Source organism: Treponema porcinum, assembly GCF_900167145.1.
Lineage (GTDB): Bacteria > Spirochaetota > Spirochaetia > Treponematales > Treponemataceae > Treponema_D > Treponema_D porcinum.
In genome coordinates this window covers 1-82,552 of sequence record NZ_FUWG01000015.1, presented here as the reverse complement: position 1 = coordinate 82,552, position 82,552 = coordinate 1, and the positions used below count along the sequence as shown (strand labels likewise).

89 protein-coding genes are annotated in these 82,552 nt (G+C 39.7%); 44 read left to right on the top strand and 45 right to left on the bottom strand.

Annotated features, from left to right (window positions below; genetic code table 11):
• On the top strand, positions 1–214 hold a 214-nt coding region (locus B5D55_RS11910; RefSeq protein ID WP_234975422.1), incomplete at its 5' end, for an ATP-binding protein.
• Positions 215–291: 77 nt separating this feature from the next.
• Here the strand turns inward: B5D55_RS11910 and B5D55_RS10000 are convergent.
• The 12 genes from B5D55_RS10000 to rffA all read right to left on the bottom strand — a co-directional run bounded on the left by B5D55_RS10000 (position 292) and on the right by rffA (position 9,593).
• Positions 292–777 (bottom strand): hypothetical protein, encoded by a 486-nt coding sequence (locus tag B5D55_RS10000; protein WP_078933874.1) that lies wholly within the window; start codon positions 775–777, stop codon positions 292–294.
• 39 nt (positions 778–816) lie between these two features.
• The gene (locus B5D55_RS09995; protein ID WP_078933873.1) at positions 817–1,947 is read right to left on the bottom strand and encodes a glycosyltransferase family protein; all 1,131 of its coding nucleotides are present in this window, start codon (positions 1,945–1,947) and stop codon (positions 817–819) included.
• 133 nt (positions 1,948–2,080) lie between these two features.
• Complete coding sequence (locus B5D55_RS09990; protein WP_078933872.1) at positions 2,081–2,872, bottom strand: DUF4469 domain-containing protein; 792 nt, start codon at positions 2,870–2,872, stop codon at positions 2,081–2,083.
• 198 nt (positions 2,873–3,070) lie between these two features.
• Positions 3,071–3,748, bottom strand: a complete 678-nt coding sequence (locus B5D55_RS09985) for an ImmA/IrrE family metallo-endopeptidase (RefSeq protein WP_078933871.1) — start codon at positions 3,746–3,748, stop codon at positions 3,071–3,073.
• Complete coding sequence (locus B5D55_RS09980; RefSeq protein ID WP_078933870.1) at positions 3,735–4,094, bottom strand: helix-turn-helix domain-containing protein; 360 nt, start codon at positions 4,092–4,094, stop codon at positions 3,735–3,737. The genes B5D55_RS09985 and B5D55_RS09980 overlap by 14 nt, the downstream gene beginning before the upstream one ends.
• Positions 4,095–4,434: 340 nt before the next feature.
• Positions 4,435–6,159, bottom strand: a complete 1,725-nt coding sequence (locus B5D55_RS09975) for a hypothetical protein (RefSeq protein ID WP_078933869.1) — start codon at positions 6,157–6,159, stop codon at positions 4,435–4,437.
• A 31-nt stretch (positions 6,160–6,190) separates the two neighbouring features.
• The gene (locus tag B5D55_RS09970) at positions 6,191–6,541 is read right to left on the bottom strand and encodes an EamA family transporter (RefSeq protein ID WP_078933868.1); all 351 of its coding nucleotides are present in this window, start codon (positions 6,539–6,541) and stop codon (positions 6,191–6,193) included.
• A 9-nt stretch (positions 6,542–6,550) separates the two neighbouring features.
• Positions 6,551–6,892: a transporter gene (locus B5D55_RS09965; RefSeq protein WP_078933867.1), complete on the bottom strand. Its 342-nt coding sequence runs from the start codon at positions 6,890–6,892 to the stop codon at positions 6,551–6,553.
• Position 6,893: 1 nt separating this feature from the next.
• Positions 6,894–7,832 (bottom strand): glycosyltransferase family 2 protein, encoded by a 939-nt coding sequence (locus B5D55_RS09960; protein ID WP_078933866.1) that lies wholly within the window; start codon positions 7,830–7,832, stop codon positions 6,894–6,896.
• Between the two features lie 53 nt (positions 7,833–7,885).
• Positions 7,886–8,425, bottom strand: coding sequence for a GNAT family N-acetyltransferase (locus B5D55_RS09955; protein WP_078933865.1), 540 nt, complete (start codon positions 8,423–8,425; stop codon positions 7,886–7,888).
• 27 nt (positions 8,426–8,452) lie between these two features.
• The gene (locus tag B5D55_RS11990) at positions 8,453–8,692 is read right to left on the bottom strand and encodes a DegT/DnrJ/EryC1/StrS family aminotransferase (protein WP_268811104.1); all 240 of its coding nucleotides are present in this window, start codon (positions 8,690–8,692) and stop codon (positions 8,453–8,455) included.
• A gap of 31 nt (positions 8,693–8,723) precedes the next feature.
• Positions 8,724–9,593, bottom strand: coding sequence for a dTDP-4-amino-4,6-dideoxygalactose transaminase (gene rffA / locus B5D55_RS09950; protein ID WP_268811103.1), 870 nt, complete (start codon positions 9,591–9,593; stop codon positions 8,724–8,726).
• A 338-nt stretch (positions 9,594–9,931) separates the two neighbouring features.
• Between rffA and B5D55_RS09945 the strand changes: the two genes are divergently transcribed.
• Genes B5D55_RS09945 through B5D55_RS09930 form a run of 4 tightly spaced genes read left to right on the top strand, consistent with a single transcriptional unit; the run spans position 9,932 to position 14,341 of the window.
• Positions 9,932–10,378, top strand: a complete 447-nt coding sequence (locus B5D55_RS09945; RefSeq protein ID WP_078933864.1) for a GtrA family protein — start codon at positions 9,932–9,934, stop codon at positions 10,376–10,378.
• Between the two features lie 3 nt (positions 10,379–10,381).
• Entirely contained in the window at positions 10,382–11,305 is a 924-nt protein-coding gene (locus tag B5D55_RS09940) for a glycosyltransferase family 2 protein (protein WP_078933863.1), read from the top strand.
• Positions 11,298–12,185 (top strand): ChbG/HpnK family deacetylase, encoded by an 888-nt coding sequence (locus B5D55_RS09935; RefSeq protein WP_078933862.1) that lies wholly within the window; start codon positions 11,298–11,300, stop codon positions 12,183–12,185. Before B5D55_RS09940 ends, B5D55_RS09935 begins: the two co-directional genes overlap by 8 nt.
• Positions 12,185–14,341, top strand: a complete 2,157-nt coding sequence (locus B5D55_RS09930; protein WP_078933861.1) for a YfhO family protein — start codon at positions 12,185–12,187, stop codon at positions 14,339–14,341. The genes B5D55_RS09935 and B5D55_RS09930 overlap by 1 nt, the downstream gene beginning before the upstream one ends.
• A gap of 123 nt (positions 14,342–14,464) precedes the next feature.
• On the opposite strand, the gene B5D55_RS11505 is transcribed toward B5D55_RS09930, so the two are convergent.
• Both B5D55_RS11505 and B5D55_RS09920 read right to left on the bottom strand, forming a co-directional pair.
• Complete coding sequence (locus tag B5D55_RS11505) at positions 14,465–14,677, bottom strand: hypothetical protein (RefSeq protein WP_143593338.1); 213 nt, start codon at positions 14,675–14,677, stop codon at positions 14,465–14,467.
• Between the two features lie 338 nt (positions 14,678–15,015).
• A complete protein-coding gene (locus tag B5D55_RS09920; RefSeq protein WP_078933859.1) occupies positions 15,016–15,525 on the bottom strand; it encodes a hypothetical protein in 510 nt (169 codons plus the stop codon).
• 313 nt (positions 15,526–15,838) lie between these two features.
• Here B5D55_RS09920 and B5D55_RS09915 point away from each other — a divergent pair, with 313 nt between their 5' ends.
• The 7 genes from B5D55_RS09915 to B5D55_RS09885 all read left to right on the top strand — a co-directional run bounded on the left by B5D55_RS09915 (position 15,839) and on the right by B5D55_RS09885 (position 23,610).
• Entirely contained in the window at positions 15,839–16,093 is a 255-nt protein-coding gene (locus B5D55_RS09915) for a hypothetical protein (RefSeq protein ID WP_078933858.1), read from the top strand.
• A gap of 322 nt (positions 16,094–16,415) precedes the next feature.
• Positions 16,416–16,682 carry a glycosyltransferase family protein gene (locus B5D55_RS09910; protein WP_078933857.1) on the top strand — a complete coding sequence of 89 codons (267 nt, stop codon included), beginning with the start codon at positions 16,416–16,418 and terminating at the stop codon, positions 16,680–16,682.
• A gap of 103 nt (positions 16,683–16,785) precedes the next feature.
• The gene (locus B5D55_RS09905; RefSeq protein WP_078933856.1) at positions 16,786–17,616 is read left to right on the top strand and encodes a glycosyltransferase family 2 protein; all 831 of its coding nucleotides are present in this window, start codon (positions 16,786–16,788) and stop codon (positions 17,614–17,616) included.
• 58 nt (positions 17,617–17,674) lie between these two features.
• Positions 17,675–18,583 (top strand): capsular polysaccharide synthesis protein, encoded by a 909-nt coding sequence (locus B5D55_RS09900; protein WP_143593336.1) that lies wholly within the window; start codon positions 17,675–17,677, stop codon positions 18,581–18,583.
• 97 nt (positions 18,584–18,680) lie between these two features.
• On the top strand, positions 18,681–19,571 hold the full coding sequence (locus tag B5D55_RS09895) for a glycosyltransferase family 2 protein (protein WP_078933854.1): 891 nt from the start codon (positions 18,681–18,683) through the stop codon (positions 19,569–19,571).
• Between the two features lie 83 nt (positions 19,572–19,654).
• Complete coding sequence (yidC, locus tag B5D55_RS09890; protein ID WP_078933853.1) at positions 19,655–22,327, top strand: membrane protein insertase YidC; 2,673 nt, start codon at positions 19,655–19,657, stop codon at positions 22,325–22,327.
• A gap of 284 nt (positions 22,328–22,611) precedes the next feature.
• Entirely contained in the window at positions 22,612–23,610 is a 999-nt protein-coding gene (locus B5D55_RS09885) for a glycosyltransferase (protein ID WP_078933852.1), read from the top strand.
• A gap of 23 nt (positions 23,611–23,633) precedes the next feature.
• Here B5D55_RS09885 and B5D55_RS09880 read toward each other — a convergent pair whose 3' ends face one another.
• The gene (locus B5D55_RS09880) at positions 23,634–24,659 is read right to left on the bottom strand and encodes an NAD-dependent epimerase/dehydratase family protein (protein ID WP_078933879.1); all 1,026 of its coding nucleotides are present in this window, start codon (positions 24,657–24,659) and stop codon (positions 23,634–23,636) included.
• 296 nt (positions 24,660–24,955) lie between these two features.
• Here B5D55_RS09880 and B5D55_RS09875 point away from each other — a divergent pair, with 296 nt between their 5' ends.
• The 7 genes from B5D55_RS09875 to B5D55_RS09845 all read left to right on the top strand — a co-directional run bounded on the left by B5D55_RS09875 (position 24,956) and on the right by B5D55_RS09845 (position 33,639).
• The gene (locus B5D55_RS09875) at positions 24,956–25,675 is read left to right on the top strand and encodes a polyphosphate polymerase domain-containing protein (RefSeq protein ID WP_078933851.1); all 720 of its coding nucleotides are present in this window, start codon (positions 24,956–24,958) and stop codon (positions 25,673–25,675) included.
• A complete protein-coding gene (locus tag B5D55_RS09870; RefSeq protein ID WP_078933850.1) occupies positions 25,668–26,354 on the top strand; it encodes a DUF4956 domain-containing protein in 687 nt (228 codons plus the stop codon). The genes B5D55_RS09875 and B5D55_RS09870 overlap by 8 nt, the downstream gene beginning before the upstream one ends.
• A gap of 27 nt (positions 26,355–26,381) precedes the next feature.
• Positions 26,382–27,635 carry a CotH kinase family protein gene (locus B5D55_RS09865; RefSeq protein WP_143593335.1) on the top strand — a complete coding sequence of 418 codons (1,254 nt, stop codon included), beginning with the start codon at positions 26,382–26,384 and terminating at the stop codon, positions 27,633–27,635.
• Between the two features lie 70 nt (positions 27,636–27,705).
• On the top strand, positions 27,706–30,411 hold the full coding sequence (locus B5D55_RS09860; RefSeq protein WP_078933848.1) for a YidC/Oxa1 family membrane protein insertase: 2,706 nt from the start codon (positions 27,706–27,708) through the stop codon (positions 30,409–30,411).
• Between the two features lie 4 nt (positions 30,412–30,415).
• On the top strand, positions 30,416–31,648 hold the full coding sequence (locus tag B5D55_RS09855; protein ID WP_078933878.1) for a CDP-glycerol glycerophosphotransferase family protein: 1,233 nt from the start codon (positions 30,416–30,418) through the stop codon (positions 31,646–31,648).
• A gap of 2 nt (positions 31,649–31,650) precedes the next feature.
• On the top strand, positions 31,651–32,835 hold the full coding sequence (locus B5D55_RS09850; RefSeq protein WP_078933847.1) for a nucleotide sugar dehydrogenase: 1,185 nt from the start codon (positions 31,651–31,653) through the stop codon (positions 32,833–32,835).
• The gene (locus B5D55_RS09845; protein ID WP_078933846.1) at positions 32,836–33,639 is read left to right on the top strand and encodes a type I phosphomannose isomerase catalytic subunit; all 804 of its coding nucleotides are present in this window, start codon (positions 32,836–32,838) and stop codon (positions 33,637–33,639) included.
• A gap of 84 nt (positions 33,640–33,723) precedes the next feature.
• On the opposite strand, the gene B5D55_RS09840 is transcribed toward B5D55_RS09845, so the two are convergent.
• Entirely contained in the window at positions 33,724–35,721 is a 1,998-nt protein-coding gene (locus B5D55_RS09840; protein ID WP_078933845.1) for a hypothetical protein, read from the bottom strand.
• A 15-nt stretch (positions 35,722–35,736) separates the two neighbouring features.
• Positions 35,737–37,578, bottom strand: coding sequence for a hypothetical protein (locus tag B5D55_RS09835; RefSeq protein ID WP_078933877.1), 1,842 nt, complete (start codon positions 37,576–37,578; stop codon positions 35,737–35,739).
• 57 nt (positions 37,579–37,635) lie between these two features.
• Between B5D55_RS09835 and B5D55_RS09830 the strand changes: the two genes are divergently transcribed.
• The 5 genes from B5D55_RS09830 (at position 37,636) to fumC (ending at position 43,472) form a co-directional block, all read left to right on the top strand.
• Positions 37,636–38,685, top strand: coding sequence for a glycosyltransferase family 4 protein (locus tag B5D55_RS09830; RefSeq protein WP_078933844.1), 1,050 nt, complete (start codon positions 37,636–37,638; stop codon positions 38,683–38,685).
• Positions 38,682–39,800, top strand: a complete 1,119-nt coding sequence (locus B5D55_RS09825) for a glycosyltransferase (RefSeq protein WP_078933843.1) — start codon at positions 38,682–38,684, stop codon at positions 39,798–39,800. Before B5D55_RS09830 ends, B5D55_RS09825 begins: the two co-directional genes overlap by 4 nt.
• 13 nt (positions 39,801–39,813) lie before the next feature.
• Positions 39,814–40,890 carry a glycosyltransferase family 4 protein gene (locus B5D55_RS09820; RefSeq protein ID WP_234975421.1) on the top strand — a complete coding sequence of 359 codons (1,077 nt, stop codon included), beginning with the start codon at positions 39,814–39,816 and terminating at the stop codon, positions 40,888–40,890.
• Between the two features lie 138 nt (positions 40,891–41,028).
• The gene (locus B5D55_RS09815; protein ID WP_078933842.1) at positions 41,029–41,970 is read left to right on the top strand and encodes an L-lactate dehydrogenase; all 942 of its coding nucleotides are present in this window, start codon (positions 41,029–41,031) and stop codon (positions 41,968–41,970) included.
• A gap of 116 nt (positions 41,971–42,086) precedes the next feature.
• The gene (gene fumC / locus B5D55_RS09810) at positions 42,087–43,472 is read left to right on the top strand and encodes a class II fumarate hydratase (protein WP_078933841.1); all 1,386 of its coding nucleotides are present in this window, start codon (positions 42,087–42,089) and stop codon (positions 43,470–43,472) included.
• Positions 43,473–43,693: 221 nt separating this feature from the next.
• On the opposite strand, the gene B5D55_RS09805 is transcribed toward fumC, so the two are convergent.
• From B5D55_RS09805 to rsxC, 6 genes are read right to left on the bottom strand one after another with little or no spacing between them, the layout of a single operon-like run.
• Positions 43,694–44,518, bottom strand: a complete 825-nt coding sequence (locus tag B5D55_RS09805) for an RnfABCDGE type electron transport complex subunit B (protein WP_078933840.1) — start codon at positions 44,516–44,518, stop codon at positions 43,694–43,696.
• 29 nt (positions 44,519–44,547) lie between these two features.
• Entirely contained in the window at positions 44,548–45,126 is a 579-nt protein-coding gene (locus B5D55_RS09800) for an electron transport complex protein RnfA (protein WP_078933839.1), read from the bottom strand.
• Between the two features lie 2 nt (positions 45,127–45,128).
• On the bottom strand, positions 45,129–45,776 hold the full coding sequence (gene rsxE, locus B5D55_RS09795; protein ID WP_078933838.1) for an electron transport complex subunit RsxE: 648 nt from the start codon (positions 45,774–45,776) through the stop codon (positions 45,129–45,131).
• Entirely contained in the window at positions 45,769–46,374 is a 606-nt protein-coding gene (locus tag B5D55_RS09790; RefSeq protein ID WP_078933837.1) for an RnfABCDGE type electron transport complex subunit G, read from the bottom strand. The genes rsxE and B5D55_RS09790 overlap by 8 nt, the downstream gene beginning before the upstream one ends.
• Complete coding sequence (locus B5D55_RS09785) at positions 46,374–47,438, bottom strand: RnfABCDGE type electron transport complex subunit D (protein WP_078933836.1); 1,065 nt, start codon at positions 47,436–47,438, stop codon at positions 46,374–46,376. Before B5D55_RS09785 ends, B5D55_RS09790 begins: the two co-directional genes overlap by 1 nt.
• A complete protein-coding gene (rsxC, locus tag B5D55_RS09780; protein ID WP_078933835.1) occupies positions 47,438–48,808 on the bottom strand; it encodes an electron transport complex subunit RsxC in 1,371 nt (456 codons plus the stop codon). The genes B5D55_RS09785 and rsxC overlap by 1 nt, the downstream gene beginning before the upstream one ends.
• 256 nt (positions 48,809–49,064) lie before the next feature.
• Here rsxC and B5D55_RS09775 point away from each other — a divergent pair, with 256 nt between their 5' ends.
• From B5D55_RS09775 to B5D55_RS09760, 4 genes are all read left to right on the top strand, one after another.
• Positions 49,065–49,985 (top strand): FAD:protein FMN transferase, encoded by a 921-nt coding sequence (locus tag B5D55_RS09775; protein WP_159446206.1) that lies wholly within the window; start codon positions 49,065–49,067, stop codon positions 49,983–49,985.
• 46 nt (positions 49,986–50,031) lie between these two features.
• The gene (locus B5D55_RS09770) at positions 50,032–50,328 is read left to right on the top strand and encodes a hypothetical protein (RefSeq protein ID WP_078933833.1); all 297 of its coding nucleotides are present in this window, start codon (positions 50,032–50,034) and stop codon (positions 50,326–50,328) included.
• Positions 50,329–50,455: 127 nt separating this feature from the next.
• Positions 50,456–51,040: an IS256 family transposase gene (locus tag B5D55_RS09765; RefSeq protein ID WP_200805315.1), complete on the top strand. Its 585-nt coding sequence runs from the start codon at positions 50,456–50,458 to the stop codon at positions 51,038–51,040.
• A gap of 215 nt (positions 51,041–51,255) precedes the next feature.
• Positions 51,256–51,876 (top strand): hypothetical protein, encoded by a 621-nt coding sequence (locus B5D55_RS09760; protein ID WP_078933832.1) that lies wholly within the window; start codon positions 51,256–51,258, stop codon positions 51,874–51,876.
• Between the two features lie 13 nt (positions 51,877–51,889).
• On the opposite strand, the gene B5D55_RS09755 is transcribed toward B5D55_RS09760, so the two are convergent.
• The 18 genes from B5D55_RS09755 to B5D55_RS09680 form a co-directional block, all read right to left on the bottom strand.
• Complete coding sequence (locus tag B5D55_RS09755) at positions 51,890–52,150, bottom strand: circularly permuted type 2 ATP-grasp protein (protein WP_078933831.1); 261 nt, start codon at positions 52,148–52,150, stop codon at positions 51,890–51,892.
• 375 nt (positions 52,151–52,525) lie between these two features.
• Positions 52,526–53,335, bottom strand: coding sequence for an SH3 domain-containing protein (locus B5D55_RS09750; RefSeq protein ID WP_078933830.1), 810 nt, complete (start codon positions 53,333–53,335; stop codon positions 52,526–52,528).
• Between the two features lie 232 nt (positions 53,336–53,567).
• Positions 53,568–53,960 (bottom strand): hypothetical protein, encoded by a 393-nt coding sequence (locus B5D55_RS09745; RefSeq protein ID WP_078933829.1) that lies wholly within the window; start codon positions 53,958–53,960, stop codon positions 53,568–53,570.
• Positions 53,961–54,225: 265 nt separating this feature from the next.
• Positions 54,226–54,621 carry a hypothetical protein gene (locus tag B5D55_RS09740; RefSeq protein WP_143593333.1) on the bottom strand — a complete coding sequence of 132 codons (396 nt, stop codon included), beginning with the start codon at positions 54,619–54,621 and terminating at the stop codon, positions 54,226–54,228.
• Between the two features lie 171 nt (positions 54,622–54,792).
• A complete protein-coding gene (locus B5D55_RS11905; protein ID WP_078933827.1) occupies positions 54,793–55,608 on the bottom strand; it encodes a M23 family metallopeptidase in 816 nt (271 codons plus the stop codon).
• A 304-nt stretch (positions 55,609–55,912) separates the two neighbouring features.
• Positions 55,913–56,803 (bottom strand): hypothetical protein, encoded by an 891-nt coding sequence (locus B5D55_RS09730; RefSeq protein WP_143593331.1) that lies wholly within the window; start codon positions 56,801–56,803, stop codon positions 55,913–55,915.
• A gap of 31 nt (positions 56,804–56,834) precedes the next feature.
• Complete coding sequence (locus B5D55_RS09725) at positions 56,835–57,629, bottom strand: hypothetical protein (RefSeq protein WP_078933825.1); 795 nt, start codon at positions 57,627–57,629, stop codon at positions 56,835–56,837.
• A 66-nt stretch (positions 57,630–57,695) separates the two neighbouring features.
• Positions 57,696–58,256, bottom strand: coding sequence for a hypothetical protein (locus tag B5D55_RS09720; protein WP_143593329.1), 561 nt, complete (start codon positions 58,254–58,256; stop codon positions 57,696–57,698).
• Between the two features lie 2 nt (positions 58,257–58,258).
• Positions 58,259–58,759 carry a M23 family metallopeptidase gene (locus tag B5D55_RS09715; protein ID WP_078933823.1) on the bottom strand — a complete coding sequence of 167 codons (501 nt, stop codon included), beginning with the start codon at positions 58,757–58,759 and terminating at the stop codon, positions 58,259–58,261.
• Positions 58,738–58,893 carry a hypothetical protein gene (locus B5D55_RS11635; RefSeq protein ID WP_159446205.1) on the bottom strand — a complete coding sequence of 52 codons (156 nt, stop codon included), beginning with the start codon at positions 58,891–58,893 and terminating at the stop codon, positions 58,738–58,740. Before B5D55_RS11635 ends, B5D55_RS09715 begins: the two co-directional genes overlap by 22 nt.
• 361 nt (positions 58,894–59,254) lie before the next feature.
• A complete protein-coding gene (locus tag B5D55_RS09710) occupies positions 59,255–59,809 on the bottom strand; it encodes a hypothetical protein (RefSeq protein WP_143593328.1) in 555 nt (184 codons plus the stop codon).
• Positions 59,810–59,865: 56 nt separating this feature from the next.
• Positions 59,866–60,576 carry a hypothetical protein gene (locus B5D55_RS09705; RefSeq protein ID WP_143593326.1) on the bottom strand — a complete coding sequence of 237 codons (711 nt, stop codon included), beginning with the start codon at positions 60,574–60,576 and terminating at the stop codon, positions 59,866–59,868.
• A 51-nt stretch (positions 60,577–60,627) separates the two neighbouring features.
• Positions 60,628–61,368 carry a hypothetical protein gene (locus B5D55_RS09700; protein ID WP_143593324.1) on the bottom strand — a complete coding sequence of 247 codons (741 nt, stop codon included), beginning with the start codon at positions 61,366–61,368 and terminating at the stop codon, positions 60,628–60,630.
• A gap of 243 nt (positions 61,369–61,611) precedes the next feature.
• Positions 61,612–61,980 carry a cysteine peptidase family C39 domain-containing protein gene (locus B5D55_RS09695; RefSeq protein ID WP_078933819.1) on the bottom strand — a complete coding sequence of 123 codons (369 nt, stop codon included), beginning with the start codon at positions 61,978–61,980 and terminating at the stop codon, positions 61,612–61,614.
• A 39-nt stretch (positions 61,981–62,019) separates the two neighbouring features.
• Positions 62,020–62,643, bottom strand: coding sequence for a leucine-rich repeat domain-containing protein (locus B5D55_RS09690; RefSeq protein WP_078933818.1), 624 nt, complete (start codon positions 62,641–62,643; stop codon positions 62,020–62,022).
• 559 nt (positions 62,644–63,202) lie between these two features.
• Positions 63,203–63,904, bottom strand: a complete 702-nt coding sequence (locus B5D55_RS09685; protein ID WP_078933817.1) for a hypothetical protein — start codon at positions 63,902–63,904, stop codon at positions 63,203–63,205.
• A 204-nt stretch (positions 63,905–64,108) separates the two neighbouring features.
• Positions 64,109–64,240: a hypothetical protein gene (locus tag B5D55_RS11985; protein WP_268811102.1), complete on the bottom strand. Its 132-nt coding sequence runs from the start codon at positions 64,238–64,240 to the stop codon at positions 64,109–64,111.
• Positions 64,241–64,522: 282 nt separating this feature from the next.
• Positions 64,523–65,734 (bottom strand): AAA family ATPase, encoded by a 1,212-nt coding sequence (locus B5D55_RS09680; RefSeq protein ID WP_078933816.1) that lies wholly within the window; start codon positions 65,732–65,734, stop codon positions 64,523–64,525.
• Positions 65,735–66,233: 499 nt separating this feature from the next.
• Here B5D55_RS09680 and B5D55_RS09675 point away from each other — a divergent pair, with 499 nt between their 5' ends.
• Both B5D55_RS09675 and B5D55_RS09670 read left to right on the top strand, forming a co-directional pair.
• On the top strand, positions 66,234–67,109 hold the full coding sequence (locus B5D55_RS09675) for a DUF4469 domain-containing protein (protein WP_078933815.1): 876 nt from the start codon (positions 66,234–66,236) through the stop codon (positions 67,107–67,109).
• Between the two features lie 153 nt (positions 67,110–67,262).
• Positions 67,263–67,874, top strand: a complete 612-nt coding sequence (locus B5D55_RS09670; protein ID WP_078933814.1) for an O-methyltransferase — start codon at positions 67,263–67,265, stop codon at positions 67,872–67,874.
• On the opposite strand, the gene B5D55_RS09665 is transcribed toward B5D55_RS09670, so the two are convergent.
• From B5D55_RS09665 to B5D55_RS11630, 3 genes are read right to left on the bottom strand one after another with little or no spacing between them, the layout of a single operon-like run.
• Complete coding sequence (locus B5D55_RS09665) at positions 67,853–68,215, bottom strand: ABC-2 family transporter protein (RefSeq protein WP_234975420.1); 363 nt, start codon at positions 68,213–68,215, stop codon at positions 67,853–67,855. The genes B5D55_RS09670 and B5D55_RS09665 overlap by 22 nt on opposite strands.
• Before the next feature lie 4 nt (positions 68,216–68,219).
• Complete coding sequence (locus B5D55_RS09660) at positions 68,220–68,804, bottom strand: hypothetical protein (RefSeq protein ID WP_078933812.1); 585 nt, start codon at positions 68,802–68,804, stop codon at positions 68,220–68,222.
• Positions 68,804–68,944 (bottom strand): hypothetical protein, encoded by a 141-nt coding sequence (locus tag B5D55_RS11630; RefSeq protein ID WP_159446204.1) that lies wholly within the window; start codon positions 68,942–68,944, stop codon positions 68,804–68,806. The genes B5D55_RS09660 and B5D55_RS11630 overlap by 1 nt, the downstream gene beginning before the upstream one ends.
• A gap of 29 nt (positions 68,945–68,973) precedes the next feature.
• Here B5D55_RS11630 and B5D55_RS09655 point away from each other — a divergent pair, with 29 nt between their 5' ends.
• From B5D55_RS09655 to B5D55_RS09645, 3 genes are all read left to right on the top strand, one after another.
• Positions 68,974–69,426, top strand: a complete 453-nt coding sequence (locus tag B5D55_RS09655; protein ID WP_078933811.1) for an NfeD family protein — start codon at positions 68,974–68,976, stop codon at positions 69,424–69,426.
• A gap of 27 nt (positions 69,427–69,453) precedes the next feature.
• The gene (locus B5D55_RS09650) at positions 69,454–70,338 is read left to right on the top strand and encodes an SPFH domain-containing protein (RefSeq protein WP_200805314.1); all 885 of its coding nucleotides are present in this window, start codon (positions 69,454–69,456) and stop codon (positions 70,336–70,338) included.
• A 232-nt stretch (positions 70,339–70,570) separates the two neighbouring features.
• The gene (locus B5D55_RS09645) at positions 70,571–70,849 is read left to right on the top strand and encodes an HU family DNA-binding protein (protein ID WP_078933810.1); all 279 of its coding nucleotides are present in this window, start codon (positions 70,571–70,573) and stop codon (positions 70,847–70,849) included.
• Between the two features lie 56 nt (positions 70,850–70,905).
• Here the strand turns inward: B5D55_RS09645 and B5D55_RS09640 are convergent, their stop codons facing one another.
• Positions 70,906–71,325 carry a hypothetical protein gene (locus B5D55_RS09640; RefSeq protein WP_078933809.1) on the bottom strand — a complete coding sequence of 140 codons (420 nt, stop codon included), beginning with the start codon at positions 71,323–71,325 and terminating at the stop codon, positions 70,906–70,908.
• A 244-nt stretch (positions 71,326–71,569) separates the two neighbouring features.
• Here B5D55_RS09640 and B5D55_RS09635 point away from each other — a divergent pair, with 244 nt between their 5' ends.
• From B5D55_RS09635 to B5D55_RS09580, 11 genes are all read left to right on the top strand, one after another.
• Positions 71,570–72,385 carry a CoB--CoM heterodisulfide reductase iron-sulfur subunit B family protein gene (locus tag B5D55_RS09635; RefSeq protein ID WP_078933808.1) on the top strand — a complete coding sequence of 272 codons (816 nt, stop codon included), beginning with the start codon at positions 71,570–71,572 and terminating at the stop codon, positions 72,383–72,385.
• Positions 72,378–72,773 (top strand): 4Fe-4S dicluster domain-containing protein, encoded by a 396-nt coding sequence (locus B5D55_RS09630; RefSeq protein WP_078933807.1) that lies wholly within the window; start codon positions 72,378–72,380, stop codon positions 72,771–72,773. Before B5D55_RS09635 ends, B5D55_RS09630 begins: the two co-directional genes overlap by 8 nt.
• A 9-nt stretch (positions 72,774–72,782) precedes the next feature.
• Positions 72,783–74,795 (top strand): CoB--CoM heterodisulfide reductase iron-sulfur subunit A family protein, encoded by a 2,013-nt coding sequence (locus B5D55_RS09625; protein WP_078933806.1) that lies wholly within the window; start codon positions 72,783–72,785, stop codon positions 74,793–74,795.
• 15 nt (positions 74,796–74,810) lie between these two features.
• The gene (locus tag B5D55_RS09620) at positions 74,811–75,260 is read left to right on the top strand and encodes a hydrogenase iron-sulfur subunit (RefSeq protein WP_078933805.1); all 450 of its coding nucleotides are present in this window, start codon (positions 74,811–74,813) and stop codon (positions 75,258–75,260) included.
• The gene (locus tag B5D55_RS09615) at positions 75,242–76,228 is read left to right on the top strand and encodes a 4Fe-4S dicluster domain-containing protein (protein WP_078933804.1); all 987 of its coding nucleotides are present in this window, start codon (positions 75,242–75,244) and stop codon (positions 76,226–76,228) included. Before B5D55_RS09620 ends, B5D55_RS09615 begins: the two co-directional genes overlap by 19 nt.
• Complete coding sequence (locus tag B5D55_RS09610) at positions 76,228–77,265, top strand: 4Fe-4S dicluster domain-containing protein (protein WP_078933803.1); 1,038 nt, start codon at positions 76,228–76,230, stop codon at positions 77,263–77,265. Before B5D55_RS09615 ends, B5D55_RS09610 begins: the two co-directional genes overlap by 1 nt.
• Positions 77,265–78,095: an FAD/NAD(P)-binding protein gene (locus B5D55_RS09605; protein WP_078933802.1), complete on the top strand. Its 831-nt coding sequence runs from the start codon at positions 77,265–77,267 to the stop codon at positions 78,093–78,095. The genes B5D55_RS09610 and B5D55_RS09605 overlap by 1 nt, the downstream gene beginning before the upstream one ends.
• Positions 78,096–78,156: 61 nt before the next feature.
• Positions 78,157–78,846 carry a 4Fe-4S dicluster domain-containing protein gene (locus tag B5D55_RS09600; protein ID WP_078933801.1) on the top strand — a complete coding sequence of 230 codons (690 nt, stop codon included), beginning with the start codon at positions 78,157–78,159 and terminating at the stop codon, positions 78,844–78,846.
• Between the two features lie 118 nt (positions 78,847–78,964).
• Positions 78,965–80,608, top strand: a complete 1,644-nt coding sequence (locus B5D55_RS09595; protein ID WP_078933800.1) for an FAD-binding protein — start codon at positions 78,965–78,967, stop codon at positions 80,606–80,608.
• A 126-nt stretch (positions 80,609–80,734) separates the two neighbouring features.
• The gene (locus B5D55_RS09590; RefSeq protein ID WP_078933799.1) at positions 80,735–81,934 is read left to right on the top strand and encodes an aspartate-alanine antiporter-like transporter; all 1,200 of its coding nucleotides are present in this window, start codon (positions 80,735–80,737) and stop codon (positions 81,932–81,934) included.
• A gap of 356 nt (positions 81,935–82,290) precedes the next feature.
• On the top strand, positions 82,291–82,552 hold a 262-nt coding region (locus B5D55_RS09580; protein WP_143593323.1), incomplete at its 3' end, for a transposase.

Sequence of the window (82,552 nt, the reverse complement as noted above, 5' to 3'; positions counted from 1 at the left end):
CACAATGATTTTTACCAGCAACAAGCAGCCGTCACAATGGAAACAGAACTTCAACGAGGACGATTCTCTGCTTTGTGCACTGGACAGAATCTTTGATGATGCCCTGATTTTCAACTTACGCGGTAACAGTTATCGCGGGAAGGATTGCGAGTCGTATTCCCTGACTACACTCAGGGGAAAAGCAACCAACGCCGAACTTCCAGCGGTAAAATAATCTAAGTTCGAAGAGACTGAGTTTCTGGTTATTTCTCTTGAACTAATTTTTGGTTTTTCTCGGTGGACTATCTGTGGCTATTTCAGGCGAGCTCTAATAATGAAACAAACCTTTGCAACTTCTCGAACAACAGAAGCTTTATAGGCTGTATAATAATCAGAATTATAAGGTCTGCAATAAAAGACATAATCAGGAGAGAGTGTGTTTAGCGCAAACCATTTTTTATTTTTATACGCATTGATAGCTTCTGGATATAACGCTGATAAAAAGCTATATGCTGCATTATGATTTGACCAATCATTGTCACTGAAATTCGGCTGGCATAATAAATGTACATCAAAATCATTATCTGCTCTCAGTAATTCATATAATGATTTAAAACTTGAAAAGGCTTCTGCAAAATAAATAATAAAAACAACAGATATTTTATTATTCTTTGAATTTAAATTTTTGCTATAAATTGTTGTTTTTTCTGATTCAGCCTGCGCCTTTATAAACTGCCAAAAAGAAATCAACTTAGTTGAAACTACGGACGGAAGCACTCTTTTTAAAATAGAAAACATTATGCAGCCTCCGTGTTATACGGAAACTGCACAGGAAGGTTAAGTACCCCCCCCCCTTCCTATATTTATATTAGTTAGATGCAATAACTCTTTATAATACATATACTGTTTTTGCGCAATCAAACTGATACACCAGTTCTCCAGAGCATAACGGCGATTTTTTTCCCCATATCCGGTATTGTATAGCGAGAATGCCTCGTCAACCGCAGTTTTCAATGTTGATGTGTTTTCTACATTAAAAACAGGATTTCCTGTTTTTTTTAGTATTTCGCCGACATTTCCAACATCAGGACCGACAACTACATTCCCAAAATAAAAATTTAACGGCAATGAACCAGAATTTAAAATCTTTACCCTCTGAAGTAAAGCAATATCTGCAACAGACATATAATATGGCAGCAGTTCGTCAGGGACACTTTTTCCTGAAAATATGATATCCTTATATAGAAGTTTGTATTTTATAAAAGTTACTATCCGATTAAAAAACAAAAAGGGATTTTTTGTAAATTTGATACAGAAAAAACTGGGTGCTATGACTTTTACTGAATGCTTATTCAGTTCCTTTAGCAGTTTGATGAGCAAAGCTCTTTCTTCATCAGCCCGAAAAGCACCTAAGCATAAAATATATCGGAATGAAGAAGAAAGCTTTAATGTTTGGTATGCTACCTGCCTGGCCGGAAGGAATGTATACAAATCATCATATACAGGGTGTTCCAGCAATTTATGCCGGGCAGAAGGAAACTTTTTTTCACAAAATGACAGACTAAACGCTCCTAAATGGTATATAACATCGACGCTTCTGTATACAATATCATAGCTTTCATTTTCATCCGTCAATTTTTTGTAATGGGGCTTCAAATTATGACAAGTAACGACTATTTTTATGTTTTTTGATTTCAATAATTTTAATCGGCAGTCAAGTTCATGCGCCGTATGACATTCTGTTCTCGAACCTGTTTTCAGCAGAAAATGAGGAAATTGTATATGAATAATATCATAAGAAAACGTTTCCGATGACCAGAATTTTCTAATTCCATAATCAAGAACAATAGAGCTGTCTATTGCCTGCAAATTATATATCATTTCTCGAAAATATGGATTAGAAGAATCAAATGGATTGTCAATTGTATATAAAATCTTCATTCGCATTCCTTGACACAAACGTTTCATTTGACAATATACATCACTTTTTAATTATATTCTACTCTTTTTGTTCTTATCGCTTCCCGAAAAACAAACAGCTGAAGACTATTGCACAAATACAACAATCTTCAGCTGTACGGATTTTTACTTCCGCAGTAAGTTAGTTTGAATCGTTTAATGCAGAAATGATTGTAATCGGATTTTCACTGACTGCTGTTTTCAAACTGTTTGATGTCCGTGTACCCCACGTACTGCATGAGCGCAGGACGACAAACCATTTTGACCCGGCGGTGAGCTCATCAGGAAGAAAGAACGAGAGATCTTTCGGAAAGTTGCGGAACACCTTTGAAACACGGTGCCACTTTGTTTCGTCAGCATCAATCGAACCGTCCTCCTGCACCGGCGCAAAGAAAATGCCGGTCTGCTCCGTGTCTCCGGCAATCTTGAGCCGCTGACCGCAAATCTGCATTCCGCCGCCCTCGGTTATTTCGAGACCGCTCTTGTTTGTCGAAAGGTCTTTGAAACTGCCGATTGCAGGCAGTGTATCTGCTTTTGTCAGCGAATCGATTTCAATACCAGAAACAGAATAGCGCGCCGTTTTTGATGGAGTGAACGCTACTCCGAATGCCGGCACATCTTCCGCACTCGGATTCTCAGATTCGATGCTGCCTTTTGATGTCAGGTACAATATCCCCAAGTCAAAGCAGTTGAATCCTTCTCCGCTATTAAGTTTCTGCACCATCACAATTTTGAATTCCGTTGCCATCAGTCTGATAATAGTTTCTGGAATCAAGGGATTGTTTTTGTGAACTGCTGCAATCAAGTTTTCCAGGCTTGCAGTGTTGCGATTGACGGTTGCATACTGTTTGTCACCGCTTACTATATGGTTTTTATGCACCGTAATATTCACCGTTTTTTTAGAGCCAGTGTGCTCTGTTATCAGCTCAGTCATTTTGACTCCTCTGATTTTTTTTCTTGACCCCGGCGTCGGTACATGGTAGTATACATGCAACGCAAACACATACCATGTATGTTGTCTGATCGCCGCTTTTCAGTACCAGTGAAAAACGGCTCTTTTTTTTACGGCAGCTTCCGGCTGTCTGTCGCATCAGTCTTTCTGAACCTCCCTTTTTTATTTTTTATATTCATCTCAATATCCTTCGCACAGCCATCTGTCGCGCTCTTCCTGTTTTTCATACTCGTCCTGCATATCAAATTGACAGGTGCGCGGACAGACAGCATTGATAAATTTTTGAAACGTATACTTTACAAGATATTCATCTAACTCTGTTTCCTCCCTTGTCCGTAGAAAAGATGGATATTTCTTAAGATTTTTAAATCTGATTTCGGCAGCCTGCATAGATGTTCCGAATACGCACTGTATTGCATCAGCATTCATCTTCATACCTCGTTTCTCAAGCTCCTTTATAACAGGCTCAGGCATCTGCAATTCTGCGGCAAACAGATTAGCTTCCGCTTCCTGTATGTCATAAAGAGTCTTGTCCTTACCGACATTCATATCGTGAAAAAGCTCGTAATGTGCCCATTCATGAAATATCGAAAATCTGTTGTGAGAATGCGGCTTTGTTTCATCGTAAAAAATAATAAATCTTCCGTTCAGCTCTTTCAGCTCGGCAGAATCGCTCTGAAAGAAGGAGCGAGGATACCCCTTCTTTTCCGCGTGTTCATAAGAGCACAGCCGTATATCTGAGAATGTTTGAATAATCGTTACCGCGCTCAACGGAAATGATGTTCCAGGCTTAAGTGCAATCAACTTTTCGTGAGCGGCAGTGTATGCTTTTTTGAAATCAGGTTTATAATTTTCCATGCTCCTCCTTTTCCATATCTTCCTCCCAAATGTCGCTGAAAATCAGCTTCATAGCAGCCTCAGCTCTTTCAAGGTCGGAATCGGTTAGTTTTTTCAGATTTCGCTGAATAGAATTCAATCGCATATTTTCCTCCGTAGTAGGTATATTTCCGAGCAAATCATCCGTAGTGACCTGAAAAAAGCGTGCAAGTTTCAAAAGTACATCTGGGCGCGGAACTGTTCCGTTGTTTTCCCACATATTGACGCGGCTTTTTGTTACATTGACTTCGGCTGCAAGCTGCTCCATTGTCAGTTTCTTATCTTCCCTTAATCTTCGAATCTTTTCTTTGAAAAATGTGTTTCCCATCTTATATCATTCCTTGCGGACTCCTCAACCGCAGCTTCTATTTTATAAAACCTCCCTGTTTTTTGTTTGATACAGACAACGTCCGCCGTCCATTTTTACAGCATTCATATTGTATAAGTGCAATAAAAAAGAACTTTCATTTGTATTAAATATACACACCCTCTCTCATTTTGTCAACAATAAAAAAGATTTTGTACAATATTTTTGCATTTTTTATTCGCAGAACGAGTGTTTCCACGTCCCTGCTGCGGATATGCGCGCATCCACAGTACAGATGTATGTATATCCGCGACGCGGACCTGTACACGTCCGTGGTGCGGACTTTTTGCACGATGGAAGATTATTTATTTGCTATTTTAAATAAAATGCCTTTTTTTAGACGATACTCTGTATAAAAACGACTCAAAACATCATCATAAAACCAACCATTAATTTCCGATTCTGAATTATATGACATTCTAAAACGGTGATATTTTCTTTCTTGCTCTGTAGAAAGAACTATATAAACATATTCTGGCAAATCGTGTGTGTCAAAAAATCGTTTTAAATTCTGATCATCAAGATAGATTTCCCATAAATTAGGAGAATTTATTTTTCCTTTAAAAGCAATATAGCCCCATGACAGCATAGGAGCGACAAAAAGACTGTCTTCTAATGAAGCAGTTTCATTTATATAATTGATATCAGCCAGTATTTCATCATATATATTTTTATGAGTCTTGCTTGTATAACATCCTTTCCACGGACCTTGCGTTATCTTTGTATTCAGCTCAAAAACAGAATCGTCTGAAAAGATGATAAAGAATTTTTGATAAACAGAAAGAGTAAAGGCAGTCAATAGAACAACAGCCTTAACGGCAAGTTGCACTTTATGCGACATCATATTACTTACAAATAAGAATATATAGTATAAAGAAAAAGGAACTGTTACAAGAAATCCGATTGTAGCAGCATTTGTTCCTGTATTAGAAGCATAATAAAATGCAATCGCCAGGAAAATACCGGGTAATGCAAAATATAAAAAAACAGAAGATTTAAAAAAAGAAAAATCATTTGCTTGCAAAAACATACATACTATGCCAAAGTAAAAAAGCGGTATGCAAAAAAATCCGGGGCTGTTGGTTCTGATGAAACAACTATATAAGAAAACAATAAAGTTTAAGAAGAAAAGTGTGTATTTGTATCTGTTGTTTATACATTCCTTTTTTGATAAAAGAAAAAACAGTTGAAAAACAACAGTAAACAGGGGGATAATTCCTGTTAATACAAACGGTCTCATTATTCGTATGAAAAAATATGCTGTCTTAACAAAAAGCCCATCACCTTCAACCGTATTAAAAATTGACTGCACAGAAGAAATCAACTCCGGTAAATCAGAAAAATGAAAGCAGTAAAAAACATATATGCCACCTACAAGAACTGTACCGCACCATACAAGTATTACTGATGTAAAATGAAACTTCTTTTTTGTTGCAAAAAAAGCACATAGTAATATGAACGAAGCAACAAGGTAAAATAACAGAATAAAGGGATTGCAAATAATCGAAAGTCCAAAAAAAATACCTGCACAAAAATACAAAATACTGTTGCTTTTATTTTTGCTATTGTACAGAAAAAGCACAGCTAACAAATAAAAATCTACTGCCAGGGCATAATATGACAAACCTCTGATAGCATCTTTTGTATAAAATATAAAAATAAAAAAAGAACTGAATGCTAAAAGCATAGTATATATTTTTTTTAACGAAAAAAACATATATATACCGACAATGCACGTTATAAGTGTTTGAACTAATCTTGCTGCTAATAATATGCCGTCAGTTGTTTTTGTGATTTTAAAAAAAACAGAAAAAAAAGGAAACAGTATAGGTGTATAGAATTGAGCACCGTTATAGTCATCGATGAGTAGTTTCTGCCCTTGAAATAATCTTTGCGCTTCTGCAATATAAAAACTTTCATCTGCAAAACAAATCCCGAATAGAGATTGAAACATGACGAAGAGAGATGACAGCAATATAAAAGAATATATGATATTTTTTTTATTCAAGAAATTATTGTTCAACATAAAAACTTCCTTTATCGTTTTTCAGTATTTTTTATTTAATTGAAAATATTATAATACCTAAAATAATAACTAACATAGCGATGATTTTTCTGACGTTAATTTTTTCATGAAAAAATACTTTTCCCAAAAAAGTGGCATAAAGTAAACTCGTTGATTCTAATATTCCTCCATACGAAAGCGGAACTTTTTTATATGCAACTACAGAAAAAAAAGTGGCTAGGAAAAATATACCATAACCTGTAATAACATAAGGATTAAGATACTCTTTTATTTTTGTCGCGTACGTTTTTAAAGCAGACTTTTTTAATAACACTTGCGCACAGGCACTCATAAATACAGACAGCAAAAGTACACAGGAATATTTTGTAATTTCAGCAATCATAGAGATACCTCAATTCTTATTATCGCTAAAAGAATACAAAACAATACCAAGCACAACAATAACTGCGCCTATTATTTTCCAAACAGAAATAAAATCATTAAAAAAAATAATTCCCCACAGCATATTCCAAAATATTGTTATAGATTTATTTGCAAATGCATTTGACAAAGGAATTTTCTTTATTACTTGTTGCCATGCTATAGCATAAATTCCCAAAACAAAAATGCTTCCTGCATAAAAGATAAAAAAATAAAGACTCAAAAAATCTGATAAACCTGCAAGTTTTGTAAAAACACCTGAAATTGAATAGACAATAAAAATTAAATTAAGGTATATATATGACTTTACCATTTTATTTCTCAAAACCAACAGTTTCTTTTACAACATACTGAGGAGCATTATTTATACAAATATAGATACGCCCGATATATTCACCTATTAGTCCTAATAGAATCATCTGAATACCGCCTATTATAAGCAAAAGACAGACAATGGAAGCCCAGCCAGCAGTTGTAATTGTTCCCATAATTTTTTTTATAACAATGATTATAGCATATATAAAACCGATAACCGAAAAAATACCGCCTATGAATGTTGATATCTCCAAAGGCTTTACGCTAAATGCGGTGAACCCGCTGAGCCATAAAGACAATAGTTTTTTTATTGTATAGCCGGATTTCCCTTCCTTTCGACTGCGGTGATTTGTAGTAACGCATGCAACATTTTTTGTAGCTCTAAAAACAAGTCCAGAAAGAAACGGATACGGATGATTATATTTTAACATTTCTTTTATAATAAACTGTTTTGCAACAAAAAATGATGTTATCCGTATATTTTTAGGAATGCCTATGCAAAACTGACTCATCTTTCTTGCAATATAAGAGCCGAACCGGCGAAACAAATTTTGTTTAACCTCAGAATATTTTGCGTATACAACATCGTACCCTTCATCAAGTTTTGCTATTAGTTCAAAAATAGACTCGATAGGCGCCTGTCCGTCATCATCAAGCGAAAATACATAAGCACCGGTCGTTTGCGCATATCCTGCCAGAATAGCAGATTGTTGTCCAAAATTACGCGAGAGAGAAACCCCTTTTATTTTTGAATTTTCTATGGACATTGTTTTTATAACATTCCATACATTATCTGGAGAACAGTCATTAACAAGAATAATTTCATAGTCAAAATCTTTTTTTGTTTGTACCACAGAAATTATTTCATCCACAACAGTTCTGATTGTATGCTCTGAACGATAACAAGGAATAACAAAAGAAATAAGTTTTTTTTCCATAAATTTATATACTCCAACTTATAACCTGCATTTGCAAAAAAAGCATTGAAAAATCATTCGACTATAGAACTCATGAACATAATATCTATAAATTTTCCATCAATTTTTTTCATATCCCTAAAAATGCCTTCAGTTATAAATCCTGCTTTTCTATAAGCTTTATAAGCAGCAACATTATCTGCAATAAGACGCAAAAAAATTCTGTGCAAACCTAGCTGAGTATGTCCATAATTTAAAATAAGTTTTGCAGATTCAGAACCGATTCCCTTACTATGAGCAGATTCATCTCCTATAAATATTCCAAATTCTGCAGATGAGTTATCATAATCTATATCTCGTAAATAGACAGAACCAATAGGAATGAAATCTCCATTTATTGAAGGAATTTCAATAATAAATTGAACGACTTTACCTGTAAAAACTTTCTCTTTTAGCCATGTTTGATGTATTTTCGAAGTAAAAACTTCTCTATAAAGAAAATTTTTTCTAACATCTTCTTTATTGCGCCATAACACTATCATATCAGTGTCGCTTTCTGTAATCGGTCGTAGTTGGAGATTTTTTGATTTCAAAATAACTGATAGATGATTCATTTGATAATCCTAAGACTAAAAATCGATTTATTTTTCCTGATAAAATTTTTTAATAAGGCTTATTACGATTTCTGCTTCTTCAGGAGTTATCCCATACCATAAAGGCAATCTGACAAGACGGTCACTTTCTATAGTTGTATATGTATCTTCTCCAAAAAAACTTCCAAACTTCAAACCGGCAGGTGAAGAATGCAACGGAATATAATGAAATACACAGCCTATACCATTCTCTTTCATAAAAGAAATAAATGCAGTTCGTTCTTCCAAATCCTTGCATTTTATATAGAACATATGTGCATTATGAATACAATCTTTTGGAATATTCGGTAGTTCTACCCCCCCCCCTCATCAGCCCAGAAAGCCCCCTATAATATATATTCCATATTTTTAATCTCGCATTATTAATATCATCGGCCACTTCTAGTTGTGCCCAAAGATATGCTGCATTCAATTCACTCGGGAGGTAACTTGAACCATAATCGACCCATGTATATTTATCTATTTGCCCCCGCCAGAATTTTGAGCGGTTTGTACCCTTTTCACGGATAATTTCAGCTTTTTCTATATCATCAATATTTGTGTTGATGACAATCGCACCGCCTTCGCCCATGCTGTAATTTTTTGTTTCATGAAAACTGTAGCACCCATAATCACCTATAGTTCCGAGTGCTCGTCCTTTATAACAGGACATCACTCCTTGTGCGGCATCTTCTACGACTTTCAGATTATGACGATGTGCAATATCCATAATCGTGTCCATATCACAAGAGACACCCGCATAATGAACCACACAAATTACTTTTGTTTTTGATGTAATTGCCTTTTCAATAAGATTTTCATCAATATTCATTGTATCAGGGCGAATATCTACAAAAACAATTTTACAACCACGCTGAACAAATGCATCTGCAGTTGAACAAAATGTATAGCTAGGCATAATTACTTCATCTCCGGGCTTCACATCACAAAGCAAAGCCGCCACTTCTAATGCAGAAGTTCCACTCGTTGTAAGCAGAACTTTTTTTGCATTAAATTTCTTTTCCATCCATTCATTGCATTTTTTTGTAAAAACACCGTCACCACAAATTTTGTGATTCTTAATTGCTTGTTCTATATATAAAAGTCCATTGTTTGTACAACAGGGAACATTGAAATCAATCTTCTTCATAAGACAATTTTATCAAAAAGAAAACATTCTGTAAAGAAATATGTTTTTTATTGTGTTGTTGTAATGTTACAAAGCAAATATTCAAAATAAAAACACATCAAAGACTAACTTTTTTGTCAGTTTAAATAAAAGCTATTTAGCCCAAATGTCGGTTTTCAAAAACACTTTTAAAACAGCAGTTATCATAGTGAAAATAGAAGAATGTTACGCTGAATTTATTTCAGTATCTACGTTATTATAATAAACAGATTCCGAAATAAGTTCTGAATGACGGAAAACATAAAAACTCGAAATAAAGGCTATTTGATAAACCGATAAATTATGATATACTTTGTGATATGTTGTTTCAAAAAGAAACTTTAAGAAAAATTGTTGCATTTACTTTCTGGGGAGTGATTACGACGGCTCTTAACATAGTACTTTACTATTGCTTCAGAAAAATTCATATTCCCGTTCAGGTTTCAACGATTCTTTCATGGTTCTTTTGCGTCCTGTTTGCTTTTCTGACAAACAAAAAATATGTCTTTCGCAGTAATAACACAACCGTCAGGGCGGTATTCCGCGAATTAGTTTATTTTTACGGATCGCGAATGCTTTCTGGACTTCTTGATGTCGTTCTTATGACTGTATTCATCGACTTTCTCAAGATGAATGAGATTCTTGCCAAAATCATTGTTGAAATTATTCTAAGTGCCTTTAATTTTTTATTGAGTTTCTTTGTGATTTTTAAAGAAAAAAAACAGAGCCAGCCTCAAATCAATGATAAACAAACGGAGCAAATGTAGATTATGGATAGAATATCTTTGATTGTCCCCTGCTTTAATGAAGAAGCAAATATTGAGCCTTTTTACAATGCTGTTCTTGATGTTTTCAAAAATACATCAAATGAAACTGACTTTGAGCTTATGTTTGTAAACGACGGCTCAAAAGACAATACACTGCAAAAAATAAAAGCACTGCATGAAAAAGATAATCGCGTAAAATGCGTTTCTTTTTCACGAAATTTCGGAAAAGAAGCAGCACTGTTTGCAGGAATCAGAAATGTTACTGGAAATTGTGCAGTACTTCTTGACGCAGATTTACAGCATCCTCCTGCAACTATAATTGAAATGTATAAAAAATGGAAAGAAGGCTTTGAAGTCGTCGAAGGAATAAAAACTGAAAGGGGAAAAGAGTCTTTGTTCCATAAGGCGTTTACTAAGATTTTTTATAATCTCATCAGTCGCTCTGTCGGTTTGGACATGAGAAACTCAAGCGATTATAAGCTGCTTGACAAAAAAGTTATAACAGAGCTTGCAAATCTAAAGGAACGAAATACATTCTTCCGCGCGCTTTCATTTTGGTGCGGTTTCAAAAAGACAACTGTCTATTATGAAGTTGCAGAACGTGTCAACGGAACGTCAAAGTGGTCTACGAAAGCTCTTATAAAGTATGCTGTAAAAAACGTAATCTGTTTCAGTTATGCTCCGCTGCATATTGTTACAGTAATCGGCTGCATATTTGTTTTTATAGGATTTATTGTTGCTGTTGATGCAATTATTTCTTTTTTTACCGGAAAAGCGGCAGATGGATTTCCAACGCTACTCGGAATCATTTTGCTTGGTTTCGGCGGCATTATGGTCAGCCTTGGTATTATCGGTGTGTATATTGCTCAAATTTATGATGAAGTGAAAGGCAGACCTCAATACATCATCGGAGAAAAAATTGAATAGAATCATAGATACACATGCAGATGACTATGCATTAAGTGAAAATTCAGATAACAATATACTTACACTATGCGAAAACGGATTTTTAGACAGTATCAGCATTATTCCGAATCTTCGTATTTTTGAAAGTGCAGTACGCAAATTTAAAGCCGTTCAAGAAAAAAGTACAAAAAACATTCTGGTATCTGTTCATCTTAATTTTATGGAAGGTCATCCATGTGCAGAAATAAGTTCAATTCCAGATTTGGTTGATTCAAACGGACTGTTCTCGGTTTCATGGGGAAAACTGATTCTCTGGAATTATATACCTTTTTTTAGAGCAAAAATAAAAGAGCAGCTAAAAGTAGAAATGATTGCCCAGATACAAAAATGCGTTACAGCTGGAATATGCGAATGCAAATCAATACGTCTTGACAGCCATCAGCATCCACATATGATTCCTGTTGTATTCGAGGCATTAAAAGAAACGGTATATGAACTGGAGTCAAGAGGTTATGCTGTAACATACATCAGAAATACGTTCGATCCGATTTCTTTTTATCATGGAAAAAGTTTATTTTCTGTGAACGTTTTAAAATGTTTTATTCTGAATTTTTTTTCCCGCAGAATTACAAAATACATACAATCACGAGGACAGAAAATAAACTATCTGTGCGGTGTCTATTACAGCGGACAAATGGATTTCAGAATAAAAAATGTACTTCCTGTCTTTCAAAAAAAGGCAGAGAAAAAAAATAGAACTGTAGAACTGCTGTTTCACCCTGGAACAATGCTCGAAAATGAACTGACAGACGAATTTACTAAAACAGGTTTTAATGATTTTCACCTGTCTGAGAACAGAATGATTGAATATTCTACATTACAAAAAATGGAGATAGTGTAATGAATAACTTAAAGGCTAAAAAGTACAGAGATTTTTTGTTTTTTGCATTCTATACAGCAATTTTTACTGTAATTGCAGTCGCCTGCTTTGTCTTATATTTTGTTCTTGACAAAACTTTTTTCACAACCTATGACGGAAGGGTACAGCATATCGCAGCACTTTCCTATTACGGCGAGTATCTTCGTTCTCTATTTCATTCTTTTTTTATTGAAGGTAAATTTGAAGTTCAACAGTGGGATTTTAATCTTGGCTTTGGAGCCGACATAATACAGACTCTCCATTATTATGTTATTGGAGACCCATTTTCTTTCCTGTCTGTCTTTTTCAGTACAAAAAATATGCATATTTTATATAATGTAAATATATTTCTAAGGTTATATTGCATTGGTATTGCATTTTTAGCATATTGTAGATACCATAAATTTGACCGGCAAGCTTCTCTATGCGGTGCTTTTGTATATATTTTCTGCGGATTTTCTTTTTTCTGCGCTCCAAGACATCCATATTTTGTAAATCCAATGATCTGGCTTCCTCTGCTTTTTATTGGAATTGATAAAATTTTTAGAGAAAAGAGGATTCTCTTTTTCGCTTTTTTTGTCTTTGTTTCTACCGCCAGCAATTTCTACTTTTTTTATATGCTGAGCATAATAGTTTTCGTATATGCACTTATAAGATTCTTTTTTGTTTTTCCAAAAAATAAATATAAAAACATCTGGAGATATATACTTTTAGCATTGGCAGGATATGTACTTGGTGTCTGTATGGCAGCCTTTTTATTTTTCCCAAATGTTTCAGGATTTTTCCTGTGCGGACGTTCAGAAGAGGAAAAACCTCTGACATTTTTATATAGACCAAATTACTACATAAAAATGTTTTTAGGATTCGTCGCACCATCAACATTCGGGTCTTATTCAACATTCGGGTATGCAGCACCTGCACTGCCTTTGACAATCTGTCTTTTTAGAATGAAAGATAAAATTTCCAGACAGTTGAAGCTTTCTATTACAATCGGACTGATTTTTTATTTACTTCCTGTTTTTGGCTGCATTTTCAATGGTTTTTCCTACCCTTCAAACAGATGGGGATTTGCATTCAGTTTTTCCATTGCAATTGGTGTAAGTTATGTTCTTCCGTCTGCAATAAAATATACATGGAAAGAAATCAGGAGCATTATGATTGCATGCATCTTACTATGCTGCTTTGTTTTTGCACTTTCAATATTCATTTCAGATGTCAGAGAACAGTTCTTGCTTTCATATACGGTACTTTTTGTTACAATTTTAATTCTTAGTGCGGTATATATATTCCGATGTTCTGTTAAAATTCCATATTTTATACTCATTCTCATTTCTGTAATTTTTCAGGCAAATTTCAGGTACTCACCAAGAGGACTTGATTATTTGTCAAAAGGAATTTCAACTGATGAATACGTTGAATTGCAAAGAGAATACACGACTAATTTTCCGATTGAAGATTCAGAATTTTGCAGGGTAGAAACCGCCTGCTTGAAAAGTCCTAATGCTCCTGCCGTATCAGGTATAAAAGGAACGACATATTATTGGTCAATCAACAACGGGTTGCTATATGAATTTTATAGGGATTATAATCTGAAAAATAATTTACTAAGTTCTTTTGGTCTTGAGAACAACGAATATCTTTTTTCTCTTCTTAATGTGAAGTATTATATTGTTCCTGCAGAAAAGACAGCTGATATTCCTCAATCTTTTATAGACACAGGGAAAAATTATATCGGATATAAAATTTTTGAAAACAAAAACTTCCAGTATTTCGGCTTTTCTGAGAGTGGAGAACATCTTAAAAATGTAAAAACAAGCACAAATAAACTTACAGCGGAAATCAGCCCTGAAAAAGATTGTACAATCTTTCTTTCTATCCCTTACTCAAAATACTGGAATGCAAAAATTGACAACAAAAAAACCGATATAAGACTTGCTAAAACGGCATTTATGGAATTAACAGTACCAGAAGGCACTCATCTGATTGAACTGACTTATAAAAATAATTCTTTTATTCTCGGAGTAATAGTTTCTGTCTTTTGCTTTATTATTTTTGTAACAATCAGCGTATATAATAATTTTTTATCAATATGCAAAAAGAAATGCAAATACGAAACTGTTACAAAAAATATTTTCTAATAATATAGAACAAATTATATCTGTGTCATTCTGTAAAGTATCCGTTTTGCCATTACAGATACTTTATAGTTGTCAATTGAATTGCAGTTTTCATTTGCATCATATTTACCTGTCTGCGCAAACTCAGACAGCCAGTTCTTCCTGCAGCTGAAGCACTTCGTCAACAGAAAGCTGCGTTGCCTGTGCAATCTGCTCAACAGACCCCAGTTTCATGCAAAGAAGATTCCGCGCATTCTGCAGGGCATTTTTTCGCTCTCCTTCTGCAATTCCCACCTCTTTTCCCTCATTGAACCGGTGGCGGTCGTAAGCTTCCTGGTCAAATTCTGTTAAACTCATATTCAAAACCTCCGCTTTCTGCAGCTTAAAGTAGCCGTCCAGAAAATCATTCCGGATTGCAAAGCTTACCGCTTCGCTTATGGCTTTTTCTTTTGTCATTCCTGACCGGACGTTACTTTTTACCCGGTCAACATAACACGAATAATGATACAACGGTTTGCACTTTTGGAAAAGTGTTTTGTTGTGTCCGGAATTGATGTTCAGCATAGTCGCCGTCCATTCAAAGTCGCCGTTTTCCTCAGGAACTTCAAACGCATCGCTCAGGCGGAGCTTCGTTACGTCGGGCAGTTCACGGCTTCCGTTGTAAAAGACGACGAAGTTAGGAGTCGGAATTTTTACTATAGCAGTCGTAAACAGGTCTTTGTCCTGCCGGGTAAGTGCTTCTGATAAAGTTCTGCAAAATACATCAGCCCTCTTAGCGGCATATTTGGGTTGTAGGAGGACTGCTGCTCATACAGGTTCAGCTGCGAGTCGATGAGGAACGAAATGTCGTTTTTCATCGTTACGTAGATTATGCCCTCAATCGTGTTGATTTCGATTGCGGACGGGTCTGTGTAGGACGAGCCGTTCAGCGCATTATAGAGCGACAGAAGCCAGTGCTTGTGTTCTTCGCGCCCGAAAATCGCCTTGAAAAGCCTGTCCTGGTACTGGCGGTTGTACGAACCGGGAGAGGAATACGGCGGTTTTCCGTCGGTATATCCAGTGTTTCTATGTGAATCCAGACACATTTCAGTTCTCACCAACGTTTCCGCTGTGCCTTTCGGCGTATGCTCAGTCTGCGAATCATTCTTTCTGCATGATGTTCCGCATTTTTCTGTGTCGTTTTCTGTCATTTCTGCTTTTTCCATACACCTTTAAATCGTTTTTATTTTGAAAAAAAGGCAAAAATGGCAGAAAAAAATGAAATTTTTTCTCAAGTACTCTAACAACCCTGCATATTTCCTCTGTATAAACCGTACCACTAAGTGCTGTATGATGAGCTGTTTACACACTCTGTATAAGCCGGTTTTTATTTTCGAAAAACAGAATTCGATAGTAGGTAGGTTATTAATTGCATTCTTTTTTATCTGTTTTCTAGAAACTAAATAGTAAATAAAAAATTTTTGACAATTTTTGCCGTCGAATTAAACCATAAAAAATAATTCGATATACTAACGAATTATGCTTACGTTTCTTTATCAAATAATAATAATGCCGTTGATTCAGCTTACGGAATTTTTTTACGAACTGTTTTTTGAAATTACAGGCAATCAAGGCATTGCTGTTATAGGTCTTAGTTTTGTTGTTACTCTGTTCACACTTCCGCTCTATATGGTTGCGGAAAAATGGCAGGAAACAGAGCGCCAGATACAGAAAAAACTCAACCCCGGCGTTGAGCGCATAAAAAAAACGTTCAGGGGTGATGGTTTATGGTAAAAGATAATATCTTTGAGTCAAAAAACTGGTCACGCTGAAAAGAAGAATAACAGATTCTGTAACTTCTATTCAAACTTGTTTTGTTTGAATGGCTGCATCATTACGCAGCTACAAGTATACCTTATAAGAAAGAACGCTATCTCACAGTTTACGGTTAGGTAGCGTTCTTTCTTTTTAATTCAATTAAACTTCCTGACTCATAAAAACAACATAGATGTTATATAACTATGTTATTTTACACTTTTTTATGATATACTTTTTTTATAAAAGAAAATAACCATTTCAGAATGGAGATAGAAAAAATAGAAAATGGAGTTGTTTTATGAGTAACCACCCATTAATATCTGTAATAATCCCCTCTTACAACCGTGACTTTATTGCAGATAATACAATTAATAGTGTTCTGCAGCAAACATATCCAGAAAAAGGAATTACAGCTATGGAAATGATATTTGAAAAACATAAAGAGAAAATTTTTATAAATGACAATATCCTAAGTAGTTTTTTCAAAAAAAAAGCTGCTTTTATATGCAACGCAGGAAAAAATCCTGTTCAAGAAATGGAATTAATATACAAAAAAGTACCTTAAGTATCAAACTATATTAGACTTATAGCAGCAAAAACAGGTCTTTATAAACATATAGCTATATTAAAGGGAGCATTTTAATACTTTATTAAATAAATATAAAACTATGAAAATATTTGCCATCATGCTTGTAAAAAATGAAGCAGACATCGTAGAAAGCGTAATCAAGGATGCCGAAAAATGGGCTGACCGTATTTTTATTATGGACAACGGCAGCACAGACGGAACATGGGAAATCGTACAATCGCTAAAAAACGACATTGTCGTTCCATGGAAACAGGACTTCAGGCCATATTCAAACGGCTTGAGGGCAGATGTATTCAATGAATTCAGGCACGAAGCTTCCGACGGTGACTGGTGGTGCTTTAAACTTGACGCAGATGAATTTTACTATGACAATCCAAAAGAGTTTCTTGAAAAAATACCTAGAAAATATTCGTTAGTCGCAAAAAAATCACTTGATTATGTTATAACAGCCGAAGATTTACAGGAATATGATTTTTCAGGTGATTTTGAAAAAGACAGGGAACATATCAAATATTTAAAAAACACCTGCTGGAGCGAGCCAAGATTTTTCCGTTACAGAAAGTCATTGAAGTGGAACTTTGAAACAACCTCGCACTATCCAAAATATGCAGGTCTGCTTTCGCAAGAATATATACTTGTAAAACACTATCAGTTCCGCTCTCCAAAACAGATGCAGGCACGACTTGATTTGAGAAATTCACTTTCAAACAAGAAGGACGGAATCTGCTTCAGGCACGTAAAGGAAACAAGTTATAAAGAACTATTGGCAGACAAAAACGAATGCCTGCTTGACAGTAAAATAATATCACAAGGGGGGGGGTACAAAGGTATACCAATCCGCAATTCTTTACAGCAGCCGCTGATTAAAAGGATTTTTCTGCGGATAGGAATTGCTTTAAAACTTTTTTAGGCAGATAACATTTCATATCCGCAAGGTGCGAACAGGCAAAACCTGGCTTTATACGGATATGAAAATATTTTTCCTGATATTCACAAAAAAAATCCTGAACAGACTCTCAAGATATTTTAAGAATATAGACGCAAATTCTGTAATCGTAAATTTCATCGAAAAAGAATTTAGAGGCATAATAGAAAAATACAATAAAGCACCTGTTTCTCCAGCCGTGACAGAGATGGCAAAAATGCCTGAAAAATCAAAAACAGATGATTCAAATATCTGGATATTCTGGTGGCAGGGCTATGAAAATGCGCCTGTCCTTGTGAAAAAATGCATCGACAGCGTAAGAAAAAATGCCGGAACTCATCCTGTAATTTTACTTACCAAGGATAACTGGCAGTCTTACGCAGATATTCCAGAATACATAATCAAAAAAGTTTCTGACGGCAATATCTCGCTTACGCATTTTTCGGATATTCTAAGAATGGTTCTTCTTGCAGAACATGGAGGACTTTGGCTTGATGCTACTATTTTTGTTTCCCGAACAATTCCAGATTACTGTTTCACCCTGCCCTATTTTTCAATCCACTATAAAAACTCCTCAAGTAAAATTGCCAGGGGACGGTGGACAGGATTCTGTCAGGGAGCAAGAAAGAACTCTATAATACACAGTTTTTGCCGTGACATATTCTTTGAATATTGGAAAAAATATGCCAGATTAGCCGATTATTTTTTTATCGATTACACTATGCTTTGCGGGTATAAGAATATTCCATCTTTTAAACAGCTGGTTGATTCCATTCCGTTTAATAATGAAGGAATAAAAGAACTGGACTTGCATTTCAGTGATACCTATTCAAAAGAAAAATATGAATCTATACTGAACACTTCAGTTTTTTTCAAACTGAACTGGAAACGCAACTATAAAATAGAAAACAACGGACAAAAAACTTTCTATTCCTGTTTTCTAGAGAAATAGCCTATGAATTCAAAGTTTCTATAATGGCACGAGTTCTGTTTTTGTGATATAATATAGCGAGATTTTACAGAAAATTTCAGGTTTATGGTAAAAAATTATGCAAAAAGAACCTCTAATATCAGTAGTTATTCCAACATATAACAGGGCAAATACTATTTTACAATCCGTAAATTCAGTTTTAAATCAAACGTATAAAAACATAGAGCTTATCGTTGTAGATGACTGTTCTACGGACGATACGGAAAAAATAATTGCCGGCATTCAAGATTCAAGGGTTAAATTTTACCGTCTTGAAAAAAACAGCGGTGCATGCACTGCAAGAAATCTTGGGATTGAAAAAGCATCAGGAAAATACATAGCATTCAATGACAGCGATGACAAATGGCTGCCTGAAAAACTTGAAAAGCAGCTTTCCTTTCTTTTGGAAAACAATTGTGACATTACGGTTTGTTCAATGAATGTTTTTGAGGAAGTTACAGAAAAGAAAATGTATGTTTTTCCAGATTCAGCAAAACTTAACGGAAAAAAAATCAGTTTCAATGAGCTTCTAAAATACAACTGTACAAGCACTCAGCTGATTTTTGGAAAGGAAGAATGCTTTAAAAACAATTTATTTGATTCATCAATGCCGCGTTTCCAGGATTGGGATGAATGTCTGAAACTAAGTAAAAAATACAGTTTATGCTTTCAGAATGAAATTCTTGTAGAAACATTTCAGCAACAAGATTCCATAACAAAGAACCCTCAAAAAGGTGTTAAGGGAATGGAAATGCTTTTTGAAAAACACAAAAATGACATTCTTTCTGACCCTGAAATTACGGAAAGTTTTTTTAAGAAAATGTCTTCCTTTACATGCAGGTGCAAAAAAAATCCAGTTTTTGAAATGAGTTATATTTATAAAGCAAAACCGAATCCCATAAACCTCGTAAAGCTTATCATGGCAAAAACAGGTCTTTATAAACTTCTCTTTAATCTGAAAAACGGATAGGCATATTGTGCATTAAAAACAGTTTTTTATACGTACGGTATTTTTAATTGAATCCAAGATAATTATTCGCTATACTATCAATCATGCTTACGATTCTTTATCAAATAATAATAATGCCGTTGATTCAGCTTACGGAATTTTTCTATGAACTTTTTTTTGAGGTTACTGGTAATCAGGGCATCGCTGTAATAGGTCTTAGTTTTGTAGTTACTTTGTTCACCCTTCCGCTCTATATGGTTGCGGAAAAATGGCAGGAAACCGAACGACAGATACAAAAAAAACTTAAACCTGGGGTTGAACGCATAAAAAATACATTCAAAGGCGACGAGCAGTATATGCTGCTTTCAACGTTCTACAGGGAAAATAAATATCATCCGATTATGGCACTGCGTTCTTCATTCAGCCTTCTCATTCAAATTCCGTTCTTTATTGCAGCATACAATTTCCTTTCAAATCTTGAACCTCTGAAAGATTATTCATTTCTATTCATAAAGAATTTCGGCGCACCAGATGCAACGTTCCGTATCGGTTCTTTTGCAATAAATATTCTGCCGATAGCAATGACGATAATTAACTGCGTTGCCGGAGCCGTCTATTCAAAAGGACATCCTGTCGCAGAAAAAATCCAGATTTATACCTGTGCGGCGGTATTTCTTATTCTGCTGTATAATTCTCCGGCAGGTCTTGTAGTCTATTGGACGATGAACAATATTCTTTCGCTTATAAAAAATATTTTCTATAAAATAAAAAATCCAAAGAAAGTTCTTTACTGTATAGCCTGTACATTCGCCGTTCTGCTCTTGGTTCTTTCTGCATTTATTCTGAAAGATACAAAAACCATTTTCCGCCTTGCCCTTGTTATTTTTGCACTAATCATTCCGTTCATACCTTTAATAATAAAACTTTTTGATGCATTCATTACAAATAATTTTAAGCCGCTGAACGATAACCCTAAAATCAGGCTTACAGTCTTTCTTCTTTCTGCAGTTTCTCTCGCAGTTCTTGCAGGACTTGTAATTCCATCTACGCTGATGGAATCAGAACCGGAACAGTACTGCTACGTTGACGGCTACAAATCCCCGTTTGTTTTTCTTGCCGTTACAGTTTTTCAAGCAATTGGATTTTTCATAGTATGGCCAGGCTGTTTTTATGCTTTATTTTCTTGGAAAACAAGAAAGGGAATAACTTTGCTGTTTGCATGTACAGCTTTTATCGCCGTTCTTAACTGCTTTGCTTTTTCAGGTAACTACGGTCCGATTACACCTCACCTGATTTTTATGCAGCCACAGAAATTTTCAATTTCATTGACAGAACTGCTGCTTAATGCTGCCTGTATAGCAGCCCTGATTGTATTTGTTGTTCTGCTGATGAACAAAAACATTCGGATTATGCAGTCTGTTTCAGCAGTCCTGCTGATTGCACTTTCTGCAATTGCAGTAAAAAACACGGCCTGCATTCAGTCTGCCTATTCAAGAATGGATGCGCCTGAAATTAAAGACGACATTGAACCTGTATTTCATCTTTCAAAAACAGGAAAAAATGTAGTCATTCTTATGCAGGACAGATGTTTTTCCCAATTTATACCGGTATTTTTTGAACAAAACCCTGATTTCAAGGAAAAATATGACGGCTTTACGTTCTATCCTAACTGCACTTCATTTGCCGTATATACAATGCTTGGAACTCCGGGAATATTCGGCGGATATGACTATACGCCGTTTGAAATAAATCAGCGTACAGATAAGACTCTTCAGCAAAAACACAATGAGGCAATTCTTTCAATGCCTGTTGTATTTCACGAAAACGGATGGAATACGGTTGTAGCAGATATGCCGTATGAAAATTATCTTGAGCAGCCTGTTGAGCAGATGTATAAGGATTATCCTTTTGTAGACCGTGTTGTTACGCACGGCGTATATTCTGATGTATGGTACAAAAGAAATAATATGAAAAAATATCCTGTAAAAAGCATACAGATAAAACGAAATTTTATATGGTTCAGTTTTTTCAAGATGGTTTCCCCTGTTCTCCGGCAGGTTGTTTATCATAAAGAATACTGGCTTTCCTCTGATGGATTTGAAAACAATACGCAGTTTATAGACAACTATTCAGAAATTGATTTCTTACCGGAACTTGTTGATTTTTCTGCGGATAAAAATTCTTTTCTGCTGCTTGACAATGAGGCAACTCACGAGCCTATATTCCTTCAGGCGCCAGAGTATATTCCTGTTGAAAACGTTTCTGATTACGGGGGGGGGTATCTATCAAATAACAAACAATACCATTCTATGGCAGGAATTCTTATGCGGTTTGCAAATTTCATAAATTATCTAAAAGTTAATGATATGTATGACAATACACGTATAATTATTGTTTCTGATCATGGAACAAGTTTTAATACAGGTCTTTTTGAGCAGACTCCAGATATTCCTATTTTAAAAGATAATTTTACAGCAACCCTTATGGTAAAAGACTTTTCTAGCCATGGTTCCATAAAAACAGATATGACTTTTATGACCAACGCAGATACTCCTGCACTTGCAACAAAAGATATTATTTCTAATGCTAAAAATCCATTTACCGGAAATAAATTTAATGTTGAAAATAAGGCTGAGTTTGTAAAACTGGCTTCTGCGCCTGCAGAAAGCACGAGAATCAGAACTAATACGCAGTTTAAAGTTGCAGATGACCATTGGTTTATGGTAAAAGATAATATTTTTGAGTCAAAAAACTGGTCACGCTGGATAAAAGAATAACAGACTCTGTAACTTATGTTCAAACTTGATTTGTTTGACTGGCTGCATCATTACGCCGGATACAATTAGACCTTATAAGAAAGAACGCTATATCACGGTTTACGGTTAGGTAACGTTCTTTCTTTTAATTCAATTAAACTTCCTGCCTCATAAAAAACAACACAGATGTTATATAGCTATTTTTGTTTACATTTTTTTATGATATACTTTTTTGTAAAAGAAAATTATAAAAAAGGAGATTTTTCAGCAAAAGTGCGTACCCACCCTCTGACTGGAAGATAGCTATGAAATACGTATACGTCCTTACTTCAACACCAAACGACCTTTATTATGAGCAGTGCCTTATGTCTGTAGCATCGCTGCGCCTTTATATGCCAGATGCCGACGTCATTATCCTTACGGATAACAGGACTGCGGCATCTTTTACGGAAGAGCAGAAACGCACTGAACTTGGAAAAACAGCGTCGCAAATCATTGTAATAGATTTTGATGAGTCTATCGGGAATGCGGAACGATCCCGGCTTATAAAGACCTCAATTCCTGACTATGTAAACGATGATTTTCTGTATATTGACTGCGACACGATTATTGCAGGAGACCTTAGTCCTATAGAAAACTGCCCTTATGAAACGGCAGGCGTGCTTGACGGTCATGTTATGCTAGACGATCACATCCACAAAAAATATTTTCTGCAGCGAGACAAGGCACTGGGATTTCACGGAACGGAAAAGGCCGGATGCAATATAAACGGCGGCATTATTTTTGCGCGGAACTGCGCATGTTCCAGGGAACTGTTTAAGAAATGGAATGAAGCGTGGAAATTTTCTGCGTATCAGAAACACGACCTGCATGACCAGTCTGCGCTAAACGAAGCAAACTGGCAGACAGGTCTTAAAATGCAGCTTCTTTCAGGCGAATGGAACTGCCAGCCAAGTCATGGCGGTCTTGCTTTCCTTAAGGATGCAAAAATCATCCACTACTATTCATCGGAATTCAGCGGAAAAAACTATGTTCCGTACTACAAACTTGCAGACAAGTCCCTTCAGAACAGGATTAAGGAAAGCGGCACTATCCCTGATGAGATTATGCAGATGATACGCGAACCGAAATTTCAGTTCAACAAGGTTCATATCATAAATGACTCGCGGATTGTAAGCATTATGCAGTCGCCGCTTACGTTCACCCTTGCTGACATAAAATCAAAGCTCCCTGCCCTGTTCAACTTAATGGAAAACATTATGGCATTTTTCCGCTCACTCGGAAAAAAAATACGTCGGAAATGAAAACTTTCCGGGCAGAAAAAACGTTATTTCTTGTAGTACGTTTTATACCAGCGTGCAAAACTTGAAAGACCTGTTTCAAGCGCAGTTGACGGCTTAAAGCCAAAATCGCGCTGCAAGTCTGATACATCCGCAAATGTCTGGTATACGTCGCCTGGCTGCATCGGAAGAAGTTCCTTTTTTCCAGGTGCAGAAATTATTCCTTCGTTCATAAGGCATTTTTCAAGCGTTTCTACAAAATACATAAGGCTTTCCGGCTTGTTGTTACCGATATTATAGATTTTATATGCCGCTCCGTCTTCCGTTTTTTCAGGAGTTTTCTGCATTATGGCTGTAATTCCAGTTACAATATCGTCTATATATGTAAAATCCCGGTACATATCGCCGTTATTGTAAATCTGAATAGGTTCGCCCTTTACAAGTTTATTTGTAAACTTGAAATACGCCATATCAGGACGTCCCATAGGACCGTATACAGTAAAGAACCTGAGACCGGTTGCAGCAATGCCGTACAGCTTGCAGTATGCATGCGCAAAAAGTTCGTTGCTTTTCTTTGTAGCGGCATACAGTGAAACAGGATTATCTACTTTATCGTCCGTAGAATACGGTACTTTTTTATTCGTTCCGTAAACGCTTGAAGACGATGCAAACACAAGGTGTTCCACAGGATGATGGCGGCAACATTCAAGAATGTTGTAAAAACCAATCATATTAGATTTTATGTAAGCATCAGGATTGTCTATTGAATAGCGGACTCCTGCCTGAGCGGCAAGATTTACTACAATATCGGGATTATACTTTTCAAACAAAGAAACAAGCGTTTCTTTGTCCGCAATGTCCCCCTTAATAAAGGTAAATTTTCCGCCGCAAGAGTTCAGCATTGAAAGACGTTCATCCTTAAGAGACGTATCGTAATAATCAGTGATTGAATCTATTCCTATGACGGTGATTCCCTTATACGTTTCCATAAGCCGCTTTGAAAGAAAACTTCCGATAAAGCCGGCTGCACCAGTTACAAGAACAGTCTTGTTTTCTAATGAAATATCTGCCATAAAAAAAGAATACCACAACAAAAAAAAAATGTACATTGCAGGCGGCAGCGCACATTCAAGGCAGATTTTTTTCAATTCCGGTAACAGATTTCCAAATACTGAGTGTCTTACTTATAAGCACAGAAACAATGCAAGACTTTACATACGATAGTATGCTTCGCAAACAGTTTCCAAAATTCTACATTTTATTTTTCAAATTCTATTGACACTGGGGGGTGCGGTCATTATATTATTTAGACAAATAATAGATATTCCAAAATTAAACAATTTATTGTTAGATTTTTTCAGGAGTTCCTATGGCGATTGAGGTATTTAACCGTTATGAAGTTAAGTATCTTCTGAACAAGACGCAATATGAAAATATACTGTCTGCCGTTCCGGAGTATATGACTTCAGACAAATACAATAAAAATAATACGTTTTACTCTATCAGTAATCTTTATCTGGACAGCAATGAAGATTACTTTATCCGTCGGTCAATAGAAAAACCGGTCTTTAAGGAAAAGCTGCGCCTTCGTGCGTACGGTACGCCTGCTTTGGACGATATTGTCTATCTTGAAATAAAAAAGAAATTCAAGGGGCTGGTAAACAAGAGGCGTACTCCGTTCATTCTGCAGGAAGCGTATAATTTTCTTAACAACGGAACAATACCGTCTGAATCAAAGCTGAACGGTCAGGTGTTCCGTGAAATTGAATATGTAATGAAGCTGTTTAACTCATATCCGAAAGTCTATATTTCGTATGACAGGCTTGCTTTTTTTGCAAAGGACAACGGTGACTTCCGAATGACAATTGACACGAACATTCAGACGCGCCGTGACGACTTGCGTCTTGAAAACGGAATGTATGGCGAACAGCTGCTTCCTCCCGGCACTTACCTGATGGAAGCAAAAGCAGCCGGCGCATTTCCTATATGGTTCTGTCATCTTTTGTCGGAAAACAAAATTTACAATACGTCATTTTCAAAATACGGAGAGGAATACAAAAAATTCTATAAGGAACACAAATATGCTTGATACTATTTTTACGTCTTTACCGGAACTTTCTCTTATACGGACTGTCATACGGATGTTTGCAGCGCTTATTGCAGGAGGATTTATAAGCCTTTCATACATTCACAGTGACAAACGTCAGAAATATTCTTCAAATTTTGCGATGACGGTCATAATCCTGCCGGCTATCGTAAGCGTAGTAATCACCCTTATCGGAAGCGACCTTGCAAAGGCGATTTCTTTAGGCGGCGTATTCGCGCTTGTACGCTTCAGAAGCGTTCCGGGTGATTCCCGCGACATCGCATACGTATTCTTTGCTATGGTAGTCGGACTTGCAATCGGAATGGACTGCTACGCAATCGCCTTTGCACTTACGGCAGTCGTTGCGCTGTCATTCACACTTCTTCAGAAACTGAACTACGCAAAAAACAAGAATGCATCCGAAATCCTTAAAATAACAGTTCCGGAAGACTTGAACTTCAAGGACGCATTTACGGATTTATTCAACGAATATCTTGACAAATACACTATCAGTAGCATCCGCACTACGAATATGGGAACGCTGTATCAGATTACCTACGACGTAATTCCAAAGGAAGGAATTGACGAAAAGGCGTTTATAGATGCGCTCCGCGTTAAAAACGGAAACCTGAACATCATTCTTGGAAAGCACGAAGAAACTGCGGAACTTATGCCGCTTTAGAGGTGCATAGTGCAAAAAGGAAAAACAGTGAAAAAAAAATTACAGATAGCATTGGTATCATTTGCGGTAATTTTTATAGTGATTGCCGCATTCCCGGCAGGACAGCGCGCATACGTTGAATACCGCGAACATTTTACATTCAGAAACCTGAAATCTTTCCCAAAAGACAACGGCATTCCGCGCCTGTACATCAACACAGATACAGGAAAAATGGTTCTTTCAAAGGAATATTGGGCAGACGCTTCCTACAAACTGTGCAACGGCGAAACAGTAGTTTCCAGCGGAAAAACAAAAATAAAAGGACGCGGAAACACCACCTGGGAACGTCCTAAAAAATCGTACAGCCTTAAGCTTGAAAAAGCCGTTTCGCTCCTTGGAATGGGAAGTGACAAACGCTGGGTACTTTTAAACCCTTATAACGACAAGTCTCTTCTGCGCAACGACTTTGCACTTTCGCTGGGAACAATATACGACAACCTTGCGTATACGCCGCAGTTCCGACAGATTGAAGTCGTAATGAACGGAAAATTTCTTGGCGTGTACCAGCTTACAGAAAAAATCAAACTTAGTCCGGAACGGCTTTCCCTTCCTGCCGGCGGCTACATCGTAGAAAAAGACAGAAAGAAAAATCCTGAGGCGTTCCTTACGGAAAAGGAGGAACTTGCATTTGTTGTGTGCGATGCAGACGATACGTTTTATAAAAATGATTATGCGCCTATCCGCAGGCAGGTTCAGGAACTGGAAGACGCAATCTATACGGAAGATTTCAGCGTCTGGTCAGAACAGCTTGATGCAGCGTCCGTAGCAGACTGGTATATCATAAACGAAGTAACTAAAAATCACGATGCAAAAATGCAGATGTCGGTGTATTTGTTCTACAATCCTGCTGACCGTAAATTCCACTTTGGACCAATATGGGATTTTGACATTGCAAGCGGAAACATAAACTATGACGGCTGTGAAAAGACAGACGGTTTCTGGATTGCAGATGCTTCGTGGATTTCAAAAATGATGAAATCTCAGGAATTCCGGACAATAATTAAAAACCGCTGGAACGAAACGAAAATGATGCTTTTGGAGCAGATAAATACTTACATTCCGGCGCGTGCAGAATATCTTAATCAGGCACAGGAATGGAATTTCAAGGCGTGGAAGCTTCTTGACGTAAAAACATGGCCGCAGCCGTTCCTTCCAGGCTCTTATGAAGGTGAAGTAAAATACCTTATAGACTGGCAGAACGAACGCTGGAAATGGATGGATTCTGCCCTTCAGGAGCTGTAAAAAACAGAAAAGCAAGCCTTTCTTCTAGATATGTTGATTTTCTAATCCATAAAAGGTAGAATATTACATTATGCTCTATTTTTTATATACGTTGATAATCTACCCGCTGATTCAGATTATTGAATTTGCGTTCATGCTTTTTCAAAATGTCTTTAAAAACGCAGGTGTTTCCGTCATCGGCGTAAGCCTTGCAGTTTCCATACTGTGTCTGCCGCTCTATATTGTTGCGGAACACTGGCAGCAGGTACAGCGTGATATAGAAAAAAAACTTGACCCCGGTATCAGGCGCATAAAGACGGCATTTAAGGGCGACGAACAGTATATGATTCTTTCTACATTCTACCGGCAGAATCATTACAGTCCGATTATGGCAATGCGCTCGTCATTCGGTCTTTTAATTCAGATTCCGTTTTTCATTGCTGCCTACAGTTTTCTTTCCCATCTGCCGATTTTGCAGGGAAAAGGATTCTGGTTCATACGCGATATGGGGCAGCAGGATGCGCTTTTTTCAATCGGCTCGTTTCCGATAAACGTTCTTCCGATTGCGATGACGGTAATTAACATCATTGCCGGCGCAATATATACAAAAGGGTTTAAGGCAAAAGACAAAATACAGATTTACGGAATGGCGCTTGTATTCCTTGTCATTCTGTATGCTTCTCCGTCAGGACTTGTATTATACTGGACAATGAACAATGTCTTTTCACTTGTAAAAAATATCTTCTATAAAATAAAAAATCCTAAAAAAGTCCTGTACATTCTTCTTGTTGCTGCCGTTGCAGGGCTTGATGCATACCTTCTTTTTGTACATCACGGATTTATGCACAAAAGGCTTCTGCTTGCAGTTGCTGTATCTCTGCTGCTGCTTGCTCCTCTTGTAATCCGTTTTGTATCATATCTTCTGGATACGGTGCTTCAGCCGCTTACAGAAAGTCCTAAGACACGGCTTTTACTGTTCATTCCATCGTGTCTTGCGCTCTGTCTTTTTGCAGGACTTGTCATTCCGTCGTTCGTAATAAATTCTTCTGCCGTTGAATTTGCAAACATAGACGGATTCGGCTCTCCCCTATATTTTTTGTATAATTCAACAGTCCAGATGCTGGGACTTCTTGTTTTCTGGATGTGCTGTATTTATTTTCTTTTCAATAAGCGCGTTCAGACTGTCTTTGCAATTATTATGCCGTCAATCCTGTTTATAAGCCTGATTGATGCGTTTGTTTTCTCCGGGGATTACGGTACTCTTTCAAGACTCATTACATTTGCCTCAACGATTACCGCAGCTCCTGTATATCAGCAGATTTTAAACATTCTTTGTGTCCTTGCGGCACTGGCACTTCCAGTAGTCATTATACGGTTCGGGCGTGTAAAAATTCTTACAGGATTTGTATCAATCATTTTGATTGCAGAATGTGCCATCAGTATCGTTCATTTAGCGCAGATTCAGGGGGCATATTCTGAATACGAAAGGACGCTTGCCGGTGAAATTCAAGAAGAAAAACAGGTTACTCCGCTATATCATTTTTCTAAAACAGGAAAAAATGTAGTCGTATTTATGTTTGACCGTGCGGAAAATGCATATGTAGAGCCGATTTTTGACGCATTCCCGGAACTTTATGATATTTACGACGGCTTTACGCTGTACCGGAATACAGTTTCGTACAATCAGGGAACGCTTCTTGCAGCGCCGCCGCTTTTTGGCGGATATGAGTATACTCCGGCAGAAATAAACAGGCGCAATACAGAACGGCTTGTGGACAAGCAGAATGAGGCGCTTCTTCTGATGCCGCGCATTTTTACCGAAACGGCAGATTTTACGGCAACAGTTTCAGATTTAAGCTGGGCAAACTACAGTTGGATTCCTGATATGTCAATCTGTAATGCCTATCCAAAAATCACCGGTCACAACGTAGAGCGAAAATACACGGATTTATGGGTAAAGCAGAACCCGGATAAGGTAAAGCCGAACATTACAAGCAATGCCCTCAAACGGAATCTTGTGTGGTTCAGCCTGTTCAAAGCAGTTCCTCTTCCTATGCGTGACAGCGTATACGATGACGGCGGCTGGTGGTCATCAGATAACCAGACATCTGACATAATGGAATTCATCGACTACTACTCTGCCCTTGACTTTTTGCCTGAACTTACTGATTTTACAGGTGAAACAAATGCATTCTTTTCTATTGTAAACGATACTACTCATTCCGGACAGAAACTTCAGCCGCCGGAATACGAACCTGCAATGGAAATCACAAACAAGAAGAAGTCTCCTGTAGAAAAATACAGGAGCGTAGACGGAAACATTGCCATGTTCAAACGCCTTGGCGAATGGATTGAATATATGAAAGAAAACGGCTGCTACGACAATACGCGCATTATCGTAGTAAGCGACCACGGAATCGGAACTGATGAAGGAAAAGAGTTAGACTTCCCTGCCGAATGGCCGATGAGTTATAACCCTGACCACAATCATCCGCTTCTTTTTGTAAAAGATTTCAACGCAAAAGGAAGGCTTGTCATCAATAATGACTTTATGACAAATGCAGACGTTCCTGCAATTGCTTTTAAAGGCATTGTAGAAAATCCTGTCAATCCGTTCACCGGGAAAGAAATTAAGGATGTTCCGCCGGAAGAAAAAAAGGCATCCGGCATTGTCATTACGCATAACTGGCGTCCGGGAGGAAACGGTCTTTACACTTTCAAAGTGCCGGAAAACGACTGGTACACCATAAAAGGAAATCTCTTTGACTTCAATAACTGGGAAAAAGGAATAAAATAAAATGATGAATTCTACTGTTTTAACATTGTACATTGACCCTGGCACGGGAAGTATGCTGTTCTCAATTCTTATTGGCGCAGCAGCAACGCTTTTCTTCCTTGCAAAAGCGCTGTTTTTAAAGCTCAAGCTGTTTTTCTCCGGGAAAAAAGGCGGTGTTGCAGCCGATTCTTCCTATAAAAAGTACGTAATCTACTGCGAAGGCAAGCAATACTGGAACGTATTTAAGCCTGTTGCAGACGAATTTGAAAAGCGCGGAATTGAACTTACCTACTACACTTCTGCAAAGGACGATCCAGTTTTTAATGAAACGTATAAATTCGTAAAACCGGAATTTATCGGTGAAGGAAACGTTGCATTTGCAAAACTCAATATGCTGAGCGCCGGTTTTGTGCTAATGACGACGCCTGGACTTCAGGTGTACCAGCTTAAGAGAAGCAAGCGCGTTGCGCACTATTCGCACGTCCTTCATATGCCTAACGACGCAACAACATACCGCCTGTTCGGACTCGACTATTTTGATTCTGTCCTTCTTACCGGCGACTATCAGAAAGATGACATACGTGCGCTTGAGAACCAGCGCGGCATTCCGCAGAAAGAACTTGTTACGGTCGGATGTACGTATCTTGATGTCCTTTCGCAGAAAATCAAGAGCGTTCCGCAGGAAGAAAACCATCCGTTTACAGTGCTTGTTTCTCCGTCCTGGGGAAAAGTCGGAGTTCTTGCACGCTACGGCGAAAAACTGCTTGATCCACTTGTAAAGACCGGCTGGCGCATTATCGTCCGCCCTCATCCGCAGTCAAAGAAATCAGAACCGGAAATGCTTAAACGGCTTGAAACACGCTACAAGGACAATAAAAATCTTGAGTGGGATTACGAGCGCGACAACATCTATTCAATGAAAAAAGCAGATATGATGATTTCAGATTTTTCAGGAATTATTTTTGACTATACGTTCCTGTGCGACAAACCTGTAATGTATGTTTCTGCCGATATGGATCTTATGCCGTATGATGCTTATGATTTAAACAAGCAGTTGTGGCAGTTTGCCGTTCTTGAAAAAATGGGCATAAAACTTGACGAAAAAGATTTTGACAACATAAAAGAGGTAATTCAGAACGCATCTGACTCGCCGGAACTTGCAGCACAGCGGAAAATCGCAAAAGAAACTGCATGGATGCACATCGGCGAAGCAGGAAAGCGTATTGCAGACTATATGATACAAAAAACAGGGGACTAATTATGACTATTGCAGTTGCAGGCACCGGTTATGTAGGGCTTTCAAATTCTATATTGCTTTCACAGCACAACAAAGTATATGCCGTTGATATTGTTCAGGAAAAAGTAGACCTTATAAACAGTAAAAAATCGCCGATTGTAGACAAGGAAATTTCAGAATATCTTGCAGAAAAAACGCTTAATCTTGAGGCTACAACAGACTCTGAAAAAGCCTATAAAAATGCGGATTTTGTAATCATTTCTACACCGACAAATTACGATGAAACAAAGAATTTTTTTGACACTTCAAGCGTAGAAGCCGTCATTGATTTAGTGCAGAAATACAACAAAGAAGCTGTTGTCATTGTAAAATCAACCGTTCCAGTTGGATATAATGATATGCTTCTTGAAAAATATCCTGATATGAATATTCTGTTTTCGCCGGAATTCCTGCGTGAGGGTCATGCGCTTTATGACAACCTTTACCCTTCGCGCATCGTAGTAAGTTATCCAAAAACAAAGCCGTTCCTTAAAGAAAAGGCTGTTTCTTTCTCTGAACTTTTGAAGCAGGGCGCAATTAAGACTGACATTCCTGTCCTTATTACAACCTGCACGGAAGCAGAAGCGATAAAACTTTTTGCAAATACCTATCTTGCGCTTCGCGTAGCATACTTCAACGAACTTGACACCTATGCAGAAGTGCGCGGTCTTGATACTGCCTCAATCATCAAAGGCGTATGCCTTGACCCTAGAATCGGCGACTTCTACAATAATCCGTCGTTCGGTTACGGCGGTTACTGTCTTCCAAAGGACACAAAGCAGCTTCTTGCAAACTATAAGGACGTTCCAAATAATCTTATTCAGGCTATCGTTGAGTCAAACACAACGAGAAAAGATTTTATAGCAGACCAGATTATTTCGCGCAAGCCTAAAACAGTAGGTGTGTACCGTCTTACAATGAAAGCGAACAGCGACAATTTCCGCCAGAGTTCAATTCAGGGCGTTATGAAGCGCATTAAGGCAAAAGGAATTGAAGTTGTAATCTATGAACCGACTTACAAACAGGAGGATTTTTTCAATTCAAAAGTCATTCGTGATTTTGAAGAGTTCAAGCAGATGAGCGACGTTATTATTGCAAACAGAATGACTGACGATCTGCTTTCTGTAAAAGAAAAGGTTTATACGAGGGATTTGTATTCGAGGGATTAGATGATAAGGCTTGACTCTCTGAAATTTGATAAAGTCTGGGGCTATGAAAAATGGCTTGCCTCAACACACAAAGCCGGCGTCCAGAAAGAATTTCTTTCTGCGCTGGGCGGTTCTTATCCTCTGCTTGTAAAAATAATAAAGGCAGATTCATCGCTTTCCGTTCAGGTTCACCCGGATGACGACACCGCCGTACAGCTTGAAGGTGAAGGAAACGTAGGAAAAACGGAATGCTGGTATGTGCTGAACGCCGCACCGGACGCACAGCTTGTCTACGGACTGAACGGCACTTACACTGCGGAAGAACTCAAGGCTGCAATTGACGCAAATAAACTTGACTCATACCTTAATCTTGTTCCGGTAAAAAAAGATGATTTTATCTTTATTCCGGCAGGAACTGTTCACGCAATCGGCGGCGGACTTACGCTTCTTGAAGTACAGCAGTCCTGCGACATAACGTACCGCCTTTATGACTGGGGACGTCCGCGCGAACTTCATATAGAAAAATCGCTGAAATCAATCAAGAACAGTCCGCTTGATAAAATCAGTGCCTTTCCGGGAGAATTCAGCTGTCCGTATTTTTCGCTTGAAAAAATAACTGTAAACGGAGGATGGAGTATGTTTGCAAGCGGAAAAAATATACCTGAAAACTGCCGCCTTCTGTTTATTCTTGACGGCGAAGGAGTTATAAAGGCGAACGGCGGAACAAATGAAAAAATCAGTAAAAATGATATTTTTGCATTGCTGCCAGGTGAAAAAGTAACCGTTGAGGGTCATCTTTCACTTATGAAGATTTCTGCATCCTGAAAAAGCTTTAAATGATAAAAAAAGCTGTCCTTGCCGGACAGCTTTTTTGTTAGCGGAACTTCATCTATCCGTTAATCCCCGCCCCTAGAAATTCCACAGTTTAATTCCAAACGTCATTACAATGCCGCACTGAACAGGATATTCGTCGTTATCTACAAAATGATATTTTGTATTTCCGTCCGCCTTATGATTTCCAAGGATAGTCATTTCGTAGTCTTCGTCATCAATCATCGTGTAGTAGCTGTACAAAAATCCAAGACTGCCATATACATTGAACGGGACTTTTGTTTTCTTTGTAGAATATGATGCACCAGCACTTATAATATGCATCCAGTTGTACGCACCGTCGTGCAGAAAGTGCTTTTCTATGTCATCACGATTTGCATTTGACAGTTCTGAATACAGGCTGCTTCCCTGAACCTGCTGTGTTCCATAGTCTGCACCGTGACGGATAAACTGATATTGAAAAGACGTACTGAGTCCGCGTACAGGAGTAGTTTCAAAGCGAAAGAAAAACTCATCTGCATTCGGCGGAAGATAATAACCAAGACATTCTCCGTTATTCGTGTAACTTTCGCACACATAGTGGCTGTACCACGGAGTATAGTTGATTGAATGGTGCGTATAACAGAACGGTTCAACCTTTGTATATCGCATAGAAACTGAAGCAAACGGAAGTTTAGGAATAATGATTTTTGTACCAAGCTGACCGGCAAACATAGCGCGCGAAGAAGTAAGCGGATTGTTATTCAATCCGTTGATTTCGTCAAGATACAAAGATGCCCATATAGAACCCAGTCCCGGTTTTCTAAACATAATGTCTCCGAAAAGGGCACAGTTATCGTTGTCACCGATGTGATTTTGATACTCAACAAAATTTACCAGAGGGAAAATATACCCTATCTCAAACCGCTTAGGCCACACAACGGACGAACCGAAATCAAAATGAAAATATTTGTAGTCAAGTTCAATCATATTGAGGGAAAAAGCATTCTGGAACAATGAGTCATCTTCAATTCCGTCCGGCCAGCTTGATTCTGCCATATAATCCTGATTAGGATATTCAAGAATTCCAGTAAGCGCAGAATACGTCAGGAACGGAAAAAGCTCCACCGTCATATCAGCAGAAAAGAACGGCTGCGCACTTCTGTTCAGTACAAGACTTGAACCTGTGTCCATTGCCGCCCATTCGTGATTTATTCTACCTGCACCTATGGAAATGCTGTTATTCAGAAGCGAAGTACGGATTTCGGCATTGATTGTTCCGCTAACGCCAAGAGTCTGCGGCCATCCTTCAAGACCGGACGCGCTCATATTTTCCAAAAGATACATCTGACCGCTCCATTTTTTCTTATAGGCAAAAGGAAGGTATGCCGTATTTTTTAATGTCCGTATCGTCCTGCGGTCAGGCTCGCCGTATTTTGCATCGGCAACGGATTTGTCATTGTCATTGTCTGCCAGCGCGTCCGCATAATCTCCTACTTCATACGGTTTTGTATTTTCAGTTCCTTCTTTTGCAGGAAAAGTATTAAACCAGCTGTAGCCGACAAAATAATCAGTTCCGCATTCATAAAGCGGCATCCGCGTAACGTCAATAAGAACTTTCAGCGTGTAGGAAATGTATCTGCTCAAATCGCCCCTGAAATCAACGGAAGGAATAAAATCGAATCCGGCCTTGTTAAAATCAGAATCAGTATACAGACCGCTGCTTCCGCTTACTTCAAGTCCGAACATATATTCAAAACTGAACGGAACGTTCAGAATATTATTCTGAAGGCGAAGATGCGTTTTTGAAACGACTTTTTCTTCTTTCTGCGAATGTTCTTCAAGATAATCATTCAGAACGGCTTTTTCCGTAGCAGAAAGTCTGTCTTCATTTTCAAGAATTTCATTTACTGCCTGAAGGATTCTATTCTGCGTATAAGGTTTTGCACCGGGAAGAATATCGCACAGTCCCCTGCTCTGGCAGTTTTCCAGAATCCTGTATATTTCACTGTCAACATCGACGCTGAGATTATTCTGTGCAAATGCAGAAACAATCAGAACTGAAAACAAAACGCTGCAAAAAATCTTTTTTTTCATAAAATCCTCAAGAAACTAGAATAGATTATACGTCAAAGACACGGCAAGTTCTATCCCCTGTTCAAAATTACCGCTGACATTCCTGTGATTTATTATAAACTGATAGACTGCCTGTGCATCCGCACGAAGATGACTGTTGAACGTATAATAGCCTTTAAGCGTTATTGAGTTTGTAAACTGCACAGTGCCGGTAAGTTTGTACGAACGGGCAATATCTTCTGAGTCATCATCGCTTAAAATTCCAAGACGGCGAAGGACGCTTGGATAATACGCCCACCACCTGTCGCCGTTTTTATCTTCAAAATATGAACCGAACATTCCGAACGAATTAGTACCGTGCGCAAGAAACAGATATTGAATTTCCGCATTCCATCTGTTCAGCCTTTCATAGCCGAATTTTACCTGAAAACCGGCTGCGTCAGGACCGAACGGCGTACCAATCCATGAACAGAGCGGCGTTGAACCGTTACTTTGCATATTGTAACGTGAACTGTACAAAGACCAGTCTGCACCCTGTTTTATATACAAATATGGAGTTGTGTAAATTCCTTCCATAGCCAGCGTATAGTATCCGCCGTCTTTTTCCGGAATATTAAGTTCAAAACCGAGCTGTCCTCCAAGACTGTCAGGCATTGCCCTTCCGTTTGCGGACCCCTGTTCTGACGGCGGTTGAATTTCATTCTGGGCATACAAGCCGTAAATGCGAAGGTTTTTGCACGGCATAATGTCCACAAATACGCCCATATAGGCACAGACGTGCGATTCTCCGTATACAGCTTCTTCCTTGTCGTCGGAATAGTCTTCCCACGAGCCGAAAGAATGCATAATCATAAGCGGATTTAAAAAGCGAAGCTCAAACGGTTCGTTAATAAGAGTTCCTTCAACAAGACCGGCGCGTACCCATTTGAACGGCTGTATGTCAAGCATATGAAGGTACATAAATTTCTGCTTTTCAATCTGAACTACGTCAAGATTGTATTTCATATACTGCGAATATAAATTCAGCTGTACGTAGGACTGTGTTTCAAAGGAATTGTTATAAATGATGCTTCCTGTCTGTGTACGCCCGATCTGAAGTCCGGAGCGTGCCGTATGAATATTAAAGCCCCACTTTCCAAAACACCAGCCGGCAGTTCCGTATGCTTCGCGAGGCCACAAAAAGTCAAGGTCAGACCCGGAATAAGCAATATTTATAAAATTATCATCCTCTGTCATTGCCCACCAGCTTTTTGCAAAGCACGGCGATGTTTCTATCATAAAAATATCGCCCCAGCCAAGATAAATCGGAACAGAAGCAAACGGTCTGCTCAGGGAATTTGCGTTGAAAGAGGAAGTTGCACCATATTCAGAAGGTACAATTTTTTTCTCCACGTTTTCTATTTTTATCGCAATTCTGTCATCTTCGCTGTCTTTGTAGTTGATTTCATCACTGTATTTGTATTCCGTATGAGGAATATGCCCTGTGTAATCTGTCTGAAACGACCAGTCAAGGTCAGAATTTGATTTATGAAGAAGTTCTGGCTCCAGCTTTAAGTTAAAACCCATAAAGGCGCCGCTGAAATTAAATTTAAATGCATCTGTGTACAGAAAGTCCTGCACTTCGCGGTACACCGCCCGCCCGGAATCAGAAAGCGACTCATAATCAATTTTTGAAAAATAAAGACGGAGTTCTGAAACGCTCAATGGCGCACTGTCTGCAATTGTAAGGCGCGCATTTTCTGCATACAATTTAAATAGCGCATCGTAAATCCAGTGTCCTGCTTTTATAAGCTGCTGCTGGCTGTAAATTTGGGAAAAAACACCGCAATGAACCGCGACAGAAAGTATAAGAATGGTAAGAAAACGTTTTATTTTCATACACGCAAATGTATCACACATTGATTTTATGTACAAGAAAGTATATATTTTTTCAATATGCAAATAGCAATTGACTGCAGAATGAGCGGAAAAAGCGGAATCGGCTCATATTTTGATGCTCTTCTTCCCTATTTTATCAAAGATTTTGAATGCCTGCTTATCGGAAGCGGCAGCGTCATTGAAAAATACAAATCTTGTGCCGGCGTAACTGTCTGCGAATGTACGGCAGAACCTTTTTCCGTACAGGAACTTTTCTTTTTTCCGAAAAACGTCCTGAAAAAAATAAACGAATGCGGCGCATTCTACACGCCGTACTGCAATATTCCGGGAGGCATACGCGTTCCGGTGTACACAACAATCCACGATATTGTTTTTCTTGACGTGCCGGGTCTTGCTTCAAAAGCAGGTACATTCGTAAGAAAATGCTTTTACAGGCGCGCCGCACGAAAATCCGCCGCAGTTTTTACAGTTTCAAATTTTTCTGCGGAGCGCATAAAAACGCTCCTTCACTGCAAAAAGCCGGTTGTCGTAACGTATAATGCCGCACCGGAATACCTTTCGTCACGCACCGACGGAACGGAAATCATACGGAAAGAAAAACATTCTGTCCTTTTTGTAGGAAACATAAAAAAGCACAAGGGGCTAAAAGTTCTTCTTGATGCTTTCCGGCTTCTCCTAAAAAAAGTGCCGGACTCACGCCTTATAATAGTAGGAAACGCAGAAAATTTCCGCACCGGCGATACTGCAATCTTTGAAGAAATAAAAACTCTTCCGCCGTCCGCAGTCTGCTTTACAGGAAAAATATCAAACGAAGAACTGAAAAACTGCTATTACAAGGCAAACCTTCTTGTCCAGCCGTCATTTTACGAAGGATTCGGAATGCCGCCGCTTGAAGCGCTTACCTGCGGAACGAACGCCGTAATCTCCGACATTCCTGTGTTCAGGGAAATCTACCGAGATTTTCCGGTTACGTTCTTTTCTTCAGGAAATCCAGACGACCTTGCAGAAAAAATCGAAAAGTCTTTTGAACTCCCGGAAGTTCGGGACATTCCAAAAATCTATTCATTCAGTAAAACATTTGAAACCATAAAAAAGGAATTGATATGAAAGTTGCTGTTGTCCACGACTGGCTTGTAAATTACGGCGGAGCTGAACTTTTCGTCGAATATCTTTTAAAACTTTATCCCGATGCAGACATCTACACCCTTGTCTATGACAAGAAAAAGATGAAAGGTCATTTTGACTCAAACAGGATTTTTACGTCATATTTTCAGAAAATTCCATTTGCACCAAAAATCTACACGAAACTTCTTAAATTTATGCCGGGCGCGTTTGAATCGTTTGATTTTTCCGGCTACGATTTAGTCATAAGTTCTTCATCGTCTTGCGCAAAAGGCATTATTACTCCGCCTTCAGTTCCGCACGTCGCGTTCATTCACTCGCCTATGCGCTATGCCTGGGATCTTTTCTTTGATTACCGCAAGAGAAGCGGATGGCTTACGCGATTTTTTATGAACAGGTGGATGGGTCAGATCCGCCTGTGGGATTACGTTTCAAGCCAGCGGATAGACGTTCTCATTGCAAATTCTGCATATATTGCGCGGCGCATACAGAAATTCTGGAACCGGGAAGCACGCGTAATCTATCTTCCTACAGATGTAAGCCGCTTTTCTCCGTCGGAAAAACCGCGCGAAGATTTTTACGTGGCATTTTCGCGCCTTGTTCCGTACAAGCGGATTGACCTTGCCGTTTCTGCCTGTAAAAAACTCGGAAAAAAACTTGTCATCATAGGAGGCGGTTCTGAGGAGAAAAAGCTTCGCGAGCTTGCCGGCAATGACAGGAACATCACGTTTACCGGCAGGGCAAGCGACGAAACGGTACTTGACTACCTTCAGCGATGCCGTGCTCTGCTTTTCTGTGCAGAGGAAGACTTCGGTTTTGTTCCGCTTGAGGCGCAGGCTTGCGGCGCACCGGTCATTGCTTTTGGAAAAGGCGGTGCCTGCGAAACGGTCATTCAGGAAAAAACCGGCATTTTCTTCCCTGAGCAGACATCAGAATCCCTTGCAGACGCGATATGCAGGTTCGAAGAGCTTGACAAAAAGGAAACATTCAAAAAAGAAGAAATCGTTTCACATGCACGGTCATTTACGTTTGAACGCTTTAAGGAAGACTTCCTTGCTGCGGTAGATGCAGCAGCAGAACGTGCAAAAACAAAAATTTAGGAAACAGGCGCGTATGAAGAAAAAAAACAGGATTATTGCCATAAACGGCGAATCGTGGTGCCGTACAGTTACAGGAATAGAGCGCGTTGCCATAGAAACGACGAAGGAACTTGACAGGCTTGCAGAAAGCGGAAAAATCGAACTTGTAGTTCCAAAAAACGCACAAAATCTTCCTGAACTTAAAAACATAAAAATCGTACGGCTTGAGGCAGAAGCATCATTTTTTCCTAAATGGACACAGGTTCATTTTCAGAAATACGTCATAAAAAACAGGCGGCTCAGCCTGGATTTTTCCAATACGTGTCCTTTCTTCTCTCCGGGAATAGAATATATCCACGATATTTTTGCAAAGCTCTACCCGTCCGACTACAGCGCAAATCCGCGGGACAGACTCATCCAGCTTTACTCAAACCTGATGTACAGGCGGATTGCCAGAAAAGCAAAGAAAATCATAACTGTTTCAGAGTATTCAAAAAAAACAATTGCAGATACTTATAAAATAAATCCTGACCGCATAAAAGTCGTGTATGCAGGAATGGGAAACTACAGCGCTATCAAACCGGACTATTCAGTATTCCGTCTGTTTCCTGAACTTGAAGAAAAAAAGTTTTATTTTTCACTCGGAAGCCTTTCTACCAGAAAAAACCTCAAGTGGATTATAGAGCATGCTTCTCTTTACCCGGACGAACAGTTTGTAGTTTCCGGAAAATCACTTGAAAGCATCGTGCCGGAGGAACTCAAGAAAACAGGAAACCTGAAAAATATAATTATGGCAGGCTATCTTTCTGACGGACAGGTTAAGGCAATGCTTTCAAAATGCAGGGCGTTTATCTTTCCGTCATATTTTGAAGGGTTCGGCATTCCGCCTCTTGAAGCGCTTAGCTGCGGTGCAAAAATCATCATATCAGATGCGGCAAGCCTTCCTGAAATCTACGGAAAATGTGCCTGCTACATAAGCCCAGACAAACCGGACGTAAATCTTGACGAAGTGCTTTCGCAGCCTGTTGAAAGCCCGGAAAAACTGCTTGAAAAGTTCACCCTGCACAATTCTGCAGTCAGACTGTACGACGTACTTAAAGAATATTTTTAAATTTGCAGTCAAAATATGGATTTATAACAGTTAACACAAATGTAAAAATTCGTTATAATATAAAGTAATATTGTTAAACGGTACTTTTTATTTTCAATAAGTACCGTTTCATAGATTTTTTTATGGGAGACACAATATATGTCAAACAAAATTACTATCATTGGTGCCGGTCAGGTAGGTTCTACCATAGCGTATGCGCTGACATTGAAGCAGCTGGCTTCTGAAATTGTTTTAATTGACATTGCAAAAGACAGGGCTATGGGAGAAGCAATGGACATCCGGCAGGGAACTCCGTTCCTTGGTCCAATTTCTATTCATGACGGAGATTATATTGATGCTAAGGATTCTGACATTGTAATTCTTACCTCTGGTGTAGCCCGTAAACCAGGTCAGTCACGCCTTGACCTTGCCCAGACGAACGTAAACATTACAAAATCTATCATTCCTGAAATTACAAAAGTAGCACCGAATGCACTGTATGTAGTTGTTGCAAATCCGGTCGACATACTTACATACCAGTTTGTAAAGACATCAGGCATTCCTGCAAACCATATCTTTGGAACTGGAACAATGCTTGATACAGCACGTTTCCGCGCACGTATTGCAGAAACATACCGCGTTGCACAGGAGAACGTTCACGGCTACGTATTCGGCGAACACGGAGATTCATCTTTCGTTCCGTGGTCTTTGGCAAACATCGGTTCTATTCCTGTTGAAAAATATGCATCTGCTGTTGAAGGACAAAAACTTCCGTCATTCAACAAAGATGACGTTGAGGAATATATCCGCAAGTCCGGCGGAATTATTATTGCAGCAAAAAAATGCACGAACTATGCTATCGGAGTAACCACAGCATGTCTGTGCGAAGCGCTGAACTACGAAACTGACTCTGTACTTACACTTTCTACAATGCTGAACGGCGAATACGGAATCAAAGACGTATGTCTTTCAATTCCTGCTGTTGTAGGCTCAAAAGGAATTACAAGCAGAATCGTAGCTCCGCTTACAGATGATGAAATTGCAAAACTCCAGCACAGCGCAGAATGTCTTAAAGGCGTTCTTAGCCAGCTGCAGTTCTAGAAAAGAAGAACAGCATGAATGTAAAAAGCGGTTTTTTTACGTTTCCGTAAGAGCCGCTTTTTTTATGATAAAAAGGGCGTTTCCCTTTACACAATTGATTTTTACGGGAGTAAAAAATGGAATACAGAATAGAGCACGACTCTATGGGCGAAATGAAAGTTCCTGCAGACAAATACTGGGCTGCACAGACGGAACGAAGCCACGAAAATTTTAAAATCGGAGTAGGAATCGAAACAATGCCGCGCGAAATTACGCGTGCATTCGGTTACCTTAAAAAAGCTGCGGCACGTGCAAACAATGCACTTAAGCCGGAAAAAATGACTTCTGAAAAACTGTCTGCAATCGAACAGGCGTGTGACGAGGTAATTTCAGGAAGCCTGAACGAGCATTTTCCGCTTGTAGTATGGCAGACAGGAAGCGGCACGCAGTCAAATATGAACACAAACGAAGTCATCGCAAACCGCGGAAACGAAATCGCAGGAAAAAAAATCCTTCACCCTAACGATGACATCAATATGAGCCAGTCAAGCAACGACACCTTCCCTACAGCGCTCCATATTTCTGCCGTATGCGAGCTGGAGGACAAGCTTCTTCCTGCAATAGACAAGCTGACAGAAACTTTCAAGCGCCTTGAAAAAGAAAACGAAGGCATCGTAAAGTCAGGACGCACTCACCTTCAGGATGCAGTTCCGATTGCATTTGACCAGGAAATCAGCGGATGGCGCACAAGCATTGAGCGCGACCGGGAAATGATTGTCTCTTCCCTGCCGTACCTTAAACAGCTTGCTCTCGGCGGAACTGCCGTAGGAACAGGACTGAACGCGCCGAAAGGCTTTGACGTAAAAGTTGCAGAAGAAGTTTCAAAACTTACGGGAAAAGACTTTGTTACAGCTCCGAACAAATTTCACGCGCTTACAAGCAAGGACGAACTTGTTTTTGCACACGGAGCAGTAAAGGCTCTTGCGTGCGATATGATGAAGATTGCAAACGACGTACGCTGGCTTGCATCAGGTCCGCGCGACGGTCTTGGAGAAATTCATATTCCTGAAAACGAACCGGGAAGTTCCATAATGCCTGGAAAAGTAAATCCGACTCAGTGCGAGGCAGTTACAATGGTTGCCGTACAGGTAATGGGTAACGATTCTGCAATCGGTTTTGCCGCAAGTCAGGGTAACTTTGAACTTAACGTATTTATGCCGGTAATCGCATATAACTTCATTCAGTCAGTCCGCCTGCTTGCAGAAGCAATGGTTTCTTTCAACGACAACTGCGCTGTAGGAATTACTGCAAACAAGGAAAAAATGCACCACAACCTTTACAACTCACTGATGCTTGTAACAGCCCTTAATCCGTATATCGGCTACGAAAATGCGGCAAAAACTGCGCACAAAGCATTTGATGAAAACATTTCGCTTAAAGACGCGTGCGTAGGACTCGGCTTCCTTACGGCAGAAAAATTCGACGAAGTATTCAAGCCGGAAAGTATGGCTTATCCGAAATAATATTTTATTTTGATATGAGTTTATAAGACAAAAAATGCGGTCTGCCTGTAAAGCCGACCGCATTTTTTATACCGTATTAGTATTTTTGCAAAAATCATTCAAGGTTAACACTGAAAAATCCTCAATAGAATTTATTCAGTATTTCATTAAATACGTTATTCAATTTTGCCGCAAGCAAAATTGAAAGCGCAGCTAAAAACGATATTCCGTTATAGAAAAAGCTAGTGCTGCGCCCTACCCACTATATCCTGAAACAGGACAAGAACTTTATCCGGGCAGGATTTTATACATTCGCCGCAACTTGTACATTTTGTATAGTCGACTTTAGGAATTCCGCTAGAAACATCAATGCACTGCTCAGGACATTTTCGGGCACACATTCCGCATTTGAAGCAGCCGGAAGAACAGTCCTTTCTAATCTGCGGTTTATTGTCGCTGTGATTTGCGCACAATGCAATAGAACCTTTTGTATCTGCATTCCAGACTGAGATAAGTTTTTTAGGACAGGCTTTAGCACATTTTCCGCAGCCCACGCATTTTTTGTAATCAATGACAGGAAGACCGTTTTTGCCCATAGAAAGAGCACCGAACGGACATTCTGCAACGCAGTCGCCGAATCCGATACAGCCGAACGCGCATTTTTTAGTTCCGTTCATAACAAGCTGCACCGCCTTGCACGTCTTTACGCCGTTGTAAATACCTTTGTCGGCGGCGCACTCTGCCGTTCCCTGACAGGCAATTACCGCAACCTTAGGCTTTACTTCAACGCCAGCTTTTCCAAGAATTTCTGCAATTTTTGAAGCGCAGGCTGCTCCGCCGGCAACACAGCCGTCAGAAGGCGCGCTTCCTTTTACTACAGCACCGGCAAACGCATCACAGCCGGCCATTCCGCAGCCGCCGCAGTTTGCACCGGAAAGCACTTCGCGCACGCTCTGCACTTTCGGGTCAACATTTACGTGAAATATTTTCTTGAAAAGCCCCAGAAGAACGCCAAGAATAAACGCAATCGAAAGCGCAACAATCACCGTATATAAAATCGTATTCATAATAACCCCAATAACCTTAATTCAGATGCTTATTTTATAAGCCCTTTGAATCCAAGAAATGCAAGGCTCAGCAAGCTTGCAGACACATAAAGTACAGGCGTTCCCTTAAAACTTTCGGGAATTTTTGCAATCTTTACGCGGCTTCTGACGGCGCTCATAATCACCATACTAAGAAGAAATCCCATTGCAGTACCGAACGCATACACAAGGCTCTGACCGTAATTGTAGTTCTTTCCGATACAGTTTATTGTAACGCCAAGAACGGCACAGTTCGTAGTGATAAGCGCAAGATATACGCCCATTGAGTTATACAGTCCCGGAACTTTCTTTTTCAAAAAGAATTCAACAAGCTGAACAAGTGATGCAATTACAAGAATAAAAAACAGCGTCTGAAGAAATTGAAGACCAAGAGGAATCATAACAAAATGGTAGAGCGGCCAGGTTACAGCGGTTGCAAGCATAATAACGAATGTAGTTGCAAGTCCCATTCCTGTTGCCTTTTCCGTATCGTTTGTCATTCCTATAAAAGGACAGATTGCAAGATATTGAATAAGAACTACGTTGTCGATAATCGCTGACTTCAGAAAAATGCTGATAGTTTCGTTCATTTTTAGTCCTCCTGCCTCTCATTGTTTTTTGAAGCCTTTTTCTGAGCGGCGGCACGTTTTCCTGCCTGTACGACTGCGGCAAGAATTCCGAATACAAGAAATCCTCCCGGCGCACTGTTGAAAAGCCCGATTCTGTATGCCTCTGGAATTACCTCGATTTTAAGGGCAGTTCCGGCAAGCAGAGTTCCGCCGCCTAAAAGTTCACGGATAAGGGAAATCAGAACAAGGACGATTGTATAGCCTATTCCCATACCAAGCGCATCAAGAATGGAATTTCCGATGTTGTTTTTGGAAGCAAACGCCTCCACCCTGCCCATAATAATACAGTTTACGACTATCAGCGGAAGGAAAACTCCAAGCGCATCGTACAGGGATTCAACGTATGCCTGAAGCACAAGCTGAACAATAGTAGTAAATGCCGCAATAATGATGATGAATACAGGAAGACGTATCGCCGACGGAATGAACTTTCTGAAAAGGCTTATGACAATTTCGCTCATAACAAGAACGAACGTCATTCCTATTCCCATACCTATTCCGTTAAAAATACTTGTAGTAACACCAAGCGAAGAACAAAGCCCGATGTTCAGGACAAGAAGCGGATTTTCCTTTATAAAACCGTTTGTAAAAATCTGAAGCTGCTTATTCATAATTATGCTCCGTAAAATAGGAAGAAAGGACGTTTGTACCTTCCGTTATAAGGGATGCAACGCCGGCACTTGTAATAGTCGCGCCCGAAATAGCATCGAACGTCTTTCCGGCAACAAAACCGTCTGCCGCATTTTTACCGGCAAACTGACCGTAGAACGTTTTTCCGTTTGCAAGCGTAAAAGTCGGATCACTTGCTTTCTGTCCGAATCCCGGAGAATCGGTGTTCTCAAGGAACTGAACGCCGGAAACTGTACCGTCCGTCCGTAAACCGATGATAATTTTTGCCCTGTCGTATGTAGGACCTGAAACCTGCACGACTCCTCCGGCAACAGCGCCGTCCTTTTTTGCAAGATATACATCGCTTACGGTAATAACCGTACTTGCACCGGCAGAAAAATCCGTCACAAGTTCAAAATCATCAGCATCGGCAAAAACAGCTTTCATTGCAGAGTTTGCCTTGTCAATCTGATTACGCCTGATTTTTACGGACGTGGCATTGTTCACGACTGCAAGAACAGTACAGGATGCAACTGCATACGCAACAAGAATAAGACCAAGCTTTATCATATCAAAAACAGAATCCTTTGAAGAAGCCATTATTTTTCCTCCTGCGGAATTGAACGCAAGTCGAATTCCTGCGTAATTTTACTTACGTCCGGACGGCGGTTTCCTTTTTTACCGTAACCATACATACGCGAAGTAACGTTATTCAGGCACGGTGCAACCGCATTCATAATCAGAATGCTGAACATAACGCCTTCCGGATATCCGCCGAATTTTCGGATAAGGAACGTAATGAGTCCGCAGCCAAAGCCGAAAAGAAGCCGTCCCGTTTTTGTAACAGGAGTCGTAGCATAGTCCGTAACCATAAAGACAGCACCAAAAGCAAGGCCGCCGGTAAGAACTGAAAGAACGGCGCTTCTGCAAGCTTCGTTAATTCCGGACGGAAGCGCAGCAAGGAACGAAGCAGCAACAACAGTACCGACCATTGCAACAGGCGCGCGCCAGTCTATAACCTGAATAGTAAGCAGGAAAAGGAACGAAATAAAAATCAGAAGAACGGACGTTTCACCGATACAGCCGCCTTTATATCCTAGAAAATACTCAAGGTATGTTCCTGCCTCTGCCGTAAAAGTACCTCCTGCAATCTGCGAAAGCGGCGTTGCAGAAGAAACTGCATCCAGTTTACATGCTGCAGAAAGAGCTTCTGTCATTTTTTTAGGAAGCATCCACTCTGCGCCCATTGCAAGCGGAAAACTTATGAAAAGAACAGCTCTTCCAGTAAGCGCAGGATTGAAAACATTTGAGCCTATTCCGCCGAAAAGTCCTTTTGCAACAACAACTGCTACTGCCGCACCGATGACAATCATCCATACAGGAATTGTCGGCGGACAGACAAGCGCAAGCATAACGCCTGAAACGCAAGCGGAAAGGTTTGACACCATAATAGGCTGCTTCGTAAGTTTCTGAAACAAAAATTCAAAAAGAACGCAGCTTGCTACGGAAACAAGAATTGTAACAAGCGCCTTTATTCCAAAGAAAAGAACACCGGCAATACATTCCGGAAGCAGCGCAATAAGCACCGCCATCATTATTTTCTGTGTAGAAAGCCCAAACGTAAAATGCGGACTTGAAGAAAGATAAAATCTGTTTTCTGCCATTACTTTTCCCCTCCTGCGTTTTTCTTTTCCAGTTCAGCGCGGATTTTAGCGTCTGCCATCTGCTGGCGAACAACGCCTTTTCCAAGCCGGATGCGCTGTACAATACGTACGTTTGCCGGGCAGATGAAAGCACAGCAACCGCACTCAACGCAGTCCATAAGACCAAAACGCCGCGCTTTTGCGTAATTTCCGGCTTTAAGTTCACGCAGAATAAGAACCGGCGAAAGATGCATTGCACACACAGACACGCAGTTTCCGCAGCCGATGCACGGATCTTCATCAACAAGATACGTTTCTCGCTTTGTAAGGAACGTTACGCCGCTTGTGCCTTTTGCAACAGGAAATGCCGTACTTGCCATAGCAAAGCCCATCATAGGACCGCCGCTTATGATTTTTACAGCCTTATCTTCTATAATAGAGAATGTATCCGGCATTAAATCACTTACAAGAGTACCTACAGGAACACGGATATTACACGGCTTTACAACCGCACCGCCGGAAATTGTAAGCGCGCGCTCGATGAGCGGCATGCCAAAACGGAACGCATCGCTTATTGCGCATACAGTTCCTACATTGCTTATAATGCATCCGGCGTCCGCAGGAAGTTTTCCGCTTGGAATTTCAACGCCTAAAACGGCTGACACAATGAATTTTTCAGAACCCTGCGGATATTTTGTCTGCACAAGACATACGGACATATCATCGCCGTAGCCGTGCTTTTCAATCTGCTCTTCAAGGACAGGCTTGATGTACGCCTTATTGTCCTCAAGCGCAATAATTCCCCTAGCCCCAACAAGGCGCAGGATGATTGCAAGACCGTCAATTACCTTTTCAGGCATTTCCTGCATAGTACGCTCATCGCAGGTAAGATACGGCTCGCACTCCGCCGCATTTACAAGAACATAGTCAATCTCCTTGTCTTCAGGCGGATTAAGCTTTACGTGCGCCGGAAAAGACGCACCACCCATTCCGACGATACCTGCCTCGCGGATACGGGTAAGCGCATCCTTTACATCACAGGTAAACGGATCAAGCGGCGGCATATATTCAGTTCTGTCTGAACCATCGCTTTCTATAATAATACACGGAACTTCCTGATTGCCGGTTACAACGCAATTTTGAATTTTCTTTACCTTACCGGCAATAGAAGCGTGAACAGGACAATTCATAAATTTGTCCCCGTCTGCAATTTTCTGACCTTTTGCTACAAGGTCGCCAGCCTTTACAAGTGGAACGTTAGGCGCACCGCCCATAGTAACAGGAATTGTAACAGTTTTAGAAGAAGGAAAAGCTGGTGTAATCGGACACCGGTTGCTCAGTTCCTTCTTTTCGTCGGGGCAGACCCCGCCCTTAAAAGTATGAATCTTCATGCCACATATAATAATGAATGACAGTTTTTATGTCTATTTAGTTTTATCGTAAAGATTTATATTAGCAATAAACAACTAGTTCAAAAAAAGAAACAGAGACAAATTCAGTAGATTTCAAAGTCCGTTTTCAGTATATTTTTCTAAAATGAATACAGAAAAAACGCATAAAATAACATTTCGTGCATCCTTTATAGCATTTTCCCTACTTTTACTTTCATCATGTACGCAGAAAAACGCAGAAACATACTTTGAGTCTATGAATACATTTATGAAAGTCAGGTGCTACGGAGCAGAAAGCGAAAAGGCAAATAAAGAAGCACAGAAACGCATATCTGAACTGGAAGCACTGCTTTCCGTCACAAAGCCCGAAAGCGAAGTCTACAGGCTTAATCATACTCCTTCCTTTCCCGTTGAAGTTTCTGAAACAACGGCAAACCTGCTTTCATTCTGCCTTGATATGGCAGAAAGAACGGACGGTGCATTTAATCCGTGCCTGTACCCTGCAACGTCACTTTGGGGATTTACAAAAACAAGTTTTCATATTCCTTCTCAAAAAGAAATTGAAAATATCCTTCCGCTTACAGACTGGAAAAAAGTTACCGTAAACAAAAATTACATAACCGCCGCACCCGGAATGATGTTTGATTTTGGCGCAGCAGGAAAAGGCTTTGCAGGAGATGAAGCAATAAAAATCCTTAAGGCGCACGGAATAAAATCTGCACTTCTTGACTTGGGCGGAAACATCCAGACAATCGGAGTAAAGCCAGACGGTTCAGAATGGACTGTAGGAATAAAAAATCCGTTTGGTGCAGAGCCGCTCGGAAGCCTTTGCATAAAGGATGAAGCTGTTATTACAAGCGGCGGCTACGAACGTTTCTTTACAGGAGAAGACGGCCGCCGCTATATACATATTTTTGACGGAAGGACAGCCCTTCCTGTATCAAATAACGTTATGTCCGCTACGACAGTAGGTAAAAGCGGCGTCCTGTGCGATGCGCTTTCTACCAGTCTTTTTGTACTTGGACCGGAAAAAGCCGCCGCCTTCTGGAAAAACAATCCTGAATTTGACTATATAATTGTTACCGCAGACAAAAAAATCTTCATTACAGACGGAATTGTCCGCCGCTTTTCACTTCTTCCGCCTGCACAAGAATTTGAAACTTGTATTATAAAATAACGGGTTTATAATACAGAGGTACTTTTAACAAATACGGAAGGTGTTTATGGAAACTATTGCAGTTCTCATTATTGTATTCTTAGTTATATATTCCTTTATAAACCGTCATTCTCATTCTGAAAAAACAGACGAACCATTATACAGACACAGTCCTGTCCATCACAACTGCAATTATAATGATGAAGACGAAGAAACTGAAGAAAAACTTGCCACAAATGATAACGACAGCAATGAAAATTATGACAAACATGAATTTTACGGCGGCATTTCTTTTAGAAATGACAGCGTATATATGACAGACGATGATGATTTTCTGGATGAATTCGGCGATGACATTCTGTAAAAACAACACCCGTAGCGCAGAACGTCATAGAATTTCTGTACGAATAAGAAAAACGCCTTATCTTTCCTGCAGGAAAAAGCAAAGCTGATGTTCCGTTACTATCGGCGACTTATGGCAGAAAAATATAATGCCGGCCTTTGGAGCCATTCATTATTCAGTTCGTGACAATGGTGTAATCGTCAAAAAAGCAGCCTATGTAATTCTTGGCCTTACCGGCATCAAAGAGGCAATTTCGGCCGCTTTCCCCAAAACTGATTATCAGCGCTGCATGGTTCACATGGTCCGCAACACTTTGAAATATGTTGCTTCAAAAGACATGAAATCTTTTGCTGCCGATTTGAAGACGATTTACAATGCGGCTTCAGAGGACGAAGGCCAGAAAGCCCGTGACCGTGTGGTTGAAAAATGGTCATCAAAATATCCTAACTCCATGAAGCGCTGGATAGAAAACTGGGATGTTGTAGTTCCGATTTTCAAGTTCTCGAAAGATGTCAGAAAAATTATCTACACCACAAATGCTATTGAAAGTCTGAACTCAAGCTACCGCAAACTCAACCGCCAGCGCAGCGTGTTTCCAAGCGACCAGGCTCTGCTGAAGGCATTGTATCTGGCTACTTTTGAGGCTACAAAAAAATGGACTCAACCGATTCATAACTGGGGCCAGGCTTACGGTGAAATGTGCATAATGTACGAAGGCCGTCTGCCTGACTAATCATAAAAAAGGCAGCTTCCTGCAGGGAAACTGTCTTTTGTGTTTTACTCTTGATAAAAAATCAACTGTATTTTATATTCAGAAAAGAAACAGTAGCTGTCAGCTGCTTGCGGGATATACCTGCATTAAAACTTTTTACCGCAGCCTACTGAATTTACAGAAAGGACTTCACAGTCTCATGAATAAAAATCATACTTGCCTAAGAGGAGATTAGCATGAAAAAAAATTACCTACTGTTGTTATTTTTTTTTATTTCATTTGAAATATTTGCAGAGAACGTAGAATTAAAAATCATTTTACAAGACGGGATAGAATATACTGAAAGTTTTGATAAAGATTCAAAAAGTATTACATTAGTCAGTAAAGGAAATTTTAGGTTAAAAGAACTTACAGATATTCAAGGACTTGAACAGTTTGAGAATCTGACAAATTTCTGTATGTACTTTTTTCAGTACAAAGGCAATTATTCTTTTTTGAAAAAAATTAAGAACTTGAAAGATCTTGGTTTAATTAGATGCGGTGCGGAAACGTTAAATTTTCTAGAAGATTTAACGCTTCTCGAAAATTGTGAGCTGGAACTTGATTTTGCAAAAGAAAATCAAAAAAGTATTGAAACAATTGATGTTAATTTAGAAAAATTAAAATATATAAAGAAAATAACCATAAATAATCGTATGTCTCATATTCCGCCATTTGTAAAGGTCAAAAATAAACCAGAATTGCTTTTAGATACAACTAATATTAAGAATTTGAATAAAAAGGACTTTAAATACGCAAAACAGTATTCAGTTATAAAATCTTTAAATCCCAATCCTCAATGGTATTTTGAAAAATAATAAAAGAGTTGTATTAAAAAAAAACACGAACAATGCCGTCTTTAATAATCTGCTTGCCGGAATAAATATCTTCCAGAAAAAGATTCAGGGCAGTCACGCGCTGTACAAGTCCTTTGCTCAAATTTTCCCAATCACCTGCACTGATAATGCGAGGAATCGGGTCATAAGGAAAAAGCCTTTCATTGAAGACACCGTTTTTGTAAATCCCAAACTTTACGCCATACCGAGCAAGCTGTTCGTTAATTTGATGCGAATTCAAAATCAAATCTTCCATAAGTGCCTCCAAAAAAAAAGCGCAGTCAGAACATCTGTTCCAACTGCGCCATTACAGTCAAAAAAAAGCGCACCGTTCCAAAGAACAATGCGCCGTTGCAATATGACGTGATGATATTACAGTTTTTATAAAAACTCAAGAGAAATTTGGAGCTTAATGCACTCTCCAGTAAAGCCAGTATAGCCTATCAGAATAATTTTTGCAGGCTGTTCAAACTCAGTTGTGTAAGAGGAAGAGTTGTATAATACGGATTTGCAGCTTGACCGCAAAATCCGATTTGAAGCCCATGTTTTTCTTAAACATATTACCCTTAGCGGCTACAGGCGCATAAATAAAATTACCTAATACAAAATAATTTTATGAATATGATTTACATTAATACCAACTTAAATCAAATATTATCATTGCTTCTGGAATATAATATTTTGGACCGCCTCTTTCTACAGAAGCATAGCCGCCAAAAATCCAGCCATATTTATTTGAAGCGTATTCAATTTTTAGCCAGTGATCTGTTAATCCATCTATTGTTTCAGTTTCTTCTGTAATAGCGATTATTTTATAGTTTTCTTGCGGAGAACGCGTACCATCTTCAAAGTTATGTAATAGAAATACTTTTATGCCATCAAGTCCAGGTTTATCTCTTACATTTAGCCTTTCCCATACAGATATGGTTTGATTAAGTTTTCTGACAGTCCATTTTTTAGAGGTTTGAATTTCTTCTAATACTTCATATCTGTTTTCATGATATGGATTTGTAGACTCGCCTAATGAATTTTTACTTTTACATATACAGCCAATCTCGTCTTTGAATTCGATTTTATACCACAATTCTCCGGCAGGATTATTCCATTTATCTTTTGGCTTATTTAAAAATTCAATTGTACATACGTTAATCACTTTTATAACGTCATTGTATTGTAATGTCCCAATTGGATTATCAAAAGAATAGTCCTTATAAATTGTATTATTTTCCTTTTTAAGCAGGTTTCCGATTTTAATATCGTTAATTTCACATTTTCGGATTATTGTCCTAATACTATTTTCTTCTGTGGAAGAGATAATTGTGCCATTACCATTTTTATAATTTGGATTTGAAAATACAAATTGAGAGATAAATAATAATACAATTAATAAAATACTTTTTTTCACTTTTCCTTCTTGGCAGCCAAATGGGCTGTCAGCCAAACTACGCAGTTAAACCGCAAACCAGCTTGACCGGTTTGTAGGATTTGAACTGCATGTTATGTGCTATTTTTATTTATTCCAATTCTATATTCTAGTGTAAATAATTCTTTTTGACTATTCCACTTTTATAATACCTACAAAATCATTGATTCTATAAGAGTAATCATTTTGATACACGGTATTCGTATATTCCCCGTCGCAGTTTCCGTCGTATGACAGGTGAAAATGTGTTCTATTTCAATAGTATTTTTGTATCATACAACTCAACTAATTTTACCTTTTTAAGATTTTGCAAATTTAAATCAGTACATTTTATTCCATAGCCAATATATAACTCCTCCAAATTAGGAAACATATCCAGGAAACCCATATTATCAAGAAATGACAGTTTTTGAAGCTCAAGAACTCTTATAGAACCGAGAGACTGTTGATTCTCAAAATCAAATGAAACGGTTTTCATTAATCCTGAGTCAAATAAAACTAAAACACCATTAGAAGAATCATATTCTTTTTCAATTTTTGCTCCATCTTTTTGAACAAAGCAGACTTTTACATTTTCTGCATAAACATTTTTTAGTAAAAATATCAGAACAAATAAAGTCAATAAAATATATCTTTTTTTCATAAATTCCTCTGAAAAAAGTAAATATTATCTATTCAAAACGAATCAATTGTTACAATCATAACATTCGTTCAGCTTTAAGAAAAATATTTATTTCTGGTTCTTGAATTTCACCCTTTTCCTCCATATTTGAATATAATCCAAACAACAATCTGCGTATAACCATTCATTTCTAAGGAAACACTGAATGTAGCTAATTGTCCGTAAGACTTGCCACAATTTGACGGGAAGTGATAAGTAATCGCTTCAAGTGTTAATCAGAACTTCCCTAGCACGGCGTTCTCCAGGTAACAAAAAGTTCGCTACAGGTTTTTGTCTCCGCATCAATATTGATAGTTATACTGAAATAGTATTCGGATCCGACTTCAAAATACGAAAGTGCTGTCCCTTGAGTTGAATATTTTAGCTGTATTTCGTTCCGAGTCCTGTTCTCATTGAAATATGCAACAGAACTTTCCGGTTCGCCGTACGCATTGATTATTTCTTCATAACTTGAGCCAACGGTAATATCGTTGTCAACAATTTTATACTCGTTTCCCTCTATAACAATCCGGGCTATTTTATTCTCATTGTCATAATAAAGAAACGAAATATTTTCATAATCAATTTTGTAAAAACCACAACCTGCTTCCGGGTATATAGCCCACAGATTTTCTTTTTTCAAAGGTTCTCCCAGAATATCAATAATATTTTTTACATCTTCCCGAAGAGAGAAGCTATTACCAGCGGAATCTTTTACCTCAAGTTGTGACCATCTATGCACTGTACCTTTCGAAAAAAGCTCTGACACAAGAAGCAATATCAACACAAAAAATAATTTCTGTTTCATATATGATTACCTAGACAGTAAATAATTCGGATTATCGGCTTCGCAACTTGTATATAACCCGTCACCATCGCCGTCGTATGATAAATGAAGATGAGCTCCTGTTGACATTCCGGTAGAGCCAACGCACCCAATTTGTTGCCCAGCAGATACAATACTTCCAACACTTGTTGTAATTTCAGAACAGTGCGCATATCTTGTGCTTGTTCCGTTAGGATGAGTTACTACTACATAATTTCCCAAATCATTACGGTTTCCAACTTCGGACACAATGCCATCTCCGATACTGTTGATTCTGGTTCCTTCTTGTGCAGCAATATCGATACCAGTGTGGAATTTTTCCTCTGTCATGCCAATTGGTGTCTCAATAGGTTCACGAGGACCGAATATATCAGTTACAACAAACTCATCAGAATATTCATCTCCTACCGGATATGCAATTCCGTCTGCAACTTTTGCCAGTTTTCCTGCATCATCTACTGCATTTTTCTCTACATCGGAAATCTGTGGCAAATCATTTTTTCCAGAGATATTTCCGCAGTTGCCGCCACCCGCATTTGTCGAGATGGAATTCTTTCCTCCGCCTTTATAATACGGATTTGCATAAATCGTCTTTCCGTCGGATGCTCCGCTGCAGTATCCGCCACCGGAAGCACCTCTGCCTGAACCTGAGCCGCTCCCTCCGCCGCCTGTCGGCGTCTTTGAGCCGCCTCCTGCCGACGGATTTGACGGCGGGCTGTATCCGCCTCCGCAGTCGCTTCCGCCGTTCACCGCAAGCAACGCTTTTATGTCCAGTTCCAAAAAATTACTTAGGTTGAATTTCATCCTTTTCCTCCTTATGAAAAATCAAGAAAATTGTTTAAACAATCAATTGACCTTTTACGCTGTTCCGCAATGCAATGAATTCGCAGTGCAAGTTTCCAGTGGGAACAGAAGTTGATAATAAAAGTTTGCAACGCAAACTTTAGGTAAGATAAAAACCGAGCAATTTCAGCGTTTTTTATCTTATCCTCCCTTAAAACACCGCATTAGCGACAAGTCATGTGTGCAAGAATAAGATTGCGAAGTAAACTCGTGATAAAAATTATACGGACGTAATTTTTATCACGTATCACTGCAACCTCCTTTCCTACTTATTTACAAAATCGGCGCAGAAAAACACATCTCCTTTTGTGTTTATAACGGCATCTTTTCCGTCAACAACAACCATCGCATATTCATTTATGAACCGCTTCGCCTCTGAGAAATACCGATTGAACGGGTTCTCTCCTTTGTAATTCAGGAACGCATACTGCCTCTGAGATTTGTCCGCCGTCGAAATCAGCATATAACCGCTTGTGAACTTCCGCTGCTCTGTCCTGCTGTTACGGACACTTTTCATTTTCCTGCCGTCCTTCGTATACAGCGCAAACGATGATTCCGATTCGGGAACACAGACTATGCCGTTCGAGAACTCAAAATCATACAGCGGATGGATTTTCGGATCGTCTATCGCATGGCTTCCGTATATAGGACATTCAAAAACAAACTCCCCCGATTCGTTTATGAACCCTGTCTTTCCGTCCGAATCCTTTATCGGCATCAGCCCTTCCGAAAAACGGTATCCGCATTCCCTGAGATTCTTTTTCAATACGCTTCCGCCGGGATTTCTGATTTCAAAATCTTTCGTGTCGTATGAAAAAATAACCTGTATCTCGCCGGCATATAAATCTTCATATTCAATCCTTTCTTTTTTTTCTAAGTCGTACCAATATGAAGAATCAAAAATATTATCTATATATATAATATTCTTTTCTACTGTTTTTACAAATGATGCATCAAAACCAGTTTCTTTTTGGCCGTTTTTATTATATACATAAAATCTCGGCGATAATGATCTTGCACCGCAAATCAGATAGTCTTTCGTTTCTATAAATGATGTAAATTTTTGTTCCTCTATAATTTCGCATTCTTCATTTATCAGTCCGTATTTTTCGTTATATTTATACAAACTGAGCGACTGCGGCACCAGAGGAGACACAGACAGTAAAAAAACTAACGGATATAAAAACTTAATGCGCATACGTCACCTTCTGAAAATAATAACTGTCATAGCCATAGGCTGATATTGTTGTATCGCTTGTTTTAGATACTACAGTAGATTCAACGCCTCCGTTAGAATTACGACTTGAATTATCATACATTGTCATTTTGCCTGTCTCTGACACAACCAGAATGCCGGCATGAGGAATATACTGATTTCCATTCGGACTTTTATGACCGTCATTCATAAATACAACATATACACCAGCCTGAGCGGGAACCTCTTTTGAATAAGAATTTTCTTTCAGTCCGTCAATATGATTTTGCACCGTATCATCTGCATCGCCGTTAAAATAGTAATTCACATCATGACCAGCATCCTCCAGAACTTCTGCTACCCAGTTATCACACATATAATCATCAGTATATTTTTTATCTGCTATATTATTATCAATAGATTTTTTCATCTCCATATCACATTCCTGTACTTTTTTCTCATATTCCGTATGCCAATAATCCAAATCAGTGCGGGAACAGTTGCCGCCGACGTTGCCTGGCGAACAAGAATTCTTTTCTCCGCCTTTATAATACGGATTTGCATAAATCGTCTTTCCGTCGGACGCTCCGCTGCAGTATCCGCCACCGGAAGCACCTCCGCCTGAACCTAAGCCGCTTCCCTCTCCGCCTGTCGGTGTACTCGCTCCTCCTGCTGATGGACTTGGAGACGGACTGTATCCTCCTGACTTACTGCAGTCGCTTCCGCCGTTCACCGCAAGCAACGCTTTTGTGTCCAGTTCCATAAAATCACTTAACTCGAATTTCATTCTTTTCCTCCAAAGCAAATACAACCGGACTATCTGAACTGATAATCCGATTAAAAACACTCAGTTTCAACACGGTGTATTCCATCCTACAAAAAGTTCATTACACTTTTTCGTTTCTGCATCGATGTTGATAATAATATAGGAATAGTATTCATCTCCATGTACAACGTATGAAAACTCCGTCCCCTGAGTCGTATATAAAAGTTGCATTTCATTCCTGGAATTATTCTCGTTGAAATAAGCCGTCTCGCGCTCAGGCACGCCGTACGCATTGATTATTTCTTCATAGCTTGAGCCAACGGTAATATCGTTGTCAACAATTTTACACGCATCATTTTCTATGACAATCCGAACTATCTTATTATCGTTGTCATAATATAGAAACGAAATATTTTCATAGTCGATTTTATAAAAACCGCAGCCTGCCTTCGGATATATTGCCCACAGATTCTCTTTTTTCAGCGGCTCGCCCAGCAGGTCAAATACCGTCTGAATGTCTTTCTGAAGAACGAATATATTTCCGTCTGCGTCCTTCACCTCAAACTGCTGCTGTCTGCGTGTTTTTCCTCCTGCAAAAAGGCATGTCATCACCAGCAGTACCAACGCTAAACTTAGTTTCTGTTTCATGGCTACCTCGAAAGTAAATAATTTGGATTATCGGCTTCGCAACTTGTATATAACCCGTCTCCGTCACCGTCATACGACAAATGTAAATGCGATCCAGTTGACAATCCTGTAGACCCTATACATCCTATTTGCTGACCTGCTGACACAATGCTTCCAACACTTGTTGTAATTTCAGAACAGTGCGCATATCTTGTGCTTGTTCCGTTAGGATGAGTTACTACTACATAATTTCCCAAATCATTACAGTTTCCAACTTCTGACACAATGCCATCTCCGATACTGTTGATTCTTGTTCCCTCTGGAGCTGCAATATCAATACCAGTATGAAAAGGGTTCGTCTTCTGATTTTGTATATCCATTGATTCTCTCGGACCGAATATATCAGTTACAACAAACTCATCAGAATATTCATCTCCTACCGGATATGCAATTCCGTCTGCAACTTTTGCCAGTTTTCCTGCATCATCTACTGCATTTTTCTCTACATCGGAAATCTGTGGCAAATCATTTTTTCCAGAGATATTTCCGCAGTCGCCGCCGCCGTTGCCTGGCGAACTAGAATTCTTTTCTCCGCCTTTATAATACGGATTTGCATAAATCGTCTTTCCATCGGACGCTCCGCTGCAGTATCCGCCACCGAAAGCTCCTCCGCCTGAACCTGAGCCGCTCCCTCCGCCGCCTGTCGGCGTCTTTGAGCCGCCTCCTGCCGACGGATTTGACGGTCATTCGGGTGTCCAGTTCCAAAAAATTACTTAGGTTGAATTTCATCCTTTTCATCCTTATGAAAAATCAAGAAAATTGTTTAAACAATCAATTGACCTTTTACGCTGTTCCGCAATGCAATGAATTCGCAGTGCAAGTTTCCAGTGGGAACAGAAGTTGATAATAAAAGTTTGCAACGCAAACTTTAGGTAAGAAAAAGCCTCACAATTTCATCGTTTTTTACCTTCTCCAACTTATAAAGAATTGGATTTCAGCTTTTTACTTTTTATACACATTTAAAATGCTCTGCTTATAAAAATTTCATCACATTTTTTTGTTTCTGGATCGATATTGATAACTACAAAAGAATAATATTCATCGCCAGCATCAAAATATGAAAGCTCAGTTCCCTGTGTCGTATAAAGAAGTTGCATTTCATTTCTGGAGTTACATTCATCAAAGTATTCCATTAAACGCTCTGGCTCGCCGTACGCATTTATTATTTCTTCATAGCTTGAGCCAACGGTAATATCGTTGTCAACAATCTTATATTCGTCTCCTTCTATGAGAATCACAAATATTTTATTCTCGTTGTCATAATATCGAAAAGAAATATTTTCATAATCAATTTTATAAAAACCACAGCTTGCTTCCGGGTATATAGCCCACAGATTTTCTTTTTTCAAAGGTTCGCCAAGCATATCAAACACCTTGTCAACATCTTCCTTGAGGGCAAATATATTTCCGTCTGCGTCCTTCACCTCAAACTGCTGCGGTCTGCGTATTTTTCCTTCCGCGAAAAGCCCCGTCATCACCAGCAGTATCAGCACTATACATAGTTTCTGTTTCATGGATTACCTCGATACTTCCCGGTACTTTTCTAGTACCGGGAAAATTGTATGGCTGCTTATCTATAATTTTTCAATATAGTTTCTATACATTCCGCCGCCTCTTGAAATCTCAGTGCAGATTCAGGAAGAGATGAGTCCTTTTCTATCAATTTCTGATAGAAAAGATCTGCAGCATCATCATTGATGAAATAATAGCCGCGTGTTCCTTCTATTCCGCGGCTCATATCGCGCTTCATGCCTTCCTTGAAATAAAAGTACTCGGTAAGCGCATCATAGTCGGCGTTTCTTTCTCTGCAGTCAGTGAAATCTGCTATGCTCATCCTATACACACCGTCTTTTGAAAATACGGTGAAAGTATATGTACCTGATGCAAAAATCGGAATATTTTCTCTCGTGCTTTGATTGTAGCATATTTCAAATGAAAGCTTTTTTCCGTCGACCCACCGCCTTTTTTCATAATTTGTCGAATAACTGGGGCGATCGCTGATTCTCAGTCCTCTTCTCATCACTGACTTTATGTCTTTTACCGAAGCTATTTTTGTATTAGAAAAAAGCTTCGGATCTAAATACGGACGCTCCTCTTTCAAATATTCCTCTTCTGAAATGCAGGACAGCCCAAGGCTCATCCTGTCAGGTGCGTAGTTCAGAATATCAGGTTTTGCATTTAATCCTTTATGATGATATTTAAAGTAAAATAATCCCGTATCTTCAAACTGTTTTGCAAGTTTCTCAGGCAACCTCTGTGAAAACGCAAAATTTGCCGTCATCAGTAAAACTAAAAAAATATAAAATCTTTTCATAAAAAATCCTTGCATTAACTATTCGCTTACAAAATCGGCGCAGAAAAATACATCTCCTTTGGTGTTTATAACAGCGTCTTTTCCGTCAACAACGACCATCGCATATTCATTTATGAACCGCTCCGCCGCAGAGAAAAACTGATTAAATGCGTTCTCTCCCTTGTAATTCAAGAACGCGTACTGTTTCTGAGCTTTATCTACAGTCGAAATCAACATATAACCGCTTGTAAATTTCCTCTGCTCCGTCCTGCTGTTACGGACAGTCTTCAGTTTCCTGCCGTCTTTTGTATATAGCGCGAACGATGATTCCGATTCGGGAACGCACACGATACCGTTCGAGAACTCAAAATCATACAATGGATGGATTTTCGGATCATATATTGAGTAAAAACCGTATATCGGACATTCAAAAACAAAGTTCCCTTTCTCGTTTATAAACCCCGTCTTTCCGTCTGTGTCCTTTATGGGCATCAGTCCTTCCGAAAACCGGTATCCACATTCCCTAAGATTTTTTTTCATCACGCTTCCGTCGGGATTTCTGATTTCAAAATCTTTTGTGTCGTATGCAAAAACGACTTGTATCTCGCCGGCATACAATGCATCATCCGCAATTTTCTCTTTTTTTTTCAAGTCGTAATAATAAGAATCATGAAAATCAGAAATAAGAATAATATTTTCCGTTACAAGTTTTACGGCTATTGCATCAAAGTCAATTTCTTTATTCCCATTTTTATTGTACGCATGAAATTGAGGTGACACATTTCGTAAGCAACAAATCAGATAGTCGTCAGATTCTATAAAAGACGTGAATTTATTTTCCTCTCTTATTTTCCGTTCTTCATTTATCAGTCCGTATTTTTCGTTGTATTTATACAGACTGAGCGACTCCGGTATTAAAGGAGATACGGACAGTAAAAAAACGAATGGATATAAAAGTTTAATGCGCATATGTCACCTCAAATTTTCTGTCGTAGGGAAAAGTATGAAGAAAACTCCTGTCCATCAATTAAAAAAATCACCTCGTTTTATTTTCCGCAGTCCGACAGCCGGATCACTTATAAAAACAAACTTTCTGTTTACTTTATAGACTACGACATAATGATCAAGGTGTTCTTTTATATGAAAAATTGCAGGAAATGGAATACCTTCAATCTTATCCTTATTTGGTGACATAAGCCCCTTGCAACTGAGTCCGAATTTTTCAGCACCTTTTACGATTCCAAAACCAGACGTTCCGACGCTGTCTGTTCCTGCCGCTGAACGAATTTTTCTTAACGGAACTGTTTTTCCATAATATTGCAAGATAATGGAAATACACGCAGCACCGCAGTCTGTTTCATCATGTTGTAACACTTTTTTTATAGATGGCATTCTCTTCCCCTTATATTTTATCCAATTGTATTCAACAGTTCATCTTACATACAGTCTGAATTCCTCAGGCAATTTTTGATATATATCTTCATCAAAAATAAAATTTATACAGTTCGAAGCCATGATTTCATTCCCTGAAAGAAAATACATTGCCCGGTCTTTTTTTTCTAACTGGGGCAACATTGAAATCTTATTATAACGTAAATCGATACATCTCAGTTTTTCCGCATGATGTGTAAATTCTCGGATGTCTGTTAAATTGCAATTAGAAAAAGCTATATATTCCGCATTTTCAAGCTCTCTGAAATCGGGAAGCTTCTCCACAGAAACGGAATCAAGCGCAAGTACTTTTAATTTTTTACACGATTTTAGAAAATCCATATTTTTTAGTGAAACGGTATTCATTATCAGAACTTCAAGCTCCTTACATTTCCCGATAAACGAATAATCTTCTATAAAAGCAGTTCCCTCAAGAGCAATCGTAGTAATTTTCGGACTTCTGCTTTCAAATTGTATCTCTGAAACTTTGCTTCCGTAGCCGATAGACAGTATTTCATTAACTTCAACAGTGTCAAATACATTTCCGGTTCTAAGATTTACGCTTTCAGCATATACCGAAAATGCAGAAATAAACATCAAGAATATGCCAAATGCTTTTTTCATAAAGTACTCCTATAAAAAACAATAAAAAAGAGCTTATCCTTTCATTGTTTTTTTCTTTATATTCTATAAACAAATTTAAAAATGATGACAGATATTTAGATTAATTAAGAGGTACGTATACAGAATTCCTAACCGCAGTTCCATTAATACTCCAATCTGATTCACTTACGGAATCTATTCCATTACTATTCCACACATGATATGAAGAACCGCCATTTCTATAAGCAGCGCCGTTGTGTCCAGCTCCATAAAATCACTTAATTTGAATTTCATTTTTCTCCATTTTTATAATTAAATCTCGAAATGCATATATCAGCTAAAACTTTTTACCAATGCAGATTATTATATAACTGCCCCACATAGGTGTCAAATTATTCTTTACAAGTTGCTCAGGTTACGCAACACCTTTTTTTTCAGAAGTTAAACTCTTCTTTTTTGTTATTCATACAGAATCAAATACCGCAATCAGTTTCATCATGCTGCAGAACTTTTTTTTATCATCGACATTATCGTCCCACTTTTATATATAGAATACTGAAATAGTTAGATTATCTTTATATCACCAAACAAATTCTATTCCCTTCAATTCTTTCTCCACCTTTTCCTTGTCTGCCGACAGAGGATTGGAATACAAATACACCTTTGAATATTGCCGTAATAACTTTTTATCGTATCTTGTTAATTTTTTTATATGGTTATTATTTATATCTAATGCAGGGCGGTTCTGGACATTTATAAAATTCGGGATTCTCGTTAATCTGTTGTCGGAATGTGTATTTTTCTCAAAATAATTTGCTCTTATAGATATCTTCTGTATTTTTGTTAATTTTGATAAATCTACTGCTTCTTTTTCAAATTCTTCAGAATCTTTTTTATCTATCGAAACTTTTAATTCAATATATTCAAGGTCTGATAAATCTTCTAAAAATCGTAATGATTTGCCTCTAAAATAACTGACAAAGATTCCCTTTAGATTTTTTATATCTTTAAGAAAACTCCAGTCTCCATAATATCGAATTCCATACCATTCAATCGCCTGCAGCATTTCCCAGTTTTCAAGTCCTGCTATGTTCGTTAGTTCTTTTGACGGTATACAATTATCTGAGTCACCTGTCCATATTACAAGCGCAGTTTTCATATCATCATATTCTTTTACAAGCCTTTCTCCATCGGCAAACTCAAACGTAATTTCTACCGACTTTGCATACAGAAAGAATGTTGCGGATAATACGGTTATGAGTAAAATAAATCTTTTTTTCATTTTTATACCTTTATATTATTTATACAAAGGAACAAATACAACATGCCCTGTTCCGCTGCACGAACCTACTCCGGAGCCGCCTGAGCTAGAACCTGACGAACTTTTTCTATACGTAAAATGCAACCCATTAGGCTGAGTTACCGTTACAGTTCCATTGCCATTGTCATGCACTGAATATCCGCCTCCACTGGTAGATGATACAGTTTAACTGTTGCCAGAACCTGAATCAGAAGAAGGATTTGAACTTCCGCTAGATGAACCGCAGCCACTTCCTCCATTTACGGCAAGAAGTCCTTCTACATCCAATGCAATAAAATCATTAAGGTTAAATTTCATAGATCTCCCCTAAAGTCAATAAAGTTTGTGTTTTTGATTTGACTGTATTACTTTTTACAATATTCATACTATCAAATAATCTGAATAATTGTCAAATTTTTTAGAGTAAACCAGACATTGAAGCGATTACTCAGCACTTCCTGTCAAATTGCCGTAAGTCATTGACTTACGGACAATTAGCTACATTCAAGGTTAACTCTGAAAAATCCTCAATAGGATTTATTCAGTGTTTCCTTAGGGCACTGCTTGCAACAACGAAGCTATTAAATATGTTGTTACTTGCTATTCCGTCCATACATTCCTGGCAACCTTAACGTATTTGCTTTCAAGGTATTTTCTCTGCACATTATCATCTTTACGGCAGTTAAAACTTGAAAGAGGATTAAGCGTCGTACGATGAAAGTCAGGATTTATATCTGTAAAATAAATCTGGTCACGACGGAAAAGCGTAAGGTCAAGCATTTCTACATCATGAGTAGCACAGATTATCTGTGCAGAACTAGACTTACCGCTGATAAAACGCGTAACAAGCTGACGGACAATAAGCGGATGCAAGTGACTTTCTATTTCATCACACACAAAAGTTTTTCCTTTCTGAAAAATATCCATAATCGGACACATAAGCCGTATAAGTTTCTGCGTTCCCATCGACTCTTCTGCAAGATCAAGAGAAAAACCTTTATACACTGTTTTTACAGAGGTCGTAAGAACCGGCTGATTCAAAAGCATTGCCTTCATAGCCTGCGGCATATCTGGCGGAAGTTCTGAAGCACTCATAAGACGCTGTTCTGACTTTGGCTTTATATCAATAATATCACTGCCGGTACCTTTCATAAATTTCAGGAACATATCCTTGATTACATTATCATGCTCCATCTTGCTTGCTGAGTATTCCAGCCAGTTGTTATTGTCATTCATAAGCACGACAAGACCATCTTTATAGAACATAAAAGCATTTACAAGCTCATCATAATTAAGGTTATTAACAGAAAGACTTAAAACAAGTTTATTAGGCGTAAGCTTTTCCTTGCACAGAGTTTCTATACGGCTGAACTTCTCGTTTACTTTTACTTTGTTCCCGTCTCGGATAAAAACAGCACCCATCCTGCCATTTGGAGCATAATACAAAGTTTCTTTCAAAATCTGTTTTGAATCATACATAAAACTATAGATATACCTTGTTTTTTTCCATACATATTCCATAGAACATTCAGAAGGTTTTTCCTGCCACAAGCGGTGAGGTATGCGTGGAAGAAAATCTCCCGGCTGCAGAATATGACTTGTAGTAACCATATTCTGCATAATAGCCATTGCCGTAAGTACGCTTGTTTTTCCCGTTGCATTAGAACCGTATATAGCACAGGCAGGATTTATACGTTCATTCTCAAACACAATAAGATTGTTTTCAAACGTATTATCTGCATTTGCCCTAAGATTCAAAGTAATTTTATCTCGAATACTTCTTACATTTGAACAAGAAAATTCCAACAGCATATCTACCTCCTGAAATACAAGGTTACATCAACCTCACTATCAGAAAAAAACACATATCCGCATCTATTATTTAGTAACGGACTGTTATTAACGTTAATAACGATGTCTTATTAACGTTAATAACAGTATCTTATTAACGTTAATAACGGTGTATTATTAACGTTAATAACAGTATCTTATTGACGTTAATAACAGTGTCTTATTGACGTTAATAACGAAAACTTACATCATTAGAATGTGCGCACAAGTAGTAAACCACATCTTCCTATCGATGTCAATAATTCCGGTTATTTTTATAATATAAATGCCTATAAAGAGAAAAAGTTATATTTTTCATATAAAAAACCATATTTTTTTATAAATTAGATTGAAAAAATATTTCATCTATAGTATTATTTCTTCAGAAGGTGCGGGCAAAAAAAATGCTCCCCGTAAAAGAACAGTACTGGAACTACTATTCTTTCGGAAAGCACCATGTTATGTTTGACACCTCTGTGATATGGCATCAAATAAAGTCGATATAATATATCACAGACCGCCGTTTGTGTCAAAAGTTTTTTTATACCGAGAAAAGGCGGACGGCTCGCTTTTCTCGAAGGACATAATTATGACGGAAGAAATAAAAATTTCTTTCAATGAAAAAACAGGAAACGGTGGCCTTACGTTGTATGCCAATCCGTTTGGTACGGGCAAAAAGTTCTATGGACGTTTTGAACGTGATGTCATCAGCATGGAGAATTTAGTTTCTCGCGTGCAGCAGAAAAACCCGGGTGCGGATGAAATAATCATCAACACTGCAATAAGCTATATTAAGCGGGAAATTCTTGCAGCCCTAAAACAAGGACTTGCAGTCAATCTTCTCGACTTGGGAGAGCTTTATATTGCAGCTACAGGAAGCACAGCAAGCGATTCTGCAAAAGACGTGTCAGATATTTCGCTTTCTGTAAAATTCTCAGCCTCTCAGTTATTAAAAGAGTCGATTACCGATGTTTCTATCGGCAAAGTCGTATTCTCTGACACAGCACCTGCTATTACAAAAATCTTTAACTGGTTTACAGGCAAAGAAAGTTCTGTTCTTACGGCAGGAAAAAACGTCATTCTTGAAGGCAAGCGTCTTAAACTTGGAACTTCAGCAAGCGGTCTGTTTCTTGCACCGGTAGATGAAAAAGGTGATGTTTCAGACAATGAAGCTGAATGGATTAACTGTACAGACCTTGTCCGTCAGAATACTCCCAAAAAAATTGATTTTTATCTTCCTGACGAAGCAGTTCCCGGCGATACCTTCAGGATTGTAATCAAATCAAATTACATCAACGGTACAACGGAACGAAAACAATCCACTTTTACATACAGTGATGTTGTTACGATAGGATAACAACACATTCTGCTGTAACCGGCTGCTTTCTGCATAATATAGATTTGCAAAAAGCAGCCTTTTTTATGAAAATATTGCTAACGGCAACAACTTTATCGACTCAGCCCCCATATTGAACAAACCGCGCGATTACCGTAAAGTAGTACAAATATTATGGAAGACATAGCAGAAATAAAAGAATATGCAAAGAAAAACTCCGTTCCCATCTTGCGCGACGGTGGCGATGATTTTATCTGCAACTATATAAAGCAGCACAACATAAAGAACATTCTTGAAATAGGAACTGCCATCGGCTATTCGGCAATCAGATTTGCAGAATGTGCCGGTGACATCCACGTTACTACAATAGAAATGGATATTGACCGCGTAATCCGCGCCATTCAGAACATAGAAGACATGCACCTTCAGGACAGAATAACGGTCATCCACGCAGACGCGCTTTTATACAACGACTTAAAAGGCGAATTCGACCTGATTTTCATTGATGCGGCAAAAGCGCAGTACATAAGGTTTTTTGAAAAATACAAGGCATATCTTGCGCCCGGCGGAGTTATCGTAAGCGATAACCTTGCCTTTCACGGTATGGTAGAAGATTTAAGCCTTACCCATAACTACAGCACAATCAAGCTTGTAAAGAAAATCCGCAAGTACGTAGATTTCCTTAAGCAGAATAAGGAATTCCGCACCGACTTTTATTCAGAAGGTGACGGAATTTCCGTTTCCTGCCGTGCTGCATCTGCACCTTACGAGCCGGCGCTCTCGTAGTGCGCAAGGCCTTTTTTCCAAAACAGATACGCACCGCCTGTAAACACAACCGCAATTATCACAGGCAGACAAAGTCCCTGAAAAAGGTTTCCCTTTCCAAGAAGATACGCTGCCGGAAAATACGAAGTTACTGCAAACGGAACGACAAATGTCAGGAAGAACTGCACTGCCCTGTTGTAAATTGTAATCGGGTAATAGCAGAATTCGTTAAAATTGTACGCCGTGTACACATAGCTCTGCGACCTTTTTACCCAGAACGCAAACGTCGTGTAAAAAAGCTTTATTCCCGTGATAATCGCCGCTCCGCAAAAAACTGCTGCAAGCGCAACTGCCCATTCCACTGCGTTAAGGCGAAGACCAAGGTGAATGCCTGCCCATACAGAAAGAACTGTTCAAGTTGTATGACATTCTTATAATCAAAGAGAATGACAGAGATACAAAAAACAGAAACAGGTTCAGAAGCGTAAGTTCCTTATGAATGCCGTATACGAACGACAGAATGTAAACCGCCGCAAGTCCAGGAAGCCCGGACATAATGAAGCAGTAAAGCGTATCGCCCAGCGACGTAAAGTAAATCCTAAGCCGGAACGAAATCGGCTTTATCAGGCACATTGCAATCTGCCCCGTTCCTATTTCGTCTGACATGTCGCTTCCAACGCTTCCGCTCAGCTCTGAAACTGACGTTGTAAGTATAAGGTAAATAAGCATCTGCGGAAGCGTAAATCCGCGCAGTACTTCTTCACCGCTTGAAGCAAAAATCGCCTTCCACAAAAAATAAAAGACGAATATCCTTAAAATGTTTCCTAAAAAGTAGAACAGTACGTTCGTCCTGTAGGAAAGGAGCGTCTGGAGCGAATTGCGCGTAAACGGCACATAAGAGCTTATCCTGTACGCAGGATTTGAAATCAGATGTTTTTTCTTTTCACCCATTATCTTTCTCCTGCTTCCAGATAGATTTTTTTTACGATGTCTTCAATGCCTATTTCCTGAACTACAAAGTCTGCCACGGAAAAAGAAGCAAAAAGCCGCTGCATAATGAAAACAGCAGCATATTTTAAAATTACTTGCATTTTGAACAGGCTACTATATAATTGTAAGTATGATTAGTTTTATTACATCAAATTTACCGTGGTTCTGGCTTGGAATTCTTGTGCTCTGCATAATAATCGAAGGAATTACAATGTCCCTTACGACCTTCTGGGCCGGAATTGCCGCCGTTCCGTTCATCTTCATATCAAAAACTCCGCTTCCGTTCAGGTGGCAGCTTCTGATTTTTGCTCTTCTTACAGTTGCCCTTATTGTTTTTACCCGTCCGTTTGCCGTAAAAAAACTGAAAATCGGAAAGGAAAACAATACGAACGTCAATGCACTTGAAGGACAGGAAGTACTTGTTGTCCAGAAAATAACAAAATTTAACAAAGGTTATGTCAAGGCAAAAAACGGCGTCGTTTGGACGGCAGAAAGTGAAGACAGTACGGACATTCAGAAAGATTCTGTATGCATCGTAAAAAAAGTTTCGGGCAACACTCTTGTCGTTGCCCGAAAAGAATAAAAACAATATCAAGTATGGGAGATGAAAATGATTTACGTTATCATCAGTCTTGCAGTTATCGTAGCGGTACTGCTTATTGCAAACATCCGCATAGTTCCGCAGTCCTATGCAATAGTCATAGAACGTCTTGGTGCTTACTGTACCACATGGCAGGTAGGCCTTCACGTAAAAATGCCGTTCATCGACAGGGTTGCAAACAAAATGAGCCTTAAAGAGCGGGTTCTTGACTTTCCGCCGCAGCCGGTCATCACAAAAGACAACGTTACAATGATGATTGATACTGTAGTTTACTTTCAGATTACAGACCCTAAGTTGTACACCTACGGCGTTGAAAAACCGATAAATGCTCTTGAAAACCTGTCTGCAACGACGCTCCGTAACATCATCGGTGACCTTGAACTTGACCAGACACTTACAAGCCGCGACGTAATCAATACAAAGATGCGCTCAATTCTTGACGAAGCGACTGACCCGTGGGGCATAAAGGTAAACCGCGTTGAAGTAAAGAACATCATTCCGCCGGAAGCAATAAAAGAGGCAATGGAAAAGCAGATGCGTGCAGAACGCGAACGCCGTGAAGCAATCCTTATTGCAGAAGGTCAGAAACAGAGTGCTATTCTTGTTGCTGAAGGTAAAAAGCAGTCTATGATTCTTGAGGCGGAAGCGCAGAAAGAAGCTGCCATCCAGAAGGCACAGGGCGAAGCGGAAGCTATACGCGAAGTGCAGGAAGCAAAGGCGCAGGGACTTAAAATGATAAAGGAAGCCGGATGTGACGAAGCCGTTATAAAGCTTCGCGGTCTTGAGGCATTTGAAAAAGCCGCTGACGGTCAGGCAACAAAAATCATAATTCCGTCTGACCTTCAGAATATTGCTGGAATCATAACGTCTGCTGCAGAACTTGCAAAAAAATAAAAAAAAGCCATTGCAATAACTTCATATTCTGTTATTATAGACCCATTACGCTATTAAATTTTTACGGGAAGTGTAATAAAAACTTTGCCTGAAATGGCGTCAAAGTTTTTATTCACAAGTTCGCGTTGCGAACTTCCTTATCTACTGCCTCTTCTCATTTCATTGCGAAGAGGCTTAAAAAGTCAATTCGGAAATTGACATTTCCTCTTTGACTTTTCAATAGGAGAAAAAAATGAACAAATCAGAATTGATTGATGCAATCGCAAAAGACACTGGGCTTACAAAAAAAGATACAGAAGCCTTCATTAAGTCATTTGTTGAAAACGTCTCTAAAGAAATGGAAAACGGCGGCGACGTACAGCTCATCGGATTCGGAACTTTCTCGGTAGGAGAACGTGCCGCAAGAACAGGCCGCAATCCTAAGACCGGCGCAAACATCACGATTGCTGCGTCAAAATCACCTAAATTCAAGGCAGGAAAAGCCCTGAAGGATCGCGTGAACAAAAAATAACCGGAGTTCCGGTTTTCAGTCGGTGTGACGGATTTTCCGCCGCACCGATTTTTTTTTTACATTGACTGAAGCTGAACCTGAAGCGCAACAAGCCGCTTTTTCAGTTCCCTGACCTGCTCCAGACTTGAAAGAATTTTCCCTGCCATATACACGTCGGAAATTATAAATCCGTCAAAAACAAAATCCGCAAACGTCGCAAATCCGCCGAGCTGCATTCTGTAATCAACAGGAATTTCCATTCCGCCCAGTATGCTGCTTAATTCACGAAGCAGTCTGTCCGCTTCGTCCATAGAATTCTTTGCGCGTCCGATATTCAGATACTTAAATATATCTACGAAAAATCCGCCGCCAAGCACATCGATAAAACTCCAGTTCCGCGCATGGGAAAGTCTTTTTTCCGCATCGAATACAAGAGGAACCAGCCTGTCTAAAACGCAGAGCGCGTCTGTTTTTTTCTGTAAAAAATCGTCATTCATAAAAATACGTGTTCCTCCTTAAAATAAATGATAGATTTACCTTTAATTATACAGCAAATCATGGAATTTTTGTAGGAAAAAAATCCATGTCTGCGCAGTTCCGCCGGCATTTATTTTCAACTTATTTCTTTTTTTATCCTTGTTTTTGTCTTTCCAAAACAGTACGTTTGCATTATACTGTTTCGCAATATAATTGGTATATTTCGGCTTATTGTCGGTTATCTTAGTTTTTTAGGGAGCCAGTATGAATTATTCATATTTTCCTGGATGTACTTTAAAGAACAAAGCGAAGGACTTAGATGCCTATGCACGGGCAAGTGCAGACGTTTTGGGCTTTAAACTAGAGGAAATTCCTGAATGGCAGTGCTGCGGCGGAGTGTATCCGCTTGCAAAGGACGAGATTGCTACAAAGCTGTCTTCTGTCCGCGCGCTTGCCTCTGCAAGGGATTCCGGTACTGATTTAGTTACTCTCTGCTCAGCATGTTATAACGTACTTAAACAAGTAAACAATGACATGATCAATGACGAGAACGTTATTCTCAAGGCGAACACCTATCTTAAGCAAGATGGCGTTGAGTACCACGGAGAAACAAAGGTTCTTCATTTTCTTGAGGTGTTAAGAGATGTAGTTGGTTGGGACAACGTAAAAGCCGCCGTAAAAAATCCGTTCACCGGAAAGAAAATCGGCGCATACTACGGCTGCCTTCTTCTCCGCCCTGGAAAAGTCCTTCAGTTCGATGATCCGGAAAATCCACAGATTATCGAAGACTTCATAAAGGCTATCGGAGGAACTCCTGTCATATATGCACAGAGAAACGAATGCTGCGGCGCATATACGATGTTTGAGGATTCATCTATTCCTGAAAAACGCACAAAGGCAATCCTTAAAAACGCAGAGGAACAGGGCGCTGAATTCCTTGTAACAAGCTGTCCGCTCTGCAAATATAATCTTGTAAAAAACAAGGCGGAAAGTCCGCTTGACGTAATTTACTTTACGGAACTTTTGGCACAGGCTCTTGGTGTAAAGGAGAAAGCACTGAAGGAGGTTTATAATGCTTAAAAGTGAGGCAGAGCTCTGCAAAGAGCAGATTCTTTCTATAAGCGGTGTAAATCCTAAAAAATGTATGGTCTGCGGAAAATGCTCCGGCACCTGCCCGAACTATGATTCGATGGAATATCACCCTCATCAGTTCGTTCAGATGGTGGAAAACGGCGAAGTCGAAAAGCTTTTGAATTCAAAGTCAATTTACGCCTGTCTTTCCTGTTTTGCGTGCCTTGAGCGCTGTCCGCGCCAGGTAGAGCCGGCAAAGCTTATCGAAGCGGTGCGTATGTATGCTGAACGTCAGCGCGGCGCACAGCATCTGGCAGCCGAGAATGTTCCGGACTATCTTGATGATGATATGCCGCAGCAGGCAATCGTCAGCGCATTCAGAAAATATCGTAAGTAGGAGTGGCAAATGGAAAGAATTGGAGTTTTCGTATGTCACTGCGGTACTAACATTGCCGGAACAGTTGACGTAGAAAAAGTTGCTGAGGAACTGGGAAAGGTAAACGGCGTTGTCTATTCAACGCACTACACCTACATGTGTTCCTCTGCCGGTCAGAAAATGATTGAGGATCATATCAAGGACGACAAGCTTACAGGCGTTGTCCTTTGTTCCTGCTCTCCTCGTATGCACGAAAAGACATTCCGTGCGTGCGCAGAGCGTGCGGGGCTGAATCCATATAAAGTAGAAGTCGCAAATATCCGCGAGCAGACCTCTTGGGTTCTTAAGGATATGGAACAGGCGACTGAAAAGGCAATCGCGCTTGGAAAAGCTGCCGTTGCAAAAGCAATACTCGACACGCCGCTTACACCGGGCGAAACGCCTGTTACAAAGCGCGCGCTTGTCATCGGAGGCGGTATCGCCGGAATTACTGCTGCGCTTGACATTGCAGACGCAGGATTCCCGGTTGACATCGTTGAAAAAAAGCCTACGGTCGGCGGAAAAATGGCTATGCTCGACAAGACATTCCCTACCCTCGACTGCGCTTCCTGTATCGTTACGCCTAAAATGACGGAAGTAAGTCAGAATCCTAACATCCGCATTCTTTCTTACAGCGAAGTTGTCGGCGTAAAGGGATACATCGGAAATTTCAGCATCGACATCAAGCGCCATGCACGTTATGTTGACGAAACAAAATGTACAGGATGCGGCGAATGTATCGAAAAATGTCCGAACAAGAAAGTTCCGAACGACTTTAACCTTAACCTTAACAACAAAAAGGCTATCTATATTCCGTTCGCACAGGCCGTTCCTAAGGTGGCTACAATCGATTCAACGTACTGCCTTCATATGAAAGGACTTGCAAACGGCAAGGACAACGTCTGCGGTTTCTGCCAGAAAACTTGCGGAGCCGGAGCGATTGACTTTACCCAGAAAGACGAAGTCATCACCGAAAAATACGGCGCAATCATCGTTGCAACCGGCTACAATCCGATTGACCTTAAGAAATTCGATGAATACGCATATTCCCAGAGTCCTGACGTTGTTTCATCACTCGAATTCGAGCGTCTTTGCAATGCGTCAGGTCCTACAAACGGTCACCTTCTCCGCCCGTCAGACGGAAAAGAGCCTAAGACTATCGTATTTGTACAGTGCGTAGGTTCACGCTGTTCCGCTGACTCTGAAAAGGGACACGAATACTGCTCTAAAGTCTGCTGTATGTATACGGCAAAGCACGCTATCCTTACGCGCGACCATTATCCGGACACAGACTGCTATGTATTCTATATAGACGTTCGTACTCCTGGAAAGAACTTTGATGAATTCTACCGCCGCGCCGTAGAACAGTATGGCGTTCACTACATCAAGGGGCAGGTAGGAAAAGTAACTCCGCTTTCAGACGGAACGCTTGACGTTCAGGGTTCAGACCTGATTTTGAACAGACAGGTTCACATCAAGGCTGATATGGTCGTTCTGGCAGCCTCTATTGAAGCTGACAAGTCTGCTCGTCCGCTTGCCACTATGCTTACAACGTCAATGGACAACAACGACTTCTTCCTTGAAGCCCACGCAAAGCTCCGTCCTGTAGAAAGTCCTACAGCCGGTATTTTCCTTGCAGGCTGCTGCCAGGGACCGAAAGACATTCCGGAAACAGTTGCACAGTCTTCAGGTGCTGCGGCAAAGGCAATCTGCCTGCTTGTTAAAGACAAGCTCCAGAACAATCCGTGTACCGCTCACCCGGACGAAAATGCCTGCAACGGCTGCGGTCAGTGCGCAAACGTCTGTCCGTACGGTGCAATCACCTATATCGACAAGGATTTCCGCGGTCCTAACCGCACGACTATTACGCGCCACGTTTCCCAGGTTAATACGGCAATGTGCCAGGGATGCGGTGCATGTACGGTCGCTTGTCCTTCCGGAGCTATGGATCTTAACGGATTCAGCAACAAACAGATTCTGGCGGAGGTTGACTCAGTTTTGTAATCTGGGGAATTGATTATGGCAAACAATGAAAACAAATCCTGGACACCTAAAATCGTTGCGTTCTGCTGCAACTGGTGTTCCTATGCAGGTGCAGATCTTGCCGGAAATAACCGTCTTGAATATCCTGCAAACGTAAAGATTATCCGCATTCCGTGTTCCTGCCGCCTGAACCCGCTGTTCATCCTGCGTGCGTTCCAGCGCGGTGCTGACGGCGTTATCCTGTGCGGCTGCCATCCGGGCGACTGCCACTACTCTACCGGCAACTATTTTGCGCGCCGGCGTATGACGCTGCTTTTCAGTATGCTTGACTATCTCGGCATAGAAAAGGCAAGGACACGCGTTGAATGGTGTTCCGCTGCGGAAGGCGTGCGGTTCGCCGGAATTATGAACGATTTTGTGGCGAAAGTTACAGAACTTGGTGAAAATAAGAAGCTGGAGGACGTAAGATGCAAGACAGCAAAATAGCTTCCACACTTTTGGCGCGCGCAAAGGAACTGCTTTCAAACGGAACTGTTCAGCGCGTTGCAGGCTGGAGAAAAGGTCTTTTTGATTACGATGTTACTCCCAGCGTCTTTACGACGGCAGAAGACCTTGACAGGAATTTTGTCTATGACGAAAACTGCGGTGCAAACCTTTCTAAGTACCTTGTAAAGCTTACCAGGGAAATTGAAATAAAGAAAAGCACGACACGTATGAACAATACGATGGCAAAACAGCGCGACCCTAATGCGCCGGAAACGCCGGTTCCGATGGAAAAGGTGCTTGTTTTCCTCAAGCCGTGCGACACATACAGTTTCACAGAACTTCTTAAGGAAAACCGCATTGCACGCGACGATGTATATGCAGTCGGCATTCCTTGCGACGGAATGAAAGATCCGGAAACAGGTTCTCTTTCCGAGCGGTGCGCAAACTGCAAGAGCAAGAAACACGTAACCTACGACGAGCTTATCGGCGAGGACGGAGACCTTCTTGATTCAAAGCGCTTTGACGAAGTTGCCAGACTTGAAGCAATGACAGCCGATGAGCGCTATGCATTCTGGCAGAACGAATTTAGCCGCTGTATCCGCTGTAATGCCTGCCGCGACATCTGTCCTGCCTGTACATGCGAAAAATGCGTATTCGACAACAACAAGCTTTACACGTCGCAGAAAGTTGCGCAGACAAGCTTTGAAGAGTCGCTCTACCATATTATCCGCGCCTGGCATGTCGCAGGACGCTGTACAGACTGCGGCGAATGTTCACGCGTATGCCCGGAGCATATTCCACTGCACCTTATCAACAGGAAATTTGCAAAGGACATAAACGAAATCTACGGTCCGTATATTGCCGGAAGCGACTTGGAAACAAAGCCGCCGATGCTCACCTTTACAGAAGGCGATGCAGAGCCGGACATTGTATATGACCGCTCAAAAGAAGAAGGAGGTGACAAATAATGCTTTCTCTTCCAATAGAAAAAATAGATGCATTGTTTGAGGCTATCGCTTCAAAGGAAAACCTGTATATTCCTGTGGACAATTCTTCAGGAAAGGCAAATTTCCAGAAGTGGGAAAAAGGCGCAAAACTTTCAAATGCACTTAAGACAGTCCGCTCTGCAAAGGATTTCTTCTTCCCGAAGACTGAACACCTTGTAAGCTACAAGATGGACGGCAAGCAGATTACAGTAGAAGATCCGCGTAAGGAAGTTGAAGACTTTGTTGTTTTCGGTGTGCGCGCCTGCGATGCAAAGAGCTTTGAGATTATCGACAATGTATACCTGAAAATGACGCCGGTTGATTCTTACTATAAGAACCGCCGCGACCACGGAACGGTAATCACCCTCGCCTGCGCAGAACCAGCACAGACCTGTTTCTGTTCGACATATAAAATCGACGCGGCAAATCCTGCCGGAGACATCAGCTGCTGGCTCGCAGACGGAGCGTTCCATTTTAATGCAAATACAGATAAAGGAAAGAAACTGCTTGATGCTGTAAAAACACTTCTTTCTGAAAGCGACGGAAAAGCCGTTGATGCTGCAAAAAAAGAAATTGCCGCAAAAATCGAAAAGCTCCCGTTCGCTCACCTTGACCTTTCAAAATTTGTCGGCAAGGATATGCTAAAGCTGTTCAATTCCAAAGTGTGGGACAGAGTTTCGGAAAGCTGCCTTGGCTGCGGAACGTGTACATACGTCTGCCCTACTTGTATGTGTTTTGACGTGCGCGACTTTGACACCGGAAACGGCATCAAACAGGTGCGCTGCTGGGATTCCTGTATGTATTCTGACTTTACACAGATGGCAGCGGCAAATCCGCGCCTTACACAGAAAGAACGCAGCCGCCAGCGCTTTATGCACAAACTTATGTATTACCCGATGGCGCACGACGGAACATTCAGCTGCGTAGGCTGCGGACGGTGTCTTGAAAGCTGCCCTATAAATATGAACATCGTAAAAGTAATCAAGGCATTCAACGAAGAAACAACGGAGGAAAAATAATGGAACAGAACGAATCATTTATTCCTTATGTTGGTAAAATTATCGACATTCGCCAGGAAACTCCTGACGTAAAGACATTCCGCGTAGTCGGTCTGGACGGTAAAAAACTGTTCAACCACATTCCGGGTCAGTGCGCTATGCTCATTGTTCCTGGCGTGGGCGAATCAATGATTTCCATTACTTCTTCCCCTACGCTGGAAGAATATATGGAATTCAGCATAAAAAAATGCGGATGCGTTACTGAATTCCTGCACAGTGCGGAAGTCGGACAGGAAATCTGCGTGCGCGGACCGATTGGAAACGGATTCCCGGTAGAAGGCGCACTCAAAGGCAAGGACATTCTTGTAATTGCCGGCGGTATTGGAATTGCTCCTGTTCACTCCGTTGTAAACTATATGATGGACAAGCGCGAGAACTACGGAAGAATTCAGGTTATCTACGGAAGCCGCTCTAAGGCAGACCTTGTGCGCCTTGACGAAATGCAGAACGTATGGATGAAGCAGCCGAACTGTTCAATAAACCTTACAATCGACCGCGAGGAAGAAGGCTGGGACGGACACGTAGGATTTGTTCCGCCGTTCGTTACGGAGTGCAATCCTGATCCGAGTATGACTGTCATTATGTGCGGACCGCCGATTTTAATTCACCTTTCGCTTGATGCGCTTAAAAAACTCGGGTTTAAAGACACCCAGATTTTTACGACTATGGAAATGCGCATGAAGTGCGGAATCGGTAAGTGCGGAAGATGTAATATCGGTGATAAATTTGTCTGCAAGGACGGCCCGGTATTCAGCTTTGACCAGCTTGGTGAATTACCGCCTGAATATTAATTCACATTAGTTAAACAGATAACGCGCCGTCCATGGCGCTCTAAAGCTATAGGAGAAGAATATGGCAGAAAAAGAAATGGCTACGATTTATATTTTTGGAAAAAAATATGATGTACCTGCTGAATTAACGATTATGAATGCTATGGAGTATGCTGGCTATCAGTTGAAACGTGGCTGTGGATGTAGAAACGGTTTCTGTGGCGCTTGTGCTACGATTTACAGAATTAAAGGACAGAATCAGCTTCAGACTTGTCTTGCTTGTTCTAAGAAAGTTGAAAATGATATGTACATTGCAACTTTGCCTTTCTTCCCGCTTGTAAAACAGGTTTACGACATTAACAAAGTAAAACCTGAACAGGCTGTTATGATGCAGCTTTACCCTGAGATTTATGCTTGTGTCGGCTGTAATGCATGTACACGCGCTTGTCCTCAAGGTTTGAGCACTATGCAGTACATTGCTTATGCTCAGAGAGGCGACTTTGCTAAATGTGCTGACCTTTCTTTTGACTGCGTAATGTGCGGATGCTGTTCTTCACGCTGCCCTGCTGGAATCAGTCATCCTCAGGTAGCTGAACTTGCACGCCGTATAAACGGAAAATATATTCAGCCACAGACTCAGCACCTTATTGACCGTGTTGCAGAAATTGATTCTGGTAAATGCGAAGAAGAAATCAAAAAGCTTATCGCAATGTGTACTGGCGACAAGGCTCAGATTAAAAATCTCTACAATAACAGAGATATTGAAAAATAAAGAAAAATGACATCTGTGTCATTTTTCTTTAACGAGTTTTGCGTTGCAAAACTCGTAGCGTGAATTGAAAAATACAAGATGCGCCATCCATGGCGCTTATATCTAGGAGAATAAACTTATGTATGGTAACTACCTGGACGATGCTGCAAAAATCGTAGCAGAAAAACGCGAAGAAAACCTTAAGTTTGAACATGCTCGCCTTACTGCAGAAGAAAAAGACGACTTGCTTTTAAAATTTCACCCGGACAGAATTAAGGAACAGTTTACTGAACTTAAAATCGGTCCAAATAAAGGTCAGAAAGCACCTATTGAACTGGCCCAGATGCTTCAGGCAAAACCTAGAATTGAACCTGAACATATTGACTTAAATCATGTTGACTACGAAACTGACGTTCTTGTAATCGGAGGCGGTGGGGCTGGAACTGCAGCAAGCATTATGGCTTCAGAAGCAGGTGCTAAAGTTCTTTTGGTAACTAAACTCCGTGTAGGAGATGCCAACACTATGATGGCAGAAGGCGGAATTCAGGCTGCTGACAAGCCGAACGATTCACCAGCCCAGCACTATCTTGACTGTTATGGTGGCGGTCACTTTGACGGAAAACCAGAACTTGTATATACGCTTGTAAACAAAGCTCCTTCTGTAATCAAATGGCTCAATGACCTTGGTGTTGAATTTGACAAGGAAGCTGACGGAACTATGGTAACAACTCATGGTGGCGGAACTAGCCGCAAACGTATGCATGCCTGCAAAGACTATTCTGGAGCAGAAATCATGCGTACTTTACGCGATGAAACTTTCAACAGAAAGGACGATATCACTGTAGTTGATTTTACTTCTGCAATTGAAATCATCAAAAATGACAAAGGTGAAGCTTGCGGTGCTGTTCTTGTTAATATGGAAACAAACGAAGTTCGCATTGCAAAAGCAAAAGTCGTAATTATTGCAACTGGCGGGGCAGGACGAATGCACTATCAGGGATTCCCTACTTCTAACCATTATGGTGCAACAGCTGACGGTCTTGTAATGGCTTACCGTGCCGGTGCAAAACTTTTGTATCAGGATTCTTTGCAGTATCACCCGACTGGAGCTGCTTACCCGACTCAGATTCTTGGTAAGCTTGTAACAGAAAAAGTGCGCTCTCTTGGTGCAAAACTTATCAATAAAGACGGCGAAGTTTACATTCATCCTCTCGAAACACGCGACGTTAACGCTTCTGGTATTATCCGCGAAGTTCGTGAAGGACGCGGCGTTAAAAACGACGTTCAGGATGCTGTATGGCTTGACACTCCGATGATTGAAATGATTCACGGCGAAGGAACGATTTTAAAATCAATTCCTGCAATGTACAATATGTTCATCAAATACGGAATCGACATCAGAAAAGAACCTATTCTTGTTTATCCAACACTTCACTATCAGAACGGTGGTGTTGAAATTGATGCTACTTGCCACACAAATGTAAAAAATCTCCTTGTAGCAGGTGAAGCATCTGGTGGTGTTCACGGAACTAACCGTTTGATGGGTAACAGCCTTCTTGATGTTGTAGTATTCGGTCGCGAAGCTGGAATTGAAGCTGGAAAAATGTTCAAGAATATTTCTCTTTCTGAAAACTCAAAGATGAATCTTGACCATGTAACTGCTTTTGAAAAAGAACGCGATGCAGCAGGAATTAAAGAAGATGTTGTTTCTCCAAAACTTCTTCCTGTTTATCACCACGGAAACCCAGAATTTGACAAGGCAATTCCAGGTGCTACAAAATAGTCTGGCGCATTAACGCCAGCCCCCAACAGGAATAAATGCAGAATGATTTTTCTGCTTTATCCTGCTGTATATTCCGGGCGCTTGTAAAAGCGCCCGTATTTTCAATATTTTACAAAGGACAAAAAAATGACTGCTTATTTAGCCGGGGTATGTTCTTCTGCCCTGTCATTTATTTTTATTGTATTTGCCATCGGAGCAATCGGCTACCTGGTGGGTGGAATAAAGATAAAGGGAATTGAACTTGGTACAGCAGGTGTTCTGCTTGTAGCCCTTATATGGGGAATTATAATCAACTACGTTCCGTCTTTCTCTATCGGAGAAGACACAATCACTCTTTTCAGCGATAAAATCAAAGGTAATTTTTCTATTGTATCAAACATCGGAACGGCTCTTTTTGTTACTGCAGTTGGTCTTATTGCAGGTCCTAAATTCTTCCGCTCTTTCAATAGAAAAACACTCGCCTATATTCTTCTTGGATTTATCATCATTGCAATCGGTGCTGTTACGGCGATTATCTGCGTTATGCTTGATGAAAACCTTTCTGCCGATATGGCAGTAGGACTTTTAACAGGAGGCCTCACTTCTACTCCAGGACTTTCTGCTGCAAAAGAAGTTGCAAAAAATCAGGATGCAGTTGTTGCCGGCTACGGAATTGCATATACGTTCGGTGTTTTGGGTGTAGTTCTTTTTGTTCAGCTTACGCCAAAACTTCTTAAAGTAAATATGAAGGAAGAAGTTGCAAATTTCCACGCAGCAAATCAGATTTCCATTCCTGAACCTAAAAAAACGCTTGTTCCGCTTGACCCGTTCGGATTTTTTGCGTTTTTCCTTGCCGTTGCATTCGGCTGCCTTATCGGCTCAATAAAAATTCCGGGAATTAACTTCAGTCTTGGTAATTCCGGCGGTACGCTTATCGGCGGTTTAATTATCGGTCATTTTGCCCGCATAGGAAAAATTGACTGCCGAATAAAGAAAGAAACCCTTAACTTTATGAGGGAACTTGGTCTTGTTCTGTTCCTTATCGGTGCAGGAGTTCCGGGTGGCGTTAATTTCGTTGCAAATTTCAAAGTCTCCTACTTTATCTATGGTGCAATGATGACGCTTGTTCCTATGATTGTAGGTTATATCATTGCCAGATATATTTTCAAACTCAGCATTCTGAACAACCTTGGCTCAATCACCGGCGGTATGACTTCAACACCGGCGCTTGGTACGCTCATTGCAACGGCAGGAACTGATGAAGTTTCTTCTGCGTATGCGGCAACATATCCTTTTGCGCTTGTTTCAATCGTACTTGCAGCAAAAATTATCGTAATGATTTTATAACCTGTAGATTTATTTTATAAGTAATATGAACAGGAGTGTATGGCAGTCAGTCACTCCTGTTTTTTTTCTTTCTACTTTTATAGAAAAACTATTTGAAATATACAAACATTCTTATAGAATTCGAAGTATTTTCCGTACACGCCCGAATAAAATCCCCATATTTTACAGTTCCCATATTCGTTATATAAAATCCGCCGCGTCCAAGAGATGCCCTGAAATAGTTTGTATCTGTGTTCTTAAAAATCAAAGGACCGTAAAATAACCAGCCGCCGGCAATTACTTCTGTAATGCCTAACCGCAACTTGGACTAAAACAGCAAAGCTAATAAGGTGTATAATACAAAGGAAGGACACCTTATGGGAAGAACGCGAAGAACTTTTACGGCAGAAGAAAAATTGAAAGTTGTGATGGCTGTTATTCAGGATGGAAAAGCGGTCAGCGATGTTGCAAAGGAAAACAACATTCATCCAAACATGATCCTGAACTGGAAGAAAGAATTCTTGGAAAATGCGGCAATGATATTCAACCGTACCAGACCGGACATTACAGAAAAAGCCCAGCAGAAGAAAATCGATGAACTTGAAGCAAAACTTCAAAAGAAGGATGAAGTAATCGCTG

Coding starts and splice junctions, on each gene's coding strand:
- B5D55_RS10000 (WP_078933874.1), bottom strand. CDS start 777: ATGTTTTCTATTTTAAAAAGAGTGCTTCCGTCCGTAGTTTCAACTAAG.
- B5D55_RS09995 (WP_078933873.1), bottom strand. CDS start 1,947: ATGAAACGTTTGTGTCAAGGAATGCGAATGAAGATTTTATATACAATT.
- B5D55_RS09990 (WP_078933872.1), bottom strand. CDS start 2,872: ATGACTGAGCTGATAACAGAGCACACTGGCTCTAAAAAAACGGTGAAT.
- B5D55_RS09985 (WP_078933871.1), bottom strand. CDS start 3,748: ATGGAAAATTATAAACCTGATTTCAAAAAAGCATACACTGCCGCTCAC.
- B5D55_RS09980 (WP_078933870.1), bottom strand. CDS start 4,094: ATGGGAAACACATTTTTCAAAGAAAAGATTCGAAGATTAAGGGAAGAT.
- B5D55_RS09975 (WP_078933869.1), bottom strand. CDS start 6,159: ATGTTGAACAATAATTTCTTGAATAAAAAAAATATCATATATTCTTTT.
- B5D55_RS09970 (WP_078933868.1), bottom strand. CDS start 6,541: ATGATTGCTGAAATTACAAAATATTCCTGTGTACTTTTGCTGTCTGTA.
- B5D55_RS09965 (WP_078933867.1), bottom strand. CDS start 6,892: ATGGTAAAGTCATATATATACCTTAATTTAATTTTTATTGTCTATTCA.
- B5D55_RS09960 (WP_078933866.1), bottom strand. CDS start 7,832: ATGGAAAAAAAACTTATTTCTTTTGTTATTCCTTGTTATCGTTCAGAG.
- B5D55_RS09955 (WP_078933865.1), bottom strand. CDS start 8,425: ATGAATCATCTATCAGTTATTTTGAAATCAAAAAATCTCCAACTACGA.
- rffA (WP_268811103.1), bottom strand. CDS start 9,593: ATGAAGAAGATTGATTTCAATGTTCCCTGTTGTACAAACAATGGACTT.
- B5D55_RS09945 (WP_078933864.1), top strand. CDS start 9,932: ATGTTGTTTCAAAAAGAAACTTTAAGAAAAATTGTTGCATTTACTTTC.
- B5D55_RS09940 (WP_078933863.1), top strand. CDS start 10,382: ATGGATAGAATATCTTTGATTGTCCCCTGCTTTAATGAAGAAGCAAAT.
- B5D55_RS09930 (WP_078933861.1), top strand. CDS start 12,185: ATGAATAACTTAAAGGCTAAAAAGTACAGAGATTTTTTGTTTTTTGCA.
- B5D55_RS11505 (WP_143593338.1), bottom strand. CDS start 14,677: ATGAGTTTAACAGAATTTGACCAGGAAGCTTACGACCGCCACCGGTTC.
- B5D55_RS09920 (WP_078933859.1), bottom strand. CDS start 15,525: ATGGAAAAAGCAGAAATGACAGAAAACGACACAGAAAAATGCGGAACA.
- B5D55_RS09915 (WP_078933858.1), top strand. CDS start 15,839: ATGCTTACGTTTCTTTATCAAATAATAATAATGCCGTTGATTCAGCTT.
- B5D55_RS09910 (WP_078933857.1), top strand. CDS start 16,416: ATGAGTAACCACCCATTAATATCTGTAATAATCCCCTCTTACAACCGT.
- B5D55_RS09905 (WP_078933856.1), top strand. CDS start 16,786: ATGAAAATATTTGCCATCATGCTTGTAAAAAATGAAGCAGACATCGTA.
- B5D55_RS09900 (WP_143593336.1), top strand. CDS start 17,675: ATGAAAATATTTTTCCTGATATTCACAAAAAAAATCCTGAACAGACTC.
- B5D55_RS09895 (WP_078933854.1), top strand. CDS start 18,681: ATGCAAAAAGAACCTCTAATATCAGTAGTTATTCCAACATATAACAGG.
- yidC (WP_078933853.1), top strand. CDS start 19,655: ATGCTTACGATTCTTTATCAAATAATAATAATGCCGTTGATTCAGCTT.
- B5D55_RS09885 (WP_078933852.1), top strand. CDS start 22,612: ATGAAATACGTATACGTCCTTACTTCAACACCAAACGACCTTTATTAT.
- B5D55_RS09880 (WP_078933879.1), bottom strand. CDS start 24,659: ATGGCAGATATTTCATTAGAAAACAAGACTGTTCTTGTAACTGGTGCA.
- B5D55_RS09875 (WP_078933851.1), top strand. CDS start 24,956: ATGGCGATTGAGGTATTTAACCGTTATGAAGTTAAGTATCTTCTGAAC.
- B5D55_RS09870 (WP_078933850.1), top strand. CDS start 25,668: ATGCTTGATACTATTTTTACGTCTTTACCGGAACTTTCTCTTATACGG.
- B5D55_RS09860 (WP_078933848.1), top strand. CDS start 27,706: ATGCTCTATTTTTTATATACGTTGATAATCTACCCGCTGATTCAGATT.
- B5D55_RS09855 (WP_078933878.1), top strand. CDS start 30,416: ATGAATTCTACTGTTTTAACATTGTACATTGACCCTGGCACGGGAAGT.
- B5D55_RS09850 (WP_078933847.1), top strand. CDS start 31,651: ATGACTATTGCAGTTGCAGGCACCGGTTATGTAGGGCTTTCAAATTCT.
- B5D55_RS09845 (WP_078933846.1), top strand. CDS start 32,836: ATGATAAGGCTTGACTCTCTGAAATTTGATAAAGTCTGGGGCTATGAA.
- B5D55_RS09840 (WP_078933845.1), bottom strand. CDS start 35,721: ATGAAAAAAAAGATTTTTTGCAGCGTTTTGTTTTCAGTTCTGATTGTT.
- B5D55_RS09835 (WP_078933877.1), bottom strand. CDS start 37,578: ATGAAAATAAAACGTTTTCTTACCATTCTTATACTTTCTGTCGCGGTT.
- B5D55_RS09830 (WP_078933844.1), top strand. CDS start 37,636: ATGCAAATAGCAATTGACTGCAGAATGAGCGGAAAAAGCGGAATCGGC.
- B5D55_RS09825 (WP_078933843.1), top strand. CDS start 38,682: ATGAAAGTTGCTGTTGTCCACGACTGGCTTGTAAATTACGGCGGAGCT.
- B5D55_RS09820 (WP_234975421.1), top strand. CDS start 39,814: ATGAAGAAAAAAAACAGGATTATTGCCATAAACGGCGAATCGTGGTGC.
- B5D55_RS09815 (WP_078933842.1), top strand. CDS start 41,029: ATGTCAAACAAAATTACTATCATTGGTGCCGGTCAGGTAGGTTCTACC.
- fumC (WP_078933841.1), top strand. CDS start 42,087: ATGGAATACAGAATAGAGCACGACTCTATGGGCGAAATGAAAGTTCCT.
- B5D55_RS09805 (WP_078933840.1), bottom strand. CDS start 44,518: ATGAATACGATTTTATATACGGTGATTGTTGCGCTTTCGATTGCGTTT.
- B5D55_RS09800 (WP_078933839.1), bottom strand. CDS start 45,126: ATGAACGAAACTATCAGCATTTTTCTGAAGTCAGCGATTATCGACAAC.
- rsxE (WP_078933838.1), bottom strand. CDS start 45,776: ATGAATAAGCAGCTTCAGATTTTTACAAACGGTTTTATAAAGGAAAAT.
- B5D55_RS09790 (WP_078933837.1), bottom strand. CDS start 46,374: ATGGCTTCTTCAAAGGATTCTGTTTTTGATATGATAAAGCTTGGTCTT.
- B5D55_RS09785 (WP_078933836.1), bottom strand. CDS start 47,438: ATGGCAGAAAACAGATTTTATCTTTCTTCAAGTCCGCATTTTACGTTT.
- rsxC (WP_078933835.1), bottom strand. CDS start 48,808: ATGAAGATTCATACTTTTAAGGGCGGGGTCTGCCCCGACGAAAAGAAG.
- B5D55_RS09775 (WP_159446206.1), top strand. CDS start 49,065: ATGAATACATTTATGAAAGTCAGGTGCTACGGAGCAGAAAGCGAAAAG.
- B5D55_RS09770 (WP_078933833.1), top strand. CDS start 50,032: ATGGAAACTATTGCAGTTCTCATTATTGTATTCTTAGTTATATATTCC.
- B5D55_RS09765 (WP_200805315.1), top strand. CDS start 50,456: ATGCCGGCCTTTGGAGCCATTCATTATTCAGTTCGTGACAATGGTGTA.
- B5D55_RS09760 (WP_078933832.1), top strand. CDS start 51,256: ATGAAAAAAAATTACCTACTGTTGTTATTTTTTTTTATTTCATTTGAA.
- B5D55_RS09755 (WP_078933831.1), bottom strand. CDS start 52,150: ATGGAAGATTTGATTTTGAATTCGCATCAAATTAACGAACAGCTTGCT.
- B5D55_RS09745 (WP_078933829.1), bottom strand. CDS start 53,960: ATGAAAAAAAGATATATTTTATTGACTTTATTTGTTCTGATATTTTTA.
- B5D55_RS11905 (WP_078933827.1), bottom strand. CDS start 55,608: ATGAAATTCAACCTAAGTAATTTTTTGGAACTGGACATAAAAGCGTTG.
- B5D55_RS09725 (WP_078933825.1), bottom strand. CDS start 57,629: ATGAAATTCGAGTTAAGTGATTTTATGGAACTGGACACAAAAGCGTTG.
- B5D55_RS09720 (WP_143593329.1), bottom strand. CDS start 58,256: ATGAAACAGAAACTAAGTTTAGCGTTGGTACTGCTGGTGATGACATGC.
- B5D55_RS09710 (WP_143593328.1), bottom strand. CDS start 59,809: ATGAAACAGAAACTATGTATAGTGCTGATACTGCTGGTGATGACGGGG.
- B5D55_RS09705 (WP_143593326.1), bottom strand. CDS start 60,576: ATGACGGCAAATTTTGCGTTTTCACAGAGGTTGCCTGAGAAACTTGCA.
- B5D55_RS09695 (WP_078933819.1), bottom strand. CDS start 61,980: ATGCCATCTATAAAAAAAGTGTTACAACATGATGAAACAGACTGCGGT.
- B5D55_RS09690 (WP_078933818.1), bottom strand. CDS start 62,643: ATGAAAAAAGCATTTGGCATATTCTTGATGTTTATTTCTGCATTTTCG.
- B5D55_RS09685 (WP_078933817.1), bottom strand. CDS start 63,904: ATGAAAAAAAGATTTATTTTACTCATAACCGTATTATCCGCAACATTC.
- B5D55_RS11985 (WP_268811102.1), bottom strand. CDS start 64,240: ATGAAATTTAACCTTAATGATTTTATTGCATTGGATGTAGAAGGACTT.
- B5D55_RS09680 (WP_078933816.1), bottom strand. CDS start 65,734: ATGCTGTTGGAATTTTCTTGTTCAAATGTAAGAAGTATTCGAGATAAA.
- B5D55_RS09675 (WP_078933815.1), top strand. CDS start 66,234: ATGGCATCAAATAAAGTCGATATAATATATCACAGACCGCCGTTTGTG.
- B5D55_RS09670 (WP_078933814.1), top strand. CDS start 67,263: ATGGAAGACATAGCAGAAATAAAAGAATATGCAAAGAAAAACTCCGTT.
- B5D55_RS09660 (WP_078933812.1), bottom strand. CDS start 68,804: ATGGGTGAAAAGAAAAAACATCTGATTTCAAATCCTGCGTACAGGATA.
- B5D55_RS11630 (WP_159446204.1), bottom strand. CDS start 68,944: ATGCAAGTAATTTTAAAATATGCTGCTGTTTTCATTATGCAGCGGCTT.
- B5D55_RS09655 (WP_078933811.1), top strand. CDS start 68,974: ATGATTAGTTTTATTACATCAAATTTACCGTGGTTCTGGCTTGGAATT.
- B5D55_RS09650 (WP_200805314.1), top strand. CDS start 69,454: ATGATTTACGTTATCATCAGTCTTGCAGTTATCGTAGCGGTACTGCTT.
- B5D55_RS09645 (WP_078933810.1), top strand. CDS start 70,571: ATGAACAAATCAGAATTGATTGATGCAATCGCAAAAGACACTGGGCTT.
- B5D55_RS09640 (WP_078933809.1), bottom strand. CDS start 71,325: ATGAATGACGATTTTTTACAGAAAAAAACAGACGCGCTCTGCGTTTTA.
- B5D55_RS09635 (WP_078933808.1), top strand. CDS start 71,570: ATGAATTATTCATATTTTCCTGGATGTACTTTAAAGAACAAAGCGAAG.
- B5D55_RS09630 (WP_078933807.1), top strand. CDS start 72,378: ATGCTTAAAAGTGAGGCAGAGCTCTGCAAAGAGCAGATTCTTTCTATA.
- B5D55_RS09625 (WP_078933806.1), top strand. CDS start 72,783: ATGGAAAGAATTGGAGTTTTCGTATGTCACTGCGGTACTAACATTGCC.
- B5D55_RS09620 (WP_078933805.1), top strand. CDS start 74,811: ATGGCAAACAATGAAAACAAATCCTGGACACCTAAAATCGTTGCGTTC.
- B5D55_RS09615 (WP_078933804.1), top strand. CDS start 75,242: ATGCAAGACAGCAAAATAGCTTCCACACTTTTGGCGCGCGCAAAGGAA.
- B5D55_RS09610 (WP_078933803.1), top strand. CDS start 76,228: ATGCTTTCTCTTCCAATAGAAAAAATAGATGCATTGTTTGAGGCTATC.
- B5D55_RS09605 (WP_078933802.1), top strand. CDS start 77,265: ATGGAACAGAACGAATCATTTATTCCTTATGTTGGTAAAATTATCGAC.
- B5D55_RS09600 (WP_078933801.1), top strand. CDS start 78,157: ATGGCAGAAAAAGAAATGGCTACGATTTATATTTTTGGAAAAAAATAT.
- B5D55_RS09595 (WP_078933800.1), top strand. CDS start 78,965: ATGTATGGTAACTACCTGGACGATGCTGCAAAAATCGTAGCAGAAAAA.
- B5D55_RS09590 (WP_078933799.1), top strand. CDS start 80,735: ATGACTGCTTATTTAGCCGGGGTATGTTCTTCTGCCCTGTCATTTATT.